Origin of the sequence: Comamonas sp. NLF-1-9, from assembly GCF_019195435.1 — a bacterium.
Classification (GTDB): domain Bacteria; phylum Pseudomonadota; class Gammaproteobacteria; order Burkholderiales; family Burkholderiaceae_C; genus Comamonas_C.
In genome coordinates, this window is record NZ_CP078069.1 from 1,671,180 (window position 1) to 1,782,563 (window position 111,384).

The following is a 111,384-nucleotide window of genomic DNA, read 5'->3' on the forward strand; positions in this document are numbered from 1 at the left end:
GGCTGGTGCGGCACGTCGCGCGCGTCGCTGCCGTCCACCGCGGGCACGTGCTGCAGCGCGTCAAAGTACTCGCGCCAGGAGTCGGGAATGCTGCCAGGGTTGGTGAGATAGCTTTCGTAGAGCTCTTCGACATAGGGCGCATTGCCGCCGAAAAGATACGTGTTGGCCTGGAAGGCCTGGTAGATCGATGCTGGTTCACTCATTTCGCGCTGACTTTTGTTTCCCTGAAGGAAACACGAGCTGGTTGAAAACCTTCCGCGACACGGCTGTACCGGATGGCGGATGCGACTGTGGCTGGGGAAGGGCCTGATGTGCGAAGGGTATTGTGCCACCGATCACGTGGCGGCACCGCCGCGCGGGGCCGCAACATCATTCGTCACATTCCTGACATCTGCCCGCCAACCGCAAGCTCTGGCGCGGCGTTGCAACAAGAAACTCGGCGCCGTGGTCGCGTTGACAAGGCCCGCGAAGGCGCAGGAATCCGCTTCATGCGGCCACGGTCGCAGAGCTGGAAACGGTGCAGGACATCATGAAAACATTCACCTCTGCCATTGTGCTGGCCGCGAGCCTTGGCACGCTGTCAGGCTGCGTGGTCGCGCCGACAAGGACCACCGGCTCGGTTACCCAAACGCAGGACGGAATCACGACCACGACGGTCACCACCGTGAGCCCGCCGCCGCTGCCGCTCCATGAGCAGCCGGTGGCGCCCGGCCCGGGTTACCTCTGGACGCCTGGCTACTGGGCCTGGGGCGACGAGGCCTATTACTGGGTGCCCGGCGTCTGGGTGAGGCCGCCGCGCGTGGGCGTGCTCTGGACCCCCGGCTGGTGGGGCTGGTCCAGCGGCATCTACCACTGGCACGCGGGCTACTGGGGCGAGAGCATAGGTTTTTACGGCGGCATCAACTACGGCTACGGCTACTTCGGCAGCGGCTATGTCGGCGGCCAGTGGCGTGGCGACCAGTTCTATTACAACCGCACGGTCAACAACATCCACGACAGCCGCATCACCAACGTGTATGTGGACAAGCACGTGGTGAACAACACCACCATCAACCGCGTGAGCTACAACGGCGGCAGCGAGGGCACGCGCGCCCAGCCCAGCGCGGCGGAGAAAGTCGCGTTGCAACAGCCGCGTCTGCCGCCCACGTGGGAGCAAGAGCGCCAGCACCGTCTGGCGACCCACGAGAGCGGCCAGCGCTACCAGCCCAGCGGGGCCGGACCGGCGGTGTTTGGTACATCGCGCGTTGGCGAAGCTTGGGGCGGGGCTACGGCCGCGACGTACCCGCAAGCTCATCCCGCTGCGGCGCCGGAGCGCGAAGCGATGCCAGCGCACGAGGCTACCGTGTCCGCGCCGCGCGAACATCTTCAGGCGCACGGTGAGCTTGAGCGCAAGGAAATGCAGCGCGAGCCGGCACCGCGCGAAAACGTGCCGCACCGGGAAGTTCAACGCGAGGCGCCGCAAGCACGCGAGAGCGCGCACCTTGAGCGCACCGGGCCCGCACGCGCGCCAGTCCATGGCAGGCAGCGCCACGAGCGCGAGCGCGAACGTGACTGATTCCGGCCAGCGACGCGCGCCAAAACGTGTACGCTTGCGCCGCCTTCATTCTTGTGCGCACGCAGGGCGCTCCCCACGCGTTTGGCCTTGCGCCGCAGTGCCGACATCATGCACCAGCCCACCACCAAGAACCGCGCCCTCTTGATCCTGCTGGCCGCCGTCACGCTCGCGTTCGGCGCCATCCTGCTGCCGCTGCACGGCGCCATCTTCTGGGGTCTGGTGCTGGCCATTCTGTTCGCGCCGCTGCACCGGCGCTTGCTCGCGCGCTTGCCACGCCGGCCCACGCTGGCGGCGCTGCTCACGCTCGGCGCCTGCCTGCTGATCGTCATTCTTCCGATGCTCGCCGTGGCAACGTCGGTCGTGCAGGAGGCCGGCGGCGTCTATCAGCGCGTGCGCTCGGGCCAGGTCAACTTTGGCGACTATGCCCAGCAGATCTGGTCGGCCATGCCGGCCTGGATGCTGCGCATCCTCGAGAGCCTGCACCTGGGCACGCTCGGCGAGCTGCAGACCAAGCTGGCAAGCTTTGGCGCACAGGCGACGCAGTTCCTGGCCAACCAGGCGGTCAGCGCCGGCTCCAACACGCTGGAGTTCATCGTCAACTTCGGCGTCATGCTCTATCTGCTGTTCTTTCTGCTGCGCGACGGCCCGCAGCTCGCGGCCCGCATCCGCAACGCCATTCCGCTGGACGAGGCGCACAAGCGCGAGCTCAGCGCCAAGTTCATCACGGTGATTCGCGCCACGGTCAAGGGCAACGTCGCGGTGGCGGCCACCCAGGGGGCGCTGGGTGGCTTGATCTTCTGGATTCTGAACATCGAAGGGCCGGTGCTCTGGGGCGTGATCATGGCCTTCCTCTCGCTGCTGCCGGCCGTGGGCGCGAGCCTCATCTGGGGGCCGGTGGCGCTGTACTTTCTGGCCACCGGCTCCACCTGGCAAGGCATCACGCTGGTGCTGTACGGCATAGGCGTGATCGGCGTGGTGGACAACGTGCTGCGTCCGGTGCTGGTGGGCAAGGACACCAAGATGCCCGACTACGTGGTGCTGATCTCTACGCTCGGCGGCATGGCGCTGTTCGGCCTGACAGGCTTCGTCATCGGGCCGGTGATAGCGGCCCTGTTCATCGCCACCTGGGACCTGTATTCACCGCCGGCGCGCATCGGCTGAGCGGCCAGCCGCCGGCAACCGGGAATGTCCCGCTTGCGCATCGCGCAGGCGCTGCCACACTTGACAGGTCTTTGCCCTGCCCAGCGTGAACCTGCCATGTCCCAGATGCCCGACACCGTTTATGCCTGCCTCGACGGCCTGAACACCACCTCTGCGGTGGTGGAAGGCGCCTGCTGGGCCGCGCAGCGCCTGGCTGCGCCGCTCACGCTGCTGCACACGCTGGAACACCCCGAGCCGATGGCGGCCGTGGGCGACTACAGCGGCGTGCTGGGCATGGGCGCGCAGGACCTGCTGCTGCAGCGCCTGTCCGACCTGGACGAGGAGCGCGCCAAGGTGGCGCAGGAAGCGGCGCAGCGCATGCTGGACGAAGCGCGCTCCAGCGTCTGCCGCGACACCGTGCCCGAGGTGCAGACCCTGCTGCGCCAAGGCGACCTGACCGAGGTGCTGCTCACGCAGGAGCCCACGGCGCGCCTCTTCGTGCTGGGCAGCAACCGGCGCCCGCCCACGGTGCGCAAGCTGCGCTTGGACCACCGCGTGGAAACGGCGGTGCGCAATCTGCGCCAGCCGGTGATGGTGATGGACGCGGTGCCGTTTGCCGCGCCCGAGCACTTCGTCGTGGCCTACGACGGCAGCGCCACGGCCGACCGCGCCGTGGAGCGTGTGGCCGGCAGCCCGCTGTTGCGCGGCATGCCGGCCGAGCTCGTGATGGTCGGCGAATGCCCCGCGCGCGCGCAAGAGCGCCTGCGTGCAGCGCAGACCCAGCTTGTCGATGCGGGTTTCACGGTCACCACGCGCACCCTGCCCGGCCTGCCCGAGGAAGTGATTCCGCCGCTGATGGAGGGGCTTGGCCCCTCGCTGCTGGTGCTGGGCGCCTACGGCCATTCACGCATCCGCCAGCTCATCGTGGGCAGCACGACGACGGCGCTGCTGCGCCTGTGCAGCGTGCCGGTGCTGGTGTTGCGGTAGGGCCCGGCCTTCAGGGCAGCGCGGCGGCGGCAACCAACCGCTGGGTATAGGGTTCGCGCGGGTGCTTGAGCACCTGATCCCAGGGGCCGGACTCCACCACTTCGCCGTCTTTCATCACGATGACCTCGTGCGCCATCGCGCGCACCACGGCGACGTCGTGGGTGATGAGCAGATAGGCCAAGCCTTTTTCCTTTTGCAGGCGCGCCAGCAGCGCCAGTACCTGCTGCTGGATGGTCACGTCGAGCGCGCTCGTGGGCTCGTCGAGCACCAGCAGTTGCGGCCCCACGATGAGCGCGCGCGCCACCGCCAGGCGCTGGCGCTGGCCGCCGGAAAACTCGTGCGGGTAGCGATCCAGCAGGCCGGGGAACTGCGCCTCGATCAAACCGACCTCGGCCAGCATGGCCAGCACGCGTGCGCGCCGCTCGGCCTCAGGCAGCCGCGGCGCATGCACTTTCAGCCCTTCGCCGACGATCTCCAGCACCGTCATGCGCGGCGAGAGCGAAGAAAACGGGTCCTGGAACACCACTTGCACGCGCTGGCGCAGCGCCTGGTTGTGCGCGCTGTTGTGTTGCGCAGGCTGGCGCCAATGCTGGTCGGCCAGAGTCAGTTCCCCCGTGCTTGGCAGCAGCCCCAGCAGCGCCTGCGCGAGCGTCGATTTGCCCGATCCCGATTCGCCCACCACACCCAGCGTGCGCCCGGCGGGGATGCGCAAATCCGCCCCCTTGACCGCGACGAACTCGCCCTTGGAAAACCAGCCGCGCAGGCCGGGCAGCGCCACCGGGTAGCCCACGCGCAGCCCTCGTGCGCGCGCGGCGAGAGGCACATCTTCAGCAAAATCGCCCTCGACCACGTCGCGGCGCGGCGTGCTGGCGATCAGGCGCCGGGTGTAGGCGTGCTCGGGCGCGTCGAAAATCCGCGCGGTCGGCCCCTGCTCGACCAGATGGCCTTGCTCCATCACCGCGACGCGGTCGGCAAAACGGCGCACCATGAGCAGGTCGTGCGTGATGAGCAGCACTGCCATGCCACTCTGGCGCTGCAGGTCGGCGAGCAGGTCGAGGATTTGGCCGCGCAGCGTCACGTCCAGCGCCGTGGTCGGCTCGTCGGCCAGCAAGAGCTTGGGCCGTGACGCCAGCGCCATCGCGATCATCGCGCGCTGGCGCTGGCCGCCCGAGAGCTGGTGCGGAAAGCTCGCGGCGCGCCGCTCGGGCTCGGGGATGCCGGTCGCTGCAAGCAATTCGATAGCTGCTTGCGCAGACTGGGCGCGACTTAGCGCCTGTTTCAGCATCAAAACCTCGGCCACCTGCGCACCCACGGGCATCAAGGGGTTGAGCGCGGTCATCGGCTCCTGGAAGATCATCGCGACCTCGCTGCCACGCACGCCACGCAGTTCTTGCTCTGATAGTTGGAGCAGATCGCGCCCGCCCAGCATGGCCTTACCGCTGATTTTTGCATCCATGGCCAGGCGCAGCAGCGCCAGCGCGCTGACCGTCTTGCCCGAGCCCGATTCGCCTACCAGCGCAAATTTTTCACCCGGATGAATGTCGAAGTCGATGCCATGCACCACCTCCTTGGCAGCAAAGGCCACGCGCAGATCGCGCACGCTCAGCAGGGGCGTTGCGGCATTCATGCGTCGGCCTTGCGCGGGTCGAGCGCGTCGCGCAGCGCATCGCCCATGAAGGTGAGCAGCAGGAGCGTGACGACGAGCACGGCAAAGGTGAAGATGGAAATCCACCACGCATCGATGTTGTTCTTGCCTTGGCTCAGCAGCTCACCCAGGCTGGGCGTTCCCGGGGGCACGCCCAGACCGAGGAAATCGAGCGAGGTCAACGCCAGAATCGCCGCGCTCATGCGAAACGGCAGGAAGGTGACCACCGGCACCATGGAATTGGGCAGGATGTGGCGCCACATGATCTGGCCGTTTTTCACGCCCAGCGCGCGCGCCGCCTTCACGTAGTCGAGCTGGCGGTTGCGCAGGAATTCGGCGCGCACGTAGTCCGAAAGGCCCATCCAGCCGAACAGGCTCAGCAGGATCAAGAGCAGCGCAATGCTGGGCGCAAAAATCGCGCTGAAGATGATCAGCAGATACAGCTCAGGCATCGAGCCCCAGATTTCGATGAAGCGCTGGAAGGTGAGGTCAATCTTGCCGCCGAAGAACCCCTGGATCGCCCCGGCCAGAATGCCCAGCACCACGCCGACCACCGTCAGCGCCAGACCGAAGAGCACGCTCACGCGAAAGCCGTAGATGAGCTGCGCCAGCAGGTCGCGCCCGCGGTCGTCCGTGCCCAGCCAGTTCTGGCGCGAGGGGCCGGAGGGAAAGGGCGCATCGGCAAAATAGTTCAGCGTGCCCGCGCCGTAGGGGTTCAGGGTGTAGAGCGCCCAGTTGCCGTCGGCCGACAATTTTTGGCGCACGTAAGGGTCCAGGTAATCCGTGGGCGTGGCAAAGTCGCCGCCAAACGTGGTCTCTGGGTAGTCGTGCAGCATGGGCAGGTAGAACTGCCCGTCGTAGCGCACCAGCAGGGGGCGGTCGTTGCTGACCAGCTCGGCGCCCAGGCTCAGCAGGGTCAGCGCGCAAAACAGGATCAGGCTCCAGTAGCCCAGCCGATTGCGCTTGAAGCGTTGCCAGGCGCGGCGGGCGGGGGAGAGGCTGGCGGCAGCTTCAGCCATCGCTGTTCTCGGCCAGCAGGTTCTGAAACGGTGCGTGGTTCTTGAAACGGTAGGCGCCGAAGTCGCGCTCGTCTGTCGTGAGAATGCGCCCATGCCCAAGATGCTCGGCCAGCAGCACCAGCGAGCCATCGGCCAGGTCCATGGGGAGGCTGGCGTAGCGCTGCATCAGGTACGCCAGCCGCTCGGTTTGCGCTGCGTCCCACTGCCAGACGGCAATGCCGCCTGCGGCCACATCGCGCAGCAGCGCGTGCGCAGCATCCACGCCTATCCAGCGCTGGATCAAATGCGTGGCCTCGGTCAACACCGGCCAGGTGGTGATCCAGCCCTCTTGCTGCGTCGCCAGACCTTGCACGGCGCGCGCGTGCCAGGCGTCATCGGCGTCCGCCAGGGCGTAGAAAAAACCGGCGTCGGCAAGGATCACGCGCCGCCCTTGTTCGATTCAGCATCGGCGGCGTAGGGCGGCGCAGACTCATGCACCGCCGGCGCGCGGCCCTGGTGTTTGGCGCTCCAGCCTTCTGCCAGACGCGCCTTGTAGCTGCCCGCCACGTCGCTGCGGCCGCTGCGGCCTTTGCCGATGAAGGCCGCGAAATGCGTGAGCCCGCCACGCTGCGCGCGCAACTGCTCGTAGTAGTGCTGCACGCTGGTGCGCAGCACCTCGCTCACCCCCAGGCCTGTGGCCTCGGCCAGGTAGTTGAGCTGCTGTTCGGCGTCGCCGTCAAAACGTGCGTTGACGCGCATGATGGGACTCCTTCATGTGTTTGTCATGCATTGTATGACAACCCCGTTGGAAGATGGCGACATGTCGCAGCGCTCATCGGAAATGGCCTTCATGCCGAAAACGGATTGAGCAGCGCAATGCCGCAGCCGTCGAAATCACGCACATTGCGCGTGACGAGGGTGAGCGCATGCACCTGGGCAGTGGCGGCGATCAGCATGTCGGCCTGGCTGCGCACCTGGCCACGCAAGCTCAGGTCAGCACGCATTTCTCCCGCCCGCCGTGCGATGGTTTCGGTGACATCGAGCACCAGGTTGTTGGCCACCAAGGCATCGAACAACGCCAGCGATGCCGCAGCGGGCCTGCGACGCATGCCGAAAAGGATTTCATCGATCGTCACCACGCTGATCGCCAGCCGCACACCGGACTGCGTCAGCCACTGCCGCACTCCCGCGTTCGGCCGGGGTCGCATCAGTTCACTGAGAATGTTGGTATCGGCCAGAAACATGGTGCGTCACGCGATTTCATCATCCCAATAGTGCGGATCGTCCACCATGGGATTGGGTCGCGTGGTTCGCGGCGGCAACTCCAGACCATTCTCGAACCCGTCGGCGATCAAGGCGGCACGAATTTCATCAAACAATTCCACCAGTGTCGGCTGCTTCTTTTCCTGCTGCCAGCGCTTGAACTCCTCGTATTCAGCGGCTGAAATCATCACCGCCACGGGTTTGTTGCGGTTGTAGATGGCCTGCGGCTCCTCGGCCGTCAGGCGCACGACTTCGGAGAACTGCTGTTTGGCGTTGGCGATGGTCCAGGTCATGATTTTCTCCATCATGGACAAGTTGGACTTCAATTGTGTCCATCTTCCAAAACGGCGTCAATCAAACTTCACCCGCGGATCGACCCAGACATAGCACAGGTCGGAAATCAGCTTGGTGAACAGCCCGATCAGCGTGAACAGGTACAGCGTGCCCAGCACCACGGGGTAATCGCGCCGGATCACGCTCTCGTAACTGAGCAGGCCCAGACCGTCGAGCGAGAACAGCGTCTCGATCAATAGAGAGCCGGTGAAGAACGCTCCAATGAAGGCCGAGGGAAAGCCGGTGACGATGGGAATGAGCGCATTGCGAAACACGTGTTTGTAGAGCACCTGGCGCTCGGAGAGGCCCTTGGCGCGCGCCGTCAGCACGTACTGCTTGCGGATTTCTTCCAGGAAGGCGTTCTTGGTCAGCATCGCTGTGACCGCAAAGCTGCCCGCCACCATCGCGATCACCGGCAGCGTGATGTGCCAGAGGTAGTCGACGATGCGCGCGCCCCAGCCCAGCTCTTGCCAGTTGCTCGAGGTGAGCCCGCGCAGCGGAAACCACTGCAACTGCCCGCCAAAGACGACGAGCAGCGCCAGCCCCAGCACGAAGCCCGGAATCGCGTAGCCGATGAGGATCAGGATGGTCGTCGCCAGGTCAAAGCGCGATCCCGCGCGCACTGCCTTGGCCACGCCCAGCGGCACGGCGACGAGGTAGCTGATGAAAAACGTCCACAGCCCCAGGCTGATCGAGACCGGCATCTTCTCCTTGATGAGCTGCCACACGTCCTTGTTCTGGAAAAAGCTGCGCCCCAGGTCAAAGCGCGCAAACTGGCCCAGCATCTTGAAAAAGCGCACATGCGCCGGTTCGTCAAAGCCGTAGAGCTTCTTGATCTGCGCCAGGCGCTGCGCATCCACTCCCTGCGCGCCGCGATACGCCATGCCCGCGCCCTCGCCCGCGCCGCCATGCCCGGCCATGCCCGCCTTGGCCTCGGCCAGGTACTGCTCCACCGGCCCGCCGGGCACGAACTGGATCACCACGAAGGTGAGCAGCAGCACCCCGAGCAGCGTGGGCAGCATCAAGAGGATGCGCTTGAGGACGTAGGCGGTCATGGCAGGCAATTATGTCGCCCGCCCACCCCGGCGCGCGGCGCTTGCGGCAGGCGCCGCAATGACCATCCTTGACAATTCACGGGCAGCAAAACGCCGCGCACGGCGCTAGGATGCTGGCCGCCATGTTCGACCCCGCCCCCTGCGCGACGCGGCGGCGCGCCATGCTGGCCCTGGGCGGCGCCTGCATCCTGCCCCTCGCTCACGCCAGCACCCCCGTATTCGTGATGCAAAACGAGCCCCACCTGCGCCACGCGCGGGCGCTGGTGTTCGCCGCCCTGGCCGCGGCCGGGCTGCAGGCCAAGTTCAGCGACGCCCCGCTGGGCAACGAACAGCGCAACGTGCACCAGATCAGCAGCGGCCTCACGCATCTGGACATGATGCCCGCCACCCCCAAAAGGCTGGAGCTGGTGCGCGAGGGCAAGCTGCGCATGATCCCCATACCGCTGGATCGCGGCCTGCTGGGCTGGCGCATTAACCTGCTGCTGCAGTCGCGCCGCGACATGCTCGCCCAGGTGCGCGCCGCAGGCGATCTGGCGCAGTTCACCATCGGCCAGAACGTCGGCTGGATGGATACGGCGATCTACCGCGCCGCCGGCATTCCGGTCAAGGAGATCAAGAGCTGGAGCAACGGTGAATTCGCCGAGCAGATGGAGGCGGGCTTCCTCGACCTGTTCCCGCTCGGGCTGGAAGAAACGCTGAGCTACTTCCTGGCGCATTTCCGGCGGCATTACCCCCAGCTCACGACCGATCCGCACATCCTCGTGCGCTACCCCTGGTTTCGCTTTGTCTGGCTGGCCCCGGGGGCATCCACGGCCGCGCTGCACGACGCCCTGCAACAAGGGTTTGACCGCATCGTCGCCAACGGCAGCTTCGTGCGCGTCTGGGAGAAACACCGCAAGATCCCCCCGCCATCGGTGCTGCGCGGACGCGCCCTGATCGACATTCCCAACCCCTTCTACGACAACACGCTGGTGCCGGCGCGCTACCGCCACTTGCTGGCCCAGCCCACCCGCTCATGACGCCCAGCGCGCCCAGGCAGCCGCGCCGCCGCAGCCTGCATGCCCAGTTCGTGCGCAGCCTGCTGTGGCCGCTGGTGCTGGCTTTTGCGCTGGCGGCCGGCACCAGCCTGTGGCTGAGCTACCGCAGCAGCACGGCGCAGGCGGCAGAGCAGCGGATTCTCACCCTGCAAGCCTTCAGCCACTCCCTGACCCAGCCCCAATGGGACTGCGACAAGACCACGGCGCAAGGCATCATCGACACGCTCGCGCGCATGCCGCAAGTCGATGGCGTGCGCCTGTACGACGCCTGCAGCGACACCATGCTGCACGCCGGCCAAGCCATGGCGGGCCCGCCGCCCGCGGGGCCTGACCACCTGGAAAGCCCCGTGATCTATCACGACCCGCAAGGGCGCGACTACACCGTGGGGCAGTTGCAGATCAGCTACCACCCCTTGTCTGCGCTCGATGCCGTCATGCAGAGCCTGGTGCCGCAGCTCGGGATCTTTTTGACCATGCTGGCCGTGGTGCTGGTGGGCGCCGCCCGGGTGTTCGAGCATGCCGTCGGCCAGCCGCTCGCGCGTTTTCGCGCCGCCATCCTGGCGTCGCGGCCGGTGCACACGCCGCACACACCCACCCCGCGCTGGCACGATGAACTTGGCGACGTGACGCAGGCCTACGACAAGCTGGTGCACGAGCTCAAGCTCTTGGCGCGCCACGACCCGCTCACCGGGCTGGCCAACCGCCGGGCGCTGGAGGAACACCTGGAGCACGCGCTGCACCAGGGCGCGCCGGGCCTGCACGTGCTGCTGCTGGACCTCGACGGGTTCAAGCCCGTCAACGACCGCTACGGCCACGCCGTCGGCGACGCGGTGCTGCAGGGCGTGGCGCAGCGCCTGCGCGCGGCGCTGCGCCAGTCTGACCTGGTGGCGCGGCTCGGCGGCGACGAGTTCGTCATCGTCGCGCCCGACCGGGGCGCGCCCGACGCACTGCAGCGTCTGCTGGACAAGGTGAATGAGGCAGTGCGTGCCCCGCTGGTGTGCGACGAGCACGTGCTGCGCGTACACGCGAGCATGGGCACGGCGCAGTTTCCGCGCGATGGGGACACGGCCGCCGCGCTGCTGGCGCACGCCGACGCGGCGATGTATGCGGCCAAGCAAGCCGACACCCCATCGGGGCAAGGCTCGGCTTGATGCCCGGCTGCGGCGCGGACCGGTCGCACCGGTGCAGATTTGAATGAAAAACGGCTCCAGCCCTTGTGTGGTGCGCGCGAGCAGCTATGGTTTTTTATACCACCAGGTGTCCACCACCCACATCTCCCCGGGCGAATACGGCGGCGCCACCTCGGGCTTGGCCAGACGCCAGGCATCGTAGACCATGCGGTGCGAGCCGGCGAACCACTGGGGAATCAGATAGTGCTCGGCGGCAATGATGCGGTCCAGCGCGTGGCACGCGGGCAGCATCTGCTCCAGGCTTTTGGCCGAGACCATGGCCTGGATCATCGCGTCCACCGCCGGGTTCTTCACGCCGGCGAAGTTGCCCGAATCCTCCTGATCGGCCGCCGCGCTGCCAAAGAGATCGGCAAACTCCTGCCCCGGGTTGTTCGTGCCCTGAAAGGCGATGGTGGTGATGTCGAAGTCGAACTTCTGCAGGCGCTGCTGGTACAGCGCAAAGTCCACCGAGCGGTAGTTCAACGTGATGCCCAGCTTGGCCAGGTTGCGCTGCCAGGAAAACATGGTGCGCATGCCGCCTTCACTGCTGTCCATGTATTCCAGCACGAAGGGCTGGCCCTGGGCGTTTTGCAGCACGCCGTCCTTCACCTCCCAGCCCGCCTCGCTCAACAGCTCTTGCGCCTGGCGCAGATGCTCGCGCAGCGCCATCGCGTCGGGCGTGGCGGGCGGCTCCACCATGGGGCCGAAGGCGGCCGCAGGCAACTGGTCGCGCCAGGGCGCCAGCAGCTTGAGCTCGGCGGCCGTCGGCGCGCCATGCGTCTCGCAGCGCGTGTTGCCGAACAAGCCCTGCACGCGCTGGTAGGCGCCGTAGAACAGGTGGCGGTTCATCCATTCGTAGTCGAAGGCCAGGCCGAGCGCCTCACGCACGCGCCGGTCTGCCAGCAGCGGGCGGCGGGTGTTGAGCACATAACTCTGAAAGCCTGCGGGCAGCTTGTTGGCAAACTCGGCCTTCACCAGCTCGCCGGTATCAAAGCGCTTGCCGTTCACGCGCCGCGCCCAGTCGCCGGCGCTGAAAAAGCGCATCAGGTCGAACTCGCCCGCCTTGAGCGCCTCCAGGCGCGCGGTGTTGTCCTTGTAGATCTTGACCTCGATACGCCCGAAATTGGCTGTGCCCTTTCTCACCGGCAGGTCGCGCGCCCAATAGTCGGGGTCGAGCACGTAGGTGATGTCCTTGCCGAAGTTCACCGGGCCGATCTTGTAGGGGCCGCTGCCGATCGGCGTGTCCATCACCACCTGGTCAAACGGTTTGCCCGCGCCCCAGTCGCGGCTGAAAACGGGCAGGCCGCCGACGGTCAGCGGCAGCTCGCGGTTGGGCGCCTTGAAGCGAAAGCGCACGGTGCGCGCGTCGATCACGTCGCAGCCGGCCACCTCGAACAGCATGGTCTTGTAGCCCGGCGAGACGTAGGGGCCGATCAGCGTGTCGTAGCTGTGCTTCACGTCCTCGGCGGTGACCGGCTTGCCGTCGTGAAAACGCGCCTCGGGCCGCAGGCGGAAGGTGGCCGAGAGCCCGTCCGGCGCCACGCTCACGTCTTCGGCCAGCAGGCCGTAGCCAGTCGCGGTCTCGTCGAGCGAGCCGGTCAGCAGCGTGTCGAACATCAGCGCCGAGAGATAGGCCGGCGCGCTGCCGCGGATGGTGAAGGGGTTGTACTTGTCGAAGGTGGAGGCGCGCGAATTGCTCACCAGGCGCAGCAGCCCGCCCTTGGGCGCGTCGGGGTTGACGTAGGGAAAGTGGGTGAAATCGGCCGGCTCTTTCACATCGCCCCACATCGCGTAGGCGTAGTCGGCGCGCGCGGGCAGCGCCAGCAGGCACAGCGCCAGGGACAGAGCGGCGGGCAAAACACGCATGCGACAATTCTGCATTACCCCGCACCGCACACAGGAGAAGAACAATGGGTTTCCTCGCTGGCAAGAAGCTGCTGATCACCGGCGTGCTGTCCAACCGCTCCATCGCCTACGGCATCGCGCGCGCCTGCCACAGCCAAGGCGCGGAGCTCGCCTTCAGCTACGTGGGCGAGCGTTTCAAGGAGCGCATCACCGAGTTTGCGGCCGATTTCGATTCCAAACTCGTGTTCGACTGCGACGTGGGCGACGACGCGCAGATCGAAAAACTGTTCGCCGACCTGCACGCCGCCTGGGGGCGCTTTGACGGCTTCGTGCACTCCATCGGCTTTGCCCCGCGCGAGGCCATTGCCGGCAATTTCTTCGACGGCCTGACGCGCGAGAACTACCGCATCGCGCACGACATCAGCGCCTACAGCTTTGCCGCGATGGCCAAGGCGGCGCTGCCGCATCTGAACGACCAGTCGGCGCTGCTCACGCTGACCTACCTGGGCGCGCTGCGCAGCATTCCCAACTACAACACCATGGGCTTGGCCAAGGCGAGCCTGGAAGCCAGCGTGCGCTATCTGGCAGAGGCCATGGGCCGCACGCCCGATGGCCGCAGCATTCGCGTCAACGGCATTTCCGCCGGGCCCATCAAGACGCTGGCGGCCAGCGGCATCAAGGACTTTGGCAAGCTGCTCTCGCGCGTGGCCGACGCCGCGCCGCTGCGGCGCAACGTGACCATCGAGGACGTGGGCAATGTCGCCGCCTTCCTGCTGAGCAACCTGGCAGGCGGCATGACCGCCGAGATCACTTACGTGGACGCGGGTTTCAGCCAGACGGCGGGTCTGTCGGCCGACCAGGTCTGACGCCCCGCACGCGGCGCGCCGCTCAGGCGCCGGCCGCGCCCGGGCTGCTGCCCAGCGCGCTGCGGATGGCGTTGGCCAGCTCGGTCGCCTCGAACTTGGCCACGTAGCCATTGGCGCCCACCTTGCGCACCAGTTCTTCGTTGGTCGTGCCCGAGAGCGAGGAGTGGATCAGCACCGGCAGCCCCGCAAAGCGGGCGTCGAGCTTGATGTTGCGCGTGAGCGTGAAGCCATCCATCTCGGGCATTTCCAGATCGGTCAGCACCAGGCCGACCTTGTCGTGGATGGACTTGTTCTCGGCCTCGGCCACTTCGGCCAGGGCGTTGAGCCGCTCCCAGGCTTCGCGCCCGGACTTGACCAGCTCGTAGGTCGCGCCCAGGGCCTTGAGCTCCTGCTCCAGCAGCGCGCGGGCGACGAAGGAATCGTCGGCCGCCAGAACGATGGCCTCGCCCTGCATGCGCAGCTTGGCCCCCAGTTGCTTGCCTTCCACGGTGTGGCGCTCGGCTTCGGGCGTGACCATTTGCACGATGGCCTCCACGTCCAGCACTTGGGCCAGGCGCTGCTGGCCGCTGCCATCGTCGTCCAGCCGGGCAAAACTCGTCACCAGCGACTTGACGTTGCCGCTGGCCTCGGCGGGGATCACCTGCTTCCAGTCCAGGCGCGCGATGTCTTCCACCGACTCGACCGCGAAAGCCTGCGTGGTGCGCCCGTACTCCGTCACCAGCAGGATGTTCAGCCCGGTCTCGGGCGTGCAGCCGACGATGTGCGGCAGGTCGAACACCGGGATCACCTGGCCGCGCAGATTGACCACTCCGAGCGAGCATTTGTCCGCCCCCACCACCGGCGTGATCGCGGGCATGGCCATGATCTCGCGGATCTTGAAGACGTTGATGCCGAACAGTTCGGACTGGCCAAGGGCCTTGTCCTTGCCCAGGCGAAACATCAGCATCTCGAACTTGTTCGAACCGGCGAGGTTGGTGCGCTCATCCACCTCGGACTGGGACTTTGCCATGGTGACTCCTGTGGTGCCAGGCAGTGGCACGCGATGCGGTCATTCTATTGGTTCAGCCCTTTATTTTGATACAAGTGGCGCCGCACCCGCCTCAAGCTCGGGCGGCGTTCAGCCAGCGCGCCGCGCCCAGGCCGGCCGCACGCCCCGTCGCCAGGCAGGCGGTCAGCAGGTAGCCGCCCGTGGGCGCCTCCCAGTCCAGCATCTCGCCCGCGCAGAACACGCCGGGCAGGCTCTGCAGCATCAGCCGCTCGTCCAGGGCCTCAAAGCGCACGCCGCCCGCGCTGCTGATGGCCTCGGCCAGCGGCCGCGGCGCGGCCAGATCGATCGGCAGCTGCTTGATCGCCGCGGCCAGGCGCGGCGCGTCGTGCATGCCGTCGCGGCCCAGTTGCTCGTGCAGCAACGCCAGCTTCACGCCCTGCAAGCCCAGCCGCCCGTGCAAATGGCTCGCCAGGCTGCGCGCGCCCCGCGGATGCTGCACGGCGGCCAGCACCTGGGCGGCCGTGCGGTCGGGCAGGAGGTCGAGAAAAAATCGGGCGCTGCCCTGGGCAGCAATCGCATCGCGCAGCAGCGAGGACGCGGCGTAAATCAGGCTGCCTTCCACGCCGGTTGCGGTGACGACGAATTCCCCGCGGCGCTCGAAGTCGGCAAACCGCAGCGACACGTTCTTGAGCGGCTGGCCGGCAAAGCGCTCGGCAAAGTAGCTCGACCAGCCGGTCTGCCCCGCACTGGCGCGCACGTCGAAGCCGCAGTTGGCACTGAGCAGCGGCGCCAGCGGCACGCCACGCTCGGCCAGCAGCGCCACCCAGGCCGCGTCCGAGCCCATGCGCGGCCAGCTGCCGCCGCCCAGCGCCAGCACCACGGCGGCTGCGGCCACCCGCGCCTCGCCCTGCGCCGTGGCAAAGCGCAGCGCCCCATCCGCTGCCCAGCCCAGCCAGCGCTGGCGCAAATGCCATTGCACGCCCTGCCCGTTCAGGCGCCGCAGCCAGGCGCGCAGCAGGGGCGCCGCCTTCATGTCCCGGGGAAACACCCGCCCCGAGCTGCCGACGAAGGTCTGCGCGCCCAGCCCGTCGGCCCAGGCGCGTAGCTCGCGCGCGCCAAAGGCCGCCAAGTGCGGCGCCAGCGCCTGCGCGCGAGCGCCAAAGCGCGCGAGGAAGGGCGCATCGGCCTCGGAATGCGTGAGGTTCAAGCCGCCTCGGCCTGCGAGCAGGAATTTGCGACCGACCGAGGGCATGGCGTCGAACACATGCACGGTGAGGCCCGACGCGCTCGCCACCTCGGCGGCCATCAGGCCTGCCGGGCCGCCGCCCACCACTGCCAGATCACAAACCAGATCCGGGTCAGTAAAGCGGCCTGCGCGCGCGTCGTCCGCCATCGCGTCCTCACCCTGCATCACCTCAGACACCCGGCAAGCGCACGTCGCGCGGCTTGTGCGGATTGCACCAGGTTCCGCGCGTCCACGCGCAAGCCCAGCATGCGCCAGGCCAGGGCGCGCTCGCGCTGCGCGCCAAACCAGGCCTCGTGGTCTGAGGCGCAGGCCGCGCTTGCGGCGGCGGGTGCAGGCACTGGCATGGGCATGCCTCGATTGTCCTCTGCGCCGCACCCACCGCTGGCGACCCGTTGCCGCAGTCCTTCGAGCGTCTGCACCACGGCGTGCGGCGCGTCCCGGTGCAGGCAGTGTCCGGACGGCGCCAGCACCTGCACCTGCGTGCCCCACTCGCGCGCCAGCGATTGCTGCTTGCGCGCCCAGCGCCCCGGCCTGGGCGCAGAACCGGGGACAAGCCCAGCATCTTCGCGATCGCAGTCATGGTGCGTTTCCTCAGTCAAGTGACGCCACACGGGACGGAACACGACGCGTCTCCACCCCGGCGTCACTGGCATGACAAAACGGCTGCAGCCAATGTGACATCCGGCTGCGGGCGGCCCGCGCCGCGCGCGATCAAGGCAATACGATTTCGCGGCCGTCGCCGCTCAGGAAGGCCACCCGGACCGCCGCGCCAGGGTACAAACGCTCGACGGCCGCCCGGTAGCCGGCCAGTTGCGCCTGCAGGGGCGCTTCGCGTTCAGGCCTGGCCGCGCTTTTGTAGTCCAGCACCCACCAGCCCTCGCAGCCATGGGTACCGGCGCGCCGGCGCACCAGGCGGTCGATGCGCAGGCGCTGGCCCGCGTGTACCAGTTCCACTTCGTTGAAGGCCTCGAGCACTTCTTCCGTCGACCAGGCCCAGGCGGCCGCGCCGCCGAGGATGCGCCGGGCCATGGCCTCGGCCTGCTGCATCTGCGCGGCGCACAGCGCAAAGCGTTGGCGCGCCAGCAGCACCCGCTCGGGCAGCCAACCGCCTTGCGCCTCGCCCGCGTGTTCCAGCAGCCAGTGCATGGCTTGGCCGATGCGCGAGGCGTCGCTGTCGGCGGATGCTTCTGATTGGATAGCTGGTAGCGCTTGTGCAGCGGGCGCTGCGAGCTGATTTTCCTCATGCAAACAGCCCTCGCCCCTGCCCTCTTCCAGAGCAAGAGGGGGCAAAGCCAGGAGCGTGAGGCTTGGAACCGAAGACGACGCGGGTGCCGTTTCCGGCGGCGCGGGCAGCGGCTGCGCCAGCGCCTCCATGCGCTGCCACCAGCTGCCGCAGGCGCTCTGGTGCGGCGCAAAGCCCGAGAGCACCAGGCGCGCGCGCGCGCGGGTCATCGCCACGTACAAGGCATTGAGCTCTTCGCGCGCCTGCGCAGCCGCCTCCTGGTCTGCGAGGCCCTGCTCGCTTGCCGGCGGACTGCTGCCCTTGGCGAGGAAGACCAGGCGCGTGGGCAGCGGTGCATCGCCGGGCCAGTCGATCAGCACCTCGGGCTCGCCGCGGCTGGTGCGGGTGCTGGCGCTGTCGAGCAGCAGAACCTCGTCGGCTTCCAGGCCCTTGGCGCCGTGCACGGTGAGCAGGCGCACCGCCTCGGGCGCCGCCTGGGCTGGCAGGGCGATGCGTTCGCGGCGCAACACGCGCAGCCACTGGTAGGCGGTGAGAAAGCGCCCGCCCTGCACCGACAGCGCGGCCGAGAGCAGCGCGCGCAACTGGCGCAGCACCTGCGCGCCTTCGGCCGCCGGCGCGGCCGCGTAAAAGCGCGCAAGCACGTCGCGGTGCTGGTAGATGGCCTGCAGCGCGTCGTGCGGGGGCAGGCTCAGCAACCAGCCGCGATATATAGCCAAATCGGCCGTTAGCGCTTGTCCATCAAGCGTTTCCAGCTCTACTTTTGAGAGCACGTCCAGCCAGCAGGGACGGGCTTCACCTGCGGCGCGCACCGCCAGCGCCAGGCGCGCGAGGTCTTCGTCGCTGCAGCCAAAGAGCGGCGACTTGAGCGCGCGCGCGAGCATCAGGTCGTGCCCGGGAGAGATCAGCGCGTCGACCAGCGCGAGCACGTCGCGCACCGCCGGCTGCTCGGCCAGCAGGTTTTTCTCGGGTTGCTCGCAGGCCACGCCCAGGCGGCGCAGTTCGGCCTGCAGCACACCGAGCGGCTCGCGCTTGCGCGCGAGCACCATGATCTCCTTGGGCGCCACGCCCGCGGCGATGCGCGCCGCAATCCAGCGCGCGGCCTGGCGGCATTCGAGCGTGCGCAGGGTTTCCTCTTCTTCCAGCCGCGCCGTGGTGAGGCTGTCGCGCCAGCTTTCCGGCTCGGCCGCGCCTTTGGCTGCCTTTGGCGAACGCGGAACGAGGGGCAGCGCCAGTGCGTCGCCAGCGCCGTCGCTTTCGGTGGTGTGGGCGCGGTAGTCGCTGAACTCACTCGCCTGCTGCGCGGCCTGCATCACGCCATTGACCAGCGCGAGCACGCCGCGCGCATTGCGCCGCGTGTGGTCGGTGGCAAGCCAGACGCCGCCCAGCGCCTGCACGACAAAGTCGCGCGCGGCGCTGAACACCTTGGGGTCGGCACGGCGAAAGCGGTAGATGCTCTGCTTGGGGTCGCCGACGATGAAGACGCTGGGCGGGCTGTGCCCGCCGCCCGCGCCCGCATAGCCCGAAAGCCAGGCGTGCAGCGCCTGCCACTGCAGCGGGTTGGTGTCCTGGAATTCGTCGACCAGCAGGTGGCGCGTGCGCACGTCCAGGCGCTGCTGCACCCAGGCCGACAGCGCATGGTCGGCCAGCAGACGCATGGCGGCGCTTTCCACATCGTTCATGTCCACCCAGCCGCGCTCGCGCTTGAGCCGGGCAAAGCACGCGATCAGCACGCGCGTGAGGCGGCACATGCGCTGCTGGTGCAGGCGTGCCTGGCGCTGCTGCTCCGCGGCCAGCACCGCAAGCACCTCCTCCTGCGCGGCGCGCACCTGCTGCAGGCCTGCGACCTTGTCGCTGAACTTGCGCGCCTCGCCCGTCCGCGTGAACAGCGCCGCGCGCGCCGCCTCGAAGTCGCCCGCCTGCAGCGCCGCCAGCAGCTGCTCGCCGCAAGCGACGAAGGTTTTGGCGCTCGCACCCAGCAGCGCCCGGGCCGCGGCCCGCAGCAGCTCGCGGCCGCTCTCGCGCAGCAGCAGCCAGTCCGCAGGCCGCGCCACGCCAGCCATGCGCGGGTAGACAACGTCAAAGTCGGGCACTGCGTCCTGCAGCCGCCCGGCAGCGTCGGCCAGGCCGAACTCGGTGCGCCGCGCGAGCGCCCCGGCCAGGGCGTCGTGCGCACGCGTGCGGCCCAGCGCCAGTACCAGCGCGCCGTAGTCGGCGCGCAGGGTTTCGTCGCCGGCCACCTCGCGCAGAAAAGGGCGCCAGACCTCGGCCACCGCCTGGGCGTCGTCTTCCAGCAGTTCATGGGCGACGGGCAGGCCAAGCTCATCGAGCACCGACAGCGGCGCCGTCTGCAGCAACGCGGCAAACCAGCCGTGGAAGGTGCGGATCTGCACCGGGCGGCCGTGGGCAAGCAGAGTCTGATACAAATTTTGTAGCTTCTCGCGCAGAACTGGCGCGCGTTGCGGCTCGATTCCCCTTGCAACCAGCTCATCGAGCAGGCGCGCCTGCCACTGCGCCTCGGTCTCGGCGGGCTTGCCGCCGTCGGGTGTCGCGGCCCTGGGCCGGGCAAAGTCCTGCAGCCACTGCGTGAGGCGCTCGCGCATCTCGCCTGCGGCCTTCCTGGTGAAGGTGATGGCCAGGATCTCGTGCGGCGCGCAGCCGTCCAGCAGCGCACGCAGCATGCGCGAGACCAGCATCCAGGTCTTGCCCGCGCCGGCGCAGGCCTCGACCACCACGCTGCGGCGCGGGTCGCAGGCGACGGCGTAAAAGCGCTCGCGCGTGCAGGGCGCGCCATCGAGCTGGTAGGCCGCGCGCTGCTCATTCATGCCAGAAATCCTTGCGGCACAGGCCGCGCACTTCGCACCAGTCGCAGACGCTGCCTTCGCCCAGCGCGCTCAAGGGCGCGCCTTCGGCGATGCGCTGCATGTCGCGCGCCATGCCCACCTGCAGTGCGGCCGCCAGGCGCTGCAGTTCGGGCAGGTCGTGCAGGCTGGGCTGCTCGCGCTCGGCCAGGTTGAGGTAGGCGGCGCGCGGCGCCTCGGCGTCCGAGAGCAGCGCGTAAAACGGCAGCTGCGTCTCTTCGCTGCCGGCCTTGGTGCGCGCTCGGGTCTTGCCCAGCGCCTCGGTCTTGTAGTCGATCAGCAGCACGGTGCCGTCGGCCAGCGTATCGACGCGGTCGATGCGCCCGCGCAACTGCAGCGGGCCGCGCTGCACGCGGACGTCCACCTCGGCGGCGCTGAAACGTGCGCCGCCCGCCTCGTGCGCCTGCAGCCAGGCGAGATAGGCATCGCGCAGCGGCGGCCAGGCCACCTCGAAGGGCAGGAATTCGCCCCGATCGCCCTGCAGTCCGAGCATGCGCGTGGCCTCGTGCGCGGCGGCTTCCATCAGCGCCAGGCGCTCGGTTGCGGGGTCGCGCTGCAGCGCTTCGTGGAAGTGGCGCAGCAGCGCATGCACCCAGATGCCCCAGTCGCGCTTGTCCACATCGACGTCGAGCTCGCCCTCGTCCTGCAAGCCGAGCTGGCGCAGCGCAAAGAAGCGGTAAGGGCAGCTGCGCAGTTGCTCGTAGCTGCTGGCCGAAAGCGGCTGCATCGGCAGCTTCCGGCCCACGGCGCGCGGGCGGGCAGTGGGCATGGGCGCCAGCGCCCGCGCGATGCGCGCATCGCTGCCCTCTTGCAGATGCAGACCGGGCGTGAGCCGCAGTGCTTGCACCAGGGGCGAAGCGAGCACCGGCTCGCCGCTTTCGTCGGCGCGGCGGTGCAGCACGTCCACCTGCGCGGCCGACAGCGCCAGCGCCCAGGCCAGGGCCTGCTCGCGCTGCAGGTCTTCGCGCGCGGGCAGGCCCAGCGCCTGGCGCTGCGCCGCGCTCCACGGGCCGGGCGGCTCGGGCGCGGCAGGCAGGTGGCGCTCGTCGGCACCCGCCAGCACCAGGGCCGGGAAGCTGCGCCCCAGCAGCTGCGCCAGCGGCAGCACGACGACGCGCGCCGCCCCGGCCGCGGCAGGCTGGAAGTTGACCTGCTCCAGCACCTCGCTGGTCCAGCGCGTGAAGCCGGCGCAGGACATGGGCGCCCGTGCGCCGGCCCAGGCCTGCCAGCGCTCCAGCGCTGCGTCGTCCAGGCCCAGCGCCTCGATCACGCCGGCGCCGGCCGCGTCGGCCTGCAGCCAAGGCCAAAGGCCGCAACGCACCAGCGCGGCGCGCAGATCGCTCAGCCACTGCATCAGCGGGCGGCGTGCCAGCAGTTCGGCGCGCAGCGCCTGCATCTGTTGCACCAAGGGGTCGCCCGGCAGCAGCGCGGCAGCGGCCTGCCAATTGCGCACCGCGTGCTTGCGCAATCGCTGCTCCAGGCGCCGGTGGTCGAGCGGCGCCCAAGCGGGCGCGAGTTTGATCCAGTCGAGTACCTCGTCGCTGGACGCGCGCGGCGCGCCGGCGCGCAAGAGCGCCAGCACGCAGGCGCCCGCGTGGGTGGTCGAAAGCTTCCAGCCGGTCTCGTCGCGCAGCCCCGTGGCGGCGTGCACGCCGGCGCTGCCGAGCAGCGCATTGACACGGCGCACCAGCAGGCGATCGATGGCAACCAGCGCCACCGGGGCGCGGCCCTCGTGCAGGTGGCGCAGCACGCAGGCAGCGGCGCGCTCGGCCTCGTCCTCCGCGTCCAGTGCCAGGTGCACGGCCACCGTGTCCGCGGCGGCCGGCGCCCCGAGCGCCAGCGTCAGCGCCTTGTCGCCCCAGTGCGCGCTCAGGGCCTGGAGCAAGGGCTCGCTGCGCAGGCCGGGCACGACGACCAGCAGATCGGTCTGGCGCGCGAGAGCCGGCTCAAACAGCACGTCGGTGGCAAAGCTTGAAGTCGCCAGCCAGGCGGCCGCAATGCGCGCGAGCGCGCCCTCCAGGCGCAGCGGCCCATCGTGCACTGCGGGCAGCAGCGCGCTGGTGCGCGCCAGCCAGTCGGCGCGCTGGGCGGGGGGCTGCGCGGCGGCCAAGGGGGCGAGCTGCCGGGCGAGCTCCAGCAAGCGGCCTGCGAGCGCCGGCGCCTGCGCGCCCAGGCCGGCGTGCGCCAGCAGTTCGCGCGCGGTCAGGAGGTCGCGCGCATGGTCGAAGCACAGGTCGCGCGCGCCGGCAATGAAGGCGCCGGCCTCGGCCGCCCAGCTGCGCGTGGTCTGAAAACGCGGCATGTAGCCCGCAAAGCGCTCGGCCCAGGCGGCGCTGGCCACCGGCAGCAGATGGGTATAGGGCAGCAGCACCACGGTGCGCGCCAGGTGCGCGCCGCGACCAAGGGCCTGCGCGTGCACCTCGTCCAGCCAGCGCGGCCAGGGGCCTGCAGGCGGCGCCGGCCGGCCGGCGCGCGCAGCAACCATGGCGTCATCAGGTGTGGCTGTTTCTGTCACAATCAAACGAATTTACCCCGAGTGCAGTATCCGGCGCCAGCCCTTGGCTGCCAACCGCCATACAGGAAAACCATGGCCAGCGAATTGATCAAACACGTCTCGGACGCCAGCTTCGAAGCCGACGTTCTCAAGTCCTCTTCCCCGGTGCTGGTGGACTACTGGGCCGAGTGGTGCGGCCCCTGCAAGATGATCGCTCCGGTGCTCGACGAAGTCGCCGGCATCTACGAGGGAAAGCTCACCATCGCCAAGATGAACGTGGACGATAACCGCGAAGTGCCCGCCAAGTTCAGTATCCGCGGAATTCCCACGCTGATGATCTTCAAGGACGGCCAGCTCGCCGCCACCAAGGTGGGCGCGATGAGCAAGGCACAGCTGACCGCCTTCATCGACCAGACCCTGGCCTGAGCGTCCTGGCGCGCCGGGCGCATGCCCCGGCGCCAGCCGGCCCGCGGGGGCGCCGGCTTTTCCTGTCATAATCTCTCCCGATCACCACCGCGCAACACCCGATGCGCAGCTGGTTTGCAATCACCGGCCTGCCCCCGCATTCCGAACCCCTCGCGGATGCTTCCTGCGGCGCACGGCCAACCCCTCCTTGACCAGACATTGCCACTCCCTGACCGGAGTCCTTTCATGCACCTTAACGAATTGAAGGCCTTGCACGTCTCCGAAGTGCTCAAGCAGGCCGAAGAGCTTGGCGTCGAAAACGGCGGCCGCATGCGCAAGCAGGAGCTGATGTTCGCCATCATCAAGAAGCGCGCCAAGGCCGGCGAGCAGGTGTTTGCCGACGGCGTGCTGGAGATCCTGCCCGACGGCTTCGGCTTCCTGCGCAGCCCCGACACCAGCTACACCGCCAGCACCGACGACATCTACATCAGCCCCAGCCAGGTGCGCCGCTTCAATCTGCACACCGGCGACATGATCGAGGGCGAGGTGCGCATTCCCAAGGACGGCGAGCGCTACTTTGCGCTGACCAAGCTGGACAAGGTCAACGGCAATCCGCCCGAGCAGAACAAGCACAAGGTGATGTTCGAGAACCTGACGCCGCTGTTCCCCAAGGAGCAGATGAAGCTCGAGCGCGACATCAAGGGCGAAGAAAACATCACCGGGCGCATCATCGACATCATCGCCCCGATCGGACGCGGGCAGCGCGCGCTGATCGTCGCGCCGCCCAAGAGCGGCAAGACGGTGATGATGCAGCACATCGCCCATGCCATCACCTCCAACTACCCGGACGTGATCCTCATGGTGCTGCTGGTAGACGAGCGCCCCGAGGAAGTGACCGAGATGCAGCGCTCTGTGCGCGGCGAGATCATCGCCTCCACCTTCGACGAGCCGGCCACGCGCCACGTGCACGTGGCCGAGATGGTGATCGAGCGCGCCAAGCGCCTGGTTGAGCTCGGCCAGGACGTGGTCATCCTGCTGGACTCCATCACCCGCCTGGCGCGCGCCTACAACAACGTCGTGCCGTCTTCCGGCAAGGTGCTGACCGGCGGCGTGGATGCCAATGCGCTGCAGCGCCCCAAGCGCTTCTTTGGCGCGGCGCGCAACATCGAGGAAGGCGGCTCGCTCACCATCATCGCCACCGCGCTGGTCGATACCGGCAGCCGCATGGACGAGGTGATCTTCGAGGAGTTCAAGGGCACGGGCAACAGCGAGCTGCACCTGAACCGGCGCCTCTATGAAAAGCGCGTGTTCCCCGCCATCGAGCTCAACAAGAGCGGCACGCGCCGCGAAGAGTTGCTGCTGGCGCCCGAGGTGCTGCAAAAGACGCGCATCCTGCGCCAGTTCATGTACAACATGGACGAGATCGAATCCATGGAGCTCATGATCAAGAAGATGCGCGAGACCAAGAGCAACGTGGACTTCTTCGAAGCCATGCGCCGCGGCGGTTGATTCAGGGCGCTTTCTATATAATGCGCGGTTTCTCGGAAAGTACGCCAGACGCGCTGGCGCGGCTCCCGGCATTTACCCCCATAGGATTTCATCATGCGTGAAGGCATACACCCCGACTACCGCGAAGTGCTGTTCGTGGACCTCTCCAACGGCTTCAAGTTCGTCACGCGTTCGTGCGTCACGACCAAGGAAACCGACACCTTCGAGGGCAAGGAGTACCCGCTGTACAAGCTCGACACCTCCAGCGAGTCGCACCCCTTCTACACCGGCACGCAGAAGTCGGTGGACAGCATGGGCGGGCGCGTCGAGAAATTCCGCAACCGCTTTGGACGCACCAGCGCCCGCTGAGCGCAGCACCCGCACACCGCGTTCTGTGGGCATGCTGCCCCGGCGCACCCAGGCAGCCCGGCACGCCGCGCTGCCTTTTTTGTTCATGCTTTGCGCCTGATGCACACGAGCCCCGCCATCGTCGCCCAAGCGGCAGTGCGCCCGCTGCCGCGCAAGGTGCTGTGGCTGCTGTGCGCGGTCTATGTGCTGGCCGGCTTTTTCGGGCGCGACCCCTGGCGCGGCGACGACATGCAGGCCTTTGCCTTCATGCGCGAGATCGCGCTCGGGCAGACGGGCTGGCTGCAGCCCACGCTGGTCGGCCTGGGCCCGGACACGCCCGGCCTGCTGCCGCTGTGGCTGGGCGCGGGCGCGATCTGGCTGGGCCAGGGCTGGCTGTCCATGGAGGCCACGTCGCGCCTGCCCTTCGTGGCGCTGCTGGTGCTGGTGCTGGCCAGCACCTGGCGCGCCGCCTGGCGCCTGGCGCAGAGCCGCGAGGCCCAGCCCGTGGCCTTTGCCTTTGGCGGCGAGGCGCGCGCGGTCGATTACGCCCGCGCCATGGCGGACGCGGCGCTGCTGGCGTTGATCGCGACGCTGGGCCTTGCGCAGTTTTCCCACGAAGCCACAAGTTACCTGAGCCAGCTCGCGGGCACGGCGCTGCTGCTCAGCGGCAGTGCAGCCTGGCTGCGCCGACCGGATGGGCGCGCGCTCGCGGCCACGCTCGGCGGCGTCGCACTGCTGGCGCTCAGCGGCGCGCCAAGCATGGCGCTGCTGCTGGCGGCAGGCGCGGCGGGCGTGGCCACCGGCGCGCGCACCGCCGATGGCGCGGCGCTCTCGCTCTCGCGCACTCTCGCCGCCTTCTCGGCCCAGGCGGCTGCCATTGCGCTGCTGGCCTTCTGGACCCAGGCTTGGCAATGGCGCCTGGCGCTGCCGGCCAGTGCGCAAAGCTGGGCCACGCTGGCGCGCCTGCTGGTCTGGTTCGCCTGGCCGACCTGGCTGCTGGCACTGTGGACGCTGTGGCGTTGGCGCCATCCGCTGCGCCACGGCGCGGGCCACATCCTGCTGCCGCTGTGGTTTGCGCTGGTTCCTGTCGTTGCGGCCTTCACCACCGAACCGGCCGATCGCGCGCTGCTGCAAGGCCTGCCGGCGCTGGCCATCCTGGCGGCGTTTGCGCTGCCCACGCTCAAGCGCGGCGTTGCGGCGGCCATCGACTGGTTCACGCTGCTGTTCTTCAGCGTCTGCGCCATCGCCATCTGGGTCGTCTGGCTGGCGGTGCAGACCGGCTTTCCGGCGCAGCCGGCTGCCAACGTGGCGCGGCTTGCCCCGGGTTTTCACAGCCGCTTTGAACCACTGGCCTTTGTCCTGGCCCTGGCCGCCACGCTGGCCTGGTGCGCGTTGGTGCGCTGGCGCACCGCACGCCACCGGCCGGCGATCTGGAAGAGCCTGGCGCTGCCCGCAGGCGGCGCCGCGCTCGGCTGGGTGCTGTTGATGACGCTGTGGCTGCCGCTGCTGGACTACGGGCGCAGCTATGCGCCCCAGGTGCGCCTGCTGCGCGAGGCGGTGGACAAGGTCGAGCCAGGGAGCCGCCTGCGCGCCGGGGACTGCGTCGCGGGCTACGGGCTGGATCAGCCGCTGGTGGCTGCGCTGCGCTACTACGGCCAGTTGCCCATGGCCACGCCCGAGCAGGCTCCGACCTGCCGCTGGGCCATCGTCGATCCGGACGGAGACTGGGCCGCAGGCCAGGTGTTTGCGGACGCCGAGTGGCAGCAAGCGGCCATCGTCACGCGCCCGACGGACAGGCGCGACCAGCTCGTGCTCATGCTGCGCCGCCCGGCGCGCTGAAGGCATGACGGCGCGCTCGGGCATTGCCCACCACGCCCTCACCGTGCTGGTGGGGCAGCTGGCAGTGATGGCCTTCGGGGTGACGGACACCATCGTGACCGGCCGCTATTCGCAGGATTCGCTGGCCGCGCTGTCCATAGGTTCGGCGGTTTTCGTGAGCGTCTATGTGGCGGTGATGGGGCTCTTTCAGGCGCTCTTGCCGATCTGGGCCGAGCTGCACGGCGCGCGCCGCCCGCGGGCCATCGGCGCCAGCGTGCGCCAGACGCTGTACCTGTGGTTGGCGGCGAGCGCATTCGGCATGGCCATCTTGCTGCATCCGGGCGCCATCCTGCGCGCGACCGAGGTGCCGGGCGCCCTGCAGGCCGAGGTGCGCAGCTACCTGGCGATCCTCGCCTTCGCGCTGCCGCCGGCGCTGCTGTTTCGCATCTACAGCACGCTCAGCCAGGCGGTTGACCGGCCGCAGTTCGTCACCTGGCTGCAGCTCGCTTCGCTGCTGCCCAAGCTGCCGCTGTCGCTGTGGTTCACCTTCGGCGGCGCAGGCATTGCGCCCCAGGGCGCGCCGGGCTGCGCCTGGGCCACGCTGGTGGTGAACTACCTGCTGCTCGGCGTGGCGCTGGCAATGCTGGCACGCCATCCGTCGTTTCGGCGCCTGGCGCTGTGGCGCCGACCGCAGCCGCCCGACTGGGCAGAGCTGCGGCAGTTCTTGCGCCTGGGGCTGCCCGCGGCGCTGTCGATCACGGTGGAGGTCACGTCCTTCACCCTGATGGCGCTGTTCATCGCGCGCCAGGGAGCGCTTGCCGCTGCCGCGCACCAGATTGCCGCCAACCTTGCGGCGGTGCTCTACATGGTGCCGCTGTCGCTGGCGATCGCGGTCAGCGCCCATGTGAGCTTTTGCCGCGGCGCTGGCGAGGAAGGCCAGGCTGCAAAGCTGGCTTTGCAAGGTTTTATGGCTTCAGCCCTTATGGGGTGTGCGCTTGCAGCTATTCTTTTTGCATCTCGCGCACCTTTGACGGCGCTCTACACCACCAGCGCCGACGTCGCCGCGCTGGCCGCTGCCCTGCTGGCCTGGGTAGCCCTCTACCACGTGGCCGACTCGATGCAGACGCTGTGCATCTTCGTGCTGCGCAGCTACCGCATCACGCTGGCGCCGCTGCTGATCTACGGCGTGCTGCTCTGGGGCCTGGGCCTGGGCGGCGGCTACGCCATCGCCTACCGCGGCTGGCAAGGCCATGGGCCGTGGCCTTCTCCGCTGCCGTTCTGGGGCGCAAGCACCGCTGCACTGACCCTCACCGCTCTGGTGCTGCTGTGGCTGCTCACCCGCGCGCTGCGCTGGCATACCCGGCCCGCTGCCACGGCGCGCGAGGCTGCGGGCGCCTGAGCCCGGCCGGCGCGGGCGCAGTCAGCGACAAGCGGGCAAGGCCGCGCCGCGATTCAGCGCCGCGACCGAGGCCACGAACTGATCCCAATAGCTGGGTAGCGCGGCCCAGGGGTCGCCATCGTGCGTGGGCACGTCGTAGTGCAGATCGGTCACGTACACCACCCCCGTATTGACATCCGCAGCAAGGGCACGCTGCAGGCTCGTTTGCATCGCCTGGCAGCCGACGGCGTCGTGTACCAGCATGGCCTGGGCGGCATTGCTGCGTCGGTACAGCCAGGCATCCGACGGCTGCAGCGCGAAATCCCGGTACTGGATTTCAGGCCCTTCAAAGGTCACCAGCGTATCGGTGAGCAACGCGTAGGCTTGGCCCGGCCGCGTGCCTGGGTTGCCCACCACGCGCAGCTCTGCCGACCGGCTCTTCACGTAGGCCTGCACCTGGGCATAGTAATCTGCACGCTTGTCGGAGGTGGCCATTTCGTCGATGAAAATGCCTTCGATGAGCTCGCTCCCATAAAGCTCGAGATAGCGGTCGACGTTCTGGCGCACCGACGACAAGGATCGAGCGCCGTAATCGGTCATGACATAGCCCAGCACATGTCCGCCGGCCGCGCGGAAGGCGGTTGCCGCCTGAAGCAGTGGCGCGTCGACCCGATTGAAGATGCCATCGCTCGGATTGAGGATGGCGGTGATGCGCAGATCAGGGTATTCGCGGGCGCTGCGCGCCAAGGCTTCCCACCCCGAAGACTTGGGCCCCGCGCCGAAGTAGGCCGGTACGAGGATCTCCAACGGCCGGGGCGGCGGCCGCAGTTGCAAGAACTGCTTTGCGCTGGCGCTCTGCCCCTGCAGGTCGGCACTCGCCTGCACCGTCACCTGGCCCGCCGGCGCCCCCGTGAGCACCGCGCTGACCAAGCCGCCCTGCGTGCCCGCCCTCTGTGTCTGTATCGACCCGGCGTCGGTCGACCAGCGCACCGTCAAGCCATCTGGCGCGGGCGCACCATCGGCCAGCACGCGCACCTGCAGCGCGATCGCCTCGCCTGCGGTGTAAACGTGCTGCGGCGCCGGCGGCGCCACGAAGGCGAGCTCCAGCCGCGTCTGAGGCTGGGGCGACGAACCGCCGCCGCCGCAAGCTGCGAGCAACGCACACAGGGCCAGGGCAAACCATCTTGATACCGAAAGAAGCACGTCAAATCCTTGTTCGTGTGAGGCGCAGCGCACCCGCCAGGCTATTGCAGCATGAAAGTGCGGTATTCGAGCCGGTTGAGGTTGCGCGACAGCAGCAGCAGCGCCGCGCTCAGCGTCAGCAGGGCCGCCAGAGCAAAACCATAGCCGTAGAACGCCGCGCCCAGTGCCAGTGAGGCCCCCGTCAGCAAGACGTTGAGCAGCACGAACAGCAGGCACAGCCAGAGGATCAGCCGGCGCTGATCGAGGTAGAAGAACACGTTGAGTACCGCCATCAGCGCAACCTGCAGCCCCGCGCCTATCACCTGGACATGCAACAGCGGCAAGTACAGCCGTGAAATGCCCAGCGCGTCCAGCAGATAGGGGCCGACGATGAAGGTGAGCAGCACGGTGAGCGTCTGTACCTTGGCAATCTGGCTCAGGCCCTGCTGTATCGAATAGACCATCTCGTCGCGCATGTTCTCGATGTAGCCGAGCGAGCCGCCTTCGCGCACCGCACTGTAGAAGCGATCGTAGTACTCGACGAAGTCGGTCTCTATGCGCACCAGGAAGACCGCCATGCCCGGAATGATGGACAAATAGGACAGGAACACCGGCAGGTCGTAGATGAGCGAAGCCCGCAGCCCGCCGATGATCTGCTCGGATGTGGGCGGGAAGAACCAGAACATGAACTTGTCGGCCCAGATCCCGAGGTTGTAGAGCAGGCCTATCGCCACCAGCGAAGGGTAGAGCTTGCCCTTGGCGAGAAAGTCGAAAGCGAGCAGATGGCGCGCCGGGCTGAACTCCTTGAGCGCGAGCAGCCACATTCCGGCCAGCAGCACGTAGTGCCCGAGCACGAAGCCGCCCAGCAGTCCTTCGAGCCCGAACGGGCGCAGCAGCAGCGAAGCGCCCACCACGATCCCATAGCCCAGGGCGAACAGCGACACGATGGCCTTGTAGCGCTTCATGCCCGAGAGCACGATGGTGAAGACCCAGACCGCCGACAGCAGGGCAAAACCGGCCAGCATGAGCAGGCGATACAGCAGACTCTCGCCGGACAGCACGAGAAAGAGAAAAAGGGTGCCCAGCACCGCCGCCGCCACCAGTACCAGCACGATCAGGCCGTGCAGATTGGGCAGGATGAGGTGCTTGTGCTTCTCGAACAGCCGATCGGAGACGAAGCGTGTGAAAGTCAGCTGCACCAGGCCGGTGAAGATCAGACTGGTCGCGACGAGATAGGTCACCGAGGTCTGAAACTGGGTCACCAGCGAGGGCGGCACCACCACGCTGACGCTGAAGATGCCGATCAGAAGGATTCCGACGATAGACAGCACCCAGGGGCCCGAGCCGACAACGCCCGCATAGGCATACGCCTGCACCAGGCTCAGCAACGTGTCCTTGCGCAGAATCTTGCGCAGCTCGAAACCTATGCCCGCCATCAGGCGACTCCCTCATGGCGGCCCAGCGCCTGTTCATACACTCGCGCATAGCGCTCGAACATCAGGGTGTCGGTGTAATGGCGCTGCACCCTGGCCACCGCTGCCTGGCTGGCCGCTTCCCAGGCGCGCGGATCCGACAGCAGCGCCAGCGCCGCATCGGCGAGCGATTGCGGAGCAGCTATCGGCACCACGGCTCCAGCGGAGCCGAGCGCTCGATCCTCCTCGCCCACACCTTCGACCAGCTCGCGGCAGGCACCCACATCGGTCACCACCGCCGGAACGCCGGCGGCAAAGCCTTCAAGTACCGACAGAGGCAAGGCCTCGCTGATCGAGGACAGCACCACCAGGCCCACCTTGGGCAGCAAGTCCTCAACCTTGCGAAAGCCGAGAAAGAGCACGTTCTCTTCCAAACCCAGACTGCTCACCAGGTTGCGGCATTCGCGCGCATACGCCGGATCCTCGTCTTCCGGTCCGGCAATCCAGCCCTGGGCGTCCGGAAACTGGTTGACCACGCGAAACATCGCACGAACGAAGGTCTTGATGTCCTTGATCGGCACCACCCGTCCAATCAGGCACAGCACCGGAGCCATCCCGGGCGCACGTTGGCCGCGCAGCGGCGCAAAGCGCTCCAGGCGGATGCCATTGGGGATGTTCATGGTGCGCCCGGGCGGCGCGCCATCGCTGATCTGGCGCTGGCGGTTGGCTTCGTACAGCGCAACGATGGGATCGGCCGCGGCATAGCAGAAGCGACCCAGCCACTCGAAGAATTCGATCCACAGGCGACGGAAGTAGGACAACTCGGTCGGGTCGCGCTGAAACACGTTGCGGTTGTCGCGTATCCACTCACTCTTGAACAGATCGATCTTGCGCTCCTTGGTGTAGATGCCGTGCTCCGAGAGGATGAAAGGCAGACCGCGTGTCTGCTGCAACAGCGCGCCCAGAAACCCCGCATACCCGGTAGAGGCGCTGTGCACTACGCGCACGTCAACCAACTGGTGCGCCACGCGCGCCAGCAGCCACAGGGGCTGCAGCATGATGCGCAGCGTCCAGAAAAAATCGACGAACGACGGATCGGTGCAGTGACGCCGGTAGAGCTCGCAGATCAATTCCCAGGAGCGCTCGCTGTAGAGGAAGTCTTCGCGCGTGAGTTCTCCGCCCGGCAGCATGTGGCGCATGACCTCGCGCAGCGCGCGGACCACCTCGGCCGGCTCGCGGCGTTCGGCCAAGGCCTGCACGAGGCGCCGCGCCAACTCGTCTCCCGCACGACTGCCCCTGCGCGCGGCGGGTTGCTCTGTGAGTACCCCCGCGTCGATATCGTAGAGAAAATGCTCCTCGAAGTGCACCACGTTGGCCGGCAGCTCATAGCGCCGCTCACCGTAGTCCGAGCGGCGCCCGCCCAGGAACACCAAGGCAAAACGGTATTGCGGATAAGCACGGATCATCTGGTTGATCCAGCTGGAGACGCCGCCGCCAACATACGGAAACGTGCCTTCAAGTACCAGCGCGATGTCTGCGCCTGACGTATGCGTGTTCGTCATGACGCCCGCGTCCACAAATCGATGATGGGGCGCAGCCGCGCAAGCACGGCCCAGCGCCCAAGTTCGCCGAGCAGCGCACGCACTTGCGCGTGCTGTTCCAGCTCGAAGTGCAGCTGCGCCTGATAAGGCAGCACGCGCGCTGCGGGCAGGCCCAGCTCAATGGCGCGTGCATACTCGCGCGCCGCCCCTTCGACGTCCTTTTGCCCATGCAGCAGCCGGCCACGGCGCAGGTGCATCGCACCGTCATCGGTTTCCACTTCCAGCACGCGGTCGCAGTACTTGAGCGACTGTTGCATCGCATAGTCACGCAGGTCGCCCTGCGCAAGTTCCTGATATACGAGCTCCCAATAAAGGTCCGAGAGCCGCCGCACGCATTCAAGCACCCTGGGGTCGTGCGCGTCGTACAAATGCATGGCGCGCAGCGCGTCGGACTCCTGAGCAATCGAGTGGTTGATGCGTTTTTCCAGGTTGTCGAGCATGCCGTAGGCGAGCAGGCGCAAGTCCTCGCTGCTGTCCTCCAGCACCGTGCGCAGCAACGGCGAGGCGGTGCGCTCGGGCACGTAGCGCAGCGCCGACATCGCCCCCATGCGCGATTGCACCGGTATTCCGGAATTGCTCAGGAAGGAACGCATGCCGGTGTGACGAAAGACCCTGGGGACGCGCTGATGCTGATCGAACTCCGGCAGCAACAGGGTTTCGAAGTCGTCGCGCACCTTCTTGGCGCGGTAAACCCGCAGCACCACGAAGGCCACGAGGACTCCGGCAAAGCCGGCGACCGGTATCGTGTAGCTGCACGCGGCAATCAGCAGCACGGCGGCCCAGCGTGGATGGGCAATGCGCCGCGGCAGGAAGGGAAAAAGCAGCAGCGCGAGCAGCACGCTGGCTGCCAGGTGCATCACCAGATAGCTGGCCAGCGCCGCATCGGAATGCTCACGCCACAGGACGGCTACGCTCCATGCACCGCCTTCCAGCAGCAGCGCCGACAGACCGAGCTTCAGATTAAGCATGGAGCACTGCCTCGATGCGCGCAATCAGGACGAGTGTCTCGTCGCCGTCCACTGTCAGGATGTGGGGAAAGACCCCGAGATCTGCCAGCGAATGGCTGCCCTTTTGCGCGGCCCATGTCTCCAGACGCGCCAGATATCCCTGGGTTGCCGCCTTGCCCGCCAGCGGCATCAGCACCGCCAGCGCCTGGCGGCCTTCGCGCTCGAGCAGCCACATCTCGTCGAGCTCGCGCTTGAGGTGCTCGATCTGTGCAGCAAGGCCGCGCTGCACAGCGCGTTCGGCGAACTCCAGCACCACCACCGCACTGGCCACTCCCGTGGTCTGGCGCACGTTCATCATGCGCCTGAGTTCGAAGGCAAAAGCCGGCGGGCAATCCGGCACGGCCTCGACGATGGATCGCGCCAGACCCTGAACAGAGAGGCCGTCGGTGTAGTAACCCAGCAGCAGTTGAATGGTCTGCAGATTCTCGGGCTGCAGCGCGAAGAATGGCATCTTGCGCACGAGCAGCAGGCCGTAAGTCTCCCTGGCGAGGTCGAGCAGAGGCGCTGCCACCAGGTATTGCGTGTCCTGCTGGTCCAGCGACCTCTGGCCGACGTGGCACAGGCGCTGCATCACCAGCGCCTGACGAACCAGCGGGTCGTCGGCCGCGAGGCTGGCCAGGCCGCCCGTGCTGGCCCATGCCGCTTCATCGACCACGTCGCCACGCACCGGATGGATGCTGGCGACTTCCAGCTGGCAGTACTGCACCAGCAGGTTCAGCAGCCGGGCTGCCGGCGGCGGCTGGTCCGCCGATACGCTGCCGATGTCGTGCAGGACGGCGAGCGCGTCGCGCATGGACATCGGACGGCTGATCAGCTCCTGCTCCAGCCTGTCGTGCGAGAGGCGCAACAGGTAATGCTCATGAACCAGTTGTTGCAGGCGCTGTTCCAGGTAGCGCTCCAGCGTTTCGGCGCGGCGGGTGCGGGCACGCCACAAGCTGGAAAACTCGGCCACGAGCATGACCAGGGCCAGGCCGGCAAAGAAGTGCACCTGCGGAAATTCGTCGAAACGGCCGAAGTTGGACCACAGCCAGCCGAACAGCAGGATGCTCGAACCGCCCAAACCGGCGACAAAGCCGTGACGCAGAGCCACGATGACGGGAGCAAACCAGGGCCAGGGGAAATTCCCGTGCAACTGCAGCGGGTCGTCGGGCGACCAGAGGTAGCCGAGCACGAAGGCCAGCAGCGGGAGGAACAGCGTTTCCCCCAGAACCACCGCCGGCCTGGCCTTGGTCACCACCAGATTGCCCAGCAGATTGGGCGGCAAGAAGGAGCGCGCCTCACCCGCGTCGCCCGGCGACCCCGAGCCCTGTGCCGGCTGCTCTCGCGCGAACAAATCGTCCGACATCGATGCGGGCTCAGCGCGTCTGGGCAAGACCGGCCGTCAGCAGGCCGCGCACCAGCTTGTGTGCCACCGCAGACAGCGCTTCGCGGCTCCAGCCACTCTGACCGCCGGTGCCGCTCCACAACACGTCGCCGCTGTTCACGTCGATGAACTGCAAGGTCACGCCGACGGCCGGCTCGCCATCGACGCCCACCTTGTAGCGCCACTCTTCGACGGAGCCCGCGAGCGCATAGCGCAGCTTGTTCTTGCGCGCCCAGGCCAGGGCCTCTTGCGCGCGAGCCGCATCCCCCGCGTCAAACAATGCCTCTTGCACGCCAGGCGCTGGTGCGCTGCGCACCGTGCCCACGCCCTGCGCATGCAGCACGGCCTGCGCTATGGCTTCGGCGCGCTGCCCGGCCAGCGGCGTTTCGGTGTGGTTGACGAAGGGCAGCACCACCCAGCTCGCCTGGCGCTCCAGTGCCGGCGCCTGTCCCAGATCGATGGAGCTGCAAGCCGCCAGCCAAGAGGCGGCACCGATCGCCATCCCGACGAAAAGACGCCGTGCGAGCTTCGCTTTGATATCCAGCATATGTATCCCTCTGCGTTGAATGACTCAGAAAAAAAGCCGATAACTGAGCTGCACGCCGCGGGTCAGACCCGAGGACTGCAGCCCAGAACGGGACCACTCCCAGCTCAGCACCAGGCGGTCAGCGCCCACCACGCTTCCCGTCAGCCCGAGGCGCACGCCGTATCCCGCCCCCAGCGTGCTGTGCCAGGTTCGGCTGAGCGAAGCGTAAGGGCGCAGCGCTCGCGAATACTCCTGCTCGAAGCGCGTGTTGGTCGACAGTTGAAGACCATAGAAGCGGAAGCTCTCGGGCACGAAATAAGTGCGCTCCATCACAGCCCCGGCAGGCAGCACATGGCGCTGAAAAAGACGCCCCTGCCCTCCCAGGCTTGCGGGATCCACCTGGCGGAACCGATGGAAGGACCAGAACCCGCCGATCTCCAGCGAGGGCGTGTCCTGACGCAAGCTGTGGATGTATTCGAGCATCGCGTGACGTCCGCTGCCCAGTCCGGCCCCGGTCTGCAGGCGATAGCGATCGGCCGACAAGCTCAGGTTCAGCTGGTCCTGGCGCGTCGCGCGATAGCTCAGACCCGCGCCCACGCGGTCGGTCATGCCAGCAAGGCGCAGGCCCGTCGTCGCGTCGGCGGGCTGGTGCCAACCGATCTCGCCATACCACGACAAGCGCCTGTCCATCCTTTGCTCGTGGCGCAGCAGCAGCGGAGTCGTGCGCGCGTAGGCCACGCGGCTGGCGATCTGCAAGCGGCTTTCGCTGTCGCGCCGGCGCCAACGCAGCGTAGCTGCCAGCGCCTCTTCGTTTGGCAGGGCACGAAAGGCAGCGGCGTCGTTCATGCTGCGGCGCAGCTGCACCGCATTCAAATCCAGCGAGAGCTCGGGGCTGATGGCAAGGTGCAACTGCCCTTGCCTGGTGTGCTGCGCCATTGCGTCCAGAGTCTCTTCGCGCAGGCTCAGATCGGCGCGGTCCGAGAAAGCCAGCAGATTCTCTTCAAGCTGCTCTTGCAGTGGCTCGTCATCGCGCTGCTGCCCTTGTGCTTCAAACGCGGCGCTCTGGGCCAGTCGCACGTCACCCACCTGGGCGGCCGCGTTGACGCGGTCGTAACGCGGCAGACGTTCGTCAAAACGCTCGAGCAAGGCACCACTCGCCTGGCGATCGTCTTCAGCCAGAGCCACGGTGATGTCGGCCCACAGGGGGCGATTGGCGCGCAGGCTGCGGCTGCGCGCGTACTGGTGCCAGAGATAGGCACGCTCAGCGCTGAACTCAGCGCGGTCCTGCAGCCATGCCAGGGCCGTTTCCGCGGCCGCATTGGACAGTTTGCCCGAAGCCCCCTCGTCAAGACGCAGGAGTTCGCGCAACACCTCAAGCGCCGGATCGCCCGGGCGTTGGTCCATGAGCAGCCGCGCGCGTGCCACGCGCCGGGTCGCATCCAGGCCTTGCTCGGCCAACCACTGCTGCACCGCCTGCCCGCGCGCGCGCGGCTCGGCGCCGCTCGCCTGGCGCAAGCGCTGCCATTGCCGGGCCAGCAGACCCCGGCGCAGCCGCCAGGCGCGATCGGCCTGCTGGTTCTGCTCCAGAGCATCGGCATAGTTCATCAACCAGAGGAAATCCTCCCTGTGCTCTGCCAAGTGCGGCGTGAGGTAGCGCTCCAGCGCCACCTGCGGCAGCGACAAAGCCTGATAGGCGGCGGCCAAGGCCTCATGCAACTCCCCGCTGCGGCTCCATTGCGCCTCGCGTTCGGCCAACAGCTGGCGTATCGATACCGCATCGTTGCTGTCTATCAACAGCCACAGCATGGCCTGTTGCATGTCGGGGGAGTCGGGCAGGAGCTGCAGGCCGGCTTGCAGGTAGCGCCGCGCCAGATCGAGGCGCCCCTCATTCTGATGGTAGATACCCAGCAACCGCAGGAATTCCGGCTGGCGCTGCATCGCACGCAGGGAATGGCGCGAGGCCTGATCGGACGGGTCGAGCTGCGCCAGAGCCTGGGCGAAGGCGTCCCACTGGTTGCGCGCGACATAAATGGTCAACGCATCGATCAGGTACGACGGCTCGTCGTACCTGCGCCATGTCAGCACCGAAACTCTCGCCGCCTCCAGCGGCTGGCGACGCTGCAACAGGTGAATCAAGGCATCGTGGTCGGACAGCTCTGCATCCTCGCGCTCGAGCAAGCGAAAGTAGGCTGCGGCGGCCGGCTCGTCCAAGCCTTGTTCCTGCGCAAGCTGGGCCGTCAGGCGCAGGAAATCGGTTTGCTCGTCCGGTGAGACCTGCTGCCCTTGCGCCGCCAGAATCCAGCGCAGGCCGAGTGCGCGCTGACCGTGTTGCAGCGCCAAAAGCGCCGCATGCATTGCGCGCTCTGCCGTGACCTGGTTTGAATCACCAAGCAAACGCTCCCAGGTCTGCAGCGCCAGATCAGGCTGACCAGCCCGCTCCGCCAGTTGGGCCAGCATTTCGACGCTTTCAGGGCTGTCGGCGTGCGCACGCAGATAGTCAATCGCCGGCTGCGGTTCGCCCAGGCGTTCCTGGGCTTGAACCAGAGCCCGCATCAGCGCAAGGTCGCTGGGACGCCGGCGCAGTTCGTGGCGCAGCGCCAGGACCAGCGCCCCGTCGTCGAACAAGCCTGGCGCCAGGCGCAAGACCGCCTGCCAGGCCTGCGCTTGCCCGGTAGTTTGTGCAATCACCAGCCATTGCTGCAATGCTGTCTGTGAACGTGAAGTCCATTCGGACACCTGGGCCAGACGCTCACGCCACAACATGTTCGACGGCTGCCGGCGCACCGCCGCATTGGCGAGCGACCATGCATCATCGAGATTGCCGTTCTCGACGAACACCTGATATCCCAGGTCGTAAGCCTGCTCGTTGAAAGGCAGGTGCGGCTGCGCCGTCACGGCCGGACGTTGGACCTCCACCGGATCTGCTTCTTCATCGAAAGCGACCCTGAGCAACAGCGGCTTGTGCGAGCCCAGCCAGACCGCACCATCGTCGAACACTGTTTGTGCGCGCGACTTGGCCCGCACCGAGGCGCCAGTCGCGGATGCCACGTCTTCGTTCCATTGCCGTAGCCATGAAATTTTCAGCAGCAGCCGTGTGTAACGCTGGGCCGTCTCTCCTTGCCCGGCCGCGCGGGCCAGCTCAACGAGCTGCATCAGCGCTTGCGGGTCGTCGGCCAGCTCTCCCAGTTCGCGTTCTGCAAGCGCCAAGGCGGCCATCGCTTGATTGCCCGAACGCAGCGCTGCGATCGCCGCGTTGTAATAGCGTTTGGCTTGCACCGGATCGAGCGTAGCGTGCCGGGCCTGAATATAGAGCTGGGCGCACGCGGCGTAATCCGATTCGGCCAAAGCCTGTCGCGCGGCCTGCGCATAGACCTGGGCGGCGTCCGCAGTCTGCGCTGGCTGTTGCCTGGCCAACTCCGCCGCAAGACTCGATTCCTGCACCTGACGCGCCAGGGCGGCCAAGCGGGCCTGCTGGGGTGGTGTCAATGGTTGTCTGGCCAGAACGCTGGCCTGGTCAAGCAGCGCTTGCTGCACTACCGCGCGCTGGTCGGAGTCATCGTCGGTCAGTGCGCGCTGGTATTGCAGTTGCACCGCGTCCAGTTTCACCCATTGAGCGGCATTGCGCAGGTGCTCGTCGCGGGAATCCAGCAAAGGCTGCAGGGTCTGGTCCGCCGCCATCACGTCGCCAAACACAAGCTGTCTTTTCGCCAGCAGCAGGCGCAGCTGCGCGTTGTCCCGGTCACTGCGCAGCAGGTTGTGCAAATAGGCAATCGACAGCTCGATGTCGCCGGACGTGGCCAGACGCCGCTCCAGATCCTGGCGCGGATACAAGAGCCACAGCGAACCACCCACCATGGCGGCCAGCAGCAGCACCAGCCAGGCTGGGGCAAGCACCGGGCGCTCAGCGTGTGGCGCAGTTGATCTCGAGACGTAGGGTTTGGGCATGCTTGAATCTGAACACTTGCACTGCGTCCGTGGACGTCTGGGCGGCAGGCAGCGGCTTGAGCTCCCGCCCGTCGCCGCGGATGCTGCAGCCTTGAGCTTGTGCCATGGAGAATTCCAGCGGCACATAAGCCGTCAGCGTCATCGACAGACTGCGCGCTGCAGCGTCGCTGTGCAAGTCACTGACGCGGCCGTTGGACTGCTGCAAATAGGGCAACTGCGTCGCGGCGTCGGCGGACGCATCAGCGCGGGTTGCAAGAAGCGCGTTGTCGCTGCCGAGCGTCACGTAGACCCCGTCCGGCCCCCGGTTCCAGCCGGCCACCGCGAGGCTGCGGGACAGGTCCGGAACACCCAGGCTCTGCGGCAGACGCACGGTGCGCAGGTGACCGTCACCACGCAAACGCCAGCCATCACCGTCGCGCGCAATCTCGTAGCTGTAGAAATCCTGTACCTTGCGCACGAAGTCCGTGGCATGTAGCGGGTGCAGCGGCCGTGCCAGCGCCCAGTCGTACACCTTGTGCAAGGCCTTGAGCGACGCCGGCTTGGAGGCCGAGTAGGTGTGGTAGTAAATGCCGACCGGCTTGATCCGGCGCGGCGCGTCGGTCATCTCGAAGCTCTCTATTGCACGCTCGAACCCGTAAAAAGGCCCATGCCACAGGTTGGTGTAAATGTTCTCGTTGGTGATTGGCGCGTAAACCTGCAGATAGCCGTTCTTGCGTATGCCCAGCGGCCCTATCGCGGTGAGCGAGGGGTTCATGCGGCTGATCGAAGTGTCACCGCCGTTGATGTTGAGCAAGCCAGCCTTGTAGGCAATCTCGAGCGCCTTGGCAGATGGCGTGGTGTCCCCCGTCCATTGGAACAGGCTCACTCGCTTGCCCTCTGGCGCCAAACGGCGGTTGATGTAGTCGCTGGACCCCACGATCTCCCGCTCCAGGTCGATCTTGTACCCCGGTATGTCCAGACCATAAGCCGCGTCGGTCTTGTCCGCCTTGGGCGCCACCTCCATGTCCCAAATGAACGGATGCGAGTAAGCGTGGCTGCCAATTTCCATGTATGGCAGCTTGAACATCGCCCGGGCGATGTCCTCAAGACGAGCGCTGAGCGCGGGATACAGCCCATCGGGGGCGACTTCCGCCTCGATGATCGACATCGTCTGCGGGATGCGGTATTTCTCGAACACGCTGCGCAGCAACACCTGCGCGGCGGGTGGACTGCCGGCGAACTCCCCAAGGGAGGCAAAACCATCGCCGTCGACATGCACCAGGAGCATGCGGCGCCCGCTTTCCGTGGTCGTGTCGGGCACCGGCATCGGCGGCAAGCGCAGCGCCCGACGCAGGAAGGCAAACGGATCGACGATCCAGCGATAAGTCTCCGTGCCGGGAATGGCGCTGAGCACGTTCGGATCGAGCACAAAACCGCCCCAGGAGGTGATGGCAGCGGCGAGCATGCGGGCTTGGCCAACTCCGGAGTATTCCAGCAACGGTTGCACCTGCGGCGCGCCCGTTTCAGCAAGCTGGCTCAGGCCCGTTTGCAGGCTTGCGAGCGGAACAGGCGCTTCCAGCCCCATCATCGGATCGACGCTCGCCTGCATCAGCTTGGGTATCTGGTCAGCTGCAAAGGAAGGGTAGCTTGCGAGCCCGAGCTGACGGCGCAACGCCGGCCCCAGGTCCATTCCGTAGTTGCCCAAAATGGCGATTGGCAGTCCCGTACGCAGCACGGACTGCAACCACAAGCGGTAATCGGCTTGCCGATCCGCCGGGATGAACCCGGAAAACCACGTCACCACCCCGGCAAAACGATCGCGATGCACCTGCGCAGGCAGGGGCTCACGGACATCGGCATATTCGGTGACATAACCCATGTAGTTCAGCGGCATCTGAAGGTAGAGATGCGGGTTTGAATAAGACAGGGCCGCCACTTCATCGCCGTCGTAGAGCACCAGAATGCGCCGGGGCACCGGCTCGACCGCACCAACCCCTACCGTGGACAGTTCGGCATCGGCCACCCAGGGAATGAAGCCATCGGCCTTGATTTTCTGCGCCGTCAACCGTGCCAGTTCGCGGTCGTCCACCGGTACATAGTCGATGACGAGCACCGGCAGGGCGTCGCGCTCGCGCACTGTGCGCAATTGGGCAAGCAGCCACTCGCGGTCCGCAGGTGGCACGGTCTCATAGCTTTTGCTCTGCGCGTTCCAGCGTTGGTAAAGCGACTCGGCCGCCACCATGTCGACCTTGTCGCGCACCCGGGGCAGAACCTCGAAGCCGCGGTTGAGTATCAGGCGTATGCCGGGGAAACGGCGCGCCAGCATATCGATGACGCGCACCAGTCCTTCTTGCTGCGCCGCTTCATCGAAACCCTTGGCCAGGCGGTAGGAGTCGAGCGTGTCCAGAAAAAAACGGCGATACCCCTTGTCCCAGAGTGGCGCCACCACCTGTGAAGCGAAGAACTCCGGCCAGCCCGGTGCGCTCAGGTCGATCACCTCGGACTGCCAGCCTTCGTTGCTTGCAAGCTTCCACTGAGGGGGAATCTGCGCGTAGTAGCTTCTGCCCTCCTGCACTTCACCCACTGAAACGTAGGCATACACCTGTTGCCCCGACGACGGCTGGATCAGTCCGGCGTGGTCCGGCTCGACGACCAGTACGTCGAAGACGCGAAACTCGCTCAAGGGCACACCGCTGCCGTAGTAAAGCGCTACCGACGGTGTGGCGCCCGCGTCCACGGCGAGGCATAGGCCGGCCAACGCCAGGAACAGCGTTCGCGCAGTCGAGACCGCCGCTGCGAAGCAGGAAAACAGGAGGTGGAGGAACAATCGCACGGGCTGTACTTTACTAAAATCAATCGACATGAAGCCAATGATCATCGTCAACATTTGCAAACAAAGAGAGGCAAAGAGGGCCGCAGGTGCTAGAAACGCGGTTGGTTGCAGGGAGGTTTTTTCTTGATTCTCTTGACAGGCGGGGCCGGCTATATCGGCTCACACATGTACCTTGCCTTGTCCCAGGCCGGACAAGCCAGCGTCCTGCTGGACAATTTCAGCAACAGCCATCCGCAGGTGCTGGAGCGGCTCGCAAGCATCACCGGAAAAGCCCCTTTGTGCATCCGCGGTGACGTGCGCGACAGTGCCTTGCTGAAAGAGATTTTTGCGCGGCATCGAATCAGCGCCGTGGTGCATTTCGCCGCGCTCAAGGCAGTGGCGCAATCGGTCGAGAAGCCGTTGGATTATTACGACAACAACGTCGGCGGCACGATGTCCCTGATGCGCGCCATGGCCGCGGCGGATGTGCGCACACTGGTGTTTTCGTCGTCGGCTACCGTGTATGGCGACCCCGACAGCGTCCCCGTTCGCGAAGACGCGCCGCTGCGCGCAACCAACCCCTACGGTTGGACCAAGCTCATGATGGAGCAAATCCTTGCAGACGTGGATCGCGCCGAGCCTGGACGCTGGCGCATCGCCCGGCTGCGCTACTTCAACCCTGTCGGTGCGCACGAAAGCGGCCTGATCGGCGAGGACCCGCGGGGCATACCGAACAACCTCATGCCCTACGTGGCCCAGGTGGCCGCAGGGCAGAGGGAACGCCTGAACGTATATGGCAACGACTATCCCACGCCCGATGGCACGGGAGTGCGCGACTACATTCATGTGTGCGACCTCGCCGAGGGCCACATCGCGGCGCTTGACTACCTGCGCTCCCATCCAGGCATGCTGACTGTCAACCTGGGAACCGGCAAGCCGGCTTCGGTGCTGGACATGGTGGCCAGTTTCGAGCGCGCGAGCGGCAGACCCGTGCCCTACACCGTTGCCGCACGCCGCCCCGGCGACGTCGCGCAGTGCTGGGCCGACGCTTCACTTGCGCAAACCCTGCTCGGTTGGCGTGCGCGGCGCGACACCGACGCCATGTGCCGCGACACCTGGCGCTGGCAGAACCACGCGAACCCATCGAATCCAGGCCGGACGTCGGACACCGACGACGCCTCGGCGAATGCCTGACTCATCGTGCGAAAGCTGCCTCATGAAACGCCTTGCCCTTTCATCCCCGCGATACCGCCCGCTGGCGCTCTTGTCCTGCGTATTGCTGGCAGCCTGCGGCGGCGGCATGGTTGACGGCGTTGCCGAGCCCTACCCTGACGCCCCTGGGCTACCCCAGCCTGCGCCCGTCTTGCCCTTTGTGCCCAGCGCCGACGATCTGCCTGCCCCCACAACGGCTAGCTATCCATACGCCGGCACTTCGCTGCTGCAGATGGCACTTCGCTATCAGCCAACACCGGTCAGCGGCGCGGGCTATTACTTCTCCGCCGATGGCACGTGCTCCAGGCAGGACACGCCGCCGGTTGCCACTTATCCCAACGGTCTGGTGACCCTCGATACAGTGAACTTGGACGTCAGCAAGACCGACCAATGTGAGCCCGAGATCATGGTCCGCGCACGGATCGGCGATGGCCCCTCGGCGTGGGAATCAGACGCCAGGATGCGCTTGCGCGGCAGCAGCACGCGCGAGGCCAGGCTCAAGTCCTACCGGGTCAAGCTGGCGGGCAGCGCCAAGTGGATGAACGAAACCACATTCCAGTTGAACAAGCACCCATTTGACCTGAGCCGGGTGCGCAACAAGCTGGCTTTCGACCTGATGCAAACCGTGCCGCATCTGCCCAGTCTCGGGACCCAGTTCGTGCACATGTCCTATGACGACGGCCAGGGCACCCCTGTCAACATGGGTCTGTACACCCACGTCGAAAAGATGGGCAGCAAGGACTATCTGCAGCGCCGTGGCTGGGTGGCAGGCTCCAACGTCTACAAGGCCGAGGACTTCAGCTTCGAGATGCCCGAAGGAGGGGAATTTGCCTTGAAACCCGACGGCAACGCGGGCCCGGATTTCGAAAAGGTGCTCTCCATCGAATCGGATTCGGGCGACCATCGCGCCATCGTCCATCTGACGCGCGCGCTCGGCGACGAGACCCAGGACTTCAACACGGTTTTCCGCACCCACTTCAATACCAACAACTATCTGAGCTGGCTGGCATCGGTCATTCTCCTTGGCAATTCGGATACGCAGAACCAGAACTACGGGCTCTATCAGCCGCTGGGAAGCGAGAAGTTCTACTTCACACCTTGGGATTACGACGGCGCGCTGGGCTATGCAGACCAGCCTGGCGTGGAAAAGTACCCCGACTGGAACCGCGGCATCAGCAATTGGTGGATCAATCTCTTGCACCGCCGCTTCATGGAGCAACCGGGCAATCTGGCTTTGCTCAAGGCGGCTGTCGATGAGATCCACGACAAGTACCTGACGCGGGCCCACATCAAGACCCTGCTCGACGGCTACCGCCCATTGGTCGAGCCCTTGCTTGCCACGCAGCCCGACCTCAGTGAACTCTCCGTCTCCACGACCGATACGTCAGCACCCATGGACCAGTGGAGCCGGGAATACGCCAGGCTCGTCGAAGTGATTGACGACAACTACCGCGATTTCGTGGACAGCCTGCAGCGACCCATGCCCTTCTGGCTGACGGAGCGGGCGGACGACAGCGGCGCCTTGAACATTGAATGGGGATGGCCTCAGCCTTTCCACCCCCAGGGCCAAGCGATACGCTACAGCGCGCTGGTCGCCCGGGTCGAGACGGGCCAGACGCCGTTTTCGCCTTCGAGCATCGTGCGTGAACAACACGGTATCGACGGGACGCACTGGAACGCCGGGGCGCTGGCGCCGGGCAAGTATCTGATCAAGGTGCTCGCCAGCGACCCGCAAGGCCACACCACCTATGGCTTTGACACCATCACTCTGGAAGGCGCGCAGTTGTTTGGCGTGCATTGCGTGAACATGCCCGGCGCCACGCCGTGCAATTGAGGGCAGCTACCCGTTTCCGCTACCCGAACAGACTACAATCGCGGGCTTCGCGGAGAGGTGGATGAGCGGTTTAAGTCGCACGCCTGGAAAGCGTGTGTGGGTTAATAGCCCACCGCGGGTTCGAATCCCGCCCTCTCCGCCAGAATTTCCAGCCCGTGGCCGCTGATCCGGGCCCGGCCCTCGGCGGGTCCGCATCGCACCCCATCGCTCCTGTTTCACGGCACAGTGACTGCACCCTCCCCCGGCTGGCGGCTGCGCGACATTGGCCTGCGCCGCGGCCAGCGCACGATCTTCCAGAATCTGAACCTCGACCTGGACGAAGCGCGCATCGCGCTGATCGGGCACAACGGAGCGGGCAAGTCCAGCCTGCTGCGCCTGCTCGTGGGACTGGACACGCCGCAGCAAGGCAGCCTGAGCTGGGCCGGACAAACTGCCCACGCCGCGCGCCGCACCCATACGCTCGGCGGCGGGCGGCTTGCAAGCCTGATGTTTCAGAACCCGGACGACCAGATCATCTTTCCGACGGTCGCGGAGGAACTGCAATTGTCCTGGAGCAGCGCCCACGGCGGCGATCGCAAGGCAGCTCGTCGCGGGGCGCTGCAATTTCTCGAGCAACGCGGCCTGCTGCACTGGGCCGACAGAGCCATGGGCACCTTGAGCCAGGGCGAGCGCCAATCGGTGTGCTGGCTGGCCATGCTGCTCGCCAAACCGCGGGTGCTGCTGCTCGACGAGCCCTACGCCAGCCTGGACCTGCCGGGCCAGTTGCGCCTGGAGGCCGACGTGGGCCGCTGCGCGCAGCAGGTGATCGTCTCGACCCATGTGCTGCATCCGGTGCGCGACTTTGGGCGCGTGATCTGGCTGGAAGACGGCCGGGTGCGGGCCGACGGTCCTGGCCTGGAAATTTGCGCCGCGTATGAGGCACAGGCACGGCGCCAATTTGCCGACACCGCCGGCGCCGCGTGAGCATGGGCAGTCTCTACAGCGAATGCATCACCTGGCTGCACCATTGGCGCGCAGGAACCAAGTTGCTGGCGCTGTCCCTGGCTGGGATGTTGCTGTTTGCCACCAGCCAGCCCGCTGCGCTGGCCGCCGCTTCGCTGTTCTGCACGGCGCTCTATGCAAGCCTGGGACAGGCCACGCTGGGCTCGCGGCGGCTGCTGGCGTCGGTCCTCGCCGCGGCAGCGCTGGTCGCGGCGTTCCACGCCTGGATGGGCAGCTGGCAAGTGGGGCTGGCGAGCGCCTTGCGCCTGGCCAGCGTCTGCATGCTCGGCATCGCCTTCACGGCCACCACGCGCAGCAGCGACATCGTCGAAGTGCTGCAGCGCCTGCTGGCGCCACTGCGCCCGCTGGGCGTGCGGCCGCAGCAGCTGTCGCTGCAACTGGCCTTGATGCTGCGTTTTACCGAGCATTTCTTCATCCAGTGGAAAAAGCTTGCCGAAGCACACCGCGTGCGCACCGGCCGCGCCGGCGGTTTGCGGCTGATTGCGCCCCTCACCGTGCAGATGCTCAAGACCATGCGCAGCGCCGGCGACGCACTCTACGTGCGCCTGGGGCGGGACTGAGGCTGCGCGACGCGCGAGGGGCTTGTTCAGCGTCGCCCTATGCGCCTTCCTTCAGATGGCTGGCAAAGGCCTTGCGAAACTTCCCCACCTTGGGCGCCACCACAAAACTGCAGTACGCCTGGTTGGGGTTGTTGCGGTAGTACTCCTGGTGGTAGCTTTCCGCCGGCCAGAAGGCGGCTAGCGGCACGATCTCGGTCACGATGGGCGCGTTGTACGCGCCCTCGGCCTCCAGCTTGCGCACCATCGCGCGCGCGATCTGGCCGTGCTCGGGCTCGCTGTAATAGATGCCGCTGCGATACTGCGTACCCACGTCGTTGCCCTGGCGGTCAAGCTGCGTTGGGTCGTGCGTGGCAAAGAAGATCTCGAGCACGCTGTGCAGGCTGATCTGCGAGGGATCAAAGCGCAACTGCACCACCTCGACGCAGCCGGTGCTGCCGGAGCAGACCTCTTCGTAGCTCGGCGCGCGCCCCACTTTGCCATTGGCATAGCCGCTTTGCAGCCCGGTGATGCCGCGCACCCGCTCGAAAACCGCCTCGGTACACCAAAAGCAGCCGCCGCCCAGCGTGATGACTTGTTCGCTCGCCACAATGCACTCCTTGAAAACCGGCTGTAGCGTGGCGGATTCCCGCGGCGCAGCGCCAACCGTACTGCCTAAAATAGCAGGTTTGCCACCGTGCCGTGGTCTGCCTTCGGAGTAACTGCATGAATCTGCCCTTGAACACGCTCGCCGACCCCAGCGATCGCCTCGAGCAGGCGCGCTACAACATGATCGAGCAACAGGTGCGCCCCTGGGACGTCTCCGACGCACAAGTGCTGGAAGTGATGCAACGCCTGCACCGGGAGGATTTCGTGCCCGCGCCCTACCGCGACATGGCGTTCACCGACATGGAGATCCCGCTGCACGACGACCCGGTCGAAGCCATCCGGCTCGGTCAGATCATGCTGGCGCCGCGTGTCGAGGCGCGCATGCTGCAAGACCTCAAGCTCAAGGCCAGCGACCGCGTGCTCGAGATCGGCGCCGGTTCGGGCTTCATGGCCGCGATGCTGGCCAGCCTGACGGCAGAGGTCACCTCGCTCGAAATCGAAGAACGGCTGGTGCGCATGGCCAGCACCAACCTGGCCCAGGCTGGCATCACCAACGCGCGCGTGCTGCATGCCAACGGCGCCGAGGCGATCGCCGGCGGCCCCTACGACGTGGTCGTGCTCAGCGGTTCGGTCGCCCATGTGCCGCAGCCCTTGCTCGACCTGCTTGCGCCGGGCGGCCGGCTCGGTGCCATCGTCGGCTTCAAACCGATGATGCGCGCAACCTTCATGGAACGCAGCGGCAAGGGGTTTGGCACCACCGAGCCCTGGGACGTGGTCACCGCGCGGCTGCGCCACTTCCCGCAGCCGTCTCAGTTCAAGTTCTGAGCGCACGCCTGCCTGCCATGGTCCCGCAGGTGCGCCCTCGCGATCTCGAGGCCTGGCTGGCCGCCCGCCACGACCGCAAGCCCGTGCTGCTCGACGTGCGAGAACCCTGGGAGCTGCAACGCGCGCACGTCGCCCCGCGCGGCCTGGAATGCATCAGCATCCCCATGGCAGCGCTGCCCGCGCGCCTGGCAGAACTGGACAAAACCCGCCCGCTGGCCTGCCTGTGCCATCTCGGCGGGCGCAGCATGCAGGTAGCGCTTTATCTTCAGCAGCAGGGCTTCGAGGATGTCGCCAACGTGGCGGGCGGCATCCATGCATGGTCGCTCGAGCTTGACCCGGACATTCCCTGCTACTGAGCTGCTGGCGCGCAAACTGTCTTGCGGCAGCCCAGGTCAGACAAGGGCATGGGGCTGATTTGCGGGTATCTTTGCAACGAAGCTGTTACTGGCAAAAAGATACCCCAAAAAGTACCCCATTTGACCCCTGCCTTCATGTGCACGGCACTGCACGTCAGTGCATTAAAAAACCCCGTAAGTCTTTGATCTTGCGGGGTCTTTTTGCACGGTAGTGCACGGTATTTCAGCTATCCCTGGCGACGAAGGGATGCACAAGATGCCTTGAAACCCGCATAAATGCTGGATTTCTTGTTTTTTGATTCCAGGCATACCCGGAAATATACCCTCGGGCTCCCTGCATTCATGTGCACGACCGCAACCAAAAAGGTGGCCACCGCCTCATCCCGTTGACCGTCGGAATGCCCGCTGGTGGCCTTGCCTCGCTCGGGTAGCGCGCGGCGCGGGTTTGCTAGGCTGGCGTGTCTTTCCTGACTGCGCCAGCCCGTGTTTTTTGCAGCTCCCGCCGCGCAAACACTTGCTTGCTCCTAGCAGCCGTAAGGCGTCCCTTGGAGCGCGGCCAGCGAGCAAGACAAGAACTCTTCGGCCTGGGTGCACCGCCATGGTTCTATGCCCTCCCGGCTGGCTATGGCGCTGCTATCTCGCCAGCCGGGAATCTTTGAAATCAGCTCACGGTGGCGTCTTTGATGGCGCAGAAAGCATCCATGCGCCTGGGCGCGATGCCCACCTCCGCGCGGGCAATGACGCGCACCGCCCCATCCGTGGCCAGGGTCACGGCGTCGACCATCAAATCGACCGCCGCAGGCCCCCAAAAGCCGACGTAGAACTCGCTCAGGTCGCCAAACAGCAGCGCCGCGCAGTTGGTCGTAGAGCCCTTGGTCAGGTCCTCCGGCATCGCGCTCGAGATGGCCACGGGGTAGCCCAGAATATCGGCGCCCTCGAACAGCATGTAGGCGTCGTTCTTGGCGGTGGTGCGCAGCTTCTTCGCAAGCTTGGGGCTCACCAGCCAGCGCGGCGTTAGCAGGCCGCCAGCGGCGCCAGCTGCCACGGAAAATTCAACGTCTACCAGGTCTTTGAATGTGATCGCGCCGCCGTTGGCGCCAAGGCTGTGCACCTTCAGGCCGGAGTGTCCCAATATCCCCTTGGGCTCCTTGACCCCGTCTCCCTTGAGAGCCGCCGAGTCGATCGCGGCGCCAAGGCGGTTTGCAATCTCCCGGCGCAGCAGTCCGTCCAAGTCTATCTCGGTATCTGCCAGCAAGCGGCGCGAGACGATCAGCTCCATGGTGATGGTTTTGGGGACAAGCGTTGCCAGCTCAAAAGCGGGCGTCGTGGTGGCCGCCGCCGAGTCCCCTTCCCCAACCCACTCCGCGCCCCCGGTGACGCCGTTCAAGTAGGGCAGAGAAAGGCTTCCACGTTTCAGGCCGGAAATCACGGTGGCCCCGCCTCCGACTACTTCGGAGGTCGGCAGCAGGCTTACCTCGGCGTCGCCCGAAACCGTGTTTTCGACAAGCGCTGCTGTGTTGCTCGTCGAGAGATCGCGCGTCAGCGCCAGCAGGGGCACCCACGTGCCCAGCGGGCTATCGCCACTGCGCCGGCGAAGTGCCGCGTTGACGTCGGCATAGGCTGCGACAACGCCCTGATCTACCGGGCGCGGCGGGTATTCCATGCGGCTGCAAATCAGGTCAGCAAGGCTCAGTCTGCCGCGATTGCTGCGAACGAAAATTCCCTGTGCGCCGGCTTCCGCCTTGACCTCGCGCGTCAATTTTCCAAGGGTTGCGAAGTTGACCATTGTTCTGTGCACTTGCTGACGATGGCTCAATCTTCGCGCGCGCGTCGCGAAGCGGATGCAGCTACTTGCTTCCGGCGAGCAACTGCCCGTAGCGCCGCCGGGTCTTTGGCAACCGGCCCGCCCCGGCTCGCGCCGCGTGCCACAGCATTTTCTGCAGCGCATCGGCATGCGCGGGCGGCTCCGACAAATCCCACCAGCACGGCCATTGCCGCGCCATGAAGCGCTGCACGGCTTGATGCAGGCGCCGCGCCCGCACCGCGCGATCAGCGAAGTTTGCGCCTACCAACTCACTGGCTTGCAGCAAGTACCAGTCCCGCACCTGGCGCTGCGCATGCTCTGGATTGGCGGGCAGGCCAAGGCATTGCGAGAGGCTGGGAAAGCGCTTTCGGCCGGTGCCAGCGCCGCACGTCGCGGAAGCATTTGACCAGGCCGTGAAGGCGCGCTGCAGGTGTGCCAGGGCCTCGGGGCTGGGGTCGCCAGCAAGCACGTCAATCAGCCACTGCATGATCGCCTCCGATCACAACCGGCGCCCTGGCCAGGTCGTACAGCGCCGCGTGTATCTCGTCATCGAGCGCCCGGCGCACCGCGTCTGCGTCGCTCTCTGCGGCCAGCTCCTGCGCCAGGCGTGCAGGCAGTTGCATCAGTCGGTCGCGTGTGGATGCCAGCAGCGACGCAAGGCCGGCGCGCACGACCTGCAGGCGGATCAGCTCGCCCTGATCCTCGGCAAGCCTCAGCTCCTCGCGGCTGGCCTGGGCAGCCAGCAAACGGGCGCGCTCGCTGGTGACCTCCGGCGTATCGGCACGACCTGCAGCCACGGCGCGCAAGTGCGCGGTGTAGCTGCTGACTTGATCGGCAACCGTGGTGCCGGCGATGACGCCCTCGGAGATCAACTGGCTTACGCGGCCCTGGGTGACGCCGATCAGCTGGCCTAGCTCGGCTTGTGTGATGCTCACTGCAAAATCCATAGCATTACTCCAACAAATTTACTCACCCACTAGCGCGCAGCCGGGGTCGCGATTACCCGCAAGGCCACCCCCCCGGAAGGACCCGTCAGCCTGCGCGCGCTCGATCAGCGCGGCGCGCTCGGGCTCTGGCAGCTTGGCCAGCGCATCAAGCTCTACGCCCTTGTCAAGGCTGGTGCCGGCGATGCGGCGCAGGTCATCGCCAAGGGCATCGGCGCGGGCAAGGTGACGGTTGATGTCGCGCTTCGACTCGCCAGACACCGCCGCCGTGTCGGCAGCGAACGATTGCGTTTGCTGTGGCGACTTCTTCCGGCCCAGTGCGTCTGCTGGTTGATGGGTGGGACAAGTTGTCCCACCCATCTCTTCACCCGGATGCAACGCCTCCCAAATCTGCCTGCGCCGCTTGATGGCCTGCGCGCGCTGCCTTGCCGACCGTGCGGTCACGCGAGCGCGCAAGCGGAACCACCGGGAAAAACTGGAAAAACTGGAATAACACGGTTTCATGCGGGTTTGCGGGCACCCCCCCTTTGTGACGAACCGGGAAAAACCCATGCTCCGGCCGTCGTCCTGCTCGGTTTTTCCCGGTTTTTCCGGTTCGTCACAAACCCCCACCCCCTCGCAAAGCCGCGCCAGCTGGTGTTTTTCCAGTTTTTCCAGTTTTTCCAGTTTTTCCCGGTGGTTTGGCTTGTACGCTTGCAAGTTATTGAAAAGAAAGAACATTTCAAAATTACCTTATTGCAATCTCTGGAACTACTGGTGGAACAGGCGCGGGTTGATCAGCCAGACGGAGCTGGCGCGAGCACCTGGGTTCTTCTTTGTGGTGTGCCGGATGCAGCGGTTGGCCTGCAAGCGGCGCAGGGCCTCCTGCAGGCGCTCCAGCTTGGTGAACCGCCCGTGCAGTTCGCGGTGCGCGGCGGACTGCAGGAACTCGCCGCACGACTGGCGCAGCACCCACTGCAACAGATAGTCCGCGTCGCGGTCTGCCTGATCGGCTGCCAATAGCCGGAAGGCCAGCCGGGCATGGGGCACCAGCGCCAGGCACAGCCGCACCGCTTGCTGCATGGTGGTCTCGGAAACCTCCTGGGCATCGATGCCGCTGGTGACGAACTCGAACAGTGCAGCCACACGCGCAGCCAGGCCGGCCAGCTTTGCGCCCCAATCGCTGATGGCGGCCAGCTCGGCGCCGGGCGCAAGTTCATCCTCGACCCACTGCGCAAACTGGAACCAGACCTCCAGCGCGCCAGGCGACAGGATGACGATGCCGGGCTTGGTGTGCGGGCCTTCGGTCGCCACGTCGGGCAGCAGGCCGGCCAGCCCGGCCTCGTAGGCCTGGCGCACGTCATCCGGCACGGCGCTGTACTTGCGCACGTTGCGCCCGCCCACGAACTGCCCCGGCAGCGCGAAGGCAAAACGCGCCATCAGGCCCGATGCACGAAAGCGCGTCGAACCGGCCGCTTCGTTGAGTAGATCGGGCTGCAGCAGCAAGCCCAGCGCGACGGCCGCACGATCCACATAGGCAGCGCGCCCTGCGCGTGTGACGCGCACCGCGCCGCCGGAAAAGCCCTCGAGCAACACGTCCAACGACGGGCCGCCAGAACCGCCATAGGACGCGGTCAGGGTGCTGAACAGCCCGCCCTCGGCCGCGAGCACGGCAGCGCGCCCGCCCTGTTCGACCAGGACTTGCTGCAACGCCTCCACGGTCACGTCGCCGCTGAACGCCAGCGGCGCGAACAGCCGCTCCGGCATTTGTTCCTCTTCATGGGCGATCTCGCGGCGCAGCCGCTCGCGCTCTTCGCCGTCGTCGGTTTTGGCGATCTTGGCTTGCAAGCCTTTGATGCGGGATTCGCAGGCCATGATGCGGGAATTCACGTCTGCGATCGGCCGGCGCATGCGCTCGCGCGCCTGGCGCTCCCAGTACTCCAACGGCTCCAGCAGCGAACGTAGAACGGCACTCTTGCGAGCGCCGCTCGGCGCAGCCGTCAAGCTCCAAAACGACAAGCTTTCGATGTAGCCGCCGTGCACGCGCACCATGCGCCGGCGCTGCACCGCCGTGGCCACCACCGACAGAGCCGTCAGGGCGGACATCGTCACGGGCGTTTGCGTTGCCGCGGCAAGCGCAGCCACGAACTGCCCCAGCCAGCCGGGCAGCAGATCGGCAGTCAGTTCGGGCGCTGAGGTCGCCCCCATCGTCGGCTGCGGCCAGGCATCAAGTTCTTGCTGCGCGATCGATTGCGCTATCTGACTGCGCACGGCCTCCAAGCCTTCGGCCTGCGCCAAGTCGTTGAAATCGCTCGCGTCACCCATGGCGCACCCCGCCAAAATTCGGGTACACCACACGCCCGCCCACGGCGCGAGCGGCTGCGGTTGCGCGCGTGAGGCCGGGATTGCCGGGCGTGGCGGCATCGTCATCGGCGCAGACCACCGCGCGCACGCTCGGGAATTTTTCCCGCAGCGCGCAGGCCACGGGCTCCAAGTTGTTGGCATTGAAGGCCACGGCCACCGGCCAGCCGGTGGCCTCGTGCAAAGTCGCGCCGGTGGCAAAACCCTCGGCGATCAGCAACGTGTCCACTGGCGCGCCGCCGATCGGGAAATAGCAACCGCGCGTGCGCCCGCCGGCAAGAAAGCGTTTTTCGCCATCCGGCGAAATGAGTTGCAGGCTCCACAATTTGCCGGCCGTATCGCGCAGCGGCAGTACCAGGTCACCGCGCAGCATGCGTGCCCCATGGGGTTTGATCCCTTTTTTCAGCAGGTACGGGTGCGCGGCCAGGGCGAGCGCCGAGCGCCCCAGCAGCACGCGCGCGCGCTCGGCGGCGTCTGCCTGATCGCGCTCAGATGCGCGCTCACGTGCGGCCTGGGCGGCGCGCAGACGCTCGCGCATGGCGGCGTACTCGGCGGGGCTGCATGGCGTGGCGCGCCTGGGTGACCATGTGTGCGTGCTGCCAAATTTCCAAGACCCGAAGACGGCGGCCAGCGGGGCGTCGTGGAGAACCAGCCAGCCGTTGCGACTGCCGGGCTTGTCGCCCACCACGCGAAAGCGCCGCAGGCGGCCATCGGGCACCAGGTCGAGTGCCGCAAACGGCTCGACGCCACGCACGCGCATGGCGGCGCGCAGCTCCTGCAAGGCGGCGTCGAAGTTGACCGGCTGCGCGCCGGCGGGCATAATTTGATTGGTCAATTTTCAACTCCCGGCCGCTGGCGCACTGCGAATGCCCAGCGGCTTTTTGGTTGGCTACTCGGCGGCTGCGAGTTGCCGCGCGATCCAACGATCGATGGCCTCGCTGTCCCAGCGCGTGCACCGCGCGGACAAGCGAACAGGCTGCGGGAACTCGCCGCGTTGAACCGCGTACCAGACCCAGCGGTCAGATCGCTCAATCCGCTGTGCGACGCTGCGAACGCTTTCCAGCCGGCGCGGCGCCTGATTGGTCGATTCCATGTGCTTTTCCTCCAAGGGTTGCGTTGCGTGCATCGGCGTGCAACGGCGCCAAGGATTGCGCGCAGGAGTCCAGTCGGTAAGGCAAAGCGCTGGACAAGCGTTGCGCGCTGCCGTCAATCAGGCTTGACGCCCGGCGCGAACTACGGCAGCTCCCCGCCCGCTTCCAACGCCTCGGCGCAGCGCACCAGCAGCGCTGCCACGGCGCGCGCCAGGTCGGGCGCAAGACGAACCATGCAGCTGCCGTCATTTGTGCCCACGCTCAGGTCAACGGCGCGCCAGGTGCGGCTGGCGGCTACGTTCACATAGCGGCCGCTGGCATCGTCAACATGCTCGAAATCCAGCAGCCGATCTGGGCTCAGCCATTCGGCGTGAGTGAACTTGACCATGATCAATCCTCCCCGCCGCCGGCTTCAAGCTTGCCCTCGAGATCGGCCCTGTCGAGCACGTCGATAGCCTCGAGCGCCAGGGCGTGCACGGCGTCCGCAAGACCGCTCAGCATGCGCGCTGAAATCCGCAGTCGGTTGTCATCGCCGCAGGCCAGCAAGACCGCTGAAATCGCCTCTATGCCGCGTAGACGCTGCGCCAGGCGGCGCGCATCGAACGCCCCCAGCCTGACCCCGGCGCTGAAATCGCCGAAGGCCTGCGCCATGTAAATTTCGTGTAGATCGAGCGGTTCAAAGCCGGCTGCCTCCGGCTCATTGGCGGGCGCTTGGGTTTGGCGCTTGGTCATGCTGCACCTCCTTCTGCACCGGCGCGATCGAGACGGCGCAGCGCAGCCAGCGCCAGGCCGGTTTTGCGCCGGGCGCCTGCCAGATTGCCGCCGGGCTGGCGCAGGTAGTGCAAGGCCACGCTCAGCGCGTTGTGCGCGTCGCCAAAGGCTTGCAGGGTGTCGGTAGAGGCGCCCGTATCGGGCAGGGAAGGCGCGCCGCTGCGGCTGCGCATGGGGATTACCACGGACATGGTTTCATGCTCCTTATCGAGACCTTGAACCCACCTGCCGCGTTTTCAAGCGCAGCAGGTGGACGGGATGTTGAAAACACGGCGATAAGACCATGCGCCGGGCGTTGCCGATCCGGCCATCCCGCCCGAAACCGTGGCCACGGGCGCCGCCCGCAAGCCGTAATCCAGACGTGACGAAACCTCGCTGTCGGGGAGGTTGCGCCGCTTATCGAAGGGGTGTTTTCAAGCACCAGCCCATCAAAGGGCCGGGGTCAATTATGCACGCCAGCGCGCCGGCGTCAACGCGGCAAGCGCTTGCGGGCGCAGTGCAAAGGTGCAAGCTTGCACGATTGCCGGTGCGCCCGCCATCAGCCCGTGCGCGAGTGCAGCTCGATGACCTGGGCGCCTCGGCGCGCCTGATCAAGGTAGTCTGCCCACCAGGACATCATCTTGCGCCGCTCGGCCAGGTGTTGGCTGTGGTCGTAGGCGGCTGCGATCTTGTCGCGCTTTTGGTGCGCAAGCTGCGACTCGATCACGCGATCGGCAAAACCATGCTCATGCAAGATGGTGGAAGCCAGCCCACGGAAGCCGTGCCCGGTCATCGTGCCCTTGTAGCCCAGCCGCGCCAGGGCCGCAAGGATGGTGTTGTTGCTCATGGGCTTTTCGTGGTCACGCTCGCCAGGAAACAACAGCGAGCGGCCATTGCTCAGCGTCTGCAGCGCCTGCAGCAGCTCTATCGTTTGCGGCGCCAGCGGTACCAGGTGCGGGGTCTTCATCTTCATTCGCTCGCCCGGGATGCGCCACAGGCCTGCCGCAAGATCGAACTCTTCCCAGCGCGCGCCGATCAGCTCGCTGGTGCGAACAAAGGTCAGGTTCATCAACCTCATGGCAAAGCGGGTGTAGGGGCCGCCTTGGTAGGCCTCGATCTTGCGCAGCAGATCGGGCAGCTCGGCAGCATCGATGCGCGCGAAGTTGACCGGCTTCTTTGGCCGAAGGATGTCACCAGGGCGGAAATCCGTCGCAGGGCTGCGCTCGATCAGATCCTCGGTGACGGCAAAGCGCAGCACCGCACTGGCGATCTGCAGCGTGCGATACGCCAGGTCAGAGACGCCGCGCGCCTCCACGCCTTGCGCCATGGTCTTGAGGTGCTTTGCCGTGATCGAGCGCACCGGCATCTTGCCCAGCCTGGGGAAGATGTCTTTCTCCATGCGCCCCATCGTGTAGGCGGCGTGGCGCTCGTTCTTGCCCTGGCGCCAGCGCTGCCACCACAGCCGGGCCACGTGCTCAAAGGTGTTTGCGCTGTCGGCCGCCTGTTGCTCGCGCGCGGCGCGCCGCTGCGCGGACGGGTCTTTGCCCATTGCCAGCTGCTCGCGCGCCTGCAGGTGCAAGGCCCGGGCGTTGGCCAGGCTCACCACGGGGTAGGAGCCAAGACTGATCATTTTTTCCTTGCCCGCGAAGTAGTAGCGGAAGCGCCATAGCTTCGCGCCGGATGGCGTGACGTCAAGGCACAGTCCGCCTTGATCGGCCAGGCGGTGCAGGGCTTTTTCCGGCGGGCAAACCGCCTTGCGACAGGTGATGTCAGACAGGGGCATGACGCTATTTTGCGGGTATCTTTGTAACAAAATCGTTACAGGGAAAAAGATACCCGGAAAACTACCCGTTTTTGACCCTGCATTCATGTGCACGGTACTGCACGGCAGTGCATTAAAAAACCCCGTAAGTTGTTGATCTTACGGGGTCTTTTTGCACGGTAGTGCACGGTATTTCAGCTATCCCTGGCGGAGACGAAGGGATTCGAACCCTTGATGAGGCTCAACACCCCATACTCCCTTAGCAGGGGAGCACCTTCGGCCACTCGGTCACGTCTCCAGAAACCGCGCATTATGCCTGAATTTGCCTGCCAATCTACGCAGGCTCAGGCGCAAATCACTGATCGAGACCAAAGGCGCGGTGCAGCGCGCGCACCGCCAGTTCGACGTATTTCTCGTCGATGACCACCGAGGTCTTGATCTCGCTGGTGGAGATCATCTTGATGTTGATGCCCTCTTCGCTCAGCGTGCGAAACATGGTGCTGGCCACGCCGACCTGGCTGCGCATGCCTATGCCGACGATGCTGACCTTGGCGATCTTGGCGTCGGTGACAAGCTGGTCGGTGCCGAGCTCGGGCAGCACCTTGTCGCGCAGCAGCAGCGAGGCGCGCTCCAGGTCGGCGCGCGGCACCGTGAAGCTGAAGTCGGTCTTGCCGTCCTTGCTCACGTTCTGGATGATCACGTCCACGTCCACCCTGGCGTCGGCCACGGCGCCCAGAATGCGGTAGGCAACCCCGGGGTGGTCGGGCACGCCCAGGATGGAGATCTTGGCCTCATCGCGCGAGAAGGCGATGCCCGAAACGATGGCTTTTTCCATTTGTTCATCTTCCTCAAGTGTGATCAGGGTGCCCGACCTGGCTTCTTCGTCGATGTCGATGTCCCAGGGCGTGAAGCTCGAGAGCACGCGCAGCGGCACCTTGTACTTGCCGGCAAACTCCACCGAGCGGATCTGCAGCACCTTGCTGCCCAGGCTGGCCATTTCCAGCATTTCCTCGAAGCTCAGGGTATTGAGCCGCCGCGCCTCGGGCACGACGCGCGGATCGGTGGTGTAGACGCCGTCCACGTCGGTGTAGATCAGGCATTCGTGCGCCCCGATCGCCGCCGCGATGGCCACCGCCGAGGTGTCCGAGCCGCCGCGCCCCAGCGTGGTGATGTTGTTGCCGGCGTCTATGCCCTGAAAGCCGGTGACGATGACCACCTTGCCCGCGTCGAGCTCGGCCCGGACGTGCTGGTCGTCTATCGATTCGATGCGCGCCTTGGTGTAGCTGCTGTCGGTGCGCACCGGCACCTGCCAACCGGTGAAGCTCACCGCCTGCAGACCCTCGGCCTGCAGCGCGATGGCCAGCAGTGCGGACGACGCCTGCTCGCCGGTGGCGGCCAGCTGGTCGAGCTCGCGGTGGTAGGCGTCGCCGGCCTTGCCGGGCCAGATTTCCTTGGCCAGACCCAGCAGGCGGTTGGTCTCGCCGCTCATGGCGCTGGGCACCACTACCACCTGGTGGCCGGCGCGCACCCATTTGGCAACGCGGCGCGCGACATTGCGTATGCGCTCGGTAGACCCCATCGAGGTACCACCGTACTTATGAACGTACAAGGCCATGAAAATGTCCGTCAAAAGGCGCGGCGCGCGAAGGGCGGCGGCGCTCAGGCAGCGATCACAAAAGCGCGGAATTGTACCAATCGAGCACCGCGTTGTTGCGCTGCACAAAGCCGCTGCCGACCTTGAGATGGATGCGGTGTCCACGCGTCGTGCAAGCCTTGATCTGCGCCAGCAAGGCCTGCAGTTGCGCGCTGCTGGGCGTGGTGCCGTGGTGCTCGCGCAGCCAGTGGCGCAGCACATTGGCCTGGCGCGCCGCACTCAAGGTCTGCAAGCGGGAGATGGCAGGCGGCACGCCAGCACTGAGCAAATCCGCCTGCGCCAGCTCGCGCAGCAGCTCGGCGGCTTCGGCAGCATGCCGGCTGCTGCGCGCAAAGGTGTCGCGAAACTGCGGAAACACCTCATCAAGCACCGGCAGAAGGTGCAGGCGGATGCGGTTGCGCGTATAGCGCTCTTGCTGGTTGCTCGGGTCTTGCACCCAGGCCACGCCCTGCCCGGCCAGCCATTGGCGCACTGCGGAGCCGGCCACCTGCAGGAGCGGGCGATGCCAGAGCAGGCCGTCGCGCTGCCAGTGCGCAGGCATGGCGGCAAGGCCGGCCACGCCCGCGCCGCGCGAGAGAGCGAGCAGCAAGGTTTCGACCTGATCGTCCGCATGGTGCGCAAGTGCAATGTTTTTGATAGCTGCTTGTGCGCTCGCAGATTGGGCTAGAACCAAAAAAGCCTGATATCTTGCACGCCGCGCCGCATCTTCGGGACTCTGGCCCGGAGCGTGGCGCGCATCGACGCGCGCAATCTGCAGCGGCACCTGCAGCCGCGCGCACAAGGCCTCGCAGTGGCGCACGAAGTCGTCCGCCGCCTGCTGCAAGCCGTGATGGACATGAAAGGCGTGGACCTGCCCCGGCCAGCGGCGCGCGCAGGCCAGGAGCAAAGCGGTGGAATCGGCGCCGCCGCTCAGGCCGACGGCCAGCGGCAGATCGGGCGCGAAGGCAGCGATCGCGGCTTCAAAAGACAGGGGCACGGCGCATGCGGCGGCGCGCGACCGCGTCAGCCGCGCGGCGGAGCCAGGCGCTTGAGAGCGCCCTCGTCGCCACGCAGCTTGAAGGTCCCCACGACGTCGGACAGGCGCGCGGATTGATCCTTGAGGCTGGCCGCCGCCGCCGCGCTTTCCTCGACCAGCGCGGCGTTTTGCTGCGTCATCTCGTCCAGGTGCGAGACCGCCTGCCCGACCTCGCCGATGCTGCCACTTTGCTCGGTGGTGGCGGCCGTGATCTCGGCCATGATGTCGGTCACGCGCTGCACCGATTGCACGATCTCGGTCATGGTGGTGCCGGCGTCCTGCACCAGTTTGGCGCCGCTTTCCACCTGCTGCACCGAGGCGCCGATCAGCGCCTTGATCTCGCGCGCCGCGTCGGCCGAGCGCCCGGCCAGCGCCCGCACCTCGCTGGCGACCACCGCGAAACCCCGGCCCTGTTCGCCCGCGCGCGCCGCCTCCACCGCCGCATTCAGCGCCAGGATGTTGGTCTGGAACGCAATGCCGTCGATCACGCCGATGATGTCGTTGATCTTGCGCGAGGCGGCGTTGATCTGCTGCATCGTCGAGACGACGTTGCCCACCACCTCGCCGCCGTGGCGCGCCACGCTGGAAGCCTGGGCCACGAGCTGGTTCGCCTGGCCCGCCGCCTCGGCGGTGTGGCGCACGGTCTCGGTCAGTTGCTGCATCGAGGCCGAGGTCTCTTGCAGGCTCGCCGCAGTCAGTTCGGTGCGGCTGGACAGGTCGTGATTGCCGCTGGCGATCTCCTCGGACGCGGTGCGCACCGACTGGCTCGCATCGCGAATCTGCGCCAGCACGCCCGCGAGCTTGCCCGCGAAGTTGTTGAAGCTGGCGGAAATCTGCGCCAGCTCATCCACCCCTTGCGCATCGATGCGGCGCGACAGGTCGCCATCGCCCTCGCCGATCTCATGCATCGCGTCGCGCACCTGCGTCAGGCGCTTGAGGCGCCACGACAGCACCAGCCACAACAGCACGATGGCCGCGATCAGCACGATCAGCGCCACCAGCAGCGACACCTGCACCAGCGTGTGGATGCCCGCCAGCGCCTCGCCCTGATCGGCCGCGATCACCAACTGCCAATCCGTGCCCGCTACCGGCACCACGGTGAGCAGCATGTCCCGCCCCTGCAAGGCCACGGCTTGCAATTGCGGGCTCTGCGCCATTTCCTTGAGCCCCGCAACGCTGAGTCGAGGCGAAAGATCACTGGCGGGCTTGAGGGTCAGCTTGACGTCGGGGTGACCGATGATCGCGCCGTTGCCCCCCACGAGAAAGGCGTAGCTTGCCGGTGTGGGCTTGATCGCGCCGACGGCCTGAACGACGGCCGTGATCGAGGTATCACCCGCGCTCACCCCGACCACCTTGCCCGCCACGCGCATCGCCTGCGCGACCGTGACGACCAAGCCCTGCCCACCGGCATCCTCGTAGGGCGGCGTCAGGATCGTGGACGGCGCCGCCACGGCCGCTTGGTACCAGGGACGCGAAGTCGGGTCATAGTCCGGCGGCAGGCTCTGCGCACTGGAAAACGCCGTGCGTTTGTCCGGGTAGCCGAAATACGCCGTGATGAACCCGCCTGCATCGCGCAGACGCGCCAGGATCGGCTCTGGCTGCGGGTTGTCTATCGCCGTTCCCGCCACGACCACGACCGCAGTCTTGGACTTGATCCAGTCACGGATCGCGTCGGCGTTGGTCTTGGCCAGCATGCGCGATTGCGCCGCCAGGGCATCGAGCGCCTGGGCGCGCGAAGTCGCGTAGTTGGCCGCCGTGAGCACCGCCAGCGCCGCCACGAGGCACAGGGCAGAGAGCAGGAGCACCTGCCCCTTGAGTGTCTTGAGCAACTGCATGTTCGTCTTTGCCTTGAAGTGTGGAGACGCCGGGAAATGGTACGGCGCCCGGACGGGGTCAGTGACTGTCCGCCTTGAGATCGGAATAACGCCCGTAGCTGCGCAGGCGCTCGTAGCGGCGCTCCAGCAGCTCCTTGGTCTTGAGGTCGGCGAGCTGGCGCCAGGCGTCGGCGAGCGCGCGCTTGAGCAAGGCCGCCATCTGCTTGGGGTCGCGGTGGGCACCGCCCACGGGTTCGTTGACGATCTTGTCGATCACGCCCAGCGCCTTCAGGCGGTGCGCCGTCACGCCCATGGCCTCGGCCGCGTCCTGCGCGCGCTCGCTGGTTTTCCAGAGGATGGAGGCGCAGCCCTCGGGGCTGATCACCGAGTACACCGAATACTGCAGCATGATGAGCTGGTCGGCCACGGAAATCGCCAGCGCTCCGCCCGAGCCGCCCTCGCCGATGATGGTGGTGATGATCGGCACCTCCAGGCGCGCCATCTCGTAGATGTTGTGCCCTATCGCCTCGGACTGGCCGCGCTCCTCGGCGTCTATGCCCGGAAAGGCGCCGGGCGTGTCCACGAAGGTGAACACCGGCAGTTTGAACTTCTCGGCCGTCTTCATCAGGCGCAGCGCCTTGCGGTAACCCTCGGGGCGCGTCATGCCGAAGTTGCGCGCCGCGCGCTCCTTGGTACCGCGGCCCTTCTGGTGGCCGATCACCATGCAGGCATTGCCGTTGAAGCGCGCCAGGCCCCCGATGATGCTCTGGTCGTCCGCAAAGTGGCGGTCGCCGTGCAGTTCGGTGAAGTCGGTGAAGATCTCGGCGACGTAGTCCAGCGTGTAGGGGCGGTCCGGATGCCGCGCGATCTTGGTGATCTGCCAGGGCGTCAGGTTGCTGTAGATGTCCTTGGTGAGCTGCTGGCTCTTCTTCGTGAGCTGGCCTATCTCTTCGGAAATGTCTACCGCGCTTTCGCTGTCCACATAGCGCAGTTCTTCGATTTTGGATTCCAGCTCCGCGATGGGTTGCTCGAAGTCCAGAAAGGTTTTTTTAGCCAACTTGGTCTCTCCTGGGGCAGCGCGTGTGCGCCGCGCCCGCCACTTGCCGGATTGCTCGACGGGAAGCGGTTCCAAAGAACCGTCAAATATACCAACTCGCCGCCGGGCCGCGCATGCCGGCAGGCAGCCTGCGCCGGGCGCGGGCGGCGCGCCTCACAGCGCTTCCCAGCTGGTGCCCTCGGGCCCGTCCTTGAGCACGATGCCCGATTCGAGCAGCTCGGCGCGGATGCGGTCCGCCGTGGCCCAGTCCCTGGCGGCCTTGGCGGCCGAGCGTGCGGCAATCTGCGCCGATATCGCCGCCTCGTCAAGCCGCCCGCCCGCCTGCAGGAAGCTCTGCGGGTCGGCTTGCAGCAGCCCGAGGCAGGCGCCCAGGGCCTTGAGCAGACCGGCGAGCGCGCTCGAGCGGCTGCGGTTGACCTCGCCCGCAAGCTCGAACAGCACCGCCACGGCCTCGGGCGTGCCAAAGTCTTCGTCCATCGCCGCCTTGAAGCGCGCGGCGTGCGGCTCGCTCCAGTCGAGCTCGATGGGCTCGGGCGCCACAGCATCCAGCGCGGTATACAGGCGCTTCAAGGCCGCGCGCGCATCGTCCAGATGGGCATCGCTGTAGTTCAGCGGGCTGCGGTAGTGGCTGCGCACGATGAAGAAGCGCACGGTCTCGGCGTCGTAGACCTTGAGCACGTCGCGGATGGTGAAGAAATTGCCCAGGCTCTTGGACATCTTCTCGTTGTCCACGTTGATGAAGCCGTTGTGCATCCAGACCCGCGCAAACGGCTTGCCGCTGGCGCCTTCGCTCTGGGCGATCTCGTTTTCGTGGTGCGGAAAGGCCAGGTCGGCGCCGCCGCCGTGGATGTCGAAGCTCTCGCCCAGCAGTGCGCAGCCCATGGCCGAGCACTCGATGTGCCAGCCGGGGCGCCCCGGGCCCCAGGGGCTGGCCCACTTCACCTCTTCGGGCTCGGTCGGCTTGGCGCTCTTCCAGAGCACGAAGTCGAGCGGATCGCGCTTGCCGTCCTGCACCGCCACGCGCTCGCCGGCGTTGAGTTCATCGAGCGTCTTGCCCGACAGCTTGCCGTAGCCGGGAAAGTTGCGCACCGCAAAGTTCACGTCGCCGCCCACGCCCGCCTGGTAGGCCAGGCCCTTGTCCTGCAGCCGGCCTATCAGCGAGAGCATCTGCGGCACGTAGTCGGTGGCACGCGGCTCGTGCGTCGGGCGCTCTATGCCGAGGGCGTCGGCGTCCTCGTGCAGCGCGGCGATCATGCGGTCGGTCAGGCTGCGTATGCTTTCGCCTCTTTCGACGGCGCGCTGGATGATCTTGTCGTCGATGTCGGTGATGTTGCGCACGTAGGTGACGCGCCAGCCGCTGGCGCGCAGCCAGCGCTGCACCAAGTCGAAGGCGATCATGGAGCGCGCATGCCCCAGGTGGCACAGGTCGTAGACCGTCATGCCGCAGACATACATGCGCACATGGCCGGGCTGCATCGGGGCAAAAGGCTGCACCGCGCGCGCCAGCGTGCTGTAGATACGCAAACTCATGGGTGGTTGCGGGGTCGGCCGGCGGGCGGCTGGCGCTGCGCCAGCCCCGCCGGGGCGCCAGACCCCTCGGATAGAATCCGCCGCAGTATAAATCGGCGGCCTCCCTGCGCAGCCGCCAACACCCCCATGCTGCCTCTTCGCCATCCCCTCGCCCGGCTGCTGCAATTGTCGGCAGCGCTGCTGCTGTGCACGGCGGCGGTCCACGCCAGCGACTATGCCGACATCGCCGCACTGCTCAAGGACGGCAAGGCCTCGCAGGCGCTGGTGCAAGTGGAGCAGCGCCTGGCCGCCACGCCCAAAGACCCGCAGCTGCGGTTTCTGCGCGGCGTGGCGCAAAGCGAGAGCCGCCAGACCAAGGCGGCGATCGAGACCTTCACCGAGCTCACGCGCGACTACCCCGAACTGCCCGAGCCCTACAACAACCTGGCCGTGCTGTATGCGCAGGAGAACCAGCTCGACAAGGCGCGCGCCGCGCTGGAGATGGCGATACGCACCAACCCGAGCTACGCCACGGCGCACGAAAACCTGGGCGACATCTACGCCAAGCTGGCCGGCCAGGCCTACAACAAGGCGCTGCAGCTCGAGGGCGCCAGCGGCGAGAGTCTCAAGCCCAAGCTGGCGCTGATCCGCGACCTGTTCCCCGCGCGCTCCACACCGAGCGCAGACACCGCGCCCGCACCCGAGCCCGGGGCGCCAGCCAAGGCCGCCGCAGCCCAGCCGCCGGCCGCAGCCAGCGCAAGCAGCACGCAGGCGCCTGCTTCTGCAACGGCACAGGCACAGGCACAGGCAAGCGCTGCCGCTCCCGCATCCGGGGCCGACACCGGCGCGGCGGCTGCAGCCAGCCAGGCCGAACAGTCCGTCGCCCAGGCGGTGCAGGCCTGGGCCCGGGCGTGGTCGGACAAAGACATGCAGGCTTATCTGAGCGCCTATGCCGATGATTTTTCTCCGGCCGGCCGCCAGTCGCGCGCCGCCTGGGAAAAGGACAGGCACGCGCGCATCGTCGGCAAATCGCAGATCAGCGTGAAACTGCACGACCTCAAGATCAAGGTGCGGGGCGACGAGGCCAGCGCCAGCTTTCGCCAGGAATACCAGGGCGACGCGCTGCACGTGAACTCTTCCAAGACGCTGACGCTGGCCAGGCGTGACGGGAACTGGAAGATCACCCGCGAATCGGTAGGCAGGTAGCGCCGGGTGCCCTCCAGGGCCCCGCGCCAGCCTTGCACCCTGCGCCTTCCATGATCGATCTCGCACGCCAGCCCGGCCGTCTCGCCCTCGTGGTGCTGGCCGCGGCAGCGCTGCTGGCAAGCCCGGCGGCGGCCCTCGCGCAAGCCGGCAGCACGTCCGCCCGCAGCCACAAGAAGCCTGCCAGAGCCAAGGCGCCCGCGCCCGCCCACGGGGCAGATGCCGAGGCGCGTCTGCTCCAGGTGTACGCCTTGACCCGCGCCGGCCACGCGGCCAAGGCGCTGGAGCAGGCGCAAGCGCTGGTGCGCGACTACCCGAACTTTCACCTCGCGCAGCTCACGCTGGGCGACCTGCTCAGCGCCCGCATGCGGCCGCTGCGCCAGCTCGGCGACGTGTCTGCGCCAGCGGCCGATGCCGCGCTGCAAGAGCTGCGCACCGAATCGCGCCAGCGCGTGGCGGCCCACGCCCGCCTGGCGCAGCGCACGCCGGGCAGTGTGCCGTCGCAGTTCCTGCAACTGGCGCCGCGCTATCGCCACGCGATTGCGGTCGATGCGTCGCTCTCGCGCCTGTACCTGTTCGAGAACACCCCGGCAGGGCTGCAGCTCGTGGCCGACTACTACGCCTCGGTCGGCAAGCTGGGCATCGAGAAGTCGAGCGAGGGCGACCAGCGCACGCCGCTGGGCGTGTACTTCATCACCGCGCGGCTCGACCCCGCGACGCTGCAAGACATTTACGGCATAGGAGCGCTGCCGCTGAACTACCCCAATGCGCTGGACCAGGCGCGCGGCAAGACGGGCAGCGGCATCTGGCTGCACGGCACGCCCTCGAACCAGTTTGCGCGTGCGCCGCTCGCGACCGACGGCTGCGTGGCCTTGTCCAACCCGGATCTGGCCCGACTGCTGCAGAGCGTGGAGCCGCGCACCACGCCCGTGGTGATCGCCAGCGCGCTGCAATGGCAGGCCCCGGCGGCGCAGCAAAGCGAGCGCGAGCGCCGCGAGTTCCAGGCCGTGCTGGACGACTGGAGCCGGGCCAAGACCCGGGGCAACCTGCAGCAGTTGATAAGCTACTACGCGCCGGATTTCAGGGCGCGCAAGAACCGCGTGGAGCTCGGCCTGAGCGACTGGGCGCTCGAGCTGCAGAACGAAACCGCGGCGCTGGCCGGGCGCGCGCTGCAGCTCAAGGAGCTGAGCCTGTTGCGCTGGGTGGATACGCACGAGACCATGGTGGTCACTTTCGGTGAAGTGGCCCAGGGTGAGCGCACGGGCCCGGTGCGCCGCCAGTACTGGACGCGCCAGGGCACGCAATGGCGCATTTTTTACGAAGGAATCATAGGATGACCTCTCGCCGCACCGCCTGCATGGCCTTGCTCGTGGCCGCAGCGCCGCTGGCCGCGCTGCCCGCGCACGCCGCAGACGACAGCCAGCCCAGGGTAAGACTCACGACCAGCCTGGGCGACATCGTGGTGCAACTGGACCGCGCCAAGGCACCCCGGACCGTGGACAACTTCCTGCAGTACGTGCGCGACAAGCACTACGACGGCACCGTCTTTCACCGCGTAATCAACGGCTTCATGATCCAGGGCGGCGGCTTTACCGCCGACATGGTGCAAAAGCCCACGCGCGCGCCGGTGCCGCTCGAAGCCGACAATGGCCTGAAGAACGATGAATACACGATCGCGATGGCGCGCACCGGCAACCCCAATTCGGCCACCTCGCAGTTCTTCATCAACGTCAAGAACAACGACGGCCTGAACGCCCCCAAGCCCGACGGCTACGGTTACACCGTCTTTGGCAAAGTGGTCGAGGGCAAGGAAGTGGTCGACAAAATCAAGGCCGTGGCCACGGGCAACCGCGGGCCGCACCAGAACGTACCGACCACGCCCGTGGTGATCGAATCCGCCACCATCGTCTCTTAAGGAGCCCCCGTGAGCCACCCGCAAGTACAACTGAACCTGACCCTGCACGGCGCCGACGGCGACAAGCCCGGCGTGATCGTGCTCGAGCTGGACGACGACAAGGCGCCCCAATCGTGCGCCAACTTCCTCGCCTACGTGAACAAGGGCCATTACGACGGCACCATCTTTCACCGGGTGATCAAGAACTTCATGATCCAGGGCGGCGGCTTTACCAGCGACATGCAGCAAAAGCCCACCGACGCGCCGATCAAGAACGAGGCGGCCAACGGCCTGAAGAACGACAAGTACACCGTCGCGATGGCGCGCACCGGCGACCCGCACAGCGCCACCGCGCAGTTCTTCATCAACGTGGTGGACAACGATTTCCTCAACCACACCGCACCGACCGGCCAGGGCTGGGGCTATGCCGTTTTCGGCAAAGTGGTGCAAGGCCAGGACGTGGTCGATGAAATCCGCAAGGTGCGCACCACGCGCAAGGGCTACCACGACGACGTGCCCTTCGATGCCGTGGTGATCGACAAGGCCGTCGCGCTCTGAGCATGGCCGCAGCCGCGCCGCCCCCGGCCCGCCTGGATGCGCCGGCGCAGTGGCGGGCGGTGGACTGCATCTCCGACCTGCACCTGGACGCCGCGCACCCGGCGACGCTCGCGGCGCTGCTCGACCATCTGGCGAGCACCCCGGCCGACGCGGTGTGCATTCTGGGCGACCTGTTCGAAGTCTGGGTGGGCGACGACGTGCTGCAAGACGCGGCCAGCTTCGAGGCCCGCGCCTGCGCCCTGCTGCGCCAGGCACGTGAGCGCCTGCCGATCTGGTTCATGCACGGCAACCGCGACTTTCTGATCGGCGCCGGCTTCTCCCGGGCGACGGGCATCGCGCTGCTCGAAGACCCGACACTGCTGCAACTGGCCGGCCGGCGCTGGCTGCTGAGCCACGGCGACGCGCTGTGCCTGGAGGACCTGCCCTACCAGCAGTTTCGCGCCATGGTGCGCGCGCCCGAGTGGCAGTCGCGCTGGCTCGCGCAGAGCCTGCCCGAGCGCCAGGCCCAGGCCAGGGCCATGCGCAGCGAAAGCGAAGCGCGCAAACACACCCAGAGCCTCTGGGCAGACGTGGATGCCGCCGCGGCCAGCGCCTGGCTGCAGGCCGCCAACGCGCCTACCCTGGTGCACGGGCACACGCACCGGCCCGCCGAGCACGCGCTGGCAGACGGGCGCCGCCGCCTGGTGCTGAGCGACTGGGACATGGACCATGCGCCCCGGCGCGCGCAGGCGCTGCGCCTGAGCGCTGCGGGCGCCCAGCGCATAGACCTGGCAGGCGGCTGATGCGCCGCGCGGCCGCACGCCTGCTGCAACGCCTTCTGGCCATGGTCGCGCCGGTGCGTCCGATCAGCGACGCGCTGTGGCTGCCTACCATCGCTCACTACGGGTTCCTGCGCGCGCTCAGTCTGCAGGAGCAGGCCAAATTGCGCGTGCTGGCGGCGCTGTTTCTGCGGCGCAAGGAGTTCACCGGCGCGCATGGCCTGCAGGTGAGCGACGCCATGGCCGTGGCGATTGCCGCCCAGGCCTGCCTGCCGCTGCTGCACTGGGGCGAGCCGCGCCAGGCGCTGGCCTGGTACGACGACTTCGTCGGCATCGTCGTGCACCCGAGCGAGGCGCTGGCGCTGCGCAGCTCCATGGACGCTGCGGGCGTGGTGCACCACTACCACGAGATCTTGCTCGGCGAGGCCATGGAGCACGGCCCCATCATGCTGGTCTGGCCGGCGGTGCACGAGGCCGGCCAGAGCCACAGCAGCGTGGTGATACACGAATTCATGCACAAGATCGACATGAAGGCGGGGCGCGCCGATGGCTGCCCGCCGCTGCCGCCGGGCTTCATGGGCGTGGAGTCGGTGCGCGAGGCGCGGCGCCTGTGGCGGCGCGTCTGGGGCGCGGCCTACGTGGATTTTCGCGACAAGGTGCGCCTGGCCGAGCGCTTTGGCGAGCCCTGGCCCTGGCTCGATGCCTACGGCGCGAGCGCACCGGGGGAGTTCTTTGCCGTGGCCTGCGAGGCCTGGTTCGTCGACCCGCAGCGCTTTGCCGAAGAATTCCCCACGCTCGCGCCCTTGCTCAAGGCCTTCTTTCAGCCGGGGCAGCCGCACTGAGCACGCTCCGCCACGCCAGGCCCGCGCTGGTCGCGCCGCGCGGGCGGTATTCGCAGCCGACCCAGCCCCGCCAGCCGCATTGCGCGGCCACATCGTCGAGCACCTGAAACAGGTAGCGGTAGTCGAGTTCACCCTCGTCGGGTTCCTGGCGCGCGGGTACGCCGGCAATCTGCAGATGCGCAACCCGGCCCGTGGGCAGGTAGTGGCGGACCTTCGTCGCCACGTCGCCCTCGGCAATCTGGCAGTGGTACAAGTCCATCTGCACCTTGAGGTTGGCCAGGCCAAGCTCTTGCACCAGTGCGTGGGCCTGCGCCTGCTGGCTGAGGAAGTAGCCCGGAAAGTCGCGCGCATTGAGCGGCTCGATCAGCACCTGCACGCCGCCCTGCGCCGCCTGCTGCGCGGCCCAGTGCAGATTGGCCCGGTAGCAGTCGGCAAGCTGCGCTGGCGAAGCACCCGCTGGCGCAATGCCCGCCATGACGTGGATCTGCCCGCAGCCAAGCTCTGCCGCATAGTCCAGCGCCTGCAGCATGCCGGCGCGAAACTGCGCCTCGCGCCCGGGCAGGCAGGCCAGGCCGCGCTCGCCCGCCTCCCAGTCGCCCGGCGGGGCGTTGAACAACACCTGGGTGAGGCCGGCATCGCGCAGACGCTGCGAGAGCGCCAACGCGGGCCAGGCGTAGGGAAAGAGGTATTCCACGCCCTCGAAGCCGTCGGCCGCGGCTGCGGCAAAGCGTTGCTCAAAGCCATGCTCGCCATAGAGCATGGAGAGGTTGGCGGCAAAACGCGGCATGCGCTTATTGCTCCGACATGGGCGCTGGCGTCCTGGCCACCTGGGCGCGCAGCGCCAGGAGCACGCGCTTGAGGCGGCGTTCCTTGTCCAGACCGACGCGCACCATGATCTTCTGTCCGGCCGAGAGTTGCTGCAACTGCGGGTCCACGAATTCGTAGCGCACCCAGGGCTGCAGCGACTGCACCTGTCCGGCCACGCTCACCAGATGCACGGCAGGGGGCTCGGCCGGCTCGGGGCTGGCCAGCAGATGGTCGATCACCGCCACCAGGCGGTCGTTGAAGTACTTGCCGGGGTAGCCCAGCTCTTCATAGGCCACCTGAAACAGCGGATACAGGCGCGCATACAGCCGGGCCGCTGCGGCAACGGGCACGCTCTCGGCAAACGCGACGAAGGCTTCGTAACGTGCGGAATTCTCCGCGGCGATGCGCGGCGCCGCGCCCTCGCCCTGCACCGTGAAACGCCCGGGCATGGGGTGCACCGGCCACATGCGCGCCGGGGCTTGCTCGCGCGCCAGGTTGTCCACCGTGGCCACGGCGCGGCGCACAAAGGCGTCGAGCTGCAAAAAGGCGCCGGCACGCTGTCCGCCCAGCAGTTGCGCGAGCTCCTTGCCCACGTCCACGTCCGATTCGTCCAGCGCCGGCAGCACGGGCTGCTCGCCAAGCGGCTCTTCGATCGGGTTCCGGATCTCGCCCTCGGGCGGCTCGGCGGCGGGCGGGGCGTCCGTGGGCGCCGACTGCTGCACTGCGGCCGTCTGGGCGTTCGTGGCGCCCGGCGCGGGCGCGCCGCTGAAGTTGCCGCGCACATTCCACGCATACCAGCCAATGCCTGCCGCCAGCAGCACCAGCAACAGCAGCCATCCCGGGTCGCGGCGGCTGCGGGGGCGCGGCGGGCGCAGTTCGGTGGGGTCTGGCTGTGGCATGGCGGCTCCGGTGGTGGCAAGGCAGGCGCCGAAGGACGCGGCCCGGGGCGGGCGGCGCCGGGGCGCGCAGCGCTAGCTTAGCGCCTCAGCCGCCATGCTCCAACCGGAAGGCGCGCGCCTGGCTGAAATGGCCGCAGCCGATGAAGGGCCGGGGCGGGCGCAGCGCCGACAACGGCGAAGGGTGGTTGGCGCAGAGCACGAGATGGCCACGATCCTTGGGGATCAGCGCCCGCTTGGCCTGCGCGTGGCTGCCCCAGAGCATGAAGACCAGCGGCCGCGCGCCACCAGCCACGTGGCCGATGACCGCGTCGCTCAACTGCTCCCAGCCCTTGCCGGCGTGGCTCGCGGGCTGGCCTTCTTCCACCGTCAGACAGGTGTTGAGCAGCAGCACCCCGTGGCGCGCCCAGCGCACCAGCGAGCCGCCGGGCTCGGGGAAAGCCGGCCAGGGCGTGCCCAGGTCGCGTTGCAATTCCTTGAAGATATTGCGCAATGAAGGCGGCAAGGCGACCCCCGGCGCAACCGAAAAAGCCAGCCCCTCGGCTTGCCCGCGGCCGTGGTAGGGGTCTTGCCCGAGGATGACCACGCGCACAGCCTCGGGTGCGGTCAGCTCCAGCGCGCGCAGCGGCCGCGGCGGAAAGACGCTGGCGCCGGCGGCCAGGCGCTGGCGCAGGAAGTCCAGCAGCGCCAGCCCGCCCTTGCTGGCAAAGAACTGGTCCACCAGGGGCGCCCAGCCGGGCGCGACCGGCCAGGCGGCGGGGTCGGCCGTCTGCAGTTGGCTTGGCTCAGAGTTGCTCATCGCTCAAAATATATTGGTCAAAAACGGGTTTTACGCCCGTCCCGGCTGCGCGATCAGCTCTCATTCCAGGAGTCATTCAAACCGTCGCTCAGGCGGTTGCGCCCGGTGAGCTTGGCGCGGTAGAGGTGCACGTCTGCCAGTTCGGTCAGCGTCGCCGGCTCGCGCTGCAACTCGGGGATGGTGCAGGCCACGCCCACGCTGATGGTCACGCAGGGCGCTGCGGAAGAGCCCTCGTGCACCAGGGCCTGGCCGAAGACCGCGCCGCACAGGCGCTCGGCAACCACGCGCGCCCCCTCCAGGTCGCATTGCGGCAGCAGGCAGACGAACTCTTCGCCGCCGTAGCGCGCCAGCAGGTCGTGCGGGCGCGCCATGCTCTGGCTCAGCGTGCGCGCCACGGTTTGCAGGCAGGCGTCGCCCTTCTGGTGGCCGTACAAGTCGTTGTAGGCCTTGAAATGGTCGATGTCTATCATCAACACCGACAACGGCAGGCCCGCGCGGGCGCAGCGGCTCCATTCGGCAGCCAGCGCCTCGTCAAAGCTGCGCCGGTTGGCGATGCCGGTGAGGCCATCGACATAGGCCAGCTTGCGCAGCCATTCGTTCTGCACCAGGTGGGCGGTGTGGTCCTGGAAGGTGAGCAAGAGCTTGTCGCCAAAGATCAGGCCCGCCACGTCCATCATGTGGTGCGCACCGTCGCTTGAGACAATGCGGTAGGACTGCGCCGCGATCTGGCCATTGACCGCCTCGGCCTTGGCCTGCTTCCAGCGCGCGGCGGCCTCGGCGCGGTAGTCGGGATCAGGATAGGCCTTGAGCGCCCACTCGCGCAGCGTCGGCACCTCGTGCTCGTCGTAGCCAAGCTGGTCCAGAAAGCGCTGGTTGCGAAAGTACACGCGGTGCCGGGCATCGACCATGCACAAACCCACGGGCATCTCGCTCATGAGCTGCTGCAGCACGCGCTCGGTAGCCTGCAGGCGCAGGCTCTGCTCCTTGGCCTCGGTCACGTCGCTGATGTAGCCATGCCAGAGCGTCGCGCCGCTGGGCAGGCGCTGCGGCCGCGCATGCCCCGACAGCCAGCGCGCGCCGCGGCCCGGGATTTCATAGAGGTATTCGGCGCTCCATTCGCTGAGTTCACGCGCCGAGCGGCGCAGGTCTTCGACGCCGCGCGGCACGTTGCCGGAGCGGATGCGCTCGAACACCGGTGCGGCGTCCTGTTGCAGCTCTTGGGCGCTGAAACCGTAGATGTCGGCAACCTGGGGACTTGTGTAGGGGAAATGGCTGTGCCCGTCGGGTTCAAGCTGGTATTGGTACAGCAGGCCGGGCAGGTTTTCGGTCAGGCGCTGCAGCATCTCTTCCTGCTGGCGCCGCTCGGAGATGTCGGCCAGCGTGCCGAACACGCGCAGCGGCGCGCCGCCCGCGTCGCGCTCCATCACCCGTCCCTGGCAGGCGAACCAGCGGTAGCTGCCGTCGGCGCAGCGCAGTCGATGGGACGCTTCCAGCTCGTCCTTTTGCCCTTGCAGCACCTGCTGCCAGGCCGTCGCCAGCTTGGGGCGGTCGTCCGGATGAACCAGGTCTTCCCAGGTCTTGCCCTCGCGCTCGAAGGCCTCTTGCGTATAGCCCAGCAGCGCGTACCACTGCGGTGAATAGCTGGTCGTGCCTGCGGCTTTGTCAAAGTCCCACAGCCCCTGGTGGGTGGCGGCGAGCACCACGTCCCAGTGCGCCTGGTTCTGGGCCTCCCTGGCCGCCTGTTCGTCCTGCTCGCGCTGGCGCTGGCGCTGCTTGCGCTGCACCCACAGCAGCGCTGCGGCGGCCAGCAGATTGCCGACCAGCCACAGCAGCAGCGCCGAGGCCACGTCGCTGCGCCAGTCGGCATAGACGGCCGGCACGTCGCGCCCGACGGCGATCACCAGCGGCTTGTCCATGTGCAGCTCGGGCGGCTGCAGCGTGCGCAGCGCCACGATCTGCTGCTCTTGCGGCGCCTCGGGGCGCATGGGCGCGGTGAGCAGGCTGTCCGGCGCGCCGCTGGCAAGGTGGCGCGACCAGGCGCTGCCCGCGACGTCCAGCTTCACGCCGTCGCGCTCGCCGCTGCGCCCCAGTGCGAGAAAGCGCAGGCCATCGCCGTGCGAGAGGCTGACCAGCACGTCGGGCCCGCCGTGCAGCGGACGCATCAGCAGGCGCAGGTAGTCGGCGTCCAGCGCCGCGACCAGCGCGCCAGCAAAGCGGCCGTCCGGCGCAAACACCGGGCGCGCCAGCACCATCACCCAGCCACCGAGCGCGCCACGAAACGGCGGCGACACCACCAGGGTCAAGGGCGAGGCAGAGCGCGCCGCGGCAAAGTAGTCGCGCTGTCCCGAGTTGCGGCCCACGAGGGCAGGGTCGCTGCTCACGGTGATCGTGCCCTGCGCATCCAGCAGGCTCAGGTATTGCACCGCCGGCATGGCATCGGCATAGGCGCGCAGGCGCACGCTCAATTGCGCCTTGCCGTCGGACTCGCGCTGCAGCGAGGGCAGCTCCGCCAGCAGGCTGCTCAGCGCGTGGCCGGCGGCGTCGAGCTGCAGCGCCAGGTTGTCGTGCAGGGTGGCGGCCTGCTGCGTCAGTTGCCGGCGCTCACGCTGGCCCGTGTCGCGGTATTCCTGCCAGGCATCGAGCGCCAACACCAGCGCGACCACGGCCGATGCCAGTGCCAGCCACGACCACGGACGGCGCGCGTGTGCGGCTTGCAGGCGGGGCGGGGCAGGCAAACGGTACTCCAGAGCTCACGAGAGTGGCGCCACTGTATACCAAGGCCACGGCAGCCGACCGCGCAGTCCTTGTGCGTCAAAGGATCTTGGAATACTGCGCGCGGCTCTCGCGCGCCTGCAGGTATTTGTCGAACACCATGGCGATGCCGCGCACGAAGAACCAGCCCATGGGGGTGACCTCGATGGCATTGGCGCTCAGGTGCACCAGGCCGTCGTCGTGCATTGCGCGCAGGCGCGCGAGCTCGCTGGCGAAGGTGGTGCGAAAGTCGATCAGGTGCGCCGCTTCCACCGACTCGAACTGCACGCGGCCCTGGCACATCAGCGCATTGATCACCGCGCGGCGCAGCACGTCGTCGTGGCTCAGGGCCACGCCGCGCACGATGGGCAGATGCCCGTGGTCGAGCATGTCCTGGTATTGCAGCAAGTCCTTGGCGTTCTGGCTGTAGGTCGCGCCGACCTTGCCTATGGCCGAGATGCCCAGCGAGATCAGGTCGCAGTCGGGCTGGGTGCTATAGCCCTGGAAGTTGCGGTGCAGCCGCCCCTGGCGCTTGGCCACGGCGAGCGAGTCGCCCGGCAGCGCGAAATGGTCCATGCCGATGTAGACGTAGCCGACCTCTTCAAACGCGGCGATGGAGTGCGAAAGCATGGCCACCTTGTGGTTGGCCACCGGAATGTCCGCCGTCTTGATGTGGCGCTGCGACTTCACCCGTGCGGGCAGGTGGGCATAGGCATAGAGCGCGATGCGGTCGGGCCGCAGCTCGGCCATCTGCGCGATGGTGCGGGCGAACGATTCGGGCGTCTGCTTGGGCAGGCCGTAGATCAGGTCGGCATTGATCGAATCAAAGCCGATGCGCCGCGCCGCCGCGACCAGCTCGAAGACCTGCTCGGCCGGCTGCACGCGGTGCACCGCCTTCTGCACCTCGGGGTCGAAGTCCTGCACGCCAAAGCTCAGGCGGTTGAAGCCCAGATCGCGGATGGTCTGCAGCCGCTCGGCGCTGATGGTGCGCGGATCTATCTCTATCGAGTATTCACCCTTGGGCGCGAAGGCAAAGCGCCGGCGCAGCATGGCCATGAGGTCGGCCAGTTCCTCGTCGTTCAGGAAGGTGGGCGTGCCGCCGCCGAAGTGCAGCTGGCTCACGCTCTGGCCGGGCCCGCCCAGGTGCTTGACGTGCAGGTCGAGCTCGCGCTCGACGTAGGCCAGATAGGGCGCGGCGCGCTCGTGGTGCTTGGTGATGATCTTGTTGCAGGCGCAGTAATAGCACAGCGACTCGCAAAACGGCAGGTGCACGTACAGCGACAGCGGCTGCGCCGCCAGGCTCGTGCCGAGCTGGCGCTGGGCGAGCGCGTGGCGGTAGTCTTCTTCGCCGAAGGCTTCGACGAAGCGGTCGGCCGTGGGGTAGGAGGTGTAGCGCGGCCCCGGCACGTCGAAGCGGGAGATGAGCTCTGGGGTAATCGTGGGCATGGCGGTCCTGAATGGCAATGCGGCCATTCGATGCAAACGCCAAACTGTCGCCGCCGCAGCCGCCACTGTCTTTGATCGCCGTCAAGGAATCGGGGCGGGCCCATCTAGAATCAGGCATCCCTGCCCCCACAGAGGACGAGCCCGCCATGCCCCACCGCGCCCTCCAGATCGCCTGTTCCCGCTGCAGCCTGCGCGAGCTGTGCATGCCCGTGGACATCAGCGCGGCCGACATGGAGCGGCTCGACACTCTGGTGACCACGCGCCGGCGCGTCAAGCGCGGCAAGCCGCTGTATTCGCGCGGCGACCGCTTCAGCGCGCTGTACGCGATCCGCTCGGGGTTTTTCAAGACGCGTGTCACGGCAAGCGACGGGCGCGAGCAGGTCACGGGCTTTCAGATGGCCGGCGAGATCATGGGGCTCGACGGCATCGTCTCGGACGAACACACCTGCGACGCGCTGGCGCTGGAAGACGCCGAGGTCTGCGAGATGCCCTACGACCGCATCGAGTCGCTGTCGCGCGAGGTGCCGGCGCTGCAGACCCATGTGCACAAGATCATGAGCCGCGAGATCGTGCGCGACCACGGTGTGATGCTGCTGCTGGGCAGCATGCGCGCCGAAGAGCGCGTGGCCTCCTTCCTGATGAATCTGCTGCAGCGCCTGCATGTGCGCGGCTTTTCCGAGGCCGAGCTGGTGCTGCGCATGACGCGCGAGGAAATCGGCAGCTACCTGGGGCTGACGCTGGAGACGGTGAGCCGCACCTTCTCGCGCTTTGCCGACGATGGCCTGATCGAGGTCAAACACCGCCAGGTGCGCATCCTCGATGGCGCCGGCCTGCAGACCATCGTGGACAGCGCCGGGGCTCGGCGTTGAATGCTTCACTAACCATAGCTGCATGCGCTTGACTGGCGGGCGTTGCAGCCATATTTTGCTCTCAATCGCGAGGCCGGCCCCGCAAGGCTTTCACGGCCCCGCGCAGGCGCTTGGCCTGCAGGCGTCGCTCGCGCGAGGCGCGCGTGGGCCGCGTCGCCTTGCGCGGCAGGACGGGGCGCGCCGCCTGCTCCACCAGCTCTTGCAACCGCGCCAGCGCGTCGCGCCGATTGGCCTGCTGCGTGCGATAGCGCTGCGCCTTGATGAGCACCTGGCCCTCGGCGGTGACGCGCGCGTCAGGCAGCGCCAGCAGGCGCTGCTTGAGCTCGGCGGGCAGGGCGGAGGCGGCCACGTCAAAGCGCAGGTGCACCGCGCTCGAGACCTTGTTCACGTTCTGCCCGCCCGCGCCCTGCGCGCGGATCGCGGTGATCTGCGCCTCGCGCTCGAGCAGCGCTGCCGTGGTTACCATCCCCGCTCCTTCTAGCCCTCGCCGATTGCCCTCCATGTCCCTGCTCTCGCGCCGGCAAACGGTCGGCCTCGTCCTGCTGGTGCTTGCCTGGGGCATCAACTGGCCGGTCATGAAGGTGACGCTGCGCGAGATGGGGCCCCTCTATTTTCGCGCGCTGACCATGTTCGGCGGCGCGCTGGTGCTGGCGCTGTATTTTCGCTCGCGCGGCCTGCGCCTGCTGCCGCGCGGCTGGTCCGAATGGCGCGCGGTAGTGGTGCTTGGGCTGCCCAACATTCTGGGCTGGCACGCCTTGTCCATCATCGGCGTGGCGCAACTGCCCGCGGGGCGCGCGGCCACGCTGGGCTTCACCATGCCGGTCTGGACGGTGCTGCTGTCGGTGCTGTTCTATCGCGAGAAACTGACCGGGCGGCTGCTGGTGGGCGTGCTGGCGGTCCTGGCCGGCATCACGCTGCTGCTATGGAACGAGCTGGCGCAGATCGCCGGGCGCCCGGCCGGCATCGCCTGGATGCAAGGCGCGGCCTTCAGCTGGGCGCTGGGCACCATCTGGATGCGCCGCGCGCACCTGAGCATGCCGGCCGAAACCCTGGTGGTCTGGATGATGGTGCTGGCCTCCATGGCGCTGTGGCCGCTGGCCCTCTGGCTGGAGCCGCCGCAGCAGTGGCATTTCAGCGCCCCGGTCTGGGCCAGCCTGGTGTGGAGCGTGTTCATCAACTACGGCCTGGCGCAGGTGATCTGGTTTGCGCTGGTGCGCGTGCTGCCGCCGACCACCAGCGCGATGAGCGTGATGGCCGTGCCCATGGTCGGCATCCTGAGCGCGCCCTTCGTGATCGGCGAGTGGCCGCACTGGCAAGACCTCGCGGCCATGGTTTGCGTGGTCGTCGCGATCGGGGCGGTGCTGCTCAGGCGCGATTAGAGCGACGCTGAACAAGTCGCTCAGGGTGCAGGCGCGTCCAGCAGTTGCAGCAGCAGACGGTTGAAGGCGGGCGCCTGTTCATAGGGCGCCCAATGCCCGGCGCCCTCCAGCAGATGCAGCCCGCGAAAGTCGCGCGCGCTGGCGGCCCAGGCCGCGCGCAGCTCATCAAAACGGCCGCGGTAGAGCGCGTCGTGCTCGCCATAGACGGCATGTACCGGGCAGGCAAGCTGCCTCAGCGCGCGCGCAAGGATGTCGGTGTTGGACAGACGCCGGCGCGTGAGGCGGTCGCGTTCGGCGTTGCGCGCGTGCAGTTGCAGCGCCGTCTCGTCGATGTGCGCAGCATCGGCAAACATCATGGCCGCGAGGTTGTGCCTGTGCACCGCAAGCTGCTCGGCCGCGCCCGGCAGATGGCGCCAGCCGCGCAAGCCCACGCGGTTGGGCGCCGCGGCCGTCATGCCGGGCGCGCCCACCAGCACCAGGCAGCGCGCCAGCGCGGGACACGCGGCTTGCAGCATGCCGGCCGCCATGGCGCCGAAGGAAAACCCGACGAGATCGCAAGGCCGCTGCGCAAGCACGCTGCGCAGCGAAGCCAGCAGCGGCGCCAGCAGCCCATCGACGTCCTGCGCGCCGGGCACCGCGGCCGAATCGCCAAAGCCCGGCAGGTCCGCTGCCCAGACCTCGCGCCCGCTGGCCACCAGCGCCTCGATGTTGCGCAGCCAGTGCGTCCAGCTGCCGCTGCCGCCGTGCAGCAGCACCAGCGGCGCACGGCCACCACGGCGTTCGGCCCAGACATGCCAGACGATGGCGCCGCCCGAGCCCGCCAGCGGGCTGCGCACGCAGCGCGCCTGCGCCTGCAGGCGCACCACCGCCTCGGGCTGGCCTACCACCGGGCGATGGCGTCTATGGCCAGGGCGTAGCCCTGCACCCCGAGCCCGCAGATGAGCCCGCGGGCGACCGGTGAAATCCACGAGTGGTGCCGAAATGCCTCGCGTGCAAAGACGTTGCTGATGTGCAGCTCGATCAGCGCCACGCCCGTGCCCTTGATGGCATCGGGCAGCGCCACGCTGGTGTGGGTGTAGGCGCCGGCGTTGAGCACCACGCCGGCCAGGCGTCCTGCGGCATGCTCGCGCCCGGCTTCATGGATGCTGTCTACCAGCGCGCCCTCGTGGTTGCTCTGGCGAAACACCAGCGCCAGGCCGTGGCGCTCGCAGGCCTGGCGGCACAGCTGCTCCACGTCGGCCAGGGTCTGCGCGCCATAAACCTCGGGCTCGCGCGTGCCGAGCAGATTCAGATTGGGACCGTTGAGTACGTAGACAGTTTGCGCCATGGCAGCGGGATCGGGCCGGGTGAGCCGCGATTATGCGGCCCGGCCCGCCCGAGCGCCCTCAGCGCCGCTCAGCGCCAGTCGCGCCGATGGCCGCGGTGCTCCCAGCCCCTGTGGTGGCCGCGCCAGTGCGGGCGCGGTGCGTAGTAAACCGGCGGCGTGTAGACCACGGGCGGCGGCGCGTAGTACACCGGCGCGGGGACGCGGTAAACCGGCGCCGGGGTGTAGTACACCGGCGGCGGCGCGTAATAGCCCACGCCGGCGTTGGAAGCACCGACCACCACACCAGGCACGCCTATGCCCACCGACCAGGTCACGTCACTGCGCGCCTGGGCGCTGCCCGTGGCCAGCATCAGCGCAAGGGCCAGGCCCGCCGAGGCGATGGCCGGAAACCAGGAACGACGAACCGACATTGTTAACTCCTTGAAAACGCGGCCCATGCCGCAAGACCTGCAACGAATGCAATGCTGAACCCGTCGCTTGCGCCCAGCGCATTGCTGCTTTGGGCAGCCTGCGCCCTTGCAAATCCGCCCAAGCACGGGCGAGGACTGCGGTTTGCGCCTTGCAGTCCGTGCCGAATCAGGGCGCGCGCCATCGTACAGACTTGTCCAGCATTGCCTTAACGCACGAGGCAAGCTTCAGGATGGCACACGCAGGTGTTTTTCTTGTGTCCGAACGTTGTGCGCCGGGTATCAGAAGGTAAACGTGGCGGCACGCCCGCCGCCTAAAATCGTGCCCATGAGTACGCCCGCCCAACCTGCCCAAGCACCGACCAACTTCCTGCGCCAGATCATCGAGGCCGACCTCGCCGAGGGCAGGCACGCGCAAAAGCGCTGGGCCGGCAGCCCGGGCGACGCCGCGCACCAGGCGGGCGGGGCGCTCGATGCGGCGCGCATACGCACGCGCTTTCCGCCCGAACCCAATGGTTACCTGCACGTGGGCCACGCCAAGAGCATCTGCCTGAACTTTGGCCTGGCGCGCGACTACGGCGGGGTCTGCCACCTGCGCTTTGACGACACCAACCCCGAGAAGGAAGAGCAGGAATACGTCGACGGCATCATCGACGCGGTGCACTGGCTGGGCTTTGACTGGCGCGACGCCGACGGCCGCGAGAACCTGTACTGGGCCAGCAGCTATTTCGACTTCATGTACCGCGCGGCCGAATACCTGATCGACGCGGGCCTGGCCTACGTGGACGAGCAGACGGCCGAAGAGATGCGCGCCAACCGCGGCGACTTTGCCCGGCCCGGCGTGGACAGCCCCTTTCGCAGCCGCAGCCCTGCGGAGAACCTGGCGCGCTTTCGCGAGATGCGCGAGGGCAAGCACCCCGACGGCGCGATGGTGCTGCGCGCCAGGATCGACATGGCCTCGCCCAACATCAACCTGCGCGACCCGGCCATCTACCGCATCAAGCACGCCGAGCACCACGCCACCGGCAACCAGTGGTGCATCTACCCGATGTACACCTTCGCGCACCCGATCGAGGATGCGCTCGAGTGCATCACCCACAGCATATGCACGCTGGAGTTCGAAGACCAGCGCCCGTTCTACGACTGGCTGCTCGACCACCTGGCCGAGGGCGGCCTGATCGCCCGGCCGCAGCCGCGCCAGTACGAGTTCGCGCGGCTGAACCTCACCTATGTGCTCACCAGCAAGCGCAAGCTCAAGCACCTGGTCGACAGCGGCATCGTCAGCGGCTGGGACGACCCGCGCATGCCCACCATCGTCGGCTTGCGCCGGCGCGGCTATACGCCCGCCTCCATCCGCATGTTCTGCGAGCGCATCGGCGTGACCAAGGACTACGCCTGGATCGACTACGCCACGCTGGACGGCTGCCTGCGCGAAGACCTGGAGCCGCAGGCGCCCCGTGCGATGGCGGTGCTCGAGCCGCTCAAGCTCGTGCTGACCAACTGGGACGAGGTGATGGGCGCGGGCCACCTCGAGCCCTGCGAGCTGCCCGCCCTGCCCCACGCCGTCGAAGGCCAGGCGCCGCCGCTGCGCCGCTTCCTGCTGGGGCGCGAGGTGTGGATAGAGCGCGAGGACTTTGCCGAGGCGCCGCCCAAGGGCTACAAGCGCCTGTTCGTCGGCAACCGGGTGCGGCTCAAGGGCGGCTACGTGATCGAATGCACCGGTGCTGCGCGCGACGCGAGCGGCGCGGTGACCGAGGTGCATGCGCTGGTGCTGCCCGACACCAAGAGCGGCACGCCCGGCGCCGACAGCGTCAAGGCCAAGGCCGCGATCACCTGGGTGGGCGTGCACGATGGCGTGGCCGCCGAGGTGCGGCTGTACGAGCGCCTGTTCACCGACGCGCAGCCCGACGCGGGTGGCAAGGACTATCTGGCGCTGCTCAACCCGGACAGCCTCAAGACGGTGCAGGCCTGGGTCGAGCCCACGCTGGCTGGCGCGCGCGCCGACGACAAGTTCCAGTTTGAGCGTCACGGCTACTTCGTGGCCGACCGCCAGGACCACGCAGCCGGGCGCCTGGTGTTCAACCGCATCACCGCGCTGAAAGATTCCTGGGGCAAGTGAGGCGCGGCGCTGCTGCGCCGCAGGCCGCCTCAGGCCATCAGCGCCGGCTCGCGCAGGGCCACCAACTGCTCGTGCAGCAGCGCCACCTGGCCGCGCCAGTAATCGCCCGAGCCGAACCAGGGAAAGTGGATCGGAAAGGTCGGGTCGCTCCAGCGCCGTGCGAGCCAGGCGCTGTAGTGGATCAGGCGCAGGGTGCGCAGCGGCTCGATCAGCGCAAGCTCGCGCCGGTCGAAGGCGCGCACCTGCTCGTAGCCGTCGAGCAGCGCCGACAGCTGCAGCGTGCGCTGGCGCCGCTCGCCCGAGAGCAGCATCCACAAGTCCTGCACCGCAGGGCCCATGCGCGCGTCGTCCAGGTCCACGAAGTGCGGGCCGCCCCCGGCCTCGTCTACCGGGGTCCAGAGCACGTTGCCCGAATGGCAGTCGCCATGCACGCGGACGGAGCGCGCATCTTTCAAGCCAAACAAGCCTTCAGCGCCCGTCCTGCCTCCGCCACCAGCTATTTGTTCGATAGCAGCGTCGACCGCTTCGCGCCAGGCGCTGCGCACCTCGGGCGCCACGGCCTCGTGCGTCAGCAGCCAGTCGCGCGGCTCGAGCGCAAAGGTCTGCAGATCGAGGCTGGGGCGCGCGGTGAAGGGATGGCGCTCGCCCACGAGGTGCAGCCGCGCGATGTAGCGGCCCAGCCACTCGAGCACCTCGAAGTCGTCGAGTTCGGGCATGCGCCCGCCGCGCCAGGGACTCACCGAGAACGCAAAACCCGCGTGCTGGTGCAGCGTCCGTCCGGCCAGCTCCAGCGGCGCGACCAGGGGCACTTCGGCGGCGACGAGCTCCTGCGCAAACGCATGCTCTTCGCGTATCTGCGCCTCGCTCCAGCGCCCCGGGCGGTAGAACTTGGCGACCACGCGGCTGCCGTCGTCCAGGCCCACCTGGTAGACGCGGTTTTCGTAGGAAGCAAGCGCCATCAGCCGCCCGTCGCCCTGCAGGCCGCAGGCGGCCAGGGCGCCCAGCACCACGTCGGGCGTGAGCTCGGCGTAGGGGTGGGCGCCGGCCTCAGCCATGCGCGCTCCAGGCGCGCGCCTGCAAGTCCTGCGCCAGCTCCAGCGCCAGCGTGCCCTCCTCGCGCTGGTGGTGGTGCTCCAGCACGTGGCGCAGCGGGTGCACCGCGTCGATCAGCCACAGCGCGGCGCGCCGCTGCGCCATGCCGGGCTCGGGCGGATTGGCGAGCACCTGCGTCAGGCGCGCCGCGTGCTCTCGCGCCAGCAGCGCGATGCGCTCGTGCTCGGCCAGGTAGACCTTGGCGGCCCAGCGCGCCTGAGCGGGCAAGTGCGGCAGCAGCTCGCGCTCTTCGATCGCGATGTGGGCGACAAGCTCGGCGCGCCAGCGCGAGAAGGCCTGCTCGGCACGCGCGAAATCCCCGCCCATCAGCTCCAGCAGGTGGGTCTGCAGCAGCGCGTCGAGCTGCGCATGCTGGTGCGCAAAATGGCGCGCCGGGTCGGGGTTTGAGATCATGCAGTCAAAACGGCCTGCAGCGCTTTGCCAGCAAGCGCTGGGCGCTCTGTTAAATGGAGCATTTGCCGCCGGCGAGCGCTCAGTCTGCGATGGTGAGGCTCACGTCGATGTTGCCGCGCGTGGCGTTGGAGTAGGGGCAGACCTTGTGCGCGGCAGCGACCAGCGCCTCGGCCTGGCTGCGCTCCATGCCCGGCAGGTGTACCTGCATGCGCACCGCAATGCCGTAGCCGCCGGGGATGGGGCCGAGGTCGACCTCGGCATCTACCGCAACGTCGGCAGGGATGGCGGTCTTCTGCTTTTCGCCCACGGCCTTGAGCGCGCCGATGAAGCAGGCCGAATAGCCGGCAGCAAACAATTGCTCGGGGTTGGTGCCGCTTGCCGAGCTGCCGGGCGAGGACATCTGCACATCCAGGCGCCCGTCGTCCGAGCGCGCCGCGCCGCCTTCGCGCCCCCCGGTAGTGTGGGCGCGGGCGGTGTAGAGGACTTTGTCGAGTGTGGTCATGGTGTTTTCTCCTGTGCAAGAGTGCCCGTGGCGGGCGGGGTGGAAACGGCGGGGCCCAGGCTGCGCCAAGCCGGGTGCGCGGGGTCTGCAGCCGCGGTGCAGCGCTGCGCCCTCAGTACAGGTATACACCCTTGCCGCTCTTGCGGCCCAGACGCCCGGCGGCCACGTATTCCTTGAGCAGCGGACAGGGGCGGTATTTGCTGTCGCCAAACTCCTTGAGATAGACCTCCATCACCGCCAGGCAGACGTCCAGCCCCACCATGTCAGCGAGCGCCAGCGGGCCTATGGGCTGGTTGCAGCCGAGCTTCATGCCCGCGTCGATGTCCTCGGGCGTGGCCAGGCCCTCGGCCAGCACGAAGAAGGCCTCGTTGATCATGGGCACGAGGATGCGGTTGACCACGAAGCCGGGCGCGTTCTTCACCGTGATCGGCGTCTTGCCCAGCCGCTCGGCAAGCTGCTTGACCGCGTCGTGCGTGGCGTCCGAGGTCTGCAGGCCGCGGATGATCTCCACCAGCGCCATCATCGGCACGGGGTTGAAGAAATGCATGCCGACGAAGCGCTCCGCGCGCTGCGTCACCGCCGCCAGTTGCGTGATCGAGATCGAAGAGGTGTTGGTCGCCACGATGACCTCGGGCGCAAGCAGGGCATCGAGCTGGCGCAGGATCGTGTTCTTGAGTTCGTGGTTCTCTGTGGCCGCTTCGATCACCAGCTGCGCACCCTTGAGGTCGTCGTAGTTGGTAGAGCCCTTGATGCGCGCCAGCGCCGCGGCCTTGTCGGCTGCGCTGATCTTCTCCTTGGCCAGCAGGCGATCGAGGCTCTTGTCGATGCTGGCCAGGCCCTTGTCCACCGCAGCCTGGGCAATGTCGACCATGACGACCGCTATGCCCGAGACGGCGCAGGCCTGCGCAATGCCATTGCCCATGGTGCCCGCGCCCACGACGCCGACGGTGTTGATATGCATGCTGTTCTCCTGGATGTGTTGGTGAGGTCTGGGTGAGCGGCCAGCGGCGCGCCTGCGACGGCTGGCGAAACAATCTCACTGGAACGCGACTTCGGCAAAGCTGCGCAGCTTGCGGCTGTGCAGGCGGCCCACGCCGCCGGCTTGCAGGAGCTCGATCGCGCGCATGCCGATCAAGAGGTGCTGCTGCACGCGCTCGCGGTAGAAGTGGTTGGCCATGCCGGGCAGCTTGATCTCGCCGTGCAGCGGTTTGTCGCTGACGCACAAGAGCGTGCCATAGGGCACGCGAAAGCGAAAGCCGTTGGCCGCGATGGTGGCGCTTTCCATGTCCAGCGCTACCGCGCGGCTCTGGCTGAAGCGCCGCTGCGGCGTGTTGTCGGGCAGCAGCTCCCAGTTGCGGTTGTCGGTGCTGGCCACGGTGCCGGTGCGCATGATGCGCTTGAGCTGGTCTTCGGGCATTTGCGCCACGTCGGCTACCGCCTGCTGCAGCGCGACCTGGATCTCGGCCAGCGCCGGCAGCGGCACCCACAGCGGCAGCTCTTCGTCGAGCACGTGGTCTTCGCGCACGTAGGCGTGGGCCAGCACGTAGTCGCCCAGCTGCTGGCTGGTGCGCAGGCCGGCGCAGTGGCCCAGCATCAGCCAGGCGTGCGGGCGCAGCACGGCCACGTGGTCGGTGATGGTCTTGGCGTTGGCCGGCCCCACGCCGATGTTCACCATGGTGATGCCGCCGTGGCCTTCGCGCACCAGGTGGTAGGCGGGCATCTGTGGCAGGCGCTCAGGCGGCGCGCCGGGCGCGTCGCCGGGCTGGGCCGCCAGACCGCTGCGGCGCGTGAGCACGTTGCCCGGCTCGACGAAGGCCTCGTAGCGGCTCGCCGGGTCTTGCATCTGCGCGCGGCCCAGGCGCACGAACTCGTCGATGTAGAACTGGTAGTTGGTGAACAGCACGAAGTTCTGGAACCACTCTGGGCGCGTGCCGGTGTAGTGGCGCAGGCGCTGCAGCGAATAGTCCACGCGCGGCGCGGTGAACAGCGAGAGCGGATGGGGCTCGCCCGCGCGCGGGCGCCAGGTGCCGTTGGCGATGCCGTCGTCCATGGCATTGAGGTCGGGCAGGTCGAACAGGTCGCGCAGCAGCAGACGCCGCTGCTGGTCGAGCGAGCCCTCGAGCGCATCGTCCGCATCGAGCGCAAAGTACACCGGTATCGGCTGGTTGCTCGTGCCTACCTCCAGCTCCACGCCGTGGTTGTGCTGCAAGAGCGAGAGCTGCTCCAGGTAGTAGTGGCCGAACAGGTCGGGGCGGGTGAGCGTGGTCTCGTAGTGGCCCGGCCCCTGCACGAAGCCGAAGGCCAGGCGCGAGGGCGCGCGCGCCACGGTGTCGGTGCGCAGGCGCACATAGGGGTAGCAGGCGCGCACCGGCTGGCTGGGCGTATCCCCGGCGACGAAGCGCTGCATGGCGTCCCGCAGGTGGCTGGTCTGGCGCCGGTAGATCTGCTGGATGTCGGCCAGCGCCGCGGCCGCATCGCGGTGGCGGGTGGGGGCGATGTATTCGGGTGTCAAAGGCATGGCGCTATTGTCCGTGGCGCGGGGCCGCGTCGCGCGGGCGGGCAGCGGCGCCGCAGCAAAAAAATGCCGGGCACGCGGCCCGGCTTTGCATGGCGCGGCGCCGCCCGCGCGCTATTGCAGCAGCTTGACGCCGGTCTTGGACTGGATCTCGTCAAAGCTCACGTCGGGAGCCAGCTCCTTGAGCTTGAGGCCCTGGGGCGTGACTTCCATCACGCCCAGGTCGGTGATGATCTCGTGCACCACGCCCACGCCCGTGAGCGGCAGCGTGCACTGCGGCAGGATCTTCAGGTCGGTGCTGCCGTCCTTCTTGCGCGCCACGTGCTCCATCAGCACGATGACCTTGGGCACACCGCCGACCAGGTCCATCGCACCGCCCATGCCCTTGACCATCTTGCCCGGGATCATCCAGTTGGCCAGGTCGCCCTTTTCGCTCACCTGCATCGCGCCGAGGATGGCCAGGTTGATCTTGCCGCCGCGGATCATCGCGAAGCTGTCGTGGCTGCCGAAGATGGCCGAGCCGGGCAGCGTGGTCACGGTCTGCTTGCCGGCGTTGATCAGGTCGGCGTCGACCTGGTCTTCCGTCGGGAAGGGGCCGATGCCGAGCAGGCCGTTTTCCGACTGCAGCCAGACCTCCTTGTCACCGGTGTAGTTGGCTACCAGCGTCGGGATGCCTATGCCCAGGTTCACGTAGAACCCGTCCTGCAATTCCTGGGCGGCGCGCGCCGCCATCTGTTCCTTGGTCCACGGCATGTCAGGCTCCTGCTTTCTCGGTGATGGTGCGCTTTTCGATCTGTTTGGTCGGGTGCGCGTTGAGCACCATGCGGTGCACGTAGATGCCGGGCAGATGCACGTCGTCGGGCGCGAGTTCACCCGGCTGCACGATCTTCTCGACCTCGACGACGCAGATCTTGCCGGCCATGGCCACGGCCGGGTTGAAATTGCGCGCCGTCAGGTTGAAGCGCAGGTTGCCGGTGGTGTCCGCCACGGCCGCATGCACCAGCGACACGTCGGGCAGCAGCGAGCGCTCCATCAGATAGGTATGGCCGTCGAACTCGCGCGTTTCCTTGCCTTCGGCGACGATGGTGCCCACGCCGGTGCGCGTGAAAAAGGCCGGAATGCCGGCGCCGCCGGCGCGCAGCTTCTCGGCCAGCGTGCCCTGGGGGGTGAATTCCAGCTCCAGCTCGCCCGCCAGGTACTGGCGCTCGAACTCCTTGTTCTCGCCCACGTAGGAGCTGATCATCTTCTTGATCTGGCGCGTGTTGAGCAGCTTGCCCAGGCCTACACCGTCGATCCCTGCGTTGTTGGACACGGCGGTGAGGTTCTTCACGCCGGTGGCGCACAGCGCTTCGATCAGCGCCTCCGGAATGCCACACAGCCCGAAGCCGCCCACGGCGATCATCTGGCCATCGTGCACGATCCCCTTGAGCGCCTCTGCGGCGGAGGGATAAATCTTGTTCACGAATCTTCTCCTGAATCGGTATTGAACGTTTTACGATACTACGCAGGCGATTTTGTTGCGCCGCACAATCAGTGTCAACACGGCCGCGGCGGGGTTATCCCTGAGCCGGCGCGAGCAGCGCTCAGGCCGCGCCAGGCCTGGCTGCGCCGCCATAAGGGACGAATCGGCTGCGGTTTTCATCGACCTCCAGCGCGCGTCCGACGTAAGGGAAGGCGCGCTGCGGACAGTGGGTGCGCTCACACACCTTGCAGCCCATGCCTATGGGCGTGGGCGCCTCGGGATCGCGCAGATTCAGGCCGCTGCCATACGCCAGGCGCGGCGCATGGCGCACGTCGCAGCCCAGGCCAATGGAGAAGGTGCGCGCCGGCGTGCCCCAGCCGCCGCGATGGCTGGTGACGGTGCGCGCAATCCACAGATAGGCGCGCCCGTCGGGCATGCGCGCAAGCTGCGTGAGGATGCGCCCGGGCTGGGCAAAGGCTTCGTACACGTTCCACAACGGGCAGGTGCCTCCGGTGCGGCTGAAGTGAAAGTGCGTGGCCGACTGGCGCTTGCTGATGTTGCCCGCCCGGTCCACGCGCACGAAGAAGAAGGGCACGCCCGATGCGCCCGGGCGCTGCAGGGTAGACAGGCGATGGCACACGGTTTCGAAGCCCACGCCGAATCGCCGGCCCAGCAGGTCGATGTCGTAGCGCAACTCTTCGGCTGCGGCGAGAAAGCGCGCGTAGGGCAAGAGCAGCGCCCCGGCGAAATAGTTGGCCAGGCCGATGCGCGCCAGGCGCCGCGCGTCGCCATCGTCTGGCAGCGGCGGCTCTTCGGTCAGTGCATCGAGCAGCGGCGCGTGCTCGATCAGCGCCAGTTGCGTGGCCAGTTGAAACACCTGCTGCGCTGCAGCCAGGTCGGGCGCCAGCCGCAGCAGGCGCCGCGCGGGGTCGTAGGCGCGTTTGTCCTCGCCCTCCTGCGCCTGCTCCACCTGCACTCCATGGCGCGCCTGCAGCCGCCGCACCAGCCAAGGCGCCAGCAGATCGGTGCCCACGCCCGCCTCGTTTGCCAAGGCTTCGGCGCGCCGGTCCACCTCGTCGAAGTAGTTGCGATGCTCGAAGAAAAAATCGCGCACCAGCTCGAACGGCATGGCGCGCGCCAGCGGCACGCCGCTGCGGTCGTCCCCCAGGCGCAGCGCCATCGCCTCCAGCTGCGCCTGTGCCTGCAGCGTGCGCTGGTGCAGGCCCACCAGCGCACGGCCCAGCTCGGGCATCTGCGCGGCCACTTCGCGCAGCTCAGGCAAGGAGACGGGCGCGGCCGCATCCGTCAGCGCCTCGCGCATCGCGGCGGCCAGGCGCTCTTCTTCGTCTTCGGAAAACTGCTGCACGTCCACGCCCAGGGCACGGTGGACCTTGAGCAGCACAGACACCGTCAGCGGGCGCTGGTTCTGCTCCAGCTGGTTCAGGTAACTGGGCGACAGGCCGAGCAACTGCGCCATCGCCACCTGGGTGAGACCGCGCTCATCGCGCAGGCGGCGCAGGCGCACACCCATGAAAGTCTTCTTCATGGCTGCCTCGCCCGGTCGTGGCGATTCGCAAAATTTGCAATTTCCAGGTTTTTACTTCGCAAGATTTCGCCTTTTCAGTGCTGGGCAGAGGCGGCCATTTTGCGTAGATTGCGAATCAACGCAAGCCTGTCTTTTCCCGAAACCCCAGCAGAAAGCCGCATGACCATGAGCACCGAAACCCCCGCTCCCACTACCCCAAAGGCCAAGAAGTCCGTCGCCCTCTCGGGGGTGCTGGCGGGCAACACCGCGCTGTGTACCGTGGGGCGCGCCGGCAACGACTTGCACTACCGCGGCTACGACATCCTGGACATCGCCGAGGTCTGCGAGTTCGAGGAGATTGCCTACCTGCTGGTGCACGGCAAGCTGCCCACGCACGCCGAGCTCAAGAGCTACAAGGCCAAGCTGCTGGCGCTGCGCGCCCTGCCGGGCAGCGTCAAGGCGGCGCTGGAGCAACTGCCCGCCGCCAGCCACCCCATGGACGTGATGCGCACCGGCGTCTCCGCCATGGGCTGCGCCCTGCCCGAGAAGGACGACCACAACCTGGCCAGCAGCAGAGACATCGCCGACCGGCTGCTGGCATCGCTCGGCTCCATGCTGCTGTACTGGTACCACTACAGCAATTCGGGCCGGCGCATCGAGGTGCAAACCGACGACGAGACCATAGGCGGGCACTTCCTGCACCTGCTGCACGGCAAACAAGCTGGTGAGAGCTGGGTGCGCGCGATGCATACCTCGCTGAACCTCTATGCCGAGCACGAGTTCAACGCCTCCACCTTCACCGCGCGCGTGATCGCCGGCACGGGCAGCGACATGTATTCCAGCATTGCCGGTGCCATAGGCGCGCTGCGCGGGCCCAAGCATGGCGGTGCCAACGAGGTGGCCTTCGAAATCCAGAAGCGCTACGACACACCCGACGAGGCCGAGGCCGACATCCGTCGGCGCGTGCAAGCCAAAGAGGTGGTGATCGGCTTTGGCCACCCGGTCTATACCGTGAGTGACCCGCGCAACACCATCATCAAGGGCGTGGCCCGGCGCCTGTCCGAGGAGACGGGCAACGCACGGATGTTCGACATCGCAGAGCGCCTGGAAGCCGTGATGTGGGACGTGAAGAAGATGTTCCCCAATCTGGACTGGTTCAGCGCCGTGAGCTACCACATGATGCAGGTGCCCACCGTCCTGTTCACGCCGCTCTTTGTCATCGCCCGCACCAGCGGCTGGGCCGCGCACGTGATCGAGCAGCGCCAGGACAACAAGATCATCCGCCCGAGCGCCCACTACGTAGGGCCCGAGGACCAGACCTTCATCCCGATTGCCGAGCGCGCCTGAAGACCAACCCACCACTCCTTCCCCCTATGGGGGAAGGCCGGGATGGGGGCCTTGCGCCACACGAACGTCGTCTGCGCCGCTGGCCCCCACCCCAGCCCTCCCCCAGAGGGGGAGGGAGTAAAAAGCCGCTGAATTTTCATTCCAACCAAAGCCTTTTCATGTCTTCCCCCATCTCCAACCTCCATCCCGACTACGACCAGGTCATCCAGGACATCGTCGATTACGCCCTGGGCTACGAAGTCACCTCCGAACTCGCCATCGAAACCGCCCGCCACATCCTCATCGACACCCTGGGCTGCGGCCTGGAGGCGCTCTCCTACCCGGCCGCGTGCAAGCTGCTCGGCCCGGTGGTCAAGGGCACGGTGGTGCCGCACGGCGCGCGCGTGCCGGGCACGCGGTTTGAGCTCGATCCGGTGCAGGCGGCGTTCAACATCGGAGCGCTGATTCGCTGGCTGGACTTCAACGACACCTGGCTGGCGGCCGAATGGGGGCACCCCAGCGACAACCTGGGCGGCATTCTGGCCGTGGCCGACTGGCTGAGCCGCAGCGCCGTGGCTGCGGGCAAGCCGCCGCTCACCATGAACGAGGTGCTGCACGCCATCGTCAAGGCGCATGAGATCCAGGGCGTGATCGCGCTGGAAAACTCCTTCAACCAGGTGGGGCTGGACCACGTGCTGCTGGTCAAGGTCGCTTCCACCGCCGTGGCCAGCCGCCTGCTGGGCCTCACGCGCGACGAAGCGCTGGCCGCGGTATCGCTCGCCTGGGTGGACGGGCATAGCCTGCGCACCTACCGCCACGCGCCCAATACCGGCAGCCGCAAGAGCTGGGCTGCGGGCGACGCCACCAGCCGCGCGGTGCGCCTGGCACTGATGGCGCAAACCGGCGAGATGGGCTACCCGAGTGCGCTCACCGCCAGGACCTGGGGCTTTTACGACGTGCTGTTCAAGGGCCGGCCGTTCAAGTTCCAGCGCCCCTACGGCAGCTACGTGAGCGAGAACGTGTTGTTCAAGATCAGCTTCCCGGCCGAATTCCACAGCCAGACCGCGGTGGAGGCCGCCGTCACGCTGCACCAGCAGCTCAAGGATGCGGGCAAGCGCGTGGAAGACATCGAGAAGATCACCATCCGCACGCACGAGGCCTGTATCCGCATCATCGACAAGCAAGGGCCTTTGAACAACCCGGCCGACCGCGATCACTGCATTCAGTACATGGTCGCAGTGCCGCTCATCAAGGGTACGCTCACCGCGCTGGACTACGAAGACGCCGCCGCGGCCGACCCGCGCATCGATGCGCTGCGCGCGCGCATCCACTGCGTGGAGGACCCGCAATACACCAAGGACTACCACGACCCCGACAAGCGCAGCATCGCCAACGCGCTCAGCGTGCAGTTCAGGGATGGCAGCCGCCTTCCCGAGGTGGCGGTTCAATATCCCGTAGGCCACCGGCGCCGCCGCGCCGAGGGCATCCCGCTGCTGCAGGCCAAGTTCCGCACCAACCTGGCGCGGCGCTTTCCGCAAAAGCAGCAGGACGCCATCCTTGCCGCGTCCCTGAACACGCAAACGCTGGCGGCGATGCCGGTGCATGAGTACGTCGATCTGTACGTGATCTGAGCGATGAACACCAAGCAGACCCTCAAAACCCTGGCCCAGGCCAGGCGCGGCGCGCTCGTGCCCGGTGCCTTCAATGCACTGTCGGCCAGGGTCATCGAAGACCTGGGCTTCGAAGCCATCTACGTGACCGGCGCGGGCGTGAGCAACATGCATCTGGCCCTGCCCGACCAGGGCTTCATGGGTTTGCATGAGATTGCCGAGCACACGGCGCGCATCCGCGATGCGGTAGCGCTGCCCTTGATCGTCGATGCCGACACCGGCTTTGGCAACGCGTTGAACGTGCGCCACACGGTGCGCGTGCTCGAACGCGCCGGAGCGGACTGCATCCAGCTTGAAGACCAGGTTCATCCCAAGCGCTGCGGCCATTTCAGTGGCAAGGCGGTGATCAGCGCCGAAGAAGCCGTGGACAAGATCAAGGCCGCCGTCGATGCCCGGCGCGACGGCGATCTGCTCATCATGGCGCGCACCGACGCCGCCGCCACGCTGGGCTTTGAAGCGGCGCTGGAGCGCGCGCAGCAAATGGCCGAAGCGGGCGCGGACCTCTTGTTCGTCGAGGCCGTCACCCAGGCCGATCAGGTGCGCGCCCTGCCCCGGCGCCTGGCCACGCCCCAGCTCATCAACATGGTGATCGGCGGCAGGACACCTCTGTTCAACGCCGACGAACTTGCCGCGCTGGGCTTTGGCATCGTGCTCTACGCCAACGCCGCGCTGCAGGGCGCGGTCATGGGCATGCAAAAAGCCTTGCGCGTGCTGCGCGACGAGCGCGAGCTGCAGGAGGCCAGCGACCTGGTCACGCCCTTTGCCGAGCGCCAGCGGCTGGTCGGCAAACCCGCGTGGGATGCGCTGGAGCAGCGCTACCGCTGAAATGCTTCGTTAATGATAGCTGTTAGCGCTTGATGGGTAAGCGTTTGCGGCATAAAACGTCATCATTATCGAAGGAATTCATCATCGACTCGTCCCACACGCCGGCCGAAGCGGCCTTGCGCACGGGCCGGCGCCTGCTGGCCGAGGAGCGCCTTGGGCGTGGCCTGAGGCGCTCTTGCCTTCAGCTCGCGGCGCCGAGCAGCGGCTGCACGCGCGGCAGCGCGGCCAGCGCGTTGCGCGTGCAAGCCTGGGCCAGTTGCCCCGGCTCGATGCCGCGCAGGGCGGCGAGTTCGCGCGCAATGCGCGGCAGCTCGGCCGGGCTGTTGCGCCCCTGGGCGGCGCCGGCGTCGCGCTCGGCCCGGCTGCGGTAGAGCCACTGCGGCGGAATGTCGGGCGCATCGGTCTCCAGCACCAGCGCGTCCAGCGGCAGCTCTGCGGCCAGGCGGCGCAGATGGCGCGCGCGCTCGAAGGTCAGCGCGCCGCCAAAGCCCAGCTTGAAGCCCATGTCGATGAAGATCTGTGCCTGCTGCGCGCTGCCGTTGAAGGCGTGCGCAATGCCGCCCGCGACCGGCAATTCGCGCAGCGCCTTGAGCACGCGGTCCACGCTCTTGCGCACATGCAGCAGCACCGGCAGCGCAAACTCGTGCGCCAGCCGCAGCTGGGCGCGCAGCAGCTGCTCCTGGTGCTCGGCGTCGAGCTCGGGCACGAAGTAGTCCAGACCGATCTCACCGATTGCGACCAGGTGCGCGTCGTCCGCATGCTTGCGCAGCGCTGCGGCAAGCGCCTCGGCGCCCGCAGCGCCCGCCCCGGGCGTGCACAGCGGGTGTATGCCCAGCGCATAGCTGTCGCCCCAGCCCTGCGCCAGCGCGCGCACCGCCTCCCAGTTGCCGCGGTCCACCGCCGGAATCACGCAATGCGCCACCCCGGCCGAGCGCGCCGCCGCGCGCATGGCGTCGCGGTCGGGCGCGAACTCAGGCGCGTCCAGATGGCAGTGGGTGTCGATGAAGACGCTCACACCCGCCCGAGCACCGGCAGCAGCGCGCCATGCACCGCGCGTGCCGCGTCGGAGGCGAGAAAGCCGATCACCTCGGCCAGCGCCTCGGGCGCAACCCAGCGCGAGAAATCGGCATCGGGCATGGCGCTGCGGTTGGGCGGCGTGTCGATGATCGAGGGCAGCACCGCGTTGACGTTGATGCCCTCGTCGCGCAGCTCCGCCGACATCGACTCCACCAGCCGCATCAGCGCGCTCTTGGACGCGGCATAGGCACCGACCGCCGCGCCGCCCTTGAGCCCGCCGGCCGCGCCCACGGCGACGATGCTGCCGCGCCCCTGACTGCGCATCTGCGGCACCACCGCCTCCGCGATGTGGATGAAGCTGCGCGCGTTCAGGTCCATCATGAAGTCCCAGACCTTGGCGGGCGTCTCGTGCACCGGCTCGCCCATGTGAAAGCCGCCCGCCAGATGGCACAAGACGTCGATGCGCTGCACGCGCGCAAGCGCTGCGGCGACGGCCTCGTGCACCGCCTGGGGCGCGAGCAGATCGACCGGCACCAGCAGCGCGTCGCTCAGCGCACCGTAGCGCCGCTGCAGCTCTTCCTGATTGCGGTCCAGCAACACCAGGCGCGCACCGCGCTGCCCGAACCATGCGGCCAGCGCAGCGCCCAGATGGCCTGCGGCGCCGGTGATGCACACCGTGCTTGTGTTCTTGTCCATGAGAAAACTCCGAATGCGATGCGGCCATCATAAAAGCGACCGCCGCGGCGCGTTTGTCCGCTACGCTTGCGTTTTCTGGCAACCCAACCCGAGGAAACCCGATGAGCGCCGCGCTGAACACCACCGACTACAAGCAACTGACCACCGCCATCACCGGCAACATGCGCAAGCTCAAGGCGGGCGTGCCCGATGTCATCGCCGGCTTCAACGCCATGGGCAAGGCGGCGCTCGCCCCGGGCGTGCTGGACGCCAAGACCAAGGAGCTGATTGCGCTGGCCATCGGCGTGGCGGCGCGCTGCGACGGCTGCCTGGGTTTTCACACCCAGGCGCTGGCCCGCCTGGGCGCGACGCGCGAAGAAGTCAACGAAATGCTGGGCGTGGCGGTCTACATGGGCGGCGGCCCTTCGCTCATGTATGCGGCCAACGCCGTCGCCGCGTTTGACGAAGCCCTCGGAGCCCAAGCCCAATGAAGCGCATGCAACGCCGCCAGTTCACCCTGGGCGCCGCCGCGCTGGCCGGCGCCGCCGCCCTGCCCCATGCCCTGGCCCGGCAAGGCAGCAATTGGCCGAGCAAACCGATACGCCTGCTGGTGGGCTTTCCGGGCGGCTCCACGCCCGACATGGTGGCGCGCGACATCGCCGAGCCGCTGGCCGCGCTGCTCGGCCAGCCGGTGGTGGTGGAAAACAAGCCCGGCGCCAGCGGCAACATCGCCACCGGCCAGGTGGCCAAGGCCACGGACGGGCATACGCTGGGCATCGTCATCAACGGCAACCTCACCTCCTCGCCGCTGCTGTACTCCTCGCTGCCCTACGACGCGGCGCGCGACTTCTGCCTGCTCAGCCTGCTGAGCACCGCGCCACTCATCCTGGTCACGCCCGCAAGCCTGCCCGAAGGCCAGGCCTTCTTCGCCGAAGCCGCGCGCCAGGGCGACCGCTGGAACTACGGCTCAGTCGGCGCGGGCTCGGTCGCGCACCTGGGCATGGAGCTGCTCAAGCAGCGCGTGAGCGGCCTGGAGCCGGTGCACGTGCCCTACAGCGGCAACCCTGCGGTGGTCACCGCATTGATCACCGGCGAGGTGCAGATGGCGCTGGTGCCCCCGGGCCTGGCCATGCCCCAAGTCAAGGCCGGCAAGCTGCATGCAGTGGGCGTGACCAGCGCGGGGCGCAGCACGCTGGTGCCAGAGCTCGAACCGCTGAGCGCGCTGGGCGTGAAGGACTTCAACCTCGAGGTCTGGACCGCGCTGGTCGGCCCGGCCAGCCTGCCGGCCGCCGTGCAGGCGCGCCTGGCCAGCGCGGTCACCGACATCCTGAAGAGTGCGCCGGTGCGCCAGCAACTGCTGCAGCAGGGCTGGCAGGCGGTGGGCACCTCGCCCGAAGGCCTGGCCCTGCGCGTGCGCCAGGAGAGCGCGCTGCTGGGCGGCATCATCAAGGCCCAGGGCATACGGCTGAACTGAGGGCGCGGCGTCTCAGGCGCGGCCGACCTCGATGCTGTACAGCCCCCAGGGGCAGGCGGCAAAGCGCTCGGCCAGCGGCTTGTCCTTGAACTCGGCCAGCTGGTCGGCGTCGTACACCGCCCACTGCGGGCCCAGGCCACCGAGCGCCAGCGGCTTGCCGTCCATCTCCAGCGCCACCAGCATGTTCCACTGGCGCACCTGCTGCAGGCTCACGTTGGCGCGGTAGCCGTCGACCGCGCGCAGGCCCAGTTGCACGCCTTCGGCGTCGCGCACGCCGGCGACCATCAGCACGTCGCTCAGGCGCGGGCCCAGCAGCGTGTGCTTCTTGCCGTCGTACTCCAGGGTGGTGCGGATCGACTGCGCCGCCAGCTTGCGCAGCGCCAGCGCGTCGAACGACCACGCGCGCTGAAACTGCACGCCGTGCTTGAACATCATCTGGTCCATCACCGGATCCAGCGGCCCGCGGTTGGAGCGGGCGATCTCGCCGCTGACCGTGAGCAGCGTGGGGTTGGCCGGCGTCGTGCCCGGCGCCGGTGCGGCCCGGCCGGCCAGCGGCAACAGCGCACCGGTCGCGGCGGCCGCAAGAAAACCACGTTTTTGCATGAGCAACTCCTTTCTTCCAACAGAGCAGACAGCGGGCGCGGCGGCACAAGCCTCAGGCGAGCACGCCGCCCGTCAGGCGCAGCATGCGGTCGCACTGGCGCGCGAGCTGCTCGTCGTGCGTCACCAGCACGAAGGCCGTGCCCCGTTCGCGCGCCAGGCGCAGCATCAGGTCAAACACGCTCTGCGCGGTGCTGCGGTCCAGGTTGCCCGTGGGCTCGTCGGCCAGCACGCAGGCCGGGCGCGTGACCAGCGCGCGCGCAATCGCCACGCGCTGGCGCTCGCCGCCCGAAAGCTCGGCCGGGCGGTGCGCCAGGCGCGCGCCCAGGCCCACCTGGGCGAGCATCTCGGCCGCAAGCGCCTGGCATTCCGGTGCGGGCAAGCGGCGTATCGACAGCGGCATGGCGACGTTTTCCTGCGCGCTGAACTCGGGCAGCAGATGATGAAACTGGTAGATGAAGCCCAGCTCGGCATTGCGCAGCCGGCCGAGCGCCGCCGGCGACATGCGGGCCAGCGCCTGGCCCTTGAGCGCCACGCTGCCCTCGCTGGGCGCGTCCAGGCCGCCCAGCAGGTGCAAGAGCGTGCTCTTGCCCGAGCCCGAAGCGCCGACGATGGCCAGGGTCTCGCCCGCGCGCACGGCCAGGTCCACGCCCGAGAGCACCTGCACATCGAGCGGCCCTTCGCTGTAGCGCTTGGCCAGGCCGCTGGCCTCAAGTACCGCTTCACTCATAACGCAGTGCCTGTGCGGGGTTGACGCGGCTGGCGCGCCAGCTCGGGTAGAGCGTGGCGGCAAAGGCCAGCAGCAGGGAGATGATGCCGATCGGCGCGATGTCGCTCGCCTGCGGGTCGCTGGGCATGCGGCTGATCAGGTAGATGTCCTTGGGCAGAAAGCTCACGCCCAGCAGGTGCTCTATGGCCGGCACGATCACGTCGATGTTGAAGGCCACGAGCAGCCCCAGCAGCAGCCCCGCGAGCGTCCCTATCACGCCCACCGCCGCGCCCTGCACCACGAACACGCCCATGATGCTCGCGGGGCTCGCGCCCAGGGTGCGCAGGATGGCGATGTCGGCGCGCTTGTCCTGCACCGTCATCACCAGCGTGCTGACCAGGTTGAACGCGGCCACCGCGACGATGAGCGTGAGGATGATGAACATCATGCGCTTTTCGACCTGCACCGCGGCAAACCAGGTGCGGTTCTGCTGCGTCCAGTCGCGCAGTAGCAGATTGCCCGAGAGCGTGCCCGCGAGCTGCTGCGTGACGCGCGGCGCCTCATGCAGATTTCGTAGCTTGACACGCACGCCGGTCGGGCCTTCGAGCCGGAAAATGCGCTCGGCGTCCTCATGGTGCAACAGCACCAGCGCGGAGTCGTATTCGTAGTGGCCCGAGTGGAACATGCCCGAGACCGTCATCTGCTTGAGCCGCGGCACCACGCCCGCGGGCGTGACCTGGCCGCTCGGGGCCACCAGCGTCACCTTGTCGCCCACGCGCACGCCCAGGGCTTTGGCCAGGTCTGAACCGAGCACGACATTGAAGCTGCCCGGCGCCAGGGTATCGACGGCGCGCCGGTTGGCGTCTTGCAGCTCGGTCACCTGGCCCTCCTGCGCCGGGTCTATGCCGCGCACCAGCACGCCCTTCATGTCCTCGCCGCGCGCCAGCAGCGCCTGGGCCGAGACGAAGGGCGCGGCGCCCACCACCTCGGGGTTGGCGCGCACCTCGGCCAGGGTGCGGTTCAGATCGGGCAGCGCCGCGCCGCCGGGCGCGAACACCTCGATGTGCGCGACCACGCTGAGCATGCGGTCGCGCACCTCTTTCTGGAAGCCGTTCATCACCGACAGCACGATGATCAGCGCCGCCACCCCCAGCGCAATGCCCAGCATGGACACGCCCGAGATGAAGGAGATGAAGCCATTGCGCCGCGTGGCACGGCCGGCGCGCGTGTAGCGCCAGCCCAGCGCCAGTTCAAAGGGAATTTGCATGGTAGGAGCACAGCCACCCTGAGCGGGTGGGGGCGATTGTGGCATCCCGGACAATAGGCGCCATGCCCCCAGCGCGCCATTTACTGATTCCCATGGCCGCAGCCGATCTGCCCGGCTGCACCCAGGCACTGCAAAGCCTGCGCCTGCCCAGGCTGGAGCGCCTGCTCGCGCGCCTGAGCCTGCACGGCGCCGACACCGGCCGCGAAACCGACTACGAGCCGCCGCACGAACGCGCCCTGGCCCGCGCCCTGGGCCTGCCCGCGCCGGCCACGCCCTGGGCCGCCTGGCAGACCCGCAGCGTGGGCGAGCCCTGCGCCTGGGTCAGCCCCTGCCACTGGCAGATCGGCGCCGACCACGTGGTGCTGCTGCCGCCCGAGCACCTGGGCCTGAGCGCCGAGGACGGCCGGGCGCTGGTAGACATCCTCGGCCCCTGGCTGGCGCAGGACGGCATGACGCTCAGCTACCACGAGCCCACGCGTTGGCTGGTGCAAGACCCGCTGTTTGCCGAGCTGCAGTGCGCGCCGCTGCAGCGCGTGGTCGGGCGCGACGTGCGCCCCTGGCTGCCGCGCGGTCCCCAGTCCACCCGTCTGCAACGCCTGCACAGCGAGCTGCAGATGCTGCTCTACACCCACCCCTGGAGCGAGGCGCGCGCCGCCCGTGGCCTGCCGGCGGTGAACGCGCTGTGGTTCCATGGCGCAGGCGTGCTCGCCCGGCTGCCCGAAGCCCGGCCCGAGCCGCAGATGCCCATGGCGCTGCTGCAGGCCGCGCAGCGCCAGGACTGGGCCGCCTGGGCCGCCGCCTGGCAGCGGCTGGACGCCAGCGAAGTGGCAACGCTGGCGCAAGAGCTGGCCGGCGGCGCGGCGGTGGAGCTCACGCTGTGCGGCGAGCGCAGCAGCCTGCACTTCAGCAATGCGCACCGCAGCCTGGGCAACAAGATTACAAGCATTTTCCGGCGCAAACGCTTGTCCGACCTGCGCGAGCAGCTATGAACATAGTAGTGCGCGACGTACCGCCCCGCACCGCCTGGGCGCTGGAACAGGCGGGCGTGCACCCGCTGCTCGCGCGCCTGTACGCCGCGCGCGGCGTACGCAGCGCGCAGGAGCTGGACGGCGCGCTCTCCCAACTGCTGCCGCCCGCCAGCTTGCACGGCGCCGCTCAGGCCGCGGCGCTCCTGGCCGACGCCATCGCGCGCCAGGCGCGCATCTGCATCGTCGCCGACTACGACTGCGACGGCGCCACCGCCTGCGCCGTCGGCCTGCGCGGCCTGCGCCTGCTGGGCGCGCAGCAGGTGCACTACCTCGTGCCCAACCGCGTGGTCGACGGCTACGGCCTGACCGCACCGATCGCCGAGCGCGTGGCCGCCACCGGGGCCGAGCTGCTCATCACCGTGGACAACGGCATCGCCAGCGTGCAGGGCGTGCAGCGTGCGCGCGAACTCGGCCTGCAAGTCGTCGTCACCGACCACCATCTGCCGGGCAGCGAACTGCCGGCGGCGCACGCCATCGTCAACCCCAACCAGCCCGGCTGCGGCTTTGCCAGCAAAAGCCTGGCCGGCGTGGGCGTGATGTTCTACGTTTTGATGGCGCTGCGCGCCGAACTGCGCGCGCGCGGCCGCTTCGACGCCGCGAACCAACCCCGCCTGGAGCCGCTGCTGCCGCTGGTCGCGCTGGGCACCGTGGCCGACGTGGTGCCGCTGGACGCGAACAACCGCCGCCTGGTAGCCCAAGGCCTCAAGCGCGTGCGCGCCGGGCAGATGCCACCGGGCATGGCCGCGCTCTTTGCCGCCGCCGGGCGCAGGGCGGCGCAGGCCAGCAGCTTTGACTTCGGCTTTGCGCTGGGCCCGCGCATCAACGCCGCCGGGCGCCTGGCGGACATGACCCTGGGCATAGAGTGCCTGGCCACCGACGACGCCGGCCGCGCGCAGGAGCTTGCGCGCCAGCTCGACGCCATCAACCGCGAACGCCGCGAGATCGAAGGCGGCATGCGCGATCAGGCGCTGGCCGCCATCGACGCGCAACTGGACGCGGCCTGCGACCCGCCCCCCGCCATGGCGGTGTTCGACGAGAGCTTTCACGAAGGCGTGGTCGGCATCGTCGCCTCGCGCATCAAGGACAGGCTGCACCGGCCGACCTTCGTCTTCGCCGCCAGCGGCGCACCGGGCCACGCGCATGAGCTCAAGGGCTCGGGGCGCTCCATCCCCGGCTTTCACCTGCGCGATGCGCTGGACCTCATCGCCAAGCGCCACCCCGGCGTGCTGCTGCGCTTTGGCGGCCACGCCATGGCCGCCGGCTGCACCATAGAGCAGGCCCAGTTGGCCACCTTCGAGCAGGCCTTTGCCCAGGTAGCCAGCGAATGGCTGGACCCCGCCACGCTCACCCGCTGCCTGGAAACCGACGGCCCGCTGCAGCCCGAATACCTGCGCACCGACCTGGTGGAGCTGCTCGCCCTCGAAGTCTGGGGCCAGGGCTTTGCCGCCCCGACCTTCAGCGACCGCGTCCAGGTGCTCAGCCAGCGCCTGGTGGGCGAGGCGCACAACCACCTGCAGCTCAAGCTGCGCTACCTGGGCCAGGAGCTGGACGCGATCTGGTTTTCTCGCACCGAACCGCTGCCCGAGCAGGCGCTGCTCGCCTTTCGCCTGGACGTGAACGAATGGCGCGGGCAGCGCAAGCTGCAGTTGCTGGTCGAAGGCATGGATGAGAGAGCTTGAGCTGCGGGCGGGCCCCCGGCGCAGGGCGCCGCCTTGCGCAGGCTGGACACGCAGCGCCCCATGCCCAGCCTCCTCCTAAAATGGCCTGCATGTCCTTTCTGCCCCGCGCCGACCTGCACTGCCACTCCACCATCTCCGACGGCACCCTCAGTCCCGAAGATGTCGCCGCGCGCGCGCACGCCAACGGGGTCACGCTCTGGGCGCTGACCGACCACGACGAGGTCGCCGGCCAGCAGCGCGCCGCCGCGAAGGCCGCGGCGCTGGGCATGGACTATCTGACCGGCGTGGAAATCTCGGTCACCTTTGCCGACACCACGGTACACATCGTCGGTCTGGGCTTCGACCCCGAGGACGCGCCACTCGCGCAAGGCCTGGCCGCCACGCGCGGCGGGCGCGATGCGCGCGGGCGCGAGATGGCCGAGCAACTGGCCAAGGCAGGCATTGCGGGCGCCTACGAGGGCGCGATGCGCTATGCGGGCAACCCGGCGCTGCTGGCGCGCCCGCACTTTGCGCGCTACATCGTCGAGCTAGGCATCTGCAACGAGGTGAGCGAGGTGTTTCGCAAATACCTCACCGAAGGCAAGCCCGGCTACGTGCCGCACCGCTGGGCGCGCCTGGGCGATGCGGTGCGCTGGATCACGCAGGCGGGCGGCATGGCGGTGATTGCCCACCCCGGGCGCTACCGCTTCACGCCCAATGAGGAATACGCGCTGTTCACCGAATTCATGGCGCACGGCGGGCAAGCGGTGGAAGTGGTTACGGGTAGCCACACCCGGGCCGAATACGCTACCTACGCAAAGATGGCGCTGGAGTTCGGGCTTTATGCCTCCACCGGCAGCGACTTTCACAGCCCGGCCGAATCGCACGCCGACCTGGGCGCGCTGCCGCCGCTGCCCGAGGAGCTGAGCCCCGTGTGGCAACCGCTGGCCGAGCGCATCCGGCGCGCGCATTGAACCGCCAGAAATCCGCCCAGAAAGCTGCACATGGCCCAATACTTCGAGGTCCACCCCGACAATCCCCAGCCGCGCCTGCTCAAGCAGGCTGCGGCGCTACTGGCCGATGGCGGCATCCTGGCCGTGCCCACCGATTCGAGCTACGCGCTGGTGTGCCAGCTCGACGACAAGGCCGCGGCCGACCGCCTGCGCCGCATCCGCCAGGTCGATGAAAAACACCATCTCACGCTCTTGTGCCGCGACCTGTCCGAGCTCAGCAGCTACGCGCATGTGGACAACCGTCAGTACCGCCTGCTCAAGCTCGCCACGCCCGGCCCCTACACCTTCATCCTCGACGCGACCAAGGAAGTGCCTCGGCGCCTGAGCCATCCGCAGAGAAAGACCATCGGCCTGCGCGTGCCCACGCGCAGCACCACGCTGATGCTGCTGGAGCTGCACGGCGCGCCGCTGCTCTCGACCACGCTGATACCGCCGGGCGAGAGCGAGCCGCTGAACGACCCCGAAGAAATCCGCGAGCACTTCGAAAAGCTGATCGACGGCATCGTCGATGCCGGTGCCTGCCCGCTGCAGCCGACCACGGTGCTCGACCTCACGCCCATGGGCACAGGAGGCGCGGCCGTCGTGCTGCGCGAAGGCGCGGGATCGCTCGCTGCGCTGGGCCTGTAGCGCCGCCCGCGCCGCTACAGCGGCAGCACGTGCGTGCGCTTGATTTCCTTGAGCACGAAATTGGTTGAAATCTCGCGCACGCCGGGCAGCGAGCGCAGCGTGCTGCGCACATAGTCGGAAAACGCCTGCAAGTCGGGGGCGAGCACCTCGAGCTGGTAATCAAAGCGCCCCGACAGGTTGTGGCAGGCCAGCACCTGGGGCGCGGCGGCGATCTCGCGCTCGAAGGCCGCCATCGTGGCCGGGGTGTGCTCCTGCAGGGTCAGGTGCACGAAGCCAAGCACGCCATAGCCCACCGCCTCGCGGTTCAGATGGGCGTGGTAGCCCTCGATGACGCCATCGCTCTCCAACTGACGCACGCGCCGCCAGCACGGCGAGGTGGACAGCGATACCGCCTCGGCCAGCTCGCCTACCGTGGCGCGGCCGTTGCGCTGCAGTTGCTGCAGCAGCTCTCTGTCTACCGCATCCAGGTTGATTTTGCTCATTACCCCGCCACCAAAAGGCAAACCATTGCCGCAATTGTCTTGCAACACGAACAATCAGGTGCATTTTGCCCGGCGAATGCGCGAACAATGGCTGTCACTACAGTCCCACGGAGACCTCGCCATGTCCGCAGTCAACAGCAACGCCGGTTTTTCCACCCGCGCCATCCATCACGGCTACCGCCCGGCCGACAACCAGGGCGCGCTGGTGCCGCCGATCCACACCTCGGCCACCTGGGTGTTCCCGGACACCGCCTACGGCGGGCGCTGCTTTGCCGGCGAGGAGCAGGGCTACATTTACACGCGCATCTCCAACCCCACGCTGGCGCTGCTCGAAGCGCGCCTGGCGAGCCTGGAGCAGGGCGTGGGTGCGGTGGTCTTCGGTTCGGGCATGGGGGCGATAACCGCCACGCTCTGGTCTATGCTGGAGCCGGGCGACGAGATCCTGACCGACCAGACGCTCTACGGCTGCACCTTCGCCTTCCTGCACCACGGCATCGGGCATTTCGGCGTGCAGGTGCGCCACGTGGACATGACCGACCCGGCCAAGGTCGCTGCCGCGCTGAGCGAAAAAACCCGCGTGGTCTATCTGGAGTCGCCCGCCAACCCGAACATGCGCCTGGCCGACATCGCCGCGATCGCCGCGCTGGCGCACGCCAAGGGCGCCCGGCTGGTGGTGGACAACACCTATTGCTCGCCCTATCTGCAGCAGCCCCTCGTGCTGGGCGCGGACGTGAGCGTGCATTCCATGACCAAGTACCTGAGCGGCCACGGCGACGTGACCGCCGGCGCGGCCATCTTTGCCGATGCCGAACTGGCGCAGCGCGTGCGCCTGTACGGCCTCAAGGACATGACCGGCGCGGTGATGTCGCCGCAGGACGCGCACCTGGTGATGCGCGGCATGAAGACGCTGGCGCTGCGCATGGACCGGCATTGCGAGAGCGCGCACAAGGTGGCGCGCTTCATCGAAGCCCACCCGGCCACCGCGCAGGTGCACTACCCGGGCCTGGCAAGCTTTCCCCAGCGCGAGCTGGCGCGCCGCCAGATGCGGCAGATGGGCGGCATGATGGCCTTTGAGCTGCACGGCGGCCTGCAGGCGGGCGTGCGCTTCATGGACGCGCTGCAACTCGTCGCCCGCGCGGTCAGCCTGGGCGACGCCGAAAGCCTGGCGCAGCACCCGGCGAGCATGACGCATTCCACCTACACCCCCGAAGAGCGCGCGGCGCACGGCATCTCGGAAGGGCTGGTGCGCCTGTCGGTCGGACTGGAAGATGTCGAGGACATCCTGGCCGACATCGCTCAGGCGCTCGATCGGGTGCATGCGAGCCGTCCGGCGGCGCCGGGGCACGCTCTGCCCGCCCAGGCCGAAACCGCCTGAGCGCAACCCGAGCGCGGCGGCGGGAGACAATTTCGTAGATCACGAATTGGAAGTCTTGCCCCATGTCTACTGCACCGCACTTCTACCCCATAGGCACGCCGGGCCAGCCCTGGGGCCCGGCAGAGATAGCCGCATGGCGCGCGCGCCAGCGGCGCCAGCGCAGCTACGCGGACGAGGTGCTGCGCGCCGTGCTGCGCCCGCGCGCCGGCCTCAGTTGCCTGCCCTATGGCGAAATCGTCCATGGCAACGCGCGCTACCCGGTGCACGCGCTTGCCAGCAGCGACTGGCAGGCGGGCCGCCCCACGCTGCTCGTCACCGGCGGCGTGCACGGTTATGAGACCAGCGGCGTGCGCGGCGCGCTGGCCTTTGCCGACGCGCAGGCACCGCGCTGCGCGGGCCGCGCCAACCTGCTCATCGTGCCCTGCGTCAGCCCCTGGGGCTGGGAGTACATCCAGCGCTGGAACCACGATGCGGTCGATCCCAACCGGTCCTTCCGCGCCAACAGTCCGGCGCAGGAAGCGCGTGCGCTGCAAGCGCTGGTGGCCCGGTACGCAGGCCAGTTCAGCGCTCACATCGACCTGCACGAAACCACCGACAGCGATGAAGCCGAATTCCGCCCGGCGCTGGCCGCACGCGACGGCAAGGCCTTCGAGCCCGGCAGCATCCCCGACGGCTTCTACGTCGTGGACGACACCGAAGCCCCCTGCCCCGAGCTGCAGCAGGCGGTGGTCGCGGCCGTCGCGCGCGTCACGCACATTGCCCCAGCAGATGAACACGGCGAAATCATCAAAAGCCCGGTGGTGGCGCCGGGCGTGATCCGCTACAAGCTGCGCGAATGGGGGCTGTGCGCCAGCGTGAGCGGCGCGCCGCTCACCTGCACCACCGAGGTCTACCCCGACAGCGCGCGCACCAGCCCCGCAGAATGCGTGGCCGCACAGGTGGCGGCGGTGTGCGCGGTGCTTGAATTCATCCTGGCGGCCTAATGCGCCGCCCGCCCTGCCCCGAGGTATTGCCATGACGCCCGACCCCACGCCTTCCCCCGACATCGACCCGCAGGAATCCGCCGAATGGCGCGAGGCGTTCGCCGCGCTGATCGCCACGCAAGGGCCCGAGCGCGCACGCTTCATCCTCGACGAGCTGGTGCGCAGCGCGCACGCGCGGCAGATCGGCTGGCAGCCGGATCTGAACACACCCTACGTCAACACCATCGCCGCGCAGGCGCAGCCGGTCTTCCCCGGCGACCTGGCGGTGGAAGAGCGCCTGGGCTCGCTCATGCGCTGGAACGCGCTGGCCATGGTGGTGCGCGCCAACCAAGCCTATGGGGAACTCGGCGGGCACATCGCCAGCTACGCCAGCGCAGCCGATTTGTTCGAGGTGGGTTTCAACCACTTCTTTCATGCGCGCGAGGGCCTGGGCGCGGGCCAGCACCGCGGCGACCTGGTGTTCTTCCAGCCGCACAGCGCGCCCGGCGTGTACGCGCGCGCCTTTCTCGAAGGCTTCTTGAGCGAGGACGACCTGCTGCACTTTCGCCAGGAGATCACCGCGCCGCAGGAGGGCGCGCGCGGCCTGTGCAGCTATCCGCACCCGTGGTCCATGCCGGACTTCTGGCAGTTTCCCACCGGCTCGATGGGCCTGGGGCCGATCAGCAGCATCTACCACGCACGCTTCATGCATTACCTGAGCGACCGCGGGCTGCTGAACTGCCACGGCAGAAAGGTCTGGGGCGTGTTCGGCGACGGCGAGATGGACGAACCCGAGAGCACCAGCGCGCTCACGCTGGCCGCGCGCGAGCGCCTGGACAACCTGGTGTGGGTGGTCAACTGCAACCTGCAGCGCCTGGACGGCCCGGTGCGCGGCAACGGGCGCATCGTCGACGAGCTGGAGCGCCTGTTCACCGGCAGCGGCTGGAACGTCATCAAGCTGATGTGGGGCAGCGACTGGGACGGGCTGTTCGCGCGCGACGTGACCGGCACGCTGGTGCGCACCCTGGGCGAGACGGTGGACGGCCAGATGCAGACCTTCGCCGCCAAGGACGGGCGCTACAACCGCGAGCACTTCTTCGGCCAGCACCCCGAACTGGCGGCCCTGGCCCAGGGCATGACGGACGAGCAGATTGACCGCCTCAAGCGCGGCGGCCATGACCTGGTGAAAATCCACGCCGCCTACGCGGCTGCCGCCGCGCACAAGGGCCAGCCCACCGTCATCCTGGCGCTGACCAAGAAGGGCTACGGCATGGGCGCGGCGGGCCAGGGCAAGATGACCACGCACAGCCAGAAGAAGCTGGACGAGGCGGCGCTGATCGAGTTTCGCAACCGCTTCAATCTGCCTTTGAGCGACGAGGAAGCGGTGAACCTGCGCTTTCTCAAACCCGCAGACGACAGCCCCGAGATGCGCTACCTGCGCGCGCACCGCGAAAAGCTCGGCGGCCACCTGCCCCGGCGCCAGACGGCGTGCGAGCCGCTGCCCGTGCCACCCATGGACCAGTGGGCCAGATTCGCGCTCAACGCCCAGGGCAAGGAGATGAGCACCACCATGGCCTTCGTGCGCATGCTGGGCGCGCTGCTCAAGGATGCGCAACTTGGCGCGCGCGTCGTTCCCATCGTTGCCGACGAGGCGCGCACCTTCGGCATGGCCAATCTGTTCAAGCAAGTCGGCATCTACAGCGACGTCGGCCAGCGCTACGCGCCCGAGGACATCGGCTCCATCCTGAGCTACCGCGAGGCACGCGACGGCCAGATCCTGGAAGAAGGCATCAGCGAAGCCGGGGCGCTGGCGAGCTGGACGGCGGCGGCCACCAGCTACAGCGTGCATGGCCTGGCGATGCTGCCCTTCTACATCTACTACTCGATGTTCGGCTTTCAGCGCGTGGGCGACCTGATCTGGGCCGCCGCCGACCAGCGCGCGCGCGGCTTTTTGCTCGGCGCCACCAGCGGGCGCACCACGCTCGCGGGCGAGGGCTTGCAGCACCAGGACGGCAGCAGCCACCTGGTGGCCAGCACGGTGCCCAACTGCAAGGCCTACGACCCGGCGTTTGCCGGCGAGCTGGCCGTCATCGTGCACCACGGCATGCAGGAGATGCTGGCCGAGCAGCGCGACGTCTTCTACTACCTCACGCTGATGAACGAGAACTACGCCCAGCCCGACCTGCCCGACGAGGCACACGCGGGCGTGGTGCGTGGATGCTATGTATTCAAGAGCTGCTCGCGCTTGCCCGATGGGCGCGATAGCCCGATTTCATTCAAAAACCAGGCAACGCTCATGGCCTCGGGGGCGATCTTGCCCGAGGCGCTCAAGGCGGCCGAGCTGCTGGCGGGCGAGGGGATAGGCGCCAGCGTGGTCAGCGTCACGAGCTGGAGCGAGCTTGCGCGCGACGGCCGCGCGTGTCTGGAGAGCGGCGCCACGCCCTGGCTTGCGCAGGTGCTGGCGCAAACCCAAGGCCCGATCATCGCCGCCAGCGACTACGTGAGCAGCGTGCCCGAGAGCGTGCGCGCCCACGTCCCCGCCGGGCGCGGCTATCGCACGCTGGGCACCGACGGCTTCGGGCGCAGCGACACGCGCGCGGCGCTGCGCGCGCATTTCGGCGTCGATGCGGCCCACATGGCCGACGCGGTGCGTCAGATGCTCTGAAATTGCTAGCTTCTGGCGCAGTGCCACAAAGGGCTTCCTCACCTTTTTGCATGCATTCGCAACACGGGCAGCAAGCTGGGCAACAGCGCCGCGCCTTGTCACGCCACTGTCACATGGCGCCTGCATCATCGGCCGCGTCAACCACAACGCCTGATGAAGGCCCAAGCTGATGAACGCATCGATCAAGCACCTCTTCCTGAGCGCCCTGCTGTGCGCGGCGGCCACCACCTCGGCCCTCGCGCAGCAGGAAGCCACCGGCGCCGGGGCGAGCTTTCCCGCGCCGCTCTACGCCAAGTGGGCGGCCGACTACCACAAGCAAACCGGCGTCAAGATCAACTACCAGTCGGTCGGCTCGGGCGCCGGGCTGCGCCAGATCGAGGCCAAGACGGTGGACTTCGGCGCCTCGGACGCGCCGCTCACCGACGAGGACTTGAACAAGAAGGGCTTGCTGCAATTTCCCACCGTGATCGGCGGCGTGGTGCCGGTGGTCAACCTCAAGGGCGTCGCGCCCGGGGCGCTGCGCTTGACCGGCCAGGTGCTCGGCGACATCTACCTGGGCAAGATCACGCGCTGGGACGATGCTGCCGTCAAGGCGCTCAACCCCGGCCTCGCCTTGCCCGACGACGCGATCACCGTGGTGCGCCGCGCCGACGGCTCGGGCACCAGCTTCATCTTCACCAACTACCTCTCCAAGGTGAACGCCGACTGGAAGGCCAAGGTCGGCGAGGGCACGGCGGTGAACTGGCCCACGGGCGCGGGCGGCAAGGGCAACGAGGGCGTCGCGGCCTTCGTGGCGCGCCTGCCCAACGCCATCGGTTACGTGGAATATGCCTACGTCAAGCAGAACAAGATGACCTGGGTGAGCATGCAAAATGCCTCCGGCGCCTGGGTGGCGCCGAAAGACGAGGCCTTCAAGGCGGCTGCGGCAGCAGCCGACTGGAGCCGCAGCTTTCACCAGATCCTGACCGACCAGCCGGGCCCGGGCGCATGGCCGCTCACCGGTGCCACCTTCATCCTGATGCACAAGACGCAGGACAAACCGGCGCAGGCCGCCACCGTGCTGCAATTCTTCGACTGGGCCTACCGCCAGGGCGACCCCTCGGCCGCGGCGCTGGACTACGTGCCCATGCCTGATTCCGTCAAGCGCGTGATCGCACGGTCCTGGGGCCAGATCGTCGACGCCGCGGGCAAGGCGATCGCGCTTCCGTGATGCAGCGACTGCCGCGCTTGCAGGCTCTGGCCGATCGCAGCTTCGCCGCCGCCGCACGCGCGGCGGCGCTGCTCACGCTGGCGCTGCTGCTGGGCATCCTGGCCTCGCTCGTGATCGGGGCCTGGCCGGCGATCGAGCGCTACGGCCTGTCCTTTCTGGTGCGCAGCCAGTGGGACCCGGTGGCCGGCGAGTTCGGCGGCCTGGCGATGATCCAGGGCACGCTGGCCACGTCGGCCATCGCGCTGGTGATTGCGGTGCCGGTGAGCTTCGGCATTGCGCTCTTTCTCACCGAGCTCGCTCCCGCCTGGCTCAAGCGGCCGCTGGGCACGGCCATCGAGCTCCTGGCCGCCGTGCCCTCCATCGTCTACGGCATGTGGGGCCTGATGGTCTTCGGCCCGCTGCTGGCCGCCTGGGTGCAGCAGCCGCTGCAAGCGCTGTTCAAGAACCTGCCCGTGCTGGGCGCGCTGGTGGCCGGGCCGCCCGTGGGCATAGGCATTCTGTCGGCCGGCATCATCCTGGCGATCATGATCATCCCCTTCATCGCCTCCGTGATGCGCGACGTGTTCGAGCTCACGCCCACCCTGCTCAAGGAATCGGCCTACGGCCTGGGCGCCACCACCTGGGAGGTGGTCTGGCGCGTGGTGCTGCCCTACACCCGCGTGGGCGTGCTCGGCGGCGTGATGCTGGGCCTGGGCCGTGCGCTGGGCGAGACCATGGCGGTTACCTTCGTGATCGGCAACATGAACCAGGTCCAGTCCTTCTCGCTGTTCGAGGCGGCCAACTCCATCACATCGGCGCTGGCCAACGAATTCGCCGAGGCCGGCGAAGGCCTGCACCAGGCCTCGCTGATCTACCTCGGCCTGGTGCTTTTCTTCATCACCTTCGTCGTGCTGGCGTTCTCAAGGCTGCTGCTCACGCGCCTGCAAAAAGGCGAAGGAGCCCGCGCATGACGAGCCCTGTGAATGCCACCCCGCTGGCGCGCACACGCCAGGCCAGCTACGCGCGCCGGCGCCGCGTCAACCGCATTGCCCTTGGGCTGTCGCTCGCGGCCATGGCCTTTGGTCTGTTCTGGCTCGCCTGGTTGCTGTGGGAAACGCTGCGCCTGGGTCTGGGCGGCCTTTCACTTCCGCTATTCA

At 67.7% G+C, this 111,384-nt stretch carries 103 protein-coding genes and 2 tRNA genes (2 of these 105 running past the window's edge); 42 read left to right on the forward strand and 63 right to left on the reverse strand.

Going from position 1 to position 111,384, the window contains the following annotated elements:
* Positions 1–203: the beginning of a 2-oxoglutarate dehydrogenase E1 component gene (locus tag KUD94_RS08055; protein WP_218236480.1), read on the reverse strand. 2,677 nt of this gene lie to the left of the window's left edge; 203 of the gene's 2,880 nt are visible here — the first part of the coding sequence; it begins with the start codon at positions 201–203; the stop codon falls past the left edge of the window.
* A 326-nt stretch (positions 204–529) separates the two neighbouring features.
* Here KUD94_RS08055 and KUD94_RS08060 point away from each other — a divergent pair, with 326 nt between their 5' ends.
* From KUD94_RS08060 to KUD94_RS08070, 3 genes are all read left to right on the forward strand, one after another.
* Positions 530–1,555 carry a YXWGXW repeat-containing protein gene (locus KUD94_RS08060; protein WP_218236482.1) on the forward strand — a complete coding sequence of 342 codons (1,026 nt, stop codon included), beginning with the start codon at positions 530–532 and terminating at the stop codon, positions 1,553–1,555.
* A 108-nt stretch (positions 1,556–1,663) separates the two neighbouring features.
* Positions 1,664–2,716 (forward strand): AI-2E family transporter, encoded by a 1,053-nt coding sequence (locus tag KUD94_RS08065; protein WP_218236484.1) that lies wholly within the window; start codon positions 1,664–1,666, stop codon positions 2,714–2,716.
* A 96-nt stretch (positions 2,717–2,812) separates the two neighbouring features.
* Positions 2,813–3,682 (forward strand): universal stress protein, encoded by an 870-nt coding sequence (locus KUD94_RS08070; RefSeq protein ID WP_255568662.1) that lies wholly within the window; start codon positions 2,813–2,815, stop codon positions 3,680–3,682.
* A gap of 10 nt (positions 3,683–3,692) precedes the next feature.
* Here KUD94_RS08070 and KUD94_RS08075 read toward each other — a convergent pair whose 3' ends face one another.
* The 7 genes from KUD94_RS08075 to KUD94_RS08105 form a co-directional block, all read right to left on the reverse strand.
* Positions 3,693–5,309 (reverse strand): ABC transporter ATP-binding protein, encoded by a 1,617-nt coding sequence (locus tag KUD94_RS08075; protein ID WP_218236486.1) that lies wholly within the window; start codon positions 5,307–5,309, stop codon positions 3,693–3,695.
* The gene (locus KUD94_RS08080; protein ID WP_218236488.1) at positions 5,306–6,346 is read right to left on the reverse strand and encodes an ABC transporter permease; all 1,041 of its coding nucleotides are present in this window, start codon (positions 6,344–6,346) and stop codon (positions 5,306–5,308) included. The genes KUD94_RS08075 and KUD94_RS08080 overlap by 4 nt, the downstream gene beginning before the upstream one ends.
* Positions 6,339–6,767 carry a type II toxin-antitoxin system VapC family toxin gene (locus tag KUD94_RS08085; protein WP_218236490.1) on the reverse strand — a complete coding sequence of 143 codons (429 nt, stop codon included), beginning with the start codon at positions 6,765–6,767 and terminating at the stop codon, positions 6,339–6,341. Before KUD94_RS08085 ends, KUD94_RS08080 begins: the two co-directional genes overlap by 8 nt.
* Positions 6,764–7,084 (reverse strand): hypothetical protein, encoded by a 321-nt coding sequence (locus tag KUD94_RS08090; RefSeq protein WP_218236492.1) that lies wholly within the window; start codon positions 7,082–7,084, stop codon positions 6,764–6,766. The genes KUD94_RS08085 and KUD94_RS08090 overlap by 4 nt, the downstream gene beginning before the upstream one ends.
* Positions 7,085–7,173: 89 nt before the next feature.
* Positions 7,174–7,569 (reverse strand): type II toxin-antitoxin system VapC family toxin, encoded by a 396-nt coding sequence (locus tag KUD94_RS08095; protein WP_218236494.1) that lies wholly within the window; start codon positions 7,567–7,569, stop codon positions 7,174–7,176.
* 6 nt (positions 7,570–7,575) lie between these two features.
* Positions 7,576–7,881, reverse strand: a complete 306-nt coding sequence (locus tag KUD94_RS08100; RefSeq protein WP_218236496.1) for a type II toxin-antitoxin system prevent-host-death family antitoxin — start codon at positions 7,879–7,881, stop codon at positions 7,576–7,578.
* 57 nt (positions 7,882–7,938) lie between these two features.
* Positions 7,939–8,976, reverse strand: a complete 1,038-nt coding sequence (locus KUD94_RS08105) for a microcin C ABC transporter permease YejB (RefSeq protein WP_218236498.1) — start codon at positions 8,974–8,976, stop codon at positions 7,939–7,941.
* Positions 8,977–9,098: 122 nt separating this feature from the next.
* Here KUD94_RS08105 and KUD94_RS08110 point away from each other — a divergent pair, with 122 nt between their 5' ends.
* The gene (locus KUD94_RS08110) at positions 9,099–9,995 is read left to right on the forward strand and encodes an amino acid ABC transporter substrate-binding protein (RefSeq protein WP_218236500.1); all 897 of its coding nucleotides are present in this window, start codon (positions 9,099–9,101) and stop codon (positions 9,993–9,995) included.
* Entirely contained in the window at positions 9,992–11,164 is a 1,173-nt protein-coding gene (locus KUD94_RS08115) for a GGDEF domain-containing protein (RefSeq protein WP_218236502.1), read from the forward strand. The genes KUD94_RS08110 and KUD94_RS08115 overlap by 4 nt, the downstream gene beginning before the upstream one ends.
* Before the next feature lie 84 nt (positions 11,165–11,248).
* Here KUD94_RS08115 and KUD94_RS08120 read toward each other — a convergent pair whose 3' ends face one another.
* Positions 11,249–13,048, reverse strand: a complete 1,800-nt coding sequence (locus KUD94_RS08120) for an extracellular solute-binding protein (protein WP_255568664.1) — start codon at positions 13,046–13,048, stop codon at positions 11,249–11,251.
* Positions 13,049–13,092: 44 nt separating this feature from the next.
* On the opposite strand from KUD94_RS08120, the gene fabI reads away from it, so the two are divergent.
* Positions 13,093–13,893 (forward strand): enoyl-ACP reductase FabI, encoded by an 801-nt coding sequence (gene fabI, locus KUD94_RS08125; protein WP_218236505.1) that lies wholly within the window; start codon positions 13,093–13,095, stop codon positions 13,891–13,893.
* 22 nt (positions 13,894–13,915) lie between these two features.
* Here fabI and KUD94_RS08130 read toward each other — a convergent pair whose 3' ends face one another.
* The 5 genes from KUD94_RS08130 to KUD94_RS08150 all read right to left on the reverse strand — a co-directional run bounded on the left by KUD94_RS08130 (position 13,916) and on the right by KUD94_RS08150 (position 22,713).
* A complete protein-coding gene (locus KUD94_RS08130; protein WP_218236507.1) occupies positions 13,916–14,902 on the reverse strand; it encodes a chemotaxis protein in 987 nt (328 codons plus the stop codon).
* Between the two features lie 91 nt (positions 14,903–14,993).
* The gene (locus KUD94_RS08135) at positions 14,994–16,274 is read right to left on the reverse strand and encodes a TIGR03862 family flavoprotein (RefSeq protein ID WP_218236509.1); all 1,281 of its coding nucleotides are present in this window, start codon (positions 16,272–16,274) and stop codon (positions 14,994–14,996) included.
* Positions 16,275–16,291: 17 nt separating this feature from the next.
* Entirely contained in the window at positions 16,292–16,477 is a 186-nt protein-coding gene (locus KUD94_RS08140) for a hypothetical protein (RefSeq protein WP_218236511.1), read from the reverse strand.
* 361 nt (positions 16,478–16,838) lie between these two features.
* Entirely contained in the window at positions 16,839–20,192 is a 3,354-nt protein-coding gene (locus KUD94_RS08145; RefSeq protein ID WP_218236513.1) for an exodeoxyribonuclease V subunit beta, read from the reverse strand.
* Complete coding sequence (locus KUD94_RS08150) at positions 20,185–22,713, reverse strand: PD-(D/E)XK nuclease family protein (RefSeq protein ID WP_218236515.1); 2,529 nt, start codon at positions 22,711–22,713, stop codon at positions 20,185–20,187. Before KUD94_RS08150 ends, KUD94_RS08145 begins: the two co-directional genes overlap by 8 nt.
* 102 nt (positions 22,714–22,815) lie before the next feature.
* Here KUD94_RS08150 and trxA point away from each other — a divergent pair, with 102 nt between their 5' ends.
* The 5 genes from trxA to KUD94_RS08175 all read left to right on the forward strand — a co-directional run bounded on the left by trxA (position 22,816) and on the right by KUD94_RS08175 (position 28,180).
* Positions 22,816–23,148, forward strand: a complete 333-nt coding sequence (gene trxA, locus KUD94_RS08155) for a thioredoxin TrxA (protein ID WP_218236517.1) — start codon at positions 22,816–22,818, stop codon at positions 23,146–23,148.
* 225 nt (positions 23,149–23,373) lie between these two features.
* Positions 23,374–24,636 carry a transcription termination factor Rho gene (rho, locus tag KUD94_RS08160; RefSeq protein WP_146913152.1) on the forward strand — a complete coding sequence of 421 codons (1,263 nt, stop codon included), beginning with the start codon at positions 23,374–23,376 and terminating at the stop codon, positions 24,634–24,636.
* Positions 24,637–24,729: 93 nt separating this feature from the next.
* Positions 24,730–24,984 carry a type B 50S ribosomal protein L31 gene (locus KUD94_RS08165; protein WP_146913151.1) on the forward strand — a complete coding sequence of 85 codons (255 nt, stop codon included), beginning with the start codon at positions 24,730–24,732 and terminating at the stop codon, positions 24,982–24,984.
* A gap of 99 nt (positions 24,985–25,083) precedes the next feature.
* Positions 25,084–26,802, forward strand: coding sequence for a hypothetical protein (locus KUD94_RS08170; RefSeq protein WP_370625855.1), 1,719 nt, complete (start codon positions 25,084–25,086; stop codon positions 26,800–26,802).
* Between the two features lie 4 nt (positions 26,803–26,806).
* Entirely contained in the window at positions 26,807–28,180 is a 1,374-nt protein-coding gene (locus KUD94_RS08175; RefSeq protein WP_218236519.1) for an MATE family efflux transporter, read from the forward strand.
* Positions 28,181–28,201: 21 nt separating this feature from the next.
* Here the strand turns inward: KUD94_RS08175 and KUD94_RS08180 are convergent, their stop codons facing one another.
* The 8 genes from KUD94_RS08180 to KUD94_RS08215 form a co-directional block, all read right to left on the reverse strand.
* Positions 28,202–29,251, reverse strand: coding sequence for a spherulation-specific family 4 protein (locus KUD94_RS08180; RefSeq protein WP_218236521.1), 1,050 nt, complete (start codon positions 29,249–29,251; stop codon positions 28,202–28,204).
* A gap of 152 nt (positions 29,252–29,403) precedes the next feature.
* Positions 29,404–30,777 carry an exopolysaccharide Pel transporter PelG gene (pelG, locus tag KUD94_RS08185; RefSeq protein ID WP_218236523.1) on the reverse strand — a complete coding sequence of 458 codons (1,374 nt, stop codon included), beginning with the start codon at positions 30,775–30,777 and terminating at the stop codon, positions 29,404–29,406.
* A complete protein-coding gene (gene pelF / locus KUD94_RS08190; protein ID WP_218236525.1) occupies positions 30,777–32,315 on the reverse strand; it encodes a GT4 family glycosyltransferase PelF in 1,539 nt (512 codons plus the stop codon). The genes pelG and pelF overlap by 1 nt, the downstream gene beginning before the upstream one ends.
* A complete protein-coding gene (locus KUD94_RS08195; RefSeq protein WP_218236527.1) occupies positions 32,312–33,322 on the reverse strand; it encodes a hypothetical protein in 1,011 nt (336 codons plus the stop codon). Before KUD94_RS08195 ends, pelF begins: the two co-directional genes overlap by 4 nt.
* Complete coding sequence (locus KUD94_RS08200; RefSeq protein WP_218236528.1) at positions 33,315–34,706, reverse strand: PelD GGDEF domain-containing protein; 1,392 nt, start codon at positions 34,704–34,706, stop codon at positions 33,315–33,317. The genes KUD94_RS08195 and KUD94_RS08200 overlap by 8 nt, the downstream gene beginning before the upstream one ends.
* Before the next feature lie 10 nt (positions 34,707–34,716).
* Positions 34,717–35,271, reverse strand: coding sequence for a penicillin-binding protein activator LpoB (locus tag KUD94_RS08205; RefSeq protein ID WP_218236530.1), 555 nt, complete (start codon positions 35,269–35,271; stop codon positions 34,717–34,719).
* A gap of 24 nt (positions 35,272–35,295) precedes the next feature.
* Positions 35,296–39,195, reverse strand: coding sequence for a tetratricopeptide repeat protein (locus KUD94_RS08210; RefSeq protein ID WP_255569184.1), 3,900 nt, complete (start codon positions 39,193–39,195; stop codon positions 35,296–35,298).
* Positions 39,152–42,061 (reverse strand): bifunctional glycoside hydrolase 114/ polysaccharide deacetylase family protein, encoded by a 2,910-nt coding sequence (locus KUD94_RS08215; protein ID WP_255568665.1) that lies wholly within the window; start codon positions 42,059–42,061, stop codon positions 39,152–39,154. Before KUD94_RS08215 ends, KUD94_RS08210 begins: the two co-directional genes overlap by 44 nt.
* A gap of 69 nt (positions 42,062–42,130) precedes the next feature.
* Here KUD94_RS08215 and galE point away from each other — a divergent pair, with 69 nt between their 5' ends.
* The 5 genes from galE to KUD94_RS08240 all read left to right on the forward strand — a co-directional run bounded on the left by galE (position 42,131) and on the right by KUD94_RS08240 (position 46,594).
* Positions 42,131–43,180: a UDP-glucose 4-epimerase GalE gene (gene galE / locus KUD94_RS08220; RefSeq protein ID WP_218236532.1), complete on the forward strand. Its 1,050-nt coding sequence runs from the start codon at positions 42,131–42,133 to the stop codon at positions 43,178–43,180.
* A 22-nt stretch (positions 43,181–43,202) separates the two neighbouring features.
* A complete protein-coding gene (locus KUD94_RS08225; protein ID WP_218236534.1) occupies positions 43,203–45,032 on the forward strand; it encodes a CotH kinase family protein in 1,830 nt (609 codons plus the stop codon).
* 51 nt (positions 45,033–45,083) lie between these two features.
* A tRNA-Ser gene (locus tag KUD94_RS08230) sits at positions 45,084–45,174 on the forward strand.
* Positions 45,175–45,257: 83 nt separating this feature from the next.
* Entirely contained in the window at positions 45,258–45,995 is a 738-nt protein-coding gene (locus tag KUD94_RS08235) for an energy-coupling factor ABC transporter ATP-binding protein (RefSeq protein WP_218236535.1), read from the forward strand.
* Between the two features lie 2 nt (positions 45,996–45,997).
* Positions 45,998–46,594: an energy-coupling factor transporter transmembrane component T gene (locus KUD94_RS08240; protein WP_218236537.1), complete on the forward strand. Its 597-nt coding sequence runs from the start codon at positions 45,998–46,000 to the stop codon at positions 46,592–46,594.
* A gap of 37 nt (positions 46,595–46,631) precedes the next feature.
* On the opposite strand, the gene msrA is transcribed toward KUD94_RS08240, so the two are convergent.
* Entirely contained in the window at positions 46,632–47,183 is a 552-nt protein-coding gene (gene msrA / locus KUD94_RS08245) for a peptide-methionine (S)-S-oxide reductase MsrA (RefSeq protein ID WP_370625898.1), read from the reverse strand.
* Positions 47,184–47,296: 113 nt separating this feature from the next.
* Here msrA and KUD94_RS08250 point away from each other — a divergent pair, with 113 nt between their 5' ends.
* On the forward strand, positions 47,297–48,004 hold the full coding sequence (locus KUD94_RS08250; RefSeq protein WP_218236541.1) for a protein-L-isoaspartate O-methyltransferase: 708 nt from the start codon (positions 47,297–47,299) through the stop codon (positions 48,002–48,004).
* A gap of 17 nt (positions 48,005–48,021) precedes the next feature.
* Entirely contained in the window at positions 48,022–48,360 is a 339-nt protein-coding gene (locus KUD94_RS08255) for a rhodanese-like domain-containing protein (protein WP_218236543.1), read from the forward strand.
* 661 nt (positions 48,361–49,021) lie between these two features.
* On the opposite strand, the gene KUD94_RS08260 is transcribed toward KUD94_RS08255, so the two are convergent.
* From KUD94_RS08260 to cysS, 17 genes are all read right to left on the reverse strand, one after another.
* Positions 49,022–50,146, reverse strand: coding sequence for a phage major capsid protein (locus KUD94_RS08260; protein ID WP_218236545.1), 1,125 nt, complete (start codon positions 50,144–50,146; stop codon positions 49,022–49,024).
* Positions 50,147–50,207: 61 nt separating this feature from the next.
* Entirely contained in the window at positions 50,208–50,651 is a 444-nt protein-coding gene (locus tag KUD94_RS08265) for a hypothetical protein (RefSeq protein WP_218236547.1), read from the reverse strand.
* On the reverse strand, positions 50,635–51,099 hold the full coding sequence (locus tag KUD94_RS08270; RefSeq protein ID WP_218236549.1) for a terminase small subunit: 465 nt from the start codon (positions 51,097–51,099) through the stop codon (positions 50,635–50,637). The genes KUD94_RS08265 and KUD94_RS08270 overlap by 17 nt, the downstream gene beginning before the upstream one ends.
* Positions 51,100–51,129: 30 nt before the next feature.
* On the reverse strand, positions 51,130–51,828 hold the full coding sequence (locus KUD94_RS08275) for a hypothetical protein (protein ID WP_218236550.1): 699 nt from the start codon (positions 51,826–51,828) through the stop codon (positions 51,130–51,132).
* Positions 51,829–51,858: 30 nt separating this feature from the next.
* The gene (locus tag KUD94_RS08280) at positions 51,859–53,412 is read right to left on the reverse strand and encodes a YfjI family protein (protein ID WP_218236552.1); all 1,554 of its coding nucleotides are present in this window, start codon (positions 53,410–53,412) and stop codon (positions 51,859–51,861) included.
* A complete protein-coding gene (locus tag KUD94_RS08285) occupies positions 53,405–54,283 on the reverse strand; it encodes a toprim domain-containing protein (protein WP_218236554.1) in 879 nt (292 codons plus the stop codon). The genes KUD94_RS08280 and KUD94_RS08285 overlap by 8 nt, the downstream gene beginning before the upstream one ends.
* Before the next feature lie 54 nt (positions 54,284–54,337).
* A complete protein-coding gene (locus KUD94_RS08290) occupies positions 54,338–54,541 on the reverse strand; it encodes an AlpA family transcriptional regulator (RefSeq protein WP_255568666.1) in 204 nt (67 codons plus the stop codon).
* Positions 54,542–54,681: 140 nt separating this feature from the next.
* Entirely contained in the window at positions 54,682–54,927 is a 246-nt protein-coding gene (locus KUD94_RS08295) for a hypothetical protein (RefSeq protein WP_218236558.1), read from the reverse strand.
* A 2-nt stretch (positions 54,928–54,929) separates the two neighbouring features.
* Positions 54,930–55,271, reverse strand: coding sequence for a hypothetical protein (locus tag KUD94_RS08300; RefSeq protein ID WP_218236559.1), 342 nt, complete (start codon positions 55,269–55,271; stop codon positions 54,930–54,932).
* Complete coding sequence (locus KUD94_RS08305; RefSeq protein WP_218236561.1) at positions 55,268–55,501, reverse strand: hypothetical protein; 234 nt, start codon at positions 55,499–55,501, stop codon at positions 55,268–55,270. The genes KUD94_RS08300 and KUD94_RS08305 overlap by 4 nt, the downstream gene beginning before the upstream one ends.
* 347 nt (positions 55,502–55,848) lie before the next feature.
* On the reverse strand, positions 55,849–57,072 hold the full coding sequence (locus KUD94_RS08310; RefSeq protein WP_218236563.1) for an integrase arm-type DNA-binding domain-containing protein: 1,224 nt from the start codon (positions 57,070–57,072) through the stop codon (positions 55,849–55,851).
* 184 nt (positions 57,073–57,256) lie between these two features.
* Positions 57,257–57,349, reverse strand: a tRNA-Ser gene (locus KUD94_RS08315).
* Positions 57,350–57,406: 57 nt separating this feature from the next.
* Positions 57,407–58,666: an aspartate kinase gene (locus tag KUD94_RS08320; protein WP_218236565.1), complete on the reverse strand. Its 1,260-nt coding sequence runs from the start codon at positions 58,664–58,666 to the stop codon at positions 57,407–57,409.
* A gap of 55 nt (positions 58,667–58,721) precedes the next feature.
* On the reverse strand, positions 58,722–59,681 hold the full coding sequence (gene tilS, locus KUD94_RS08325; RefSeq protein ID WP_218236566.1) for a tRNA lysidine(34) synthetase TilS: 960 nt from the start codon (positions 59,679–59,681) through the stop codon (positions 58,722–58,724).
* A 26-nt stretch (positions 59,682–59,707) separates the two neighbouring features.
* Positions 59,708–61,555: a methyl-accepting chemotaxis protein gene (locus KUD94_RS08330; RefSeq protein ID WP_218236568.1), complete on the reverse strand. Its 1,848-nt coding sequence runs from the start codon at positions 61,553–61,555 to the stop codon at positions 59,708–59,710.
* A 58-nt stretch (positions 61,556–61,613) separates the two neighbouring features.
* The gene (locus KUD94_RS08335; protein WP_218236569.1) at positions 61,614–62,591 is read right to left on the reverse strand and encodes an acetyl-CoA carboxylase carboxyltransferase subunit alpha; all 978 of its coding nucleotides are present in this window, start codon (positions 62,589–62,591) and stop codon (positions 61,614–61,616) included.
* Positions 62,592–62,744: 153 nt separating this feature from the next.
* Positions 62,745–64,121 (reverse strand): cysteine--tRNA ligase, encoded by a 1,377-nt coding sequence (gene cysS, locus KUD94_RS08340; RefSeq protein WP_218236571.1) that lies wholly within the window; start codon positions 64,119–64,121, stop codon positions 62,745–62,747.
* A 126-nt stretch (positions 64,122–64,247) separates the two neighbouring features.
* On the opposite strand from cysS, the gene KUD94_RS08345 reads away from it, so the two are divergent.
* From KUD94_RS08345 to KUD94_RS08370, 6 genes are read left to right on the forward strand one after another with little or no spacing between them, the layout of a single operon-like run.
* Complete coding sequence (locus KUD94_RS08345) at positions 64,248–65,306, forward strand: nuclear transport factor 2 family protein (protein WP_218236573.1); 1,059 nt, start codon at positions 64,248–64,250, stop codon at positions 65,304–65,306.
* Between the two features lie 50 nt (positions 65,307–65,356).
* Positions 65,357–66,640 (forward strand): murein L,D-transpeptidase family protein, encoded by a 1,284-nt coding sequence (locus KUD94_RS08350; protein ID WP_218236575.1) that lies wholly within the window; start codon positions 65,357–65,359, stop codon positions 66,638–66,640.
* Positions 66,637–67,218 carry a peptidylprolyl isomerase gene (locus tag KUD94_RS08355; protein WP_218236576.1) on the forward strand — a complete coding sequence of 194 codons (582 nt, stop codon included), beginning with the start codon at positions 66,637–66,639 and terminating at the stop codon, positions 67,216–67,218. The genes KUD94_RS08350 and KUD94_RS08355 overlap by 4 nt, the downstream gene beginning before the upstream one ends.
* A 9-nt stretch (positions 67,219–67,227) precedes the next feature.
* Complete coding sequence (locus tag KUD94_RS08360) at positions 67,228–67,755, forward strand: peptidylprolyl isomerase (RefSeq protein WP_218236577.1); 528 nt, start codon at positions 67,228–67,230, stop codon at positions 67,753–67,755.
* A gap of 2 nt (positions 67,756–67,757) precedes the next feature.
* The gene (locus tag KUD94_RS08365) at positions 67,758–68,537 is read left to right on the forward strand and encodes a UDP-2,3-diacylglucosamine diphosphatase (RefSeq protein WP_218236578.1); all 780 of its coding nucleotides are present in this window, start codon (positions 67,758–67,760) and stop codon (positions 68,535–68,537) included.
* A complete protein-coding gene (locus tag KUD94_RS08370; protein ID WP_218236580.1) occupies positions 68,537–69,355 on the forward strand; it encodes a zinc-dependent peptidase in 819 nt (272 codons plus the stop codon). The genes KUD94_RS08365 and KUD94_RS08370 overlap by 1 nt, the downstream gene beginning before the upstream one ends.
* On the opposite strand, the gene otnI is transcribed toward KUD94_RS08370, so the two are convergent.
* The 5 genes from otnI to hemN all read right to left on the reverse strand — a co-directional run bounded on the left by otnI (position 69,321) and on the right by hemN (position 76,054).
* Complete coding sequence (otnI, locus tag KUD94_RS08375) at positions 69,321–70,142, reverse strand: 2-oxo-tetronate isomerase (protein ID WP_218236582.1); 822 nt, start codon at positions 70,140–70,142, stop codon at positions 69,321–69,323. The genes KUD94_RS08370 and otnI overlap by 35 nt on opposite strands.
* Positions 70,143–70,146: 4 nt before the next feature.
* On the reverse strand, positions 70,147–71,061 hold the full coding sequence (locus KUD94_RS08380; protein ID WP_218236584.1) for a DUF3014 domain-containing protein: 915 nt from the start codon (positions 71,059–71,061) through the stop codon (positions 70,147–70,149).
* Positions 71,062–71,146: 85 nt separating this feature from the next.
* A complete protein-coding gene (locus KUD94_RS08385) occupies positions 71,147–71,857 on the reverse strand; it encodes a uracil-DNA glycosylase (RefSeq protein ID WP_218236586.1) in 711 nt (236 codons plus the stop codon).
* Between the two features lie 53 nt (positions 71,858–71,910).
* Positions 71,911–74,592 (reverse strand): diguanylate cyclase domain-containing protein, encoded by a 2,682-nt coding sequence (locus KUD94_RS08390; protein ID WP_218236588.1) that lies wholly within the window; start codon positions 74,590–74,592, stop codon positions 71,911–71,913.
* Positions 74,593–74,668: 76 nt separating this feature from the next.
* A complete protein-coding gene (gene hemN, locus KUD94_RS08395; RefSeq protein WP_218236590.1) occupies positions 74,669–76,054 on the reverse strand; it encodes an oxygen-independent coproporphyrinogen III oxidase in 1,386 nt (461 codons plus the stop codon).
* A 146-nt stretch (positions 76,055–76,200) separates the two neighbouring features.
* On the opposite strand from hemN, the gene fnr reads away from it, so the two are divergent.
* A complete protein-coding gene (gene fnr / locus KUD94_RS08400; RefSeq protein WP_218236591.1) occupies positions 76,201–76,923 on the forward strand; it encodes a fumarate/nitrate reduction transcriptional regulator Fnr in 723 nt (240 codons plus the stop codon).
* A 61-nt stretch (positions 76,924–76,984) separates the two neighbouring features.
* Here fnr and arfB read toward each other — a convergent pair whose 3' ends face one another.
* Complete coding sequence (gene arfB / locus KUD94_RS08405) at positions 76,985–77,389, reverse strand: alternative ribosome rescue aminoacyl-tRNA hydrolase ArfB (RefSeq protein ID WP_218236593.1); 405 nt, start codon at positions 77,387–77,389, stop codon at positions 76,985–76,987.
* Positions 77,390–77,423: 34 nt separating this feature from the next.
* Between arfB and KUD94_RS08410 the strand changes: the two genes are divergently transcribed.
* Entirely contained in the window at positions 77,424–78,302 is an 879-nt protein-coding gene (locus KUD94_RS08410; RefSeq protein WP_218236595.1) for a DMT family transporter, read from the forward strand.
* A gap of 20 nt (positions 78,303–78,322) precedes the next feature.
* On the opposite strand, the gene KUD94_RS08415 is transcribed toward KUD94_RS08410, so the two are convergent.
* The 3 genes from KUD94_RS08415 to KUD94_RS08425 all read right to left on the reverse strand — a co-directional run bounded on the left by KUD94_RS08415 (position 78,323) and on the right by KUD94_RS08425 (position 80,039).
* Entirely contained in the window at positions 78,323–79,189 is an 867-nt protein-coding gene (locus tag KUD94_RS08415) for an alpha/beta fold hydrolase (RefSeq protein WP_255568672.1), read from the reverse strand.
* Complete coding sequence (aroQ, locus tag KUD94_RS08420; RefSeq protein WP_218236597.1) at positions 79,183–79,629, reverse strand: type II 3-dehydroquinate dehydratase; 447 nt, start codon at positions 79,627–79,629, stop codon at positions 79,183–79,185. The genes KUD94_RS08415 and aroQ overlap by 7 nt, the downstream gene beginning before the upstream one ends.
* A gap of 68 nt (positions 79,630–79,697) precedes the next feature.
* Positions 79,698–80,039: a hypothetical protein gene (locus tag KUD94_RS08425; RefSeq protein ID WP_218236599.1), complete on the reverse strand. Its 342-nt coding sequence runs from the start codon at positions 80,037–80,039 to the stop codon at positions 79,698–79,700.
* A gap of 325 nt (positions 80,040–80,364) precedes the next feature.
* Here KUD94_RS08425 and KUD94_RS08430 point away from each other — a divergent pair, with 325 nt between their 5' ends.
* Entirely contained in the window at positions 80,365–82,155 is a 1,791-nt protein-coding gene (locus tag KUD94_RS08430; RefSeq protein WP_218236601.1) for a glutamine--tRNA ligase/YqeY domain fusion protein, read from the forward strand.
* Between the two features lie 29 nt (positions 82,156–82,184).
* On the opposite strand, the gene KUD94_RS08435 is transcribed toward KUD94_RS08430, so the two are convergent.
* The 8 genes from KUD94_RS08435 to KUD94_RS08470 all read right to left on the reverse strand — a co-directional run bounded on the left by KUD94_RS08435 (position 82,185) and on the right by KUD94_RS08470 (position 89,686).
* Positions 82,185–83,210, reverse strand: coding sequence for a serine/threonine protein kinase (locus KUD94_RS08435; RefSeq protein WP_218236603.1), 1,026 nt, complete (start codon positions 83,208–83,210; stop codon positions 82,185–82,187).
* A complete protein-coding gene (locus tag KUD94_RS08440; protein ID WP_218236605.1) occupies positions 83,203–83,661 on the reverse strand; it encodes a hypothetical protein in 459 nt (152 codons plus the stop codon). Before KUD94_RS08440 ends, KUD94_RS08435 begins: the two co-directional genes overlap by 8 nt.
* A gap of 79 nt (positions 83,662–83,740) precedes the next feature.
* Positions 83,741–84,163, reverse strand: coding sequence for an organic hydroperoxide resistance protein (locus KUD94_RS08445; RefSeq protein ID WP_218236607.1), 423 nt, complete (start codon positions 84,161–84,163; stop codon positions 83,741–83,743).
* A 112-nt stretch (positions 84,164–84,275) separates the two neighbouring features.
* On the reverse strand, positions 84,276–85,124 hold the full coding sequence (locus tag KUD94_RS08450) for a 3-hydroxybutyryl-CoA dehydrogenase (protein WP_218236609.1): 849 nt from the start codon (positions 85,122–85,124) through the stop codon (positions 84,276–84,278).
* Between the two features lie 75 nt (positions 85,125–85,199).
* Positions 85,200–86,681 (reverse strand): AMP nucleosidase, encoded by a 1,482-nt coding sequence (locus tag KUD94_RS08455; RefSeq protein WP_218236610.1) that lies wholly within the window; start codon positions 86,679–86,681, stop codon positions 85,200–85,202.
* A 111-nt stretch (positions 86,682–86,792) separates the two neighbouring features.
* Positions 86,793–87,431 carry a 3-oxoacid CoA-transferase subunit B gene (locus KUD94_RS08460; protein ID WP_218236612.1) on the reverse strand — a complete coding sequence of 213 codons (639 nt, stop codon included), beginning with the start codon at positions 87,429–87,431 and terminating at the stop codon, positions 86,793–86,795.
* 1 nt (position 87,432) lies between these two features.
* A complete protein-coding gene (locus KUD94_RS08465) occupies positions 87,433–88,140 on the reverse strand; it encodes a CoA transferase subunit A (RefSeq protein WP_218236614.1) in 708 nt (235 codons plus the stop codon).
* A 121-nt stretch (positions 88,141–88,261) separates the two neighbouring features.
* Complete coding sequence (locus KUD94_RS08470; protein ID WP_218236616.1) at positions 88,262–89,686, reverse strand: short-chain fatty acyl-CoA regulator family protein; 1,425 nt, start codon at positions 89,684–89,686, stop codon at positions 88,262–88,264.
* A gap of 159 nt (positions 89,687–89,845) precedes the next feature.
* Between KUD94_RS08470 and prpC the strand changes: the two genes are divergently transcribed.
* From prpC to KUD94_RS08485, 3 genes are all read left to right on the forward strand, one after another.
* Entirely contained in the window at positions 89,846–91,012 is a 1,167-nt protein-coding gene (gene prpC / locus KUD94_RS08475; RefSeq protein WP_370625856.1) for a 2-methylcitrate synthase, read from the forward strand.
* 158 nt (positions 91,013–91,170) lie between these two features.
* The gene (locus tag KUD94_RS08480; protein ID WP_218236620.1) at positions 91,171–92,622 is read left to right on the forward strand and encodes a bifunctional 2-methylcitrate dehydratase/aconitate hydratase; all 1,452 of its coding nucleotides are present in this window, start codon (positions 91,171–91,173) and stop codon (positions 92,620–92,622) included.
* Positions 92,623–92,625: 3 nt separating this feature from the next.
* Positions 92,626–93,486: an oxaloacetate decarboxylase gene (locus tag KUD94_RS08485; protein WP_218236622.1), complete on the forward strand. Its 861-nt coding sequence runs from the start codon at positions 92,626–92,628 to the stop codon at positions 93,484–93,486.
* A gap of 181 nt (positions 93,487–93,667) precedes the next feature.
* Here KUD94_RS08485 and KUD94_RS08490 read toward each other — a convergent pair whose 3' ends face one another.
* Entirely contained in the window at positions 93,668–94,501 is an 834-nt protein-coding gene (locus tag KUD94_RS08490) for a TatD family hydrolase (protein ID WP_218236624.1), read from the reverse strand.
* Positions 94,498–95,199 (reverse strand): SDR family NAD(P)-dependent oxidoreductase, encoded by a 702-nt coding sequence (locus tag KUD94_RS08495; protein WP_218236626.1) that lies wholly within the window; start codon positions 95,197–95,199, stop codon positions 94,498–94,500. Before KUD94_RS08495 ends, KUD94_RS08490 begins: the two co-directional genes overlap by 4 nt.
* 101 nt (positions 95,200–95,300) lie before the next feature.
* Here KUD94_RS08495 and KUD94_RS08500 point away from each other — a divergent pair, with 101 nt between their 5' ends.
* Entirely contained in the window at positions 95,301–95,669 is a 369-nt protein-coding gene (locus tag KUD94_RS08500; RefSeq protein ID WP_218236628.1) for a carboxymuconolactone decarboxylase family protein, read from the forward strand.
* Positions 95,666–96,652, forward strand: a complete 987-nt coding sequence (locus KUD94_RS08505) for a Bug family tripartite tricarboxylate transporter substrate binding protein (RefSeq protein ID WP_370625857.1) — start codon at positions 95,666–95,668, stop codon at positions 96,650–96,652. The genes KUD94_RS08500 and KUD94_RS08505 overlap by 4 nt, the downstream gene beginning before the upstream one ends.
* 12 nt (positions 96,653–96,664) lie before the next feature.
* Here KUD94_RS08505 and KUD94_RS08510 read toward each other — a convergent pair whose 3' ends face one another.
* From KUD94_RS08510 to KUD94_RS08520, 3 genes are read right to left on the reverse strand one after another with little or no spacing between them, the layout of a single operon-like run.
* Positions 96,665–97,255 (reverse strand): molybdopterin-dependent oxidoreductase, encoded by a 591-nt coding sequence (locus tag KUD94_RS08510; RefSeq protein ID WP_218236630.1) that lies wholly within the window; start codon positions 97,253–97,255, stop codon positions 96,665–96,667.
* 52 nt (positions 97,256–97,307) lie between these two features.
* Positions 97,308–97,982 carry a lipoprotein-releasing ABC transporter ATP-binding protein LolD gene (gene lolD, locus KUD94_RS08515; protein ID WP_218236631.1) on the reverse strand — a complete coding sequence of 225 codons (675 nt, stop codon included), beginning with the start codon at positions 97,980–97,982 and terminating at the stop codon, positions 97,308–97,310.
* On the reverse strand, positions 97,975–99,228 hold the full coding sequence (locus tag KUD94_RS08520) for a lipoprotein-releasing ABC transporter permease subunit (protein ID WP_218236633.1): 1,254 nt from the start codon (positions 99,226–99,228) through the stop codon (positions 97,975–97,977). The genes lolD and KUD94_RS08520 overlap by 8 nt, the downstream gene beginning before the upstream one ends.
* Before the next feature lie 62 nt (positions 99,229–99,290).
* On the opposite strand from KUD94_RS08520, the gene KUD94_RS08525 reads away from it, so the two are divergent.
* The 4 genes from KUD94_RS08525 (at position 99,291) to KUD94_RS08540 (ending at position 103,554) form a co-directional block, all read left to right on the forward strand.
* Positions 99,291–100,217: a phosphoglycerate mutase gene (locus KUD94_RS08525; RefSeq protein ID WP_218236634.1), complete on the forward strand. Its 927-nt coding sequence runs from the start codon at positions 99,291–99,293 to the stop codon at positions 100,215–100,217.
* Positions 100,214–101,935, forward strand: coding sequence for a single-stranded-DNA-specific exonuclease RecJ (recJ, locus tag KUD94_RS08530; protein ID WP_218236636.1), 1,722 nt, complete (start codon positions 100,214–100,216; stop codon positions 101,933–101,935). Before KUD94_RS08525 ends, recJ begins: the two co-directional genes overlap by 4 nt.
* 89 nt (positions 101,936–102,024) lie before the next feature.
* Complete coding sequence (locus KUD94_RS08535) at positions 102,025–102,888, forward strand: 3',5'-nucleoside bisphosphate phosphatase (RefSeq protein ID WP_218236638.1); 864 nt, start codon at positions 102,025–102,027, stop codon at positions 102,886–102,888.
* A 30-nt stretch (positions 102,889–102,918) separates the two neighbouring features.
* A complete protein-coding gene (locus KUD94_RS08540) occupies positions 102,919–103,554 on the forward strand; it encodes an L-threonylcarbamoyladenylate synthase (protein WP_218236640.1) in 636 nt (211 codons plus the stop codon).
* Positions 103,555–103,568: 14 nt separating this feature from the next.
* On the opposite strand, the gene KUD94_RS08545 is transcribed toward KUD94_RS08540, so the two are convergent.
* Positions 103,569–104,036 carry an Lrp/AsnC family transcriptional regulator gene (locus KUD94_RS08545; RefSeq protein ID WP_218236642.1) on the reverse strand — a complete coding sequence of 156 codons (468 nt, stop codon included), beginning with the start codon at positions 104,034–104,036 and terminating at the stop codon, positions 103,569–103,571.
* Positions 104,037–104,157: 121 nt separating this feature from the next.
* On the opposite strand from KUD94_RS08545, the gene KUD94_RS08550 reads away from it, so the two are divergent.
* From KUD94_RS08550 to pstA, 6 genes are all read left to right on the forward strand, one after another.
* Positions 104,158–105,411 carry a methionine gamma-lyase gene (locus KUD94_RS08550; protein WP_218236643.1) on the forward strand — a complete coding sequence of 418 codons (1,254 nt, stop codon included), beginning with the start codon at positions 104,158–104,160 and terminating at the stop codon, positions 105,409–105,411.
* A gap of 62 nt (positions 105,412–105,473) precedes the next feature.
* On the forward strand, positions 105,474–106,394 hold the full coding sequence (locus KUD94_RS08555) for a M14 family metallocarboxypeptidase (protein WP_218236645.1): 921 nt from the start codon (positions 105,474–105,476) through the stop codon (positions 106,392–106,394).
* Between the two features lie 31 nt (positions 106,395–106,425).
* Positions 106,426–109,038 (forward strand): alpha-ketoglutarate dehydrogenase, encoded by a 2,613-nt coding sequence (mdeB, locus tag KUD94_RS08560; RefSeq protein ID WP_218236647.1) that lies wholly within the window; start codon positions 106,426–106,428, stop codon positions 109,036–109,038.
* A gap of 169 nt (positions 109,039–109,207) precedes the next feature.
* Positions 109,208–110,248 (forward strand): phosphate ABC transporter substrate-binding protein PstS, encoded by a 1,041-nt coding sequence (gene pstS / locus KUD94_RS08565; RefSeq protein ID WP_218236649.1) that lies wholly within the window; start codon positions 109,208–109,210, stop codon positions 110,246–110,248.
* A complete protein-coding gene (pstC, locus tag KUD94_RS08570) occupies positions 110,248–111,198 on the forward strand; it encodes a phosphate ABC transporter permease subunit PstC (protein ID WP_218236651.1) in 951 nt (316 codons plus the stop codon). Before pstS ends, pstC begins: the two co-directional genes overlap by 1 nt.
* Positions 111,195–111,384, forward strand: partial view of a phosphate ABC transporter permease PstA gene (gene pstA, locus KUD94_RS08575; RefSeq protein WP_218236653.1) — the 5' portion only. It continues 683 nt past the right edge of the window; only the first 190 of its 873 coding nucleotides appear in the window; the start codon lies at positions 111,195–111,197; its stop codon lies off the right edge, out of view. The genes pstC and pstA overlap by 4 nt, the downstream gene beginning before the upstream one ends.

Bases quoted from the DNA above. Each gene is read 5' to 3' on its own strand.
- KUD94_RS08305 (WP_218236561.1), bottom strand. From the start codon at position 55,501: ATGTCCGTGGTAATCCCCATGCGCAGCCGCAGCGGCGCGCCTTCCCTG.
- KUD94_RS08165 (WP_146913151.1), top strand. From the start codon at position 24,730: ATGCGTGAAGGCATACACCCCGACTACCGCGAAGTGCTGTTCGTGGAC.
- pelF (WP_218236525.1), bottom strand. From the start codon at position 32,315: ATGACGAACACGCATACGTCAGGCGCAGACATCGCGCTGGTACTTGAA.
- KUD94_RS08195 (WP_218236527.1), bottom strand. From the start codon at position 33,322: ATGCTTAATCTGAAGCTCGGTCTGTCGGCGCTGCTGCTGGAAGGCGGT.
- KUD94_RS08280 (WP_218236552.1), bottom strand. From the start codon at position 53,412: ATGGGTGACGCGAGCGATTTCAACGACTTGGCGCAGGCCGAAGGCTTG.
- KUD94_RS08460 (WP_218236612.1), bottom strand. From the start codon at position 87,431: ATGCCGTGGACCAAGGAACAGATGGCGGCGCGCGCCGCCCAGGAATTG.
- KUD94_RS08495 (WP_218236626.1), bottom strand. From the start codon at position 95,199: ATGGACAAGAACACAAGCACGGTGTGCATCACCGGCGCCGCAGGCCAT.
- KUD94_RS08480 (WP_218236620.1), top strand. From the start codon at position 91,171: ATGTCTTCCCCCATCTCCAACCTCCATCCCGACTACGACCAGGTCATC.
- KUD94_RS08485 (WP_218236622.1), top strand. From the start codon at position 92,626: ATGAACACCAAGCAGACCCTCAAAACCCTGGCCCAGGCCAGGCGCGGC.
- KUD94_RS08110 (WP_218236500.1), top strand. From the start codon at position 9,099: ATGTTCGACCCCGCCCCCTGCGCGACGCGGCGGCGCGCCATGCTGGCC.
- KUD94_RS08520 (WP_218236633.1), bottom strand. From the start codon at position 99,228: ATGCAAATTCCCTTTGAACTGGCGCTGGGCTGGCGCTACACGCGCGCC.
- KUD94_RS08550 (WP_218236643.1), top strand. From the start codon at position 104,158: ATGTCCGCAGTCAACAGCAACGCCGGTTTTTCCACCCGCGCCATCCAT.
- KUD94_RS08090 (WP_218236492.1), bottom strand. From the start codon at position 7,084: ATGCGCGTCAACGCACGTTTTGACGGCGACGCCGAACAGCAGCTCAAC.
- prpC (WP_370625856.1), top strand. From the start codon at position 89,846: ATGACCATGAGCACCGAAACCCCCGCTCCCACTACCCCAAAGGCCAAG.
- KUD94_RS08105 (WP_218236498.1), bottom strand. From the start codon at position 8,976: ATGACCGCCTACGTCCTCAAGCGCATCCTCTTGATGCTGCCCACGCTG.
- KUD94_RS08145 (WP_218236513.1), bottom strand. From the start codon at position 20,192: ATGAATGAGCAGCGCGCGGCCTACCAGCTCGATGGCGCGCCCTGCACG.
- KUD94_RS08425 (WP_218236599.1), bottom strand. From the start codon at position 80,039: ATGTCGGTTCGTCGTTCCTGGTTTCCGGCCATCGCCTCGGCGGGCCTG.
- KUD94_RS08470 (WP_218236616.1), bottom strand. From the start codon at position 89,686: ATGAAGAAGACTTTCATGGGTGTGCGCCTGCGCCGCCTGCGCGATGAG.
- KUD94_RS08350 (WP_218236575.1), top strand. From the start codon at position 65,357: ATGATCGATCTCGCACGCCAGCCCGGCCGTCTCGCCCTCGTGGTGCTG.
- KUD94_RS08505 (WP_370625857.1), top strand. From the start codon at position 95,666: ATGAAGCGCATGCAACGCCGCCAGTTCACCCTGGGCGCCGCCGCGCTG.
- KUD94_RS08060 (WP_218236482.1), top strand. From the start codon at position 530: ATGAAAACATTCACCTCTGCCATTGTGCTGGCCGCGAGCCTTGGCACG.
- KUD94_RS08320 (WP_218236565.1), bottom strand. From the start codon at position 58,666: ATGGCCTTGTACGTTCATAAGTACGGTGGTACCTCGATGGGGTCTACC.
- KUD94_RS08365 (WP_218236578.1), top strand. From the start codon at position 67,758: ATGGCCGCAGCCGCGCCGCCCCCGGCCCGCCTGGATGCGCCGGCGCAG.
- rho (WP_146913152.1), top strand. From the start codon at position 23,374: ATGCACCTTAACGAATTGAAGGCCTTGCACGTCTCCGAAGTGCTCAAG.
- hemN (WP_218236590.1), bottom strand. From the start codon at position 76,054: ATGCCCACGATTACCCCAGAGCTCATCTCCCGCTTCGACGTGCCGGGG.
- KUD94_RS08135 (WP_218236509.1), bottom strand. From the start codon at position 16,274: ATGGCGGACGACGCGCGCGCAGGCCGCTTTACTGACCCGGATCTGGTT.
- KUD94_RS08265 (WP_218236547.1), bottom strand. From the start codon at position 50,651: ATGCAGTGGCTGATTGACGTGCTTGCTGGCGACCCCAGCCCCGAGGCC.
- otnI (WP_218236582.1), bottom strand. From the start codon at position 70,142: ATGCCGCGTTTTGCCGCCAACCTCTCCATGCTCTATGGCGAGCATGGC.
- KUD94_RS08150 (WP_218236515.1), bottom strand. From the start codon at position 22,713: ATGGTTGCTGCGCGCGCCGGCCGGCCGGCGCCGCCTGCAGGCCCCTGG.
- KUD94_RS08450 (WP_218236609.1), bottom strand. From the start codon at position 85,124: ATGCATATCAACACCGTCGGCGTCGTGGGCGCGGGCACCATGGGCAAT.
- KUD94_RS08140 (WP_218236511.1), bottom strand. From the start codon at position 16,477: ATGCCCATGCCAGTGCCTGCACCCGCCGCCGCAAGCGCGGCCTGCGCC.
- KUD94_RS08430 (WP_218236601.1), top strand. From the start codon at position 80,365: ATGAGTACGCCCGCCCAACCTGCCCAAGCACCGACCAACTTCCTGCGC.
- KUD94_RS08255 (WP_218236543.1), top strand. From the start codon at position 48,022: ATGGTCCCGCAGGTGCGCCCTCGCGATCTCGAGGCCTGGCTGGCCGCC.
- KUD94_RS08115 (WP_218236502.1), top strand. From the start codon at position 9,992: ATGACGCCCAGCGCGCCCAGGCAGCCGCGCCGCCGCAGCCTGCATGCC.
- KUD94_RS08385 (WP_218236586.1), bottom strand. From the start codon at position 71,857: ATGAGCAACTCTGAGCCAAGCCAACTGCAGACGGCCGACCCCGCCGCC.
- KUD94_RS08435 (WP_218236603.1), bottom strand. From the start codon at position 83,210: ATGGCTGAGGCCGGCGCCCACCCCTACGCCGAGCTCACGCCCGACGTG.
- KUD94_RS08310 (WP_218236563.1), bottom strand. From the start codon at position 57,072: ATGCCCCTGTCTGACATCACCTGTCGCAAGGCGGTTTGCCCGCCGGAA.
- KUD94_RS08175 (WP_218236519.1), top strand. From the start codon at position 26,807: ATGACGGCGCGCTCGGGCATTGCCCACCACGCCCTCACCGTGCTGGTG.
- fnr (WP_218236591.1), top strand. From the start codon at position 76,201: ATGCCCCACCGCGCCCTCCAGATCGCCTGTTCCCGCTGCAGCCTGCGC.
- KUD94_RS08455 (WP_218236610.1), bottom strand. From the start codon at position 86,681: ATGCCTTTGACACCCGAATACATCGCCCCCACCCGCCACCGCGATGCG.
- mdeB (WP_218236647.1), top strand. From the start codon at position 106,426: ATGACGCCCGACCCCACGCCTTCCCCCGACATCGACCCGCAGGAATCC.
- KUD94_RS08100 (WP_218236496.1), bottom strand. From the start codon at position 7,881: ATGACCTGGACCATCGCCAACGCCAAACAGCAGTTCTCCGAAGTCGTG.
- KUD94_RS08225 (WP_218236534.1), top strand. From the start codon at position 43,203: ATGAAACGCCTTGCCCTTTCATCCCCGCGATACCGCCCGCTGGCGCTC.
- KUD94_RS08345 (WP_218236573.1), top strand. From the start codon at position 64,248: ATGCTGCCTCTTCGCCATCCCCTCGCCCGGCTGCTGCAATTGTCGGCA.
- KUD94_RS08120 (WP_255568664.1), bottom strand. From the start codon at position 13,048: ATGCGTGTTTTGCCCGCCGCTCTGTCCCTGGCGCTGTGCCTGCTGGCG.
- KUD94_RS08170 (WP_370625855.1), top strand. From the start codon at position 25,084: ATGCACACGAGCCCCGCCATCGTCGCCCAAGCGGCAGTGCGCCCGCTG.
- KUD94_RS08130 (WP_218236507.1), bottom strand. From the start codon at position 14,902: ATGGCAAAGTCCCAGTCCGAGGTGGATGAGCGCACCAACCTCGCCGGT.
- KUD94_RS08215 (WP_255568665.1), bottom strand. From the start codon at position 42,061: ATGTTGACGATGATCATTGGCTTCATGTCGATTGATTTTAGTAAAGTA.
- pelG (WP_218236523.1), bottom strand. From the start codon at position 30,777: ATGGCGGGCATAGGTTTCGAGCTGCGCAAGATTCTGCGCAAGGACACG.
- KUD94_RS08260 (WP_218236545.1), bottom strand. From the start codon at position 50,146: ATGGTCAACTTCGCAACCCTTGGAAAATTGACGCGCGAGGTCAAGGCG.
- KUD94_RS08535 (WP_218236638.1), top strand. From the start codon at position 102,025: ATGTCCTTTCTGCCCCGCGCCGACCTGCACTGCCACTCCACCATCTCC.
- fabI (WP_218236505.1), top strand. From the start codon at position 13,093: ATGGGTTTCCTCGCTGGCAAGAAGCTGCTGATCACCGGCGTGCTGTCC.
- lolD (WP_218236631.1), bottom strand. From the start codon at position 97,982: ATGAGTGAAGCGGTACTTGAGGCCAGCGGCCTGGCCAAGCGCTACAGC.
- KUD94_RS08300 (WP_218236559.1), bottom strand. From the start codon at position 55,271: ATGACCAAGCGCCAAACCCAAGCGCCCGCCAATGAGCCGGAGGCAGCC.
- KUD94_RS08555 (WP_218236645.1), top strand. From the start codon at position 105,474: ATGTCTACTGCACCGCACTTCTACCCCATAGGCACGCCGGGCCAGCCC.
- KUD94_RS08500 (WP_218236628.1), top strand. From the start codon at position 95,301: ATGAGCGCCGCGCTGAACACCACCGACTACAAGCAACTGACCACCGCC.
- cysS (WP_218236571.1), bottom strand. From the start codon at position 64,121: ATGAGTTTGCGTATCTACAGCACGCTGGCGCGCGCGGTGCAGCCTTTT.
- KUD94_RS08410 (WP_218236595.1), top strand. From the start codon at position 77,424: ATGTCCCTGCTCTCGCGCCGGCAAACGGTCGGCCTCGTCCTGCTGGTG.
- KUD94_RS08545 (WP_218236642.1), bottom strand. From the start codon at position 104,036: ATGAGCAAAATCAACCTGGATGCGGTAGACAGAGAGCTGCTGCAGCAA.
- KUD94_RS08080 (WP_218236488.1), bottom strand. From the start codon at position 6,346: ATGGCTGAAGCTGCCGCCAGCCTCTCCCCCGCCCGCCGCGCCTGGCAA.
- KUD94_RS08440 (WP_218236605.1), bottom strand. From the start codon at position 83,661: ATGATCTCAAACCCCGACCCGGCGCGCCATTTTGCGCACCAGCATGCG.
- KUD94_RS08210 (WP_255569184.1), bottom strand. From the start codon at position 39,195: ATGCCCAAACCCTACGTCTCGAGATCAACTGCGCCACACGCTGAGCGC.
- pstS (WP_218236649.1), top strand. From the start codon at position 109,208: ATGAACGCATCGATCAAGCACCTCTTCCTGAGCGCCCTGCTGTGCGCG.
- KUD94_RS08370 (WP_218236580.1), top strand. From the start codon at position 68,537: ATGCGCCGCGCGGCCGCACGCCTGCTGCAACGCCTTCTGGCCATGGTC.
- KUD94_RS08200 (WP_218236528.1), bottom strand. From the start codon at position 34,706: ATGTCGGACGATTTGTTCGCGCGAGAGCAGCCGGCACAGGGCTCGGGG.
- KUD94_RS08295 (WP_218236558.1), bottom strand. From the start codon at position 54,927: ATGGTCAAGTTCACTCACGCCGAATGGCTGAGCCCAGATCGGCTGCTG.
- arfB (WP_218236593.1), bottom strand. From the start codon at position 77,389: ATGGTAACCACGGCAGCGCTGCTCGAGCGCGAGGCGCAGATCACCGCG.
- KUD94_RS08510 (WP_218236630.1), bottom strand. From the start codon at position 97,255: ATGCAAAAACGTGGTTTTCTTGCGGCCGCCGCGACCGGTGCGCTGTTG.
- KUD94_RS08355 (WP_218236576.1), top strand. From the start codon at position 66,637: ATGACCTCTCGCCGCACCGCCTGCATGGCCTTGCTCGTGGCCGCAGCG.
- KUD94_RS08380 (WP_218236584.1), bottom strand. From the start codon at position 71,061: ATGCCACAGCCAGACCCCACCGAACTGCGCCCGCCGCGCCCCCGCAGC.
- KUD94_RS08525 (WP_218236634.1), top strand. From the start codon at position 99,291: ATGCCCCCAGCGCGCCATTTACTGATTCCCATGGCCGCAGCCGATCTG.
- pstC (WP_218236651.1), top strand. From the start codon at position 110,248: ATGCAGCGACTGCCGCGCTTGCAGGCTCTGGCCGATCGCAGCTTCGCC.
- KUD94_RS08065 (WP_218236484.1), top strand. From the start codon at position 1,664: ATGCACCAGCCCACCACCAAGAACCGCGCCCTCTTGATCCTGCTGGCC.
- KUD94_RS08540 (WP_218236640.1), top strand. From the start codon at position 102,919: ATGGCCCAATACTTCGAGGTCCACCCCGACAATCCCCAGCCGCGCCTG.
- KUD94_RS08205 (WP_218236530.1), bottom strand. From the start codon at position 35,271: ATGCTGGATATCAAAGCGAAGCTCGCACGGCGTCTTTTCGTCGGGATG.
- recJ (WP_218236636.1), top strand. From the start codon at position 100,214: ATGAACATAGTAGTGCGCGACGTACCGCCCCGCACCGCCTGGGCGCTG.
- KUD94_RS08290 (WP_255568666.1), bottom strand. From the start codon at position 54,541: ATGGAATCGACCAATCAGGCGCCGCGCCGGCTGGAAAGCGTTCGCAGC.
- KUD94_RS08070 (WP_255568662.1), top strand. From the start codon at position 2,813: ATGTCCCAGATGCCCGACACCGTTTATGCCTGCCTCGACGGCCTGAAC.
- KUD94_RS08240 (WP_218236537.1), top strand. From the start codon at position 45,998: ATGGGCAGTCTCTACAGCGAATGCATCACCTGGCTGCACCATTGGCGC.
- aroQ (WP_218236597.1), bottom strand. From the start codon at position 79,629: ATGGCGCAAACTGTCTACGTACTCAACGGTCCCAATCTGAATCTGCTC.
- KUD94_RS08330 (WP_218236568.1), bottom strand. From the start codon at position 61,555: ATGCAGTTGCTCAAGACACTCAAGGGGCAGGTGCTCCTGCTCTCTGCC.
- KUD94_RS08075 (WP_218236486.1), bottom strand. From the start codon at position 5,309: ATGAATGCCGCAACGCCCCTGCTGAGCGTGCGCGATCTGCGCGTGGCC.
- KUD94_RS08275 (WP_218236550.1), bottom strand. From the start codon at position 51,828: ATGTTCTTTCTTTTCAATAACTTGCAAGCGTACAAGCCAAACCACCGG.
- KUD94_RS08250 (WP_218236541.1), top strand. From the start codon at position 47,297: ATGAATCTGCCCTTGAACACGCTCGCCGACCCCAGCGATCGCCTCGAG.
- KUD94_RS08445 (WP_218236607.1), bottom strand. From the start codon at position 84,163: ATGACCACACTCGACAAAGTCCTCTACACCGCCCGCGCCCACACTACC.
- KUD94_RS08095 (WP_218236494.1), bottom strand. From the start codon at position 7,569: ATGTTTCTGGCCGATACCAACATTCTCAGTGAACTGATGCGACCCCGG.
- trxA (WP_218236517.1), top strand. From the start codon at position 22,816: ATGGCCAGCGAATTGATCAAACACGTCTCGGACGCCAGCTTCGAAGCC.